Source organism: Marivivens sp. LCG002, assembly GCF_030264275.1.
Classification (GTDB): domain Bacteria; phylum Pseudomonadota; class Alphaproteobacteria; order Rhodobacterales; family Rhodobacteraceae; genus Marivivens.
This window is the reverse complement of record NZ_CP127165.1, coordinates 1,832,556-1,944,823: the sequence shown is the minus strand read 5'-3', so window position 1 is coordinate 1,944,823 and position 112,268 is coordinate 1,832,556. Positions and strand designations below refer to the sequence as shown.

Annotated in this window: 109 protein-coding genes, 2 tRNA genes, 1 pseudogene and 1 riboswitch (2 of these 113 cut by a window edge); of the genes and pseudogenes, 58 read left to right on the top strand and 54 right to left on the bottom strand. The window is 57.3% G+C overall.

The genetic code is table 11. The annotated features are described in order from the left end of the window. The 5 genes from modC to pepN form a co-directional block, all read right to left on the bottom strand. On the bottom strand, positions 1 to 9 hold the start of the coding sequence (gene modC / locus QQG91_RS09615; protein WP_285770011.1) for a molybdenum ABC transporter ATP-binding protein. 1,056 nt of this gene lie to the left of the window's left edge; the window shows 9 of its 1,065 coding nt (coding positions 1–9); it begins with the start codon at positions 7 to 9; its stop codon lies beyond the left edge, outside the window. Beyond that, complete coding sequence (modB, locus tag QQG91_RS09610; RefSeq protein WP_285770010.1) at positions 6 to 677, bottom strand: molybdate ABC transporter permease subunit; 672 nt, start codon at positions 675 to 677, stop codon at positions 6 to 8. The genes modC and modB overlap by 4 nt, the downstream gene beginning before the upstream one ends. Further along, positions 674 to 1,447 (bottom strand): molybdate ABC transporter substrate-binding protein, encoded by a 774-nt coding sequence (modA, locus tag QQG91_RS09605; protein ID WP_285770009.1) that lies wholly within the window; start codon positions 1,445 to 1,447, stop codon positions 674 to 676. Before modA ends, modB begins: the two co-directional genes overlap by 4 nt. Positions 1,448 to 1,520: 73 nt before the next feature. Then, positions 1,521 to 2,654: an MFS transporter gene (locus QQG91_RS09600; protein WP_285770008.1), complete on the bottom strand. Its 1,134-nt coding sequence runs from the start codon at positions 2,652 to 2,654 to the stop codon at positions 1,521 to 1,523. 18 nt (positions 2,655 to 2,672) lie between these two features. Next, complete coding sequence (gene pepN / locus QQG91_RS09595; protein WP_285770007.1) at positions 2,673 to 5,225, bottom strand: aminopeptidase N; 2,553 nt, start codon at positions 5,223 to 5,225, stop codon at positions 2,673 to 2,675. A 130-nt stretch (positions 5,226 to 5,355) separates the two neighbouring features. Between pepN and QQG91_RS09590 the strand changes: the two genes are divergently transcribed. Beyond that, a complete protein-coding gene (locus tag QQG91_RS09590) occupies positions 5,356 to 5,508 on the top strand; it encodes a DUF2256 domain-containing protein (RefSeq protein WP_285770006.1) in 153 nt (50 codons plus the stop codon). Here the strand turns inward: QQG91_RS09590 and QQG91_RS09585 are convergent. The 3 genes from QQG91_RS09585 to QQG91_RS09575 are packed head-to-tail and all read right to left on the bottom strand — an operon-like array spanning position 5,505 to position 6,758. Beyond that, entirely contained in the window at positions 5,505 to 5,945 is a 441-nt protein-coding gene (locus QQG91_RS09585; protein ID WP_285770005.1) for an SRPBCC domain-containing protein, read from the bottom strand. The genes QQG91_RS09590 and QQG91_RS09585 overlap by 4 nt on opposite strands. After that, positions 5,942 to 6,421 carry an SRPBCC family protein gene (locus QQG91_RS09580; protein WP_285770004.1) on the bottom strand — a complete coding sequence of 160 codons (480 nt, stop codon included), beginning with the start codon at positions 6,419 to 6,421 and terminating at the stop codon, positions 5,942 to 5,944. The genes QQG91_RS09585 and QQG91_RS09580 overlap by 4 nt, the downstream gene beginning before the upstream one ends. Beyond that, positions 6,405 to 6,758, bottom strand: a complete 354-nt coding sequence (locus tag QQG91_RS09575; protein ID WP_285770003.1) for an ArsR/SmtB family transcription factor — start codon at positions 6,756 to 6,758, stop codon at positions 6,405 to 6,407. Before QQG91_RS09575 ends, QQG91_RS09580 begins: the two co-directional genes overlap by 17 nt. A 170-nt stretch (positions 6,759 to 6,928) precedes the next feature. Between QQG91_RS09575 and QQG91_RS09570 the strand changes: the two genes are divergently transcribed. Continuing rightward, positions 6,929 to 7,705 carry a gamma-glutamyl-gamma-aminobutyrate hydrolase family protein gene (locus tag QQG91_RS09570; RefSeq protein ID WP_285770002.1) on the top strand — a complete coding sequence of 259 codons (777 nt, stop codon included), beginning with the start codon at positions 6,929 to 6,931 and terminating at the stop codon, positions 7,703 to 7,705. Here the strand turns inward: QQG91_RS09570 and QQG91_RS09565 are convergent. The 4 genes from QQG91_RS09565 to kynU all read right to left on the bottom strand — a co-directional run bounded on the left by QQG91_RS09565 (position 7,702) and on the right by kynU (position 14,700). Then, complete coding sequence (locus tag QQG91_RS09565; RefSeq protein ID WP_285770001.1) at positions 7,702 to 10,542, bottom strand: Hint domain-containing protein; 2,841 nt, start codon at positions 10,540 to 10,542, stop codon at positions 7,702 to 7,704. The two genes, QQG91_RS09570 and QQG91_RS09565, sit on opposite strands and share 4 nt — an antisense overlap. A gap of 168 nt (positions 10,543 to 10,710) precedes the next feature. Next, a complete protein-coding gene (locus QQG91_RS09560; protein ID WP_285770000.1) occupies positions 10,711 to 12,942 on the bottom strand; it encodes a xanthine dehydrogenase family protein molybdopterin-binding subunit in 2,232 nt (743 codons plus the stop codon). Between the two features lie 3 nt (positions 12,943 to 12,945). Next, the gene (locus QQG91_RS09555; protein WP_285769999.1) at positions 12,946 to 13,410 is read right to left on the bottom strand and encodes a (2Fe-2S)-binding protein; all 465 of its coding nucleotides are present in this window, start codon (positions 13,408 to 13,410) and stop codon (positions 12,946 to 12,948) included. 96 nt (positions 13,411 to 13,506) lie between these two features. Next, positions 13,507 to 14,700, bottom strand: coding sequence for a kynureninase (kynU, locus tag QQG91_RS09550; RefSeq protein WP_285769998.1), 1,194 nt, complete (start codon positions 14,698 to 14,700; stop codon positions 13,507 to 13,509). Between the two features lie 109 nt (positions 14,701 to 14,809). Between kynU and QQG91_RS09545 the strand changes: the two genes are divergently transcribed. The 5 genes from QQG91_RS09545 (at position 14,810) to QQG91_RS09525 (ending at position 19,080) form a co-directional block, all read left to right on the top strand. Beyond that, complete coding sequence (locus tag QQG91_RS09545) at positions 14,810 to 15,259, top strand: methyltransferase family protein (RefSeq protein ID WP_285769997.1); 450 nt, start codon at positions 14,810 to 14,812, stop codon at positions 15,257 to 15,259. 129 nt (positions 15,260 to 15,388) lie between these two features. Then, positions 15,389 to 16,960, top strand: a complete 1,572-nt coding sequence (locus QQG91_RS09540; protein ID WP_285769996.1) for a Re/Si-specific NAD(P)(+) transhydrogenase subunit alpha — start codon at positions 15,389 to 15,391, stop codon at positions 16,958 to 16,960. A gap of 13 nt (positions 16,961 to 16,973) precedes the next feature. Then, positions 16,974 to 18,449: an NAD(P)(+) transhydrogenase (Re/Si-specific) subunit beta gene (locus QQG91_RS09535; protein WP_285769995.1), complete on the top strand. Its 1,476-nt coding sequence runs from the start codon at positions 16,974 to 16,976 to the stop codon at positions 18,447 to 18,449. 110 nt (positions 18,450 to 18,559) lie between these two features. Further along, a complete protein-coding gene (locus QQG91_RS09530) occupies positions 18,560 to 18,760 on the top strand; it encodes a hypothetical protein (RefSeq protein WP_285769994.1) in 201 nt (66 codons plus the stop codon). A 23-nt stretch (positions 18,761 to 18,783) separates the two neighbouring features. Further along, a complete protein-coding gene (locus QQG91_RS09525; RefSeq protein ID WP_285769993.1) occupies positions 18,784 to 19,080 on the top strand; it encodes a hypothetical protein in 297 nt (98 codons plus the stop codon). Here QQG91_RS09525 and QQG91_RS09520 read toward each other — a convergent pair. Then, complete coding sequence (locus tag QQG91_RS09520) at positions 19,077 to 20,012, bottom strand: alpha/beta fold hydrolase (protein ID WP_285769992.1); 936 nt, start codon at positions 20,010 to 20,012, stop codon at positions 19,077 to 19,079. The two genes, QQG91_RS09525 and QQG91_RS09520, sit on opposite strands and share 4 nt — an antisense overlap. A 1-nt stretch (position 20,013) precedes the next feature. Continuing rightward, positions 20,014 to 20,304: an SCP2 sterol-binding domain-containing protein gene (locus tag QQG91_RS09515; RefSeq protein WP_285769991.1), complete on the bottom strand. Its 291-nt coding sequence runs from the start codon at positions 20,302 to 20,304 to the stop codon at positions 20,014 to 20,016. 52 nt (positions 20,305 to 20,356) lie between these two features. Here QQG91_RS09515 and QQG91_RS09510 point away from each other — a divergent pair, with 52 nt between their 5' ends. The 5 genes from QQG91_RS09510 to QQG91_RS09490 all read left to right on the top strand — a co-directional run bounded on the left by QQG91_RS09510 (position 20,357) and on the right by QQG91_RS09490 (position 25,229). After that, positions 20,357 to 20,938, top strand: coding sequence for a tetratricopeptide repeat protein (locus QQG91_RS09510; RefSeq protein ID WP_285769990.1), 582 nt, complete (start codon positions 20,357 to 20,359; stop codon positions 20,936 to 20,938). Between the two features lie 28 nt (positions 20,939 to 20,966). Continuing rightward, complete coding sequence (locus QQG91_RS09505; protein WP_285769989.1) at positions 20,967 to 23,702, top strand: helicase-related protein; 2,736 nt, start codon at positions 20,967 to 20,969, stop codon at positions 23,700 to 23,702. Further along, positions 23,702 to 24,091: an RNA-binding S4 domain-containing protein gene (locus tag QQG91_RS09500; RefSeq protein ID WP_285769988.1), complete on the top strand. Its 390-nt coding sequence runs from the start codon at positions 23,702 to 23,704 to the stop codon at positions 24,089 to 24,091. Before QQG91_RS09505 ends, QQG91_RS09500 begins: the two co-directional genes overlap by 1 nt. Positions 24,092 to 24,139: 48 nt before the next feature. Further along, positions 24,140 to 24,475: a ferredoxin FdxA gene (fdxA, locus tag QQG91_RS09495; RefSeq protein ID WP_285769987.1), complete on the top strand. Its 336-nt coding sequence runs from the start codon at positions 24,140 to 24,142 to the stop codon at positions 24,473 to 24,475. 247 nt (positions 24,476 to 24,722) lie between these two features. Beyond that, positions 24,723 to 25,229, top strand: a complete 507-nt coding sequence (locus tag QQG91_RS09490; RefSeq protein WP_285769986.1) for a CarD family transcriptional regulator — start codon at positions 24,723 to 24,725, stop codon at positions 25,227 to 25,229. A 124-nt stretch (positions 25,230 to 25,353) separates the two neighbouring features. Here QQG91_RS09490 and purD read toward each other — a convergent pair whose 3' ends face one another. Next, positions 25,354 to 26,616: a phosphoribosylamine--glycine ligase gene (gene purD, locus QQG91_RS09485; RefSeq protein WP_285769985.1), complete on the bottom strand. Its 1,263-nt coding sequence runs from the start codon at positions 26,614 to 26,616 to the stop codon at positions 25,354 to 25,356. Between the two features lie 103 nt (positions 26,617 to 26,719). Here purD and xseA point away from each other — a divergent pair, with 103 nt between their 5' ends. Beyond that, positions 26,720 to 28,276 (top strand): exodeoxyribonuclease VII large subunit, encoded by a 1,557-nt coding sequence (gene xseA / locus QQG91_RS09480; protein WP_285769984.1) that lies wholly within the window; start codon positions 26,720 to 26,722, stop codon positions 28,274 to 28,276. Here the strand turns inward: xseA and QQG91_RS09475 are convergent. Together QQG91_RS09475 and QQG91_RS09470 are read right to left on the bottom strand one after the other, a co-directional pair. Further along, entirely contained in the window at positions 28,273 to 28,659 is a 387-nt protein-coding gene (locus QQG91_RS09475) for a hypothetical protein (RefSeq protein WP_285769983.1), read from the bottom strand. The two genes, xseA and QQG91_RS09475, sit on opposite strands and share 4 nt — an antisense overlap. Further along, a complete protein-coding gene (locus QQG91_RS09470; protein WP_285769982.1) occupies positions 28,656 to 29,663 on the bottom strand; it encodes an alkane 1-monooxygenase in 1,008 nt (335 codons plus the stop codon). Before QQG91_RS09470 ends, QQG91_RS09475 begins: the two co-directional genes overlap by 4 nt. A 141-nt stretch (positions 29,664 to 29,804) precedes the next feature. Here QQG91_RS09470 and ftsY point away from each other — a divergent pair, with 141 nt between their 5' ends. The 3 genes from ftsY (at position 29,805) to QQG91_RS09455 (ending at position 32,527) form a co-directional block, all read left to right on the top strand. Further along, entirely contained in the window at positions 29,805 to 30,947 is a 1,143-nt protein-coding gene (ftsY, locus tag QQG91_RS09465) for a signal recognition particle-docking protein FtsY (protein WP_285769981.1), read from the top strand. A gap of 66 nt (positions 30,948 to 31,013) precedes the next feature. Beyond that, entirely contained in the window at positions 31,014 to 31,916 is a 903-nt protein-coding gene (locus tag QQG91_RS09460; protein ID WP_285769980.1) for a DMT family transporter, read from the top strand. Positions 31,917 to 31,927: 11 nt separating this feature from the next. Next, on the top strand, positions 31,928 to 32,527 hold the full coding sequence (locus tag QQG91_RS09455) for an inner membrane-spanning protein YciB (RefSeq protein WP_285769979.1): 600 nt from the start codon (positions 31,928 to 31,930) through the stop codon (positions 32,525 to 32,527). A 25-nt stretch (positions 32,528 to 32,552) separates the two neighbouring features. On the opposite strand, the gene QQG91_RS09450 is transcribed toward QQG91_RS09455, so the two are convergent. Beyond that, on the bottom strand, positions 32,553 to 33,257 hold the full coding sequence (locus QQG91_RS09450; RefSeq protein WP_285769978.1) for a glutathione binding-like protein: 705 nt from the start codon (positions 33,255 to 33,257) through the stop codon (positions 32,553 to 32,555). A gap of 87 nt (positions 33,258 to 33,344) precedes the next feature. Then, positions 33,345 to 33,421, top strand: a riboswitch (SAM riboswitch). 47 nt (positions 33,422 to 33,468) lie between these two features. On the opposite strand from QQG91_RS09450, the gene metZ reads away from it, so the two are divergent. From metZ to QQG91_RS09430, 4 genes are all read left to right on the top strand, one after another. Continuing rightward, the gene (gene metZ / locus QQG91_RS09445; protein WP_285769977.1) at positions 33,469 to 34,647 is read left to right on the top strand and encodes an O-succinylhomoserine sulfhydrylase; all 1,179 of its coding nucleotides are present in this window, start codon (positions 33,469 to 33,471) and stop codon (positions 34,645 to 34,647) included. A 117-nt stretch (positions 34,648 to 34,764) separates the two neighbouring features. After that, a complete protein-coding gene (folE2, locus tag QQG91_RS09440) occupies positions 34,765 to 35,868 on the top strand; it encodes a GTP cyclohydrolase FolE2 (protein WP_285769976.1) in 1,104 nt (367 codons plus the stop codon). A gap of 111 nt (positions 35,869 to 35,979) precedes the next feature. Continuing rightward, complete coding sequence (locus tag QQG91_RS09435) at positions 35,980 to 36,207, top strand: hypothetical protein (protein ID WP_285769975.1); 228 nt, start codon at positions 35,980 to 35,982, stop codon at positions 36,205 to 36,207. A gap of 87 nt (positions 36,208 to 36,294) precedes the next feature. Then, positions 36,295 to 37,743, top strand: coding sequence for a TrkH family potassium uptake protein (locus tag QQG91_RS09430; RefSeq protein WP_285769974.1), 1,449 nt, complete (start codon positions 36,295 to 36,297; stop codon positions 37,741 to 37,743). A gap of 48 nt (positions 37,744 to 37,791) precedes the next feature. Here QQG91_RS09430 and QQG91_RS09425 read toward each other — a convergent pair whose 3' ends face one another. Continuing rightward, complete coding sequence (locus tag QQG91_RS09425) at positions 37,792 to 39,588, bottom strand: trypsin-like peptidase domain-containing protein (RefSeq protein WP_285769973.1); 1,797 nt, start codon at positions 39,586 to 39,588, stop codon at positions 37,792 to 37,794. Between the two features lie 180 nt (positions 39,589 to 39,768). Here QQG91_RS09425 and QQG91_RS09420 point away from each other — a divergent pair, with 180 nt between their 5' ends. From QQG91_RS09420 to glmM, 8 genes are all read left to right on the top strand, one after another. Further along, positions 39,769 to 40,689, top strand: coding sequence for a glycine--tRNA ligase subunit alpha (locus QQG91_RS09420; RefSeq protein ID WP_285769972.1), 921 nt, complete (start codon positions 39,769 to 39,771; stop codon positions 40,687 to 40,689). After that, on the top strand, positions 40,686 to 41,213 hold the full coding sequence (locus QQG91_RS09415) for a DUF6446 family protein (protein ID WP_285769971.1): 528 nt from the start codon (positions 40,686 to 40,688) through the stop codon (positions 41,211 to 41,213). The genes QQG91_RS09420 and QQG91_RS09415 overlap by 4 nt, the downstream gene beginning before the upstream one ends. Further along, positions 41,213 to 43,471, top strand: a complete 2,259-nt coding sequence (gene glyS / locus QQG91_RS09410; RefSeq protein ID WP_285769970.1) for a glycine--tRNA ligase subunit beta — start codon at positions 41,213 to 41,215, stop codon at positions 43,469 to 43,471. Before QQG91_RS09415 ends, glyS begins: the two co-directional genes overlap by 1 nt. Before the next feature lie 125 nt (positions 43,472 to 43,596). Beyond that, on the top strand, positions 43,597 to 46,092 hold the full coding sequence (locus QQG91_RS09405) for a putative PEP-binding protein (RefSeq protein ID WP_285769969.1): 2,496 nt from the start codon (positions 43,597 to 43,599) through the stop codon (positions 46,090 to 46,092). A gap of 165 nt (positions 46,093 to 46,257) precedes the next feature. Then, the gene (locus QQG91_RS09400; RefSeq protein WP_285769968.1) at positions 46,258 to 46,938 is read left to right on the top strand and encodes a cell wall hydrolase; all 681 of its coding nucleotides are present in this window, start codon (positions 46,258 to 46,260) and stop codon (positions 46,936 to 46,938) included. 98 nt (positions 46,939 to 47,036) lie between these two features. Next, a complete protein-coding gene (locus tag QQG91_RS09395; protein WP_285769967.1) occupies positions 47,037 to 47,960 on the top strand; it encodes a dihydroneopterin aldolase in 924 nt (307 codons plus the stop codon). Further along, positions 47,957 to 48,952 carry a dihydropteroate synthase gene (gene folP, locus QQG91_RS09390; RefSeq protein ID WP_285769966.1) on the top strand — a complete coding sequence of 332 codons (996 nt, stop codon included), beginning with the start codon at positions 47,957 to 47,959 and terminating at the stop codon, positions 48,950 to 48,952. Before QQG91_RS09395 ends, folP begins: the two co-directional genes overlap by 4 nt. Further along, positions 48,953 to 50,299: a phosphoglucosamine mutase gene (glmM, locus tag QQG91_RS09385; RefSeq protein ID WP_285769965.1), complete on the top strand. Its 1,347-nt coding sequence runs from the start codon at positions 48,953 to 48,955 to the stop codon at positions 50,297 to 50,299. It abuts the gene before it with no gap. Here the strand turns inward: glmM and QQG91_RS09380 are convergent. Both QQG91_RS09380 and ilvC read right to left on the bottom strand, forming a co-directional pair. After that, entirely contained in the window at positions 50,296 to 51,189 is an 894-nt protein-coding gene (locus QQG91_RS09380; protein ID WP_285769964.1) for a DMT family transporter, read from the bottom strand. The genes glmM and QQG91_RS09380 overlap by 4 nt on opposite strands. A gap of 90 nt (positions 51,190 to 51,279) precedes the next feature. Further along, positions 51,280 to 52,302 carry a ketol-acid reductoisomerase gene (ilvC, locus tag QQG91_RS09375; protein WP_285769963.1) on the bottom strand — a complete coding sequence of 341 codons (1,023 nt, stop codon included), beginning with the start codon at positions 52,300 to 52,302 and terminating at the stop codon, positions 51,280 to 51,282. Positions 52,303 to 52,438: 136 nt separating this feature from the next. Between ilvC and QQG91_RS09370 the strand changes: the two genes are divergently transcribed. Genes QQG91_RS09370 through QQG91_RS09360 form a run of 3 tightly spaced genes read left to right on the top strand, consistent with a single transcriptional unit; the run spans position 52,439 to position 54,513 of the window. Then, on the top strand, positions 52,439 to 52,894 hold the full coding sequence (locus QQG91_RS09370) for an Lrp/AsnC family transcriptional regulator (protein WP_285769962.1): 456 nt from the start codon (positions 52,439 to 52,441) through the stop codon (positions 52,892 to 52,894). After that, positions 52,891 to 53,346, top strand: coding sequence for an Lrp/AsnC family transcriptional regulator (locus QQG91_RS09365; protein ID WP_285769961.1), 456 nt, complete (start codon positions 52,891 to 52,893; stop codon positions 53,344 to 53,346). Before QQG91_RS09370 ends, QQG91_RS09365 begins: the two co-directional genes overlap by 4 nt. A 45-nt stretch (positions 53,347 to 53,391) precedes the next feature. Then, complete coding sequence (locus tag QQG91_RS09360) at positions 53,392 to 54,513, top strand: aminotransferase class V-fold PLP-dependent enzyme (RefSeq protein ID WP_285769960.1); 1,122 nt, start codon at positions 53,392 to 53,394, stop codon at positions 54,511 to 54,513. On the opposite strand, the gene QQG91_RS09355 is transcribed toward QQG91_RS09360, so the two are convergent. After that, positions 54,514 to 55,713, bottom strand: a complete 1,200-nt coding sequence (locus QQG91_RS09355; protein ID WP_285769959.1) for a UbiH/UbiF family hydroxylase — start codon at positions 55,711 to 55,713, stop codon at positions 54,514 to 54,516. It abuts the gene before it with no gap. Between the two features lie 41 nt (positions 55,714 to 55,754). Next, positions 55,755 to 56,402, bottom strand: a complete 648-nt coding sequence (locus QQG91_RS09350) for a pyrimidine 5'-nucleotidase (protein WP_285769958.1) — start codon at positions 56,400 to 56,402, stop codon at positions 55,755 to 55,757. Between the two features lie 102 nt (positions 56,403 to 56,504). Here QQG91_RS09350 and QQG91_RS09345 point away from each other — a divergent pair, with 102 nt between their 5' ends. Next, complete coding sequence (locus tag QQG91_RS09345; RefSeq protein WP_285769957.1) at positions 56,505 to 57,158, top strand: GntR family transcriptional regulator; 654 nt, start codon at positions 56,505 to 56,507, stop codon at positions 57,156 to 57,158. Here the strand turns inward: QQG91_RS09345 and QQG91_RS09340 are convergent. Together QQG91_RS09340 and carA are read right to left on the bottom strand one after the other, a co-directional pair. Further along, positions 57,155 to 58,996 carry a glycosyltransferase gene (locus QQG91_RS09340; RefSeq protein WP_285769956.1) on the bottom strand — a complete coding sequence of 614 codons (1,842 nt, stop codon included), beginning with the start codon at positions 58,994 to 58,996 and terminating at the stop codon, positions 57,155 to 57,157. The two genes, QQG91_RS09345 and QQG91_RS09340, sit on opposite strands and share 4 nt — an antisense overlap. A gap of 105 nt (positions 58,997 to 59,101) precedes the next feature. Continuing rightward, positions 59,102 to 60,262, bottom strand: a complete 1,161-nt coding sequence (gene carA, locus QQG91_RS09335) for a glutamine-hydrolyzing carbamoyl-phosphate synthase small subunit (protein ID WP_285769955.1) — start codon at positions 60,260 to 60,262, stop codon at positions 59,102 to 59,104. 164 nt (positions 60,263 to 60,426) lie between these two features. Here carA and QQG91_RS09330 point away from each other — a divergent pair, with 164 nt between their 5' ends. Then, positions 60,427 to 60,885 (top strand): GatB/YqeY domain-containing protein, encoded by a 459-nt coding sequence (locus QQG91_RS09330; protein WP_285769954.1) that lies wholly within the window; start codon positions 60,427 to 60,429, stop codon positions 60,883 to 60,885. Between the two features lie 49 nt (positions 60,886 to 60,934). On the opposite strand, the gene QQG91_RS09325 is transcribed toward QQG91_RS09330, so the two are convergent. The 5 genes from QQG91_RS09325 to QQG91_RS09305 all read right to left on the bottom strand — a co-directional run bounded on the left by QQG91_RS09325 (position 60,935) and on the right by QQG91_RS09305 (position 65,206). After that, positions 60,935 to 61,429 (bottom strand): DUF2244 domain-containing protein, encoded by a 495-nt coding sequence (locus QQG91_RS09325; RefSeq protein WP_285769953.1) that lies wholly within the window; start codon positions 61,427 to 61,429, stop codon positions 60,935 to 60,937. Between the two features lie 67 nt (positions 61,430 to 61,496). Continuing rightward, positions 61,497 to 61,913, bottom strand: coding sequence for a VOC family protein (locus tag QQG91_RS09320; RefSeq protein ID WP_285769952.1), 417 nt, complete (start codon positions 61,911 to 61,913; stop codon positions 61,497 to 61,499). Between the two features lie 94 nt (positions 61,914 to 62,007). Then, positions 62,008 to 63,678, bottom strand: coding sequence for a cytochrome c oxidase subunit I (gene ctaD / locus QQG91_RS09315; RefSeq protein ID WP_285769951.1), 1,671 nt, complete (start codon positions 63,676 to 63,678; stop codon positions 62,008 to 62,010). Between the two features lie 243 nt (positions 63,679 to 63,921). Continuing rightward, positions 63,922 to 64,599, bottom strand: a complete 678-nt coding sequence (lipB, locus tag QQG91_RS09310; RefSeq protein WP_285769950.1) for a lipoyl(octanoyl) transferase LipB — start codon at positions 64,597 to 64,599, stop codon at positions 63,922 to 63,924. A 4-nt stretch (positions 64,600 to 64,603) separates the two neighbouring features. Further along, entirely contained in the window at positions 64,604 to 65,206 is a 603-nt protein-coding gene (locus QQG91_RS09305; protein ID WP_285769949.1) for a LytTR family DNA-binding domain-containing protein, read from the bottom strand. Positions 65,207 to 65,471: 265 nt separating this feature from the next. Between QQG91_RS09305 and QQG91_RS09300 the strand changes: the two genes are divergently transcribed. The 7 genes and pseudogenes from QQG91_RS09300 to QQG91_RS09270 form a co-directional block, all read left to right on the top strand. Then, complete coding sequence (locus QQG91_RS09300) at positions 65,472 to 65,990, top strand: DUF2306 domain-containing protein (RefSeq protein WP_285769948.1); 519 nt, start codon at positions 65,472 to 65,474, stop codon at positions 65,988 to 65,990. A 145-nt stretch (positions 65,991 to 66,135) separates the two neighbouring features. Next, positions 66,136 to 66,222, top strand: a tRNA-Leu gene (locus QQG91_RS09295). Positions 66,223 to 66,343: 121 nt separating this feature from the next. Beyond that, positions 66,344 to 68,893 carry a Hint domain-containing protein gene (locus tag QQG91_RS09290; RefSeq protein ID WP_285769947.1) on the top strand — a complete coding sequence of 850 codons (2,550 nt, stop codon included), beginning with the start codon at positions 66,344 to 66,346 and terminating at the stop codon, positions 68,891 to 68,893. A 221-nt stretch (positions 68,894 to 69,114) separates the two neighbouring features. Further along, positions 69,115 to 70,215 (top strand): ABC transporter ATP-binding protein, encoded by a 1,101-nt coding sequence (locus QQG91_RS09285; RefSeq protein ID WP_285769946.1) that lies wholly within the window; start codon positions 69,115 to 69,117, stop codon positions 70,213 to 70,215. Positions 70,216 to 70,299: 84 nt separating this feature from the next. Further along, positions 70,300 to 71,412: an extracellular solute-binding protein gene (locus QQG91_RS09280; protein WP_285769945.1), complete on the top strand. Its 1,113-nt coding sequence runs from the start codon at positions 70,300 to 70,302 to the stop codon at positions 71,410 to 71,412. Between the two features lie 130 nt (positions 71,413 to 71,542). Further along, the gene (locus tag QQG91_RS09275; RefSeq protein WP_285769944.1) at positions 71,543 to 72,820 is read left to right on the top strand and encodes an ABC transporter permease; all 1,278 of its coding nucleotides are present in this window, start codon (positions 71,543 to 71,545) and stop codon (positions 72,818 to 72,820) included. An 18-nt stretch (positions 72,821 to 72,838) separates the two neighbouring features. Further along, positions 72,839 to 73,693: pseudogene (locus QQG91_RS09270) on the top strand (ABC transporter permease); the annotation flags it as partial. 76 nt (positions 73,694 to 73,769) lie between these two features. On the opposite strand, the gene QQG91_RS09265 reads toward QQG91_RS09270, so the two are convergent. Genes QQG91_RS09265 through QQG91_RS09235 form a run of 7 tightly spaced genes read right to left on the bottom strand, consistent with a single transcriptional unit; the run spans position 73,770 to position 80,142 of the window. Beyond that, positions 73,770 to 74,699 carry an AEC family transporter gene (locus QQG91_RS09265; RefSeq protein WP_285769943.1) on the bottom strand — a complete coding sequence of 310 codons (930 nt, stop codon included), beginning with the start codon at positions 74,697 to 74,699 and terminating at the stop codon, positions 73,770 to 73,772. Positions 74,700 to 74,723: 24 nt separating this feature from the next. Further along, on the bottom strand, positions 74,724 to 75,524 hold the full coding sequence (locus QQG91_RS09260) for an MBL fold metallo-hydrolase (protein WP_285769942.1): 801 nt from the start codon (positions 75,522 to 75,524) through the stop codon (positions 74,724 to 74,726). Continuing rightward, positions 75,521 to 76,309, bottom strand: a complete 789-nt coding sequence (locus tag QQG91_RS09255; RefSeq protein ID WP_285769941.1) for a TatD family hydrolase — start codon at positions 76,307 to 76,309, stop codon at positions 75,521 to 75,523. The genes QQG91_RS09260 and QQG91_RS09255 overlap by 4 nt, the downstream gene beginning before the upstream one ends. Before the next feature lie 19 nt (positions 76,310 to 76,328). Beyond that, on the bottom strand, positions 76,329 to 77,450 hold the full coding sequence (locus QQG91_RS09250) for a DNA polymerase III subunit delta' (RefSeq protein ID WP_285769940.1): 1,122 nt from the start codon (positions 77,448 to 77,450) through the stop codon (positions 76,329 to 76,331). Continuing rightward, on the bottom strand, positions 77,447 to 78,088 hold the full coding sequence (gene tmk / locus QQG91_RS09245; protein ID WP_285769939.1) for a dTMP kinase: 642 nt from the start codon (positions 78,086 to 78,088) through the stop codon (positions 77,447 to 77,449). Before tmk ends, QQG91_RS09250 begins: the two co-directional genes overlap by 4 nt. Before the next feature lie 3 nt (positions 78,089 to 78,091). Beyond that, positions 78,092 to 79,270, bottom strand: a complete 1,179-nt coding sequence (locus QQG91_RS09240; RefSeq protein WP_285769938.1) for a D-alanyl-D-alanine carboxypeptidase family protein — start codon at positions 79,268 to 79,270, stop codon at positions 78,092 to 78,094. Between the two features lie 17 nt (positions 79,271 to 79,287). Then, positions 79,288 to 80,142 (bottom strand): SPOR domain-containing protein, encoded by an 855-nt coding sequence (locus tag QQG91_RS09235; RefSeq protein WP_285769937.1) that lies wholly within the window; start codon positions 80,140 to 80,142, stop codon positions 79,288 to 79,290. Between the two features lie 197 nt (positions 80,143 to 80,339). Between QQG91_RS09235 and QQG91_RS09230 the strand changes: the two genes are divergently transcribed. Beyond that, positions 80,340 to 80,429, top strand: a tRNA-Ser gene (locus QQG91_RS09230). Positions 80,430 to 80,489: 60 nt separating this feature from the next. Here QQG91_RS09230 and QQG91_RS09225 read toward each other — a convergent pair. Together QQG91_RS09225 and QQG91_RS09220 are read right to left on the bottom strand one after the other, a co-directional pair. Further along, entirely contained in the window at positions 80,490 to 81,719 is a 1,230-nt protein-coding gene (locus tag QQG91_RS09225; RefSeq protein ID WP_285769936.1) for an FAD-binding domain-containing protein, read from the bottom strand. Positions 81,720 to 81,854: 135 nt separating this feature from the next. Continuing rightward, the gene (locus QQG91_RS09220; protein WP_285769935.1) at positions 81,855 to 82,490 is read right to left on the bottom strand and encodes a hypothetical protein; all 636 of its coding nucleotides are present in this window, start codon (positions 82,488 to 82,490) and stop codon (positions 81,855 to 81,857) included. 222 nt (positions 82,491 to 82,712) lie between these two features. On the opposite strand from QQG91_RS09220, the gene QQG91_RS09215 reads away from it, so the two are divergent. Continuing rightward, entirely contained in the window at positions 82,713 to 83,213 is a 501-nt protein-coding gene (locus QQG91_RS09215; RefSeq protein ID WP_285769934.1) for a helix-turn-helix transcriptional regulator, read from the top strand. Between the two features lie 40 nt (positions 83,214 to 83,253). Here QQG91_RS09215 and QQG91_RS09210 read toward each other — a convergent pair whose 3' ends face one another. Continuing rightward, entirely contained in the window at positions 83,254 to 84,009 is a 756-nt protein-coding gene (locus tag QQG91_RS09210; protein WP_285769933.1) for an SDR family NAD(P)-dependent oxidoreductase, read from the bottom strand. Continuing rightward, a complete protein-coding gene (locus QQG91_RS09205; protein WP_285769932.1) occupies positions 83,969 to 84,283 on the bottom strand; it encodes a darcynin family protein in 315 nt (104 codons plus the stop codon). The genes QQG91_RS09210 and QQG91_RS09205 overlap by 41 nt, the downstream gene beginning before the upstream one ends. A gap of 113 nt (positions 84,284 to 84,396) precedes the next feature. Between QQG91_RS09205 and QQG91_RS09200 the strand changes: the two genes are divergently transcribed. Further along, a complete protein-coding gene (locus QQG91_RS09200) occupies positions 84,397 to 85,011 on the top strand; it encodes a TetR/AcrR family transcriptional regulator (protein ID WP_285769931.1) in 615 nt (204 codons plus the stop codon). A 65-nt stretch (positions 85,012 to 85,076) separates the two neighbouring features. After that, positions 85,077 to 85,412, top strand: a complete 336-nt coding sequence (locus tag QQG91_RS09195; RefSeq protein WP_285769930.1) for a DnaJ family domain-containing protein — start codon at positions 85,077 to 85,079, stop codon at positions 85,410 to 85,412. A 10-nt stretch (positions 85,413 to 85,422) separates the two neighbouring features. Here the strand turns inward: QQG91_RS09195 and QQG91_RS09190 are convergent, their stop codons facing one another. Continuing rightward, positions 85,423 to 86,772: a flavin monoamine oxidase family protein gene (locus QQG91_RS09190; protein ID WP_285769929.1), complete on the bottom strand. Its 1,350-nt coding sequence runs from the start codon at positions 86,770 to 86,772 to the stop codon at positions 85,423 to 85,425. Positions 86,773 to 86,880: 108 nt separating this feature from the next. After that, positions 86,881 to 87,789, bottom strand: coding sequence for a hydrogen peroxide-inducible genes activator (locus QQG91_RS09185; protein ID WP_285769928.1), 909 nt, complete (start codon positions 87,787 to 87,789; stop codon positions 86,881 to 86,883). A 124-nt stretch (positions 87,790 to 87,913) separates the two neighbouring features. Between QQG91_RS09185 and QQG91_RS09180 the strand changes: the two genes are divergently transcribed. After that, complete coding sequence (locus QQG91_RS09180) at positions 87,914 to 88,882, top strand: sodium-dependent bicarbonate transport family permease (RefSeq protein WP_285769927.1); 969 nt, start codon at positions 87,914 to 87,916, stop codon at positions 88,880 to 88,882. Between the two features lie 20 nt (positions 88,883 to 88,902). Here the strand turns inward: QQG91_RS09180 and QQG91_RS09175 are convergent, their stop codons facing one another. Then, positions 88,903 to 89,463 (bottom strand): TetR/AcrR family transcriptional regulator, encoded by a 561-nt coding sequence (locus QQG91_RS09175; RefSeq protein WP_285769926.1) that lies wholly within the window; start codon positions 89,461 to 89,463, stop codon positions 88,903 to 88,905. A gap of 120 nt (positions 89,464 to 89,583) precedes the next feature. On the opposite strand from QQG91_RS09175, the gene QQG91_RS09170 reads away from it, so the two are divergent. The 5 genes from QQG91_RS09170 (at position 89,584) to QQG91_RS09150 (ending at position 94,080) form a co-directional block, all read left to right on the top strand. Next, complete coding sequence (locus QQG91_RS09170; RefSeq protein WP_285769925.1) at positions 89,584 to 90,189, top strand: hypothetical protein; 606 nt, start codon at positions 89,584 to 89,586, stop codon at positions 90,187 to 90,189. Between the two features lie 123 nt (positions 90,190 to 90,312). Next, positions 90,313 to 91,200 (top strand): LysR family transcriptional regulator, encoded by an 888-nt coding sequence (locus tag QQG91_RS09165; RefSeq protein ID WP_285769924.1) that lies wholly within the window; start codon positions 90,313 to 90,315, stop codon positions 91,198 to 91,200. A gap of 180 nt (positions 91,201 to 91,380) precedes the next feature. Then, entirely contained in the window at positions 91,381 to 91,920 is a 540-nt protein-coding gene (locus tag QQG91_RS09160) for a GNAT family N-acetyltransferase (protein WP_285769923.1), read from the top strand. A gap of 109 nt (positions 91,921 to 92,029) precedes the next feature. Further along, positions 92,030 to 92,479 carry a thiol-disulfide oxidoreductase DCC family protein gene (locus QQG91_RS09155; RefSeq protein ID WP_285769922.1) on the top strand — a complete coding sequence of 150 codons (450 nt, stop codon included), beginning with the start codon at positions 92,030 to 92,032 and terminating at the stop codon, positions 92,477 to 92,479. After that, complete coding sequence (locus tag QQG91_RS09150) at positions 92,476 to 94,080, top strand: saccharopine dehydrogenase family protein (RefSeq protein ID WP_285769921.1); 1,605 nt, start codon at positions 92,476 to 92,478, stop codon at positions 94,078 to 94,080. The genes QQG91_RS09155 and QQG91_RS09150 overlap by 4 nt, the downstream gene beginning before the upstream one ends. Before the next feature lie 23 nt (positions 94,081 to 94,103). Here QQG91_RS09150 and QQG91_RS09145 read toward each other — a convergent pair whose 3' ends face one another. Together QQG91_RS09145 and QQG91_RS09140 are read right to left on the bottom strand one after the other, a co-directional pair. Then, the gene (locus tag QQG91_RS09145) at positions 94,104 to 95,000 is read right to left on the bottom strand and encodes a dihydrodipicolinate synthase family protein (protein ID WP_285769920.1); all 897 of its coding nucleotides are present in this window, start codon (positions 94,998 to 95,000) and stop codon (positions 94,104 to 94,106) included. Between the two features lie 134 nt (positions 95,001 to 95,134). Next, positions 95,135 to 95,980: an SDR family oxidoreductase gene (locus QQG91_RS09140; protein ID WP_285769919.1), complete on the bottom strand. Its 846-nt coding sequence runs from the start codon at positions 95,978 to 95,980 to the stop codon at positions 95,135 to 95,137. A gap of 102 nt (positions 95,981 to 96,082) precedes the next feature. On the opposite strand from QQG91_RS09140, the gene QQG91_RS09135 reads away from it, so the two are divergent. Next, a complete protein-coding gene (locus tag QQG91_RS09135) occupies positions 96,083 to 96,472 on the top strand; it encodes a winged helix-turn-helix transcriptional regulator (RefSeq protein WP_285769918.1) in 390 nt (129 codons plus the stop codon). Positions 96,473 to 96,836: 364 nt separating this feature from the next. After that, positions 96,837 to 100,433, top strand: coding sequence for a CLIPPER-2 domain-containing protein (locus tag QQG91_RS09130; protein WP_285769917.1), 3,597 nt, complete (start codon positions 96,837 to 96,839; stop codon positions 100,431 to 100,433). Positions 100,434 to 100,628: 195 nt separating this feature from the next. Here QQG91_RS09130 and QQG91_RS09125 read toward each other — a convergent pair whose 3' ends face one another. Beyond that, entirely contained in the window at positions 100,629 to 101,561 is a 933-nt protein-coding gene (locus QQG91_RS09125; RefSeq protein ID WP_285769916.1) for an alpha/beta hydrolase, read from the bottom strand. A gap of 169 nt (positions 101,562 to 101,730) precedes the next feature. Between QQG91_RS09125 and QQG91_RS15560 the strand changes: the two genes are divergently transcribed. Then, positions 101,731 to 102,576, top strand: coding sequence for a helix-turn-helix domain-containing protein (locus QQG91_RS15560; RefSeq protein WP_352232096.1), 846 nt, complete (start codon positions 101,731 to 101,733; stop codon positions 102,574 to 102,576). Between the two features lie 87 nt (positions 102,577 to 102,663). On the opposite strand, the gene QQG91_RS09120 is transcribed toward QQG91_RS15560, so the two are convergent. Both QQG91_RS09120 and QQG91_RS09115 read right to left on the bottom strand, forming a co-directional pair. Then, a complete protein-coding gene (locus QQG91_RS09120) occupies positions 102,664 to 102,912 on the bottom strand; it encodes a hypothetical protein (RefSeq protein WP_285769915.1) in 249 nt (82 codons plus the stop codon). 239 nt (positions 102,913 to 103,151) lie between these two features. Beyond that, positions 103,152 to 104,144 carry a LacI family DNA-binding transcriptional regulator gene (locus QQG91_RS09115; protein WP_285769914.1) on the bottom strand — a complete coding sequence of 331 codons (993 nt, stop codon included), beginning with the start codon at positions 104,142 to 104,144 and terminating at the stop codon, positions 103,152 to 103,154. 198 nt (positions 104,145 to 104,342) lie between these two features. On the opposite strand from QQG91_RS09115, the gene QQG91_RS09110 reads away from it, so the two are divergent. The 5 genes from QQG91_RS09110 (at position 104,343) to QQG91_RS09090 (ending at position 109,510) form a co-directional block, all read left to right on the top strand. After that, entirely contained in the window at positions 104,343 to 105,644 is a 1,302-nt protein-coding gene (locus QQG91_RS09110) for an extracellular solute-binding protein (protein ID WP_285769913.1), read from the top strand. A 66-nt stretch (positions 105,645 to 105,710) separates the two neighbouring features. Next, the gene (locus tag QQG91_RS09105; RefSeq protein WP_285769912.1) at positions 105,711 to 106,592 is read left to right on the top strand and encodes an ABC transporter permease subunit; all 882 of its coding nucleotides are present in this window, start codon (positions 105,711 to 105,713) and stop codon (positions 106,590 to 106,592) included. 8 nt (positions 106,593 to 106,600) lie between these two features. After that, positions 106,601 to 107,452: an ABC transporter permease subunit gene (locus QQG91_RS09100; RefSeq protein WP_285769911.1), complete on the top strand. Its 852-nt coding sequence runs from the start codon at positions 106,601 to 106,603 to the stop codon at positions 107,450 to 107,452. Between the two features lie 10 nt (positions 107,453 to 107,462). After that, positions 107,463 to 108,500, top strand: a complete 1,038-nt coding sequence (locus QQG91_RS09095; RefSeq protein ID WP_285769910.1) for an ABC transporter ATP-binding protein — start codon at positions 107,463 to 107,465, stop codon at positions 108,498 to 108,500. A gap of 41 nt (positions 108,501 to 108,541) precedes the next feature. Further along, positions 108,542 to 109,510: an endonuclease/exonuclease/phosphatase family protein gene (locus QQG91_RS09090; RefSeq protein WP_352232095.1), complete on the top strand. Its 969-nt coding sequence runs from the start codon at positions 108,542 to 108,544 to the stop codon at positions 109,508 to 109,510. A 164-nt stretch (positions 109,511 to 109,674) separates the two neighbouring features. On the opposite strand, the gene QQG91_RS09085 is transcribed toward QQG91_RS09090, so the two are convergent. The 5 genes from QQG91_RS09085 to QQG91_RS09065 all read right to left on the bottom strand — a co-directional run. Next, a complete protein-coding gene (locus QQG91_RS09085) occupies positions 109,675 to 109,854 on the bottom strand; it encodes a hypothetical protein (RefSeq protein WP_285769908.1) in 180 nt (59 codons plus the stop codon). 31 nt (positions 109,855 to 109,885) lie between these two features. Continuing rightward, positions 109,886 to 110,143 carry a DUF982 domain-containing protein gene (locus QQG91_RS09080; RefSeq protein WP_285769907.1) on the bottom strand — a complete coding sequence of 86 codons (258 nt, stop codon included), beginning with the start codon at positions 110,141 to 110,143 and terminating at the stop codon, positions 109,886 to 109,888. Between the two features lie 107 nt (positions 110,144 to 110,250). Then, positions 110,251 to 110,457, bottom strand: a complete 207-nt coding sequence (locus tag QQG91_RS09075; RefSeq protein ID WP_285769906.1) for a cold-shock protein — start codon at positions 110,455 to 110,457, stop codon at positions 110,251 to 110,253. 347 nt (positions 110,458 to 110,804) lie between these two features. After that, positions 110,805 to 111,707, bottom strand: coding sequence for a hypothetical protein (locus QQG91_RS09070; protein WP_285769905.1), 903 nt, complete (start codon positions 111,705 to 111,707; stop codon positions 110,805 to 110,807). A 36-nt stretch (positions 111,708 to 111,743) separates the two neighbouring features. After that, positions 111,744 to 112,268, bottom strand: partial view of a hypothetical protein gene (locus tag QQG91_RS09065; RefSeq protein ID WP_285769904.1) — the 3' portion only. The gene runs 423 nt beyond the window's last position; only the last 525 of its 948 coding nucleotides appear in the window; its start codon lies beyond the right edge, outside the window; the stop codon is at positions 111,744 to 111,746.

Sequence of the window (112,268 nt, the reverse complement as noted above, 5' to 3'; positions counted from 1 at the left end):
AAGCGTCATGACAAACGCCGCCCGATTTTGCGCGACATAAGGAATGTCAGCGTGATGGTCGTGACCGAAACCGCCAAGAGCACTGCCGACATTTCTGCGGCAGATCGGGCATCAAAGCTCTGGACCTTGTCATAGATCGAGATGGCGATGGTTTTGGTTTCACCCGGGATTGCGCCGCCCACCATCAGGACCACACCGAATTCCCCAAGGGTATGGGCGAAGGTCAGAACCGCGCCCGTCAGGACAGCGGGCCACGCAAGCGGGAGTTCGATCTTCCACAGGGTTTCAAGCGGCGACATGCCTGAACAGGCAGCCGCATCGCGAAGCTCTTGCGGCACGGCCTCAAAACCGCGCTGGATGGGCTGCATCGCAAAGGGGATGTTCACGATGATCGAGGCAAGCAGCAGCCCTTCGAAGGAGAAGGCCAGCGAATGACCGAAAACGGTTTGCCACAGCTCCCCGAGCGGAGAGCCTTTGCCAAACGCGGTCAGAAGATAGAACCCCAAGACCGTCGGAGGAAGCACGAGGGGAAGCGCGATAAGCGCCTCGATAACGGGGAGGCTCTTGCTCTTGCTAAGGGCAAGGCGTCGCCCGACGAAAACGGAAACAGGCACCAGAATAGCTGCGGTCAGAGCCGCGAGGAGGAGCGAGAGGTTCAGCGCCTGCCAGTCCATCATTCACTCTCGGGGACCGCAAAGCCATAGGAGACAAACACCTCCCGCGCCGCGTCGCTTTGAAGATAGGCGTAAAAAGCCTCTGCTTCGGCGGAGGCATCGGGCAGCAGAGCCATGCGCTGATGGAGCGGGGCGTGCCACTCTGCTGGGATCAAGGCAAAGTTGCTCTGTGCCTGCACTTCGGGCGTAAGCGCCAATGCATAAGCGACAATCCCGCCGTCGGTGTTCCCTGAAATGGCGAACTGGGTGGCTTGGCTCACGTTTTCGCCAAAGACCAGATGGTCTTGGATGTCGTCCCAAAGCCCTTGGTGTTCCAGCGCTTCTTGGGCGCGCATACCATAGGGGGCGTGCACGGGGCTTGCGATGGCAAAGCGGCCAAGCTCGCCTTGTTGGAGCGCGATGGCAAGAGTGGAAAGGTCAGCGCTAGCGGCCAAAGCGCCGTTCTTGGGGGTGAGCATAGCAAGGCGACCCGATGCATAGATGACCCCTTGGTCACGGGTGAGACCCTCTTCGGCAAGGCCTAGGATGAAGGCTTCATCCGCCGCCAGAAAAAGATCAAAGGGTGCGCCTTCGCGAATTTGGGCGGAAAAGTTACCCGTGGAGCCATAGGCAATCCGCAAGGCTTGGCCTGTTTGCGCCTCATAGGCCGTGGCAATGTCGTCGAGCGCGAATTTGAGCACCGATGCGGCGGCGATCAGCGGCTCTTGGGCCGATGTAATCACAGGCGTCGCCCAGAGGGCGAGACCTAACAGCGCGGGCGCGAGGGGCTTCATCTTGGCTCCTTTCGGGTTGCCTTGACCATATCGCCCCCCTGCGCCCGCGCAAGCTGTAATGCTCTGATCTGACTTAGCGTTTCGTCGCAACGCGCGCCGAGAGCGGGATCGCGAGCATCATCAGGGCCAGCAAGCCAAAGGCAAGCGGGAGGGTGATGATTTGCGCCGCAAAGCCGATAATTGCAGGGCCCATGAGGATGCCTGCATAGCCCGTGGTTGTTACTGAAGCGATGGCCATCCCTGCCGGCATGATCTTTTGCTTGCCCGCCGCCGAGAAAAGAACAGGCACGATGTTCGCCGCCCCGATCCCGACAAGGAGAAAGCCCGCGAGCGAGGCGATCGGCCAAGGCATGAGAACCGTCATGGCCAGCCCCACAGCGGTCAAAAGGCCCCCAAGAAGCAGAATGCGGAACCCGCCGAGCGCGGCGACCACTTTGTCCCCTGTGAGACGGCCGATCACCATCGCGATCGAGAAGAGGATATAGGCGGTGCCAGCCTGTTCGACAGGTGTAATCTGGCGTTCGACAAGAAGCAGAGCGCTCCAATCGAGGATTGCGCCTTCGACGAGGAAGGTGATCGCCGTCAGCGCAGCCAAGAGAACGACGATCCCCTTGGGAAGAGCAAATGGCACGGGATCACCGCCCTTTGCCTTGAGGAAGCGCGGCGCGGCGAAGGCCATGACCGCAAATGTGATTGCCCCGCCGACGAGGATGGCGACTTGGGCTTCGACCCCGCGAGACAGAAGATAGGTGATGAGCGTAGCCCCAGCAAAGCCGCCGATGCTGAATTGGGCATGAAAGCCCGACATCAAAGGCCGATCTTCTGTGTTCTCGACTTCGACCGCGTGAATGTTCATCGACACGTCGATGGTGCCCAAGAAGGCGCCGATAAAGAGAAGAAGGGTCGCCAAGAGCCAAAGGCTCTGTGCTGCAATCAGAAACGGCAGAGCAAGCGCAAGTCCGAACCCACCGATCAGGATCATCGGCTTGGCACCGCTGCGCGCGGCAAGCCATCCCGTCAAGGGCATCGCAATGAGAGAGCCGATCCCGATGCAGAGCAATAAGAGGCCCAAAGTCGCTTCGTCCGCGCCGATGTTTTCCTTGGCAAAAGGAATAAGAGGGGCCCAACAGGCCATTGCAAAGCCCGCTGCGAAAAACGCAAGCCGCGTGGCAAGACGCGCAGGGGCAGTTGCTGAGTAATCAGGCATTTTTTGCAGCTTTCAGAGTTATTTCGAAAGAAGTCGCGTCACCATCTCGGTGGTGTCGCGGCTCAGGTTCGGTGTGGATTTGATGCGCGTCAGAGCCGCTTCGGCCTTTGCCTTGCGGTCCTCATCGTAGCGGGTCCAGCTTTGGAACGAGCCCGAAACCCGCGCAGTGGTCTGCGGGTTCACAGGATCGAGCTTGATCAGCCAGTCCGCAAGAAGGTCATAGCCCGATCCGTCTATGGCGTTGAAGCCCGCGTGGTTCATGGCCAAAGCGCCGAAAACGGCGCGGAAGCGGTTCGGGTTTTTCCAATCGAATTTTTTGTGGCGCGCCAGATTGCGTGCGATGGCCACGGCGTCCGCGGGATTGGCACAGGCGACTTGGGCACGGAACCACATATCCATCACAAGGCGGTCGTCTTTCCAGCTGTCTGCAAAACTCAAAAGCTCTTCCTGCCCTGCGTCGATACGAAGAAGCGCGCAAAGTGCCTCGTATTCCTGGGTCATGTTGTCGGCACCCGCAAACTGCGAGGTTGCAGCCGCACCGCCATCCACAAGGCTGATGAAGTTGAGCGCCGCATTTGTGAGCGCGCGCTTGCCCGCCTGCTCCGCTGAAGGCGCATAGGGTCCATGGACCTGATGGATCAGATAGATGTTGGACAGTTCGATCAAAGCATGTTGGGCAATCGAGAGCCTGAAAGCTTCGCGCTGTTCATGGATAAGATCGGGATCAGGCACAACGCCACGCGCGGCAAGTGCGATTGAGAGCGCCTCTTCCGTCGGAAGAGCAAGGAGTTTGGCGCGGAAGGCGGGATCGAGGGACTCGTCGCGCAGCGCACGGCGGAGCGCATCGATATACCCTTTGTCGTCGGTGTCCCCGCTCTCGATCATGGCCAAAAGCACGTCACGGGCAAGCAGCTGGCCCGCTTCCCATTTGTTGAACGGGTCGGTGTCATGGGCGAGTAGGAAGGCCTGTTCCTCGGCGGACTGTTCGCGTTCAAGGATCACAGGTGCCGAAAAATCCCGAAGGATCGACGGGATCGGGCGAGAGCCGAGCCCGCTAAAGCTAAAGCTCTGTTCGGCTTGGGTCAGTTCGAGGATTTGGGTCGGGACGACTTCGTCACCGTTCGCCCCCAAAAGCCCGACCGCCACGGGGATCACCAGCGGCACTTTGTTCGGTTGACCGGGTGTCGGGAGCGTTTCTTGGGCGATGTGGAGCGTAAAGGTGGCGTCGTTCCACTCTTCACGGATCTTGAGACGGGGCGTGCCGGCTTGCGAATACCAGAGCTTGAATTGGCTCAGATCGCGGCCTGTCGCATCCTCGAAGACCTTGATCCAGTCTTCGATGGTGGCCGCGTCCCCGTCATGGCGGTCGAAATAGAGATCGAGCGCTTTGGCATACCCTTCGTCACCGACAAGCCGCTTGAGCATCCCGATGATTTCCGCACCCTTTTCATAGACGGTCACGGTGTAGAAATTGTTGATCTCGACAAAGCTCTCGGGGCGGACGGGATGGGCGAGGGGGCCTGCGTCCTCTTTGAATTGATTGCTGCGCAAAAGCTGGGCATCGTCGATCCGTTTGACCGCGTGGCTGCGCATGTCGCCTGTAAATTGCTGATCGCGGAAAACGGTCAAACCTTCCTTGAGGCAAAGCTGGAACCAGTCGCGGCAAGTGATGCGGTTACCCGTCCAATTGTGGAAATACTCGTGCGCGACGATGGCTTCGATCCGTTCGAAGGTCGCATCTGTCGATGTGGCAGGGCTGGCCAGAACGCAGGAGGAGTTGAAAATGTTCAACCCTTTGTTTTCCATGGCGCCCATGTTGAAATCATCCACCGCAACGATGTTGAAGATATCAAGATCGTATTCGCGGCCATAGACCTCTTCGTCCCATTTCATCGACCGTTTGAGGGCGTCGATCCCGAAGGCGCATTTGCCGATGTCGTCCTTGCGCACCCAGATGTTCAACTCGACCTCTTTGCCCGACATCGTTGTGAATGTGTCGGGATGGTTCACAAGATCGCCTGCGACCAGCGCGAAAAGATACGCGGGTTTGGGCCAAGGATCGTGCCACTCGGCAAAGCCGTCGCCCATCGCGCCCTTGTTCCCGTTCGAGAGAAGAACAGGCATATCGCTTTCGATCCGAACGGAGAACGGCGCGAGCACATCGGGACGATCGGGATAGAATGTGATCTTGCGAAAGCCCTCGGCCTCGCATTGGGTCGAATACATGCCCCCCGACATATAAAGCCCCTCGAGCGCCGTGTTGCCAGCGGGATCGATTTCAACCTCGGCTTCCCAAATGAACGGAGCATCGGGAACATCCGCTTTGATCCCGCCTTCGACGACTTCGGGCGTGATGCTCTTGCCGTCGATCTTGGCCGAAATCAGTTTGAGCTGCTCGCCATGGAGAAAGAAGTCGCGGCTTTGGGATGCGGGGTTTGGCTTGAAGGAAATTTTGCTCAGCACCCGCGTGGCGCTTGGCGCAAGACGAAAGGTCAGATCTACCTTCTCCACCAGATAGGCGGGCGGCGTATAGTCTTTGAGATAGATCGTCTGGGGGCTTGCGTCTTTCACAGTCGTCTCCGTCTGGTATCATTGATTGGGCCGACGTTATGGCCGCCTCGGTGATGCCGCAAGACGCGAGAGAGCGCTAACAACAAAATATTTCCTTGTCCTACCAAAGCGTGAGCCTAGCTCTGGCGACATGGGAAAGATGATCAAGAAATCCGATTTGCCGACAAAGCTTTGTCCGAGCTGCGGGCGTCCTTTTACCTGGCGCAAGAAATGGGCCAAGGTGTGGGACGAGGTCCGCTATTGCTCGGACAAATGTCGGGGCCTGCGCAAGGGCAAGAGCTAGGCGCCGATAAAGGCCGCGAGCTTGGATAGTGTCGTCTGGCCCATCTCTTCGGCTTTGTAATCCTTGGCCGCCTGAAGCGCCTCGAGCGAGGGGAAAACCACCGAATGGGTGAGCCGGGTGCCGCTGCCCTCGGGGGTCATCAGCACCGTCACTTCCATCGGAGCGGCGTCGTTGTCGCCATCATCCATCATGAATTCGATCCGCTCGTTCGGAACGATCCGCGTATAGCGATGGCGGTTATGAAACCGCATCCCAAGCCCCACCATCTCGAAAATCCATTGGCCGCCTTCGCGAAGGTCGATCTCGACCGTTTCACAGTGGAACCCCTCGGGGCCAAACCACTGCGGTATTGCTTCGGGATCGGTCCAAGCCGCGAAAACCACGTCACAAGGCGCTTCAAAACGCCTTGTCAGTGTCATGGTGCGCGCGGTGCTCATGCACGTTCCGCCAACAAGGTCTGGGCGTATTCGACGAGCTGGTCGACGACCGTGCCCCAACCGTCATAAAAGCCCATCTGCTCGTGTTGTTTGGCAGTGTCGGCCGAGCGGTGACGGGCAATCGCGGTATAGTCGCAAGTGCCGTCCCCATGATCCTTGAGAAGCAGGATCGCTGTCATGAACGGTTCCGCTGCGGGCTTCCAACCTTCGGAATAAGTATCTGTAAAGACCAGTTTTTCGTTCGGCACGACTTCGAGGTAGACCCCGTTGTTTTCCATTACATTGCCGTCGACATCAAAGGTCGTATTGAAACGTCCGCCCACGCGCACATCGAGTTCGGCGCTCGTCACCTTGTGGGGACGGGGGACGAAGAAATTCTTGATATGCTCGGGCTGGGTCCAGCATTCGTAGACGAGCGCCGCAGGCACGGGAAGGGTGCGGGTAAAGTGGAGGTCGGTTTCAGGATTGAGGTCCATTCTGGCGCTCTTTCATAAGGTTGATAACATAGTCTTCAAATCGATCGAGCCGCGCTTCCCAAAGGTTCCTTTGTTCATCGAGCCAATCGGTGGCGGGCCCCATAGCCTCGGGGTTGAGAGCACAGGTTCTCACACGCCCCTGCTTCTCCGAGGTGATCAATCCGGCGTCTTCGAGCTTGCGCAGGTGTCCCATAAAGCTCGGTAGGCTGATGTCATAATCTTCGGCAAGTTCGGTCACACTCGCGGGGCCTTGGCCAAGTCGCGCAAGGATTCCGCGACGCGTCGGATCGCCCAAAGCGGTGAAAATGACATCGAGCGAGGAATCATACTTAGCCATGTAGCTAAGTTTTCATGCTTTGTGACTTTCGGCAACACATAGTTGGGAACCTGCCGAAGTTTTCATCACGAACGCGGCGGCGCCAAACTCTCTGTGACCCTGCGGCGCTGGGGCTTTCCAATGCGTTGGTGACGCGTTACTTTTGACCAAGAGCAAGGAGAAACGAGCAAATGCGCCCAGTCGTCGGCATCATCGGGAACGCTACGCTGATCAATGAAGAATACGAGACCCACGCAGGCGGAACCATGAATTCCTGCGCAGTGTCCAACGTTTCGAAATGCCTGCCGATGATCATTCCTGCGGACCCTTCGATCGTTTCGGTCGAGGAACTGCTTGAAACCTGTGATGGATTTTTGCTGACCGGCGGTCGGCCCAACGTTCATCCCGAGGAATACGGCGAAGAGGAAACGCCTGCCCACGGGATCTTTGACCGGAGCCGCGATGCGATCACGCTTCCCTTGGTGCGGGCCTGTGTTGAACGCGGGCAACCGTTTTTGGGTGTTTGCCGTGGGTTTCAGGAAGTGAACGTCGCTATGGGCGGCTCACTCTATCCCGAAATTCGTGACCTTCCGGGACGCGACAATCACAGAATGCCGCCCGATGGCACGCTCGAAGAAAAATTCGCGCTTCGCCATATCGTCACGCTGACCGAAAACGGGCCGTTCCATTCCCTGTTCGGTGCGCGCGAGGTGTTGACCAACACGTTGCACGGGCAGGGGATCAAAGTCGCAGGGGCACGCGTCGTGATCGACGGCTATGCACCCGACGGCACGCCCGAGGCGCTCTATATCAAGGATGCACCCGGATTTACGATGTCGGTTCAGTGGCATCCCGAGTGGAATGCCGCGAATGATCCCGTCTCGCGCCCGCTGTTTGAAGCGTTCGGCAAGGCAACGTATGAATTTGCCGCCAAGCGCCGCGCACGGGATTACGCAAGGGCTGTCTAGATCAACAGGGTTGCTTCGTGCTGTCGTAGGCAGCGCCGCGCCGTCTGACCATAGGATGACGGAAGGCTTCTAAGCTCTGGGAATATCTGGAAAAGCTCGTCGCGGGCCTGATCCGTGATCCCCGAAATCGAACTTTCACCGGGGTGAAAACTCTCGGTCGCCGCGCCTTCGGCATAGATCACTTCGTGACGGTCAAAGAGCATGTGCACGTAAGTGACTTCTTTGAGCGTTTCCTCGATGATATCAACGCCATCCACAAGGTGCCGCGCAGATACGAGAACTTCGCGCTCTCCGAAAAGAAGCTCGGCCTTATAGCCTTGGAACAGAATCCTGTGCTGTGGCGAGACGATGAGGTCGCGTTGCTGCCCGTCCATCACGCCTTTGCGGATGCGGATCGGTCCGAGATTGTTCAGCGCGGGCACTTTTCGACTTTGGATCCAGCGTATCGGTTGGGGGCCGTGGTCCCGCGTTATCACATAGTCCCCGACCTTGAGCGTTTCGATCGCTCGGGGGCCGCGGGGTGTTGCAATCAGGGTGCCCGGCACGAAGCAGATGATATTCTCGATCTCGTTGAAATAGAGGATCGAGCCGTTGTCGAGCATGATCGAGCCCGACAACCCCGCAGCATTGTCATTCGGATTGGTGATCGTAAGCGTCGACATATCGGCCCAAAAGCCGAGCTGGAGCGTGTCGCCGTTGGTCTCGCCGCCTTCGCCGCCATAGATGGTCGTCGCAAAGTTACCCGTTTCGTCCGTGCCGTCGTAGATGAAGAGATCATCCCCATCCGATCCATCGACATAGTCGCCTTCGCCGAAGTGGACTTCGTCGTTGCCGAGTTCGCTATAGATCGAGTCGAAGCCGACACCTGCGTAGATCGTGTCACCGGCGGCAGTGCCGTAGATAAAGTCATTGCCAGCGCCACCGTAGATCGTTGCAGCGTCATTAGTCGCGGCTTGGTCCGTATCGTCGATAAAATCGTTGCCGTCACCACCATAGACGAGGTCGCCGCCCGCGCCGTAATTGATCCAGTCGTTGCCTGTGCCGCCGTCGATGCTGTCGGCACCTTCTCCGCCGTAAATCGTATCGGCTTCCGAGCCGCCTTCGATCCTGTCGGCGCCATCGCCGCCATAGAGGATGTCATTGCCGCTCGCGCCGTAAAGCGTGTCGATGCCGGCACCGCCATAGACCGTATCTTCGCCGTTGCCAGCGTAAACGGTATCGTTGCCGTTACCCGCATCGATGTAATCGTTGCCGCTGTCGCCGAAGATGGTGTCGTTGTCGTCGCCGCCGTAAAGCGAGTCGCCGCCCGAGCTACCGGCAATAAAGTCATTGCCCGTGCCGCCATAGACAGTGCTCGCATCGGGGGTGGAGTCCTCCCCACCCAAATCGTCGATAAAGTCATCGCCCGCACCGCCATAGACGATGTCGTTGCCGAAGCCGTAATTGATGCTGTCGTTGCCATCGCCACCGTAAATGGTGTCGTTGCCGCCATCGCCAAAGATCTGGTCCGCGCCAAGCCCGCCGTCGATGACGTCGTTCCCGTTGCCGCCATAAATCGTATCGGCGGCATCCGTGGCGGGATAGAGCGAGTTGTAATAGACGTCGGTGAGCCAGACGCCTTGGAAGCCGACGCCGACGTTTCTGAATTCGACGACAACGCGATGGACGGGGCCCGCAATTTCGACAAGGACCGAGCCGCCTACGGTATTGGGATCGTCTACCGCATCATTCGCTGTGACGGTGTTGCCGTTGGTCAGAACATCCGCGCCGCCGAGCGTGAGGTTGACGGGGACCGGATTGTTGTTGGCGTCGTACGCGTAGACGATGATCTGGTCGCGGTGATCCAGACTTTCCCAGTCGACGTCGTTGATCCGGAAATTGACGTTCGCAACTTCGTTCGTGACCCCGCTGCCGCTGTCCGCGTTGAAGGTCAGCGTCGAGCGGGAGGTCGTGGTGTTCGTATTGGTGAGCGCGTCACCGTCAAGGCGAAGGCTAGAGTTCTGGTTATAGGGCTGCGCGCCGACATATTGCTGGGTTGTGTCGATGACGGCATCATCGAGTAGCCCGCCGTTGCTGTCCTCATAGGAGAAGGTAACGCGGATATTGCCAGTATCTTGGGTAAAGCCGCCCGTCACCGAACCCGACTGGAGGTTCCATGCAAGGTGCTCGGTCGCGCCTACGTCATAACCGCCGCCGTAAAGTGCGTCGTCGCCATCGCCGCCACTGATGCTGTCGGACCCGCTCCCGCCGAAGACGGTATCGGTGTCGGCCCCTGCGTCGATCGTATCGCTCCCGCCGTCCCCGAAGAGGACATCGTTACCTGCACTTCCGAAGATCGTGTCATTCTCGGTGCCGCCTGAAACAAAGTCATTGCCGGATTCCGCATCAAGGGTATCGGCGCCCGATCCCCCAAAAATGACGTCGCCGCCGTCCCCTGTGAGGACCGTATCGTTCCCGCCGTTGGCATAGATCGTGTCTTTGCCCGAGTTAATCCCGCTGACGTCGCCATCCCCGAAAATAAAGGCACTGTCGTTGTCGTCGGTATAGGTCTCGTCGCTGGCCGAACCTTCATAAAGTTGGAACGTGGGAGAGGGAGCGGTGCCGACCTGAAAGTTGATCGCGCCAAACGGCGGGTTGCTGTCGGGGACGAAATAGACCTCGAGATCGGTGCCGAGATAGTAGGTGCCCGTGACCGACTGCGGAAAGAAATAGAAATAGCTAAGGGTGCCGCTGCCGATGGTGGAATAGGATGTAAAACTGGAGGTGCTCGCGGTCGATGAGTCCCCCGAGTTGAGTTCTCGGTTGCTCCCAAGTGTTATCCGATACCCGTTTGGCATCCAAATCTCCATTGCAATGGCGACTCAATGCGCATGAGTGCCACCAGTAATTACTTTGGTGAATTGGTAGCTGGCCCGCGTGTTGCGACTTGGGCCTAAATGTGACCAATTTAAGAATACTAAACTGGTAACGGGTCGATTGTTCTCGGTTTTAGGGCTCAGACTTCCTTAAGCTAGAAAATCGAAGGATTTTACGAGAGGGAGTTCACGAGGTCTTTCCCCCGTCAGGTCGAACACGGCATTCGCAAGCGCAGCGATCGAGGGTGGCGTTCCGGGTTCGCCGATCCCGCTGACGATCGGTTTGTTCTGAAGGATTTCAACTTCGAAACTCGGTGCGGTATGCATCCGCAAAAGCTCGTAGTCATAGAAATTCGACTGCTCGACTGCCCCTTCGGCAATTGTGATTTCGCCGAAAATGGCAGCGCTGAGACCGAAAATCGCGCCGCCTGTCAGTTGGGCTTTGATGATCGAGGGGTCCAGTGCAACGCCCACATCACAGGCCATCCAGACTTTGTTGAGGCGGATTTTGCCACCCTGATCGACGATCTCGACGACTGTGGCGACGGGGGTTTCGAACGAGCTGGTAAAGGCGACACCGCGCCCGACCCCTTGGGGGGTCTGACCCGTCCAGCCGCACATTTCACCAACCTTTTCGAGCACCTTGCGAGAGGGCTCGTGTTCGTCACCCATCGCCGCAAGTCGGAAGGCAAGCGGATCGGCGCCCGCAGCATGCGCCATTTCATCCATGAAGCTGTCGAACATAAAGCCGTTGAAGGACGCACTCACTGAGCGCCAGAACCCGACAGGGAGCCGAGCGTCCGCGATATGGGTGCCGAAGCGATAGTTCGGGATGGCATAGGGCTGATCGAAACCGCCGGCCCCGAGTTCTTTGTCAGGACCGACTGGGTCCTGTCCCATCCATCGCTTCATCGCTTGTTGCGATGCCGAAGGCGCTGCAACGCGGCCATCGAGAAGAACGGCGGCTCCGTCCTTGACCACACCGCGATAGCGTCCGATTGCGGCGGGGCGATAGAAATCGTGACGCATGTCCTCTTCACGCGACCATGTGACCTGAACCGGAACATCGGGCACTTCGCGGGCCACGCGCGCGGCAATTACGGCAAAGTCGGTTTCACCGCGACGTCCAAAACCGCCGCCCATGAGGGTGGTGTTCACGGTCACCTGACTTGCGTCGAGCCCGACAGCGGCAGCGGCATTGCGCTGGACAAGAACGGGACCCTGATTGCCGCACCAGATGGTGAGCGCATCGCCCGTATAGAGCGCGGTTGCGTTCAGAGGTTCCATCGTGGCGTGGGCGAGATAGGGCACACGGTATTCGGCTGTGACTTCGATCCCGTCCTGCGCCTTTTCGACATTGCCTTCATCGCGCGTGATGTCGGCCTCGGTTCCGAACGCGGCTTCGATTTGAGCAAAGGCGTTCTCGGTGCTTTGCGAATGGGTCGCATCGTCCCACACAATCTCGACCGCTTCGGCCGCCTGGATGCAGAGCCAGGTGTTCGAGCCGATGACCGCAATGCCGTCGCCAAGGTCGATGATCTGTTCGACACCATCCATCAAGATCGCGTCGCTGGCATCAAAGGAAAGCATCTTGCCCCGTTTCGGGCTCATGCGGACTGTGGCGAATTTCATGCCTTCAAGCCGCACATCCACGCCAAAGGTCGCCGTGCCTGTGGATTTGCCGATCATGTCGGTGCGGGGCATGGACTTGCCCAGATATTTCCAATCCGATGCGGGTCGCAGTTCGACCTTGGGTGGTTCGATCTGCGCGGCCTCTACCGCGAGCGAGGCATAGGACAGCAGCGTGCCGTCTGGCGCAATCACGTTCCCGTTTTCCGTCTTGAGCGAAGAGACATCGACGCCAAGCCGTTTGGCCGCAGCAAGTTTGAGCGTTTCGCGGGCCGTCGCGCCCGCCTCGCGAAAGCGTTCATAGGCATCGGCGGTCGAGGTGGAGCCGCCCGTAACCTGAAGGCTGACAAGCTTGCCGGCTTGGCCCACGAATTGGCGCATATCCTCTTTGATCGGTCCGACCTTGTAATCAAGGAAGGGGAGCGCCTTGCCGAGAAGCGCCCCGTTGTAATAGGCCGCTGCCCCCGGACCATGCATGACGCGGATGTCCTGCCATGCCACATCGAGTTCTTCTGCGATCAGTGCAGGAAGGGTGGTGTGCACGCCTTGGCCCATTTCGGCGCGCGGCGCGATCAGTGTCACGCCGTCTTCGTTGATGATGACAAAGGGATTGAGCGCGGTCGCCCCCTCGCGAGAGACCAGCGGGTTCTTGGGGTCTTGTTCAAGTTTATAGACACCAAAGGCGACCCCGCCCACAACGGCGGCCGATCCGATCAGAAATGTGCGACGCGCGATTTTCTTGAGGCTCGCCATGGCTTAGGCTCCCTTCATCTTGGATGCGGCGTCATGGATGGCGGCGCGGATACGGGGATAGGTGCCGCAGCGGCAGAGGTTGCCCTGCATGGCATCGTCGATATCGTCGTCGGTCGGCTCGGGGTTGCTGGCCAAAAGAGCGGCGGCCTGCATGATCTGGCCCGACTGGCAATAACCGCATTGCGCAACCTGATGATCGACCCACGCACGCTGCAGGATCGAGAGGTTTTCAGGGGTTCCCATGCCTTCGATCGTGGTGACTTCGCCCCAAACATCGGCCAATGCGACTTGGCAGGACCGCACCGCTTCGCCGTCGATCTGCACCGTGCACGCGCCGCATGCGGCCACACCGCAACCGAATTTGGTGCCCGTGAGGCCGATTTCATCCCTAAGAACCCAAAGCAGGGGCACGTTGTCGGGAAGCTCGACGCTATGTCGTTTGCCATTAATCGTCAGAGTTGTAGCCATGCTGTCCTCCACGGGGCGCAATTCGTTTGGTCATAAAGATAGGGCCTCGGCGACGAAAAGGAAGATATCACCGTGGTGGTTTACGTTGGGAAACGCTTACGTCACCGCAGCGCGAACCTGAAATTCTGGGCGTTCATAGAGCTTTTCTTTCATCACTGCGGCGATCTTTTCGACAGCGAGATCGACGTCCTGTTCGTCGATATAGAGCGGGGTAAAACCGAACCGCATGATGTCGGGGGCGCGAAAATCGCCGATCACTCCTTGGGCGATGGTTGCCTGCATTGCGGCATATCCATGGGGATGCGCAAAGGACACCTGACTGCCGCGCATGGCATGGTCGCGCGGGGTTTGCAGCAGAAGATCGGGGCAGGCGGCTTCGATCCCGTGGATGAACCGATCCGTGAGCGCAAGCGATTGCGCTCTTAGGGCGTCCATGTCGACCTCGTCCCAGATATCGAGCGCGGCTTCTAGCGCAGCAAAAGCAAGAATGGGCGGTGTGCCGACCCGCATCCGTTCGATACCATCGCCAGCGCGATAGTCCTGTTCAAAGGCAAAGGGCGCGCGGTGGCCAAGCCATCCCGAAAGGGCGGGACGCGCGGTTTGGGCGTGACGCGGCGCGACATAGATGAATGCGGGCGCACCCGGTCCTGCGTTGAGATATTTATAGGTGCATCCTACGGCGAAATCCGCCCCTGCTGCGGCCAGTTCGACAGGGAATGCACCGGCAGAGTGTGCAAGATCCCAGATGGTCAGAGCACCGACCTCGTGCGCTTTTGCCGTCAAAGCCGCCATGTCGTGCTTGCGGCCTGTGCGGTAATCCACTTCGGTGATCAGGGTGACGGCGACCTCGGGCGTGATATGGGCCTCGATGTCTTCGGGGGCGACGACCCTAAGTTCGTGACCACGGCCAAGCGATGCGATCAGTCCTTGCGCCATATAAAGATCGGAAGGAAAGTTGCCGCTGTCGCTCAGTATCACCTTGCGGTCGGGACGCATTTCGAGTGCGGAGGCAAGCGCCTGGTAAACCTTGATCGAGAGAGTATCCCCCAGAACCACGTGACCTTCTTCTGCCCCGATCAAGCGCCCGATCCGATCCCCGAGCGCTTTGGGCTTGTCCATCCACCCCGCACGGTTCCAACCCGTGATGAGCATATCGCCCCACTCGTCGCGCATGGTCCGCGTCATGCAGGCTTCGGCATTCTTGGGAAGGGGGCCGAGCGAGTTTCCGTCGAGATAGATCATCCCGTCCGGAAGGTGGAACATCTCTTTGCGCGCTTTGAAATTCGACATTGTAGTCTCCTGCTTTGAGGTGCAGCTTAGTCCGTGGTTCGGCGCTGTCCAGATCGGCGGCGGGATAACGATTTGACCGTTTTAGGTCGCATTTGGAAGGGACGTTTTCATGAAGTGGACTGATATTCCGCCCGTATGGCTCGCTGGGTTTATTGCTTTGGCTTATACCTTCAACAAAATCGACCCTTGGGGGCTGAGTTTGGATCACCCGATCACGCAGCTTGTCGCGGGTATTCTGATCGGCGGGGGCATCATCCTGATGTTGCTTGCTGTTTATGAAATGCAGCGCCAGAAGACGACGTTCGTGCCCCATCGCGATGCAGACCGTCTTGTTCAGTCAGGCATATTCTCGAGAAGCAGGAACCCCATTTATCTTGGCGATATCCTTGTTCTTGTCGGCGTGATCCTCTGGCTCGACGTGCCTGTCGCTTTGCTCTTGGTGCCGGGATTTTTGTGGGTGATCGAACGGCGATTTGTCATTCCCGAGGAAAACCGGCTTCGTCGCAAGTTCCACGCGGATTTCGCGCGATACTGTCAGAAAACCCGCCGTTGGCTCTGAATGCGGTCTGAAAAGCCTCGGGGGCGAGACGTTAGCGCTATAACTTGCGGAAAGCCGCAATGGTTGCTTGTGAAATAAAATTGCTTTGGTTAATTCGGTTTTGAAGTTGAACAACAAGGGGGACAGTCCGTGAAAATCGGTGCACCTAAAGAGATTATCGCCGGTGAAAACCGCGTGGCGATGACTCCCGCCTCTGCGCGGGATTTGCAGAAACTTGGCTATGAGTGCGTGATCGAATCCGGTGCCGGTGCGAATGCCGGCTTCTCGGATGCGATGTATCAGGAGGCAGGTGTCGAGGTCGTCAAGACTGCAGCCGCTCTGTTCAAGGCCGCAGACATCGTTGCCAAAGTGCGCGTTCCCACCGATGCCGAGGTCAAAAAGCTCCGCGAAGGGCAGCTTTTGATTTCGTTCTTCAACCCCGGTGCAAACGAAGAGCTGATGAAGCTTGCCGCCGAAAAGGGCGCAAGCGTGATCGCGATGGAAATGGTCCCCCGTATCTCGCGGGCCCAGAAGATGGACGCTCTGTCGTCCATGGCAAACATCGCTGGCTATCGTGCCGTAATCGAAGCGGGTAACAACTTCGGCCGCTTCTTCACCGGTCAGGTGACGGCTGCAGGTAAAGTGCCCCCCGCCAAGGTTCTTGTCGTGGGCGCAGGTGTGGCAGGTCTTGCCGCCATCGGCACCGCAACCTCGCTTGGTGCGATCACCTATGCATTCGACGTTCGCCCCGAAGTGGCCGAACAGGTTGAATCGATGGGTGCCGAGTTCGTTTACCTCGACTTCGAAGAGGAACAGCAGGACGGCGCTGCGACGGGCGGTTATGCGTCGGTCTCATCGCCCGAGTTCCGCGAAGCCCAGCTCAAGAAGTTCCGCGAGCTTGCACCCGAAGTCGATATCGTGATCACCACCGCGCTGATCCCGAACCGCGAAGCCCCCGAGCTTTGGACCGAAGACATGGTTCAGGCCATGAAACCCGGTTCTGTCATCGTCGACCTTGCTGCCGAAAAGGGTGGCAACTGCAAGCTGACAAAAGCAGACGAGCGGATCGTAACCGACAACGGTGTGATCATCATCGGCTATACCGACTTCCCGTCGCGTATGGCGGCTCAGGCTTCGACGCTCTACTCGACCAACATCCGTCACATGATGACCGACCTCACCCCGAACAAGGACGGTGTGGTCAACCATAACATGGAAGACGATGTGATCCGTTCGTCGACCGTGACCCACAACGGTGCCGTGACCTATCCGCCGCCGCCGCTCAAGGTTGCTGCGATTGCCGCCAAATCCAAGGAAAAGCCCAAAGAGCTCACGCCTGAAGAGAAAAAGGCCGCCGAAGCCGCAGCATTCAAGGCTCAAACCCGTCAGCAGGTTATCCTGCTTGGCGTCGGTGGTGCCCTGATGCTTCTCGCGGGTCTTTATGCACCTGCTTCGTTCATGCAGCACTTCATCGTGTTCGTGCTCTCGGTCTTTATCGGCTTCCAGGTGATCTGGAACGTGTCGCACTCGCTGCACACACCGCTGATGGCCGTGACCAACGCGATTTCGTCGATCATCATCCTCGGTGCTCTGATGCAGATCGGGTCGGGCTCGTTCCTCGTCATCATTCTCGCCGCGTTGTCCGTCTTTATGGCTGGCATCAACATCTTCGGTGGGTTCCTTGTTACGCGTCGCATGCTTGCGATGTTCCAGAAGTCGTAAGGAGTAGAGGATCATGGAATTCGGATTCACTACCGCGGCCTATGTGGTCGCAGCTGTCCTCTTCATCCTGTCTCTTGGCGGTCTGTCGGGTCAGGAAAGTGCTAAGCGCGCTGTTTGGTATGGCATTGTCGGTATGGCTCTGGCCGTTGCCGCAACGCTCGTCGGTCCGGGCAAGGGTCTTTGGGTCCTCTCGGTCCTTCTGATCATCGGTGGCGGTATCATCGGCACCTATGTCGCGAAAAAGGTCCAGATGACCGAGATGCCGCAGCTTGTCGCCGCGATGCACTCGCTCGTCGGTCTTGCCGCCGTCTTCGTCGGGTTTATCGCGCACTTCGAACTAGCGAACGTCATCGAGGCTATGTCCACGATTTCGTCCACGCTCACCGAAGCCAAGCGCATGGAAATGTTCCACGAAATGCACCTTGGTGCCTTTGCTGAACTTCTTGCGCACAAGACCCCGGTCGAACAGAACATCCTTCGCGTCGAACTGTTCCTCGGCATCTTCATCGGTGCTGTGACCTTTACGGGTTCGGTTATTGCCTATGGCAAACTGGCGGGCAAAGTGACCTCCAAAGCCGAAAAGCTTCCCGGTGGTCATTTCCTCAATGCGGGCGCCGCGATTATCTCGGTGCTTTGCCTTGTCTGGTATTTCCAGTCGGGTAGCTTCCTCGCGCTAGCAATCATGACGCTTGCTGCGCTCTTCATCGGCTATCACCTCATCATGGGGATCGGCGGCGCCGACATGCCCGTCGTGGTGTCGATGCTGAACTCCTACTCGGGTTGGGCTGCAGCTGCGATCGGCTTCTCGCTCGGCAACGACCTTCTGATCGTTGTGGGTGCGCTGGTTGGTTCTTCGGGTGCGATCCTGTCCTACATCATGTGTAAGGCGATGAACCGTTCGTTCATCTCGGTGATCCTCGGCGGCTTTGGTGGCACCACCGGTCCCGCGATGGAAGTCGAGGGCGAACAGGTGGCTATCGACTCCGACGGTGTTGCCGCTGCTCTGGAAGATGCTGACAACATCATCATCATTCCGGGTTACGGCATGGCTGTTGCTCAGGCTCAGCAGTCGGTTTCCGAACTGACCAAGCGTCTGCGTGCCAAGGGCAAGAACGTCCGCTTCGCGATCCACCCCGTTGCGGGCCGTCTTCCGGGCCACATGAACGTGCTTCTCGCTGAGGCCAAGGTTCCCTATGACATCGTTCTGGAAATGGACGAAATCAACGAGGACTTCCCCGAGACCGATGTTGCAATCGTCATCGGTTCGAACGACATCGTGAACCCCGCCGCACAAGAGGACCCGAACTCGCCCATCGCAGGCATGCCGGTTCTCGAGTGCTGGAAGGCCAAGCAGGTGTTTGTTTCCAAGCGTGGTCAAGGCACGGGCTATTCGGGTATCGAGAACCCGCTGTTCTACAAAGAGAACACCCGTATGTTCTATGGCGACGCCAAGAAGTCGCTCGACGAGCTTCTGACCAAGATCCAGTAAAGACCCTTCAAGGTCCTTGGAAAGCCCCGCTATTCGGCGGGGCTTTTTCTTTGGCTATACACTCGACGCCTCTCGCCGTGGCACTAGCTTCGGGGGGAGAGGAACATGCGATGTATAATGATGATGTAACGGCAATTTGCCCTGACTGCGGATCAGCGGATGTCACCTATACGAGTCAGAAGATCTCGTGCCTCGCTTGCGAGTTCGAAGAGACGTTCGGTTACGACTTTGCACAGCCATCAGCAGTAACGGACGCACTCGATCGAGCCAAGGCGCTTGATATTCTCAAGCGTTGGTCGTTTGCTGGATAGGCAAGGACTAAAGGGAGAAGAGCATGACCATCAGCGCCAACGAGATCGAAGCCTTGCTTGATGCAGAGGTCGAAGGCTCTGATCCGACCGATCCGAATGTCACGCATTTCGTCTCGGCCCGCGTGACCCCAAGGTTGAGGTCTGTCAATTTCAGCGGTGGGATCGTCCAGAAATGCTGGGCTGTTACGCGCACGGATGGCGATTACCGCGTGGTGTATCTTCCGACAGCGGGCTACTTCTCGCTTTGCGTTGAATCTCAAATCGGCCTTTTGGACATCGGGGTCCACGGCTCCGCCATCGGGTGTTTTTCGTCGGTCTAGGGATGTGCCGCAAAGTGCGCGATGATCGTCTTGAAAACAAAACCGCGTGTTACGGGGAGCTCCATGAGCGTTTCGTGCTTTGCGTTCCTAAGGGGCACAAGCGTGCCATCCGTCCACTCTGCCATTTTGGAGCGGATACGCTCGGCGTCGACGATCGCTTCCTGATCTCCGAGAAAGGTCACGGTCGGCACCTTGGGCGGTGCGAGCCGCGAGAGGGCGTCGGTTTCTTTCATCGCCTCAAGAATCCAGCGATAGGATGGGCCACCAAGCGTCAGCTCGGGATGGGCATTGGCCTGATCCCGCATATAGCCCCACTGCTCGAGATCGTTCGTAAGAGCATTGTCCATGAATTCGCCGTGCATCACGACCGTCTCGGTTTCGCGCCCTGCAGCTAGGTTGTGACCTCGACCGACCAGACAGGCAAAAGTCGAGGCAACGCGGGCAAAAACGCGCAATGCGGAGGGCATTTCGATGCCCCACATGGGTGCGGAAAAGGCGGCAGCTTTGACGGGAAGCCCCAGATGGAGCGCACGAAGTCCGATTGCACCGCCCATGGAATGGGCCAACAGATAGAGCGGAGCGGGGAGGTCTACGGCCTTTACATGCTCACAAAGGGCGCGCACATCCTTTTGAAAGTCGAGAAAGCGCTCCACATGGCCGATATACTCAGGCGCGGATAACCGATCGGAAAGCCCTTGGCCCCGCCAATCAATGACCGCGACGGCAAAACCTGCCTCGGTAAGGAGCGCAACATCGCGTCCGTATTTCTCGATATATTCCGTCCGTCCGGGAAAGAGCAGCACCGTTCCCTTGGCCGCTTGCGCGCGCCAGTGCACAACACGCAGGCGCACCCCATCAGAGGCCGTCATCCAATGACTTTCGGCGCCGCTCGGGGCTTCTGCGATTTCGGTGAAAAACGGTGCTGTTGTCATATCAGGCGAGCGTTCCAGCAAGTTTCATCGCGGCGCCCATGTCACCGTCGATGGTGAGTTTGCCGGTCATGAAAGCGGTGGTCGGATTCTCGTCGCCCTCGAAAATGGCCTGAAATGTTTCGGCCGTAGCGGTCAGGGTGACATCTGCAGCGTCATCGCCCGCGCGCGCACCGCTTGCATCAAGGATGATCGATCCTTCGCCGTCGATGACGAATTTTGCGGTTCCGTCAAAGCCTTGGCCGCCGAGTTTGGCATTGAGGGCTTCTACGGCTCCGTTGACGATATCGCTCATGTCGTGTCCTTTCGTTGTTTCTGGCATACTCCCTCTGGAGATTGCCGCCGCAATGGCTACATTCATTGTTATGAGCACCTTGGGAAACTCTTTCAAACATATCGTTGCGGCACTTGTCGTCCTCTGCACATCTGCCGTAGCGGCAAATGCGGCAGACGCAGCGCGTCTGGAGGAGTTGTTTCGCCAGCTCAAGGAAGCGGATGCCTCGACCTATCTCGGCATAGAGCGCCAGATCGGTGAGGAATGGTCCAAAAGCGGATCTGCGGCTATCGATCTTTTGCTGCGGCGTGGTCAGGATGCGATCGATAAGGGTGATTTCCAGACCGCGGTCGAGCATTTTTCCGCTGCCATCGACCATGCGCCAGATTTTGCCGAAGCCTATAACGGAAGAGCGACGGCGTTTTATCTCCTTGACGAGTTCGGCCTCTCGTTGGAAGACATCCGTCAGACTTTGATCCTTGAGCCGCGCCATTTCGGTGCTCTGTCCGGGTTCGCGATGATCCTCGAACAGATCGACAGAGAAGACGACGCACTCGAGGTGTATCGCCAAATTCTGGAGCTTGCGCCCGCAGCCCCGGGGATCAACGAAGCCGTAGAGCGGCTGGAACTGCAACAAGAGGGTCGGACGCTCTGACGCCCGATCCCCCCACCGGGGACGAAAAATGACTTTGCCTTCCCGGATTACGGCCATGCTCGGGCCGACGAACACCGGCAAAACCCATTACGCGATCGAGAGGATGCTTGCGCATCAGACGGGGGTCATCGGGCTCCCGCTTCGGCTTTTGGCGCGTGAGGTCTACGACAAGATCGTGGCGCTTCGTGGCCCGTCTGTCGTGGCACTGGTTACAGGGGAAGAGCGCATCGTTCCGCCCCGCGTCAAATATTGGGTCTGCACCGTCGAAGCCATGCCCGAAGGCATGATGGTCGATTTTCTGGCCGTAGACGAGATCCAGCTCTGCTCTGACCCCGAGCGGGGCCATGTGTTCACCGACCGTCTGTTGCACGCCCGCGGACGGCTTGAAACGATTTTTATGGGCGCCGATACCATGCGTCCCGCAATTGCCGCATTGGTCCCCAAAGCGCAGTTCCATAAGCGCGAGCGGATGTCGACACTTACCTATTCAGGTTCGAAAAAGATAAGTAGGATGCCCGGAAGAGCCGCAATTGTCGGCTTTTCTGTTGATAATGTGTATGCGATTGCCGAGCTGTTGCGGCGCACCAAGGGTGGCGCAGCGGTCGTTATGGGGGCGTTGAGCCCGCGGACCCGCAACGCTCAGGTCGCCATGTATCAGAACGGTGATGTAGATTACCTTGTGGCGACGGATGCCGTCGGGATGGGGCTCAACCTCGATATCGATCATGTCGCTTTTTCCTCGCTCACCAAATTCGACGGGCGGCGCATGCGCTATCTCGAGCCGCAAGAGCTTGGTCAGATCGCGGGCCGCGCGGGACGACATATGAGCCACGGCACCTTCGGCGTGACGGGCGAGGCTCCCGAGCTTGATGACGAGGTGGTCAAATCCATTGAGGAACACCAGTTCCGCCCCGTCAACAAACTCCATTGGCGCAACTCACGGCTCGAATTCGGTTCGGTGCCGCGACTGATCCGCACGCTGGAGCAACGCACCGATGATATCTGGTTGTCTCGGATGCGCGAGGCAGATGACCTTTTGGCGCTCAAGGCTCTCTCGGCGGATGCGGAAGTTATGGCGCGGGCCAGCGATGGCCCCTCGGTCAAACTCTTGTGGGATGTGTGCCGCGTCCCCGACTTTCGCGGCATTTCCTCGGGGGAACATGCGAACCTGTTGCGGGACTTGTTCAACTTTCTGCACCAGCACGGCCATGTGCCCCGCGACTGGTTCGCGCGGCAGGTCAAACGCATCGATCGGACCGACGGCGACATTGACACATTGTCGAAAAGGCTCGCCTATATCAGAACTTGGACCTACGTTGCGCAACGCAATGGGTGGGTTCAGGACGAATCCCATTGGCGCGAGCAAACTCGCGCTGTAGAAGATCGCCTGTCAGATGCATTGCATGATGCCCTGACCCAAAGATTTGTGGACCGGCGGACGAGTGTTCTCCTTCGCCGGCTCAAGCAGAAGGAGGGCCTTGTGGCCGAAGTAAACGATAATGGTGAAGTGACCGTCGGCGGCGAATTCGTCGGTCGGTTGGAAGGGTTCCGTTTCCGCATGGATAAAACCGGAAGCCCCGATGAAGCAAAGACCCTCCGTCAAGCTTCGGTTCAGGCATTGGTGCCGCAGTTCAACCTGCGCGCTGACCGCTTCTATAATTCTCCCGATACCGAGATTGATTTTACCGAGCAGGGTGGCCTCATGTGGGGCGATCAGGCTGTGGGCAAGCTCGTTGCCGGTGCAGACCCGCTCAAGCCGCAGGTCGTTGCTTTCGTCGACGAAGAAGCAGGCGACGATGTGGCGACCAAGGTCCAGCGCCGTCTCCAGCACTTCATCGACCGCAAGGTCGCCGCTCTGTTCGAGCCGATGCTCAACATGCAGCGTGATGAAACCCTGACGGGTCTTGCACGCGGATTCGCCTTCCGCTTGGGCGAAGGCTTCGGCATCGTGCCGCGCGGGGATGTTGCCGAAGAGGTCAAGACCCTCGATCAAGAAGCACGCGGCGCACTGCGCAAACATGGCGTGCGCTTTGGTCAGTTCACCGTTTTCATGCCGCTCCTGCTCAAGCCCGCTCCGACGCGCCTGCGTCTCGTGCTTTGGTCGCTTGCGCAAAAGTTGGATGAATTCCCCGAAGCACCGCCGCCGGGTCTTGTGACTGTTCCCGCGCTCAAGGATATGGCGCCGGGCTATTTCGCAATGGCGGGATACCGCGCTGCGGGGGAACGTGCGATCCGTATCGACATGCTCGAACGTCTTGCCGATATGCTTCGTGATAAAGACAGCCGTGGTGGCTTTGAAGCCAACGCCGACATGCTTTCCATTACAGGCATGACCCTCGAGCAGTTCGCGGACCTTATGCAGGGTCTCGGCTACAAGGCCGAAAAAGGCGAACGAGCCAAGGTCAAGGCGACCGAGACCGCTGCCCCCGCAGAGGGTGAGGCGTCCGAGGTTGCGGCCGAGCCCGTCGTAGAGGCTGCACCGGAAGCGGCAGAACCCGCTGAAATGGAGGTCTTCTACACCTTCACTTGGGGCGCACGCCCGCAGCGTCAGGCCCGTCCTCAGGGTGGTCGCCGTGAAGGTGGCAAGCCGCAGGGCGAACGCCCCCAAGGCGAGCGTCCGCGCGGTAAGGGCAAAGGCGGCAAAGGGCGCAAGCCCGAAGGCAATACCAAGCCTCAGAAGTTCGAGGCCAAGCCCAAGCGCGAAAAGACGATCGACCCCGATAATCCGTTCGCAGCCGCTCTTTCCGGTTTCAAAACTAAGTAATGGCCGAGGCGGAAGGCTCCATCCGGATCGACAAATGGCTCTGGCATGCGCGTTTTTTTAAAACGCGCAGCCTTGCCACAAAGATCGTCTCGGAGGGAAAGGTCCGCATCGACGGCACCCCGATCAGCAAACCTGCACGTCAGGTCGGACCGGGGGCCGTGCTGACCTTTGTCAAAGAAGGGGACGTGAAGATCGTCCGAATCCTTGCCCTTGGGGAAAGACGCGGTCCCGCACCCGAAGCGAAGGCCCTTTACGAAGATCTTTCGCCGCCGCCCGAGGAAAAATCTCCTGCCAATCCGTCCTTCGATGGGAAAGGCAAACCGGGAAAGCGCGAGAGACGGAACATGGATGCGCTTCGAGCAAAGGTAGACCCTTTCACGCTTGAATGATCCGCCAAGCTGTCCTAGCTAGTGCCCCGAAAGCATCAGGAAAAGACTATGACCTACATCGTCAACGACAACTGCATCGCCTGTAAATACACCGACTGCGTCGAGGTTTGCCCTGTGGATTGTTTCTACGAGGGTGAGAACATGCTCGTGATCCATCCCGATGAATGCATCGACTGTGGTGTGTGCGAGCCCGAGTGCCCTGCAGACGCAATTCGTCCGGACACCGAGCCGGATATGGAAAAGTGGGTTGAGTTCAACCGCAAATACGCCGAGCAATGGCCCGTCATCACGGTCAAGAAAGACCCTCTGCCGGGTGCAGAAGAGATGGACGGCAAGCCTGGCAAGATCGATCTTTTCTCTGCCAAGGCTGGCGAAGGTAACTGATACCGGCCCTGATTCGCTGCAGATGGCGTGATTCGCCTCTCTCCGTAAGCGCATGAGCTTGAAACTATTATGAAAACCGGCCTTTGACGGTGCTGCAGCGCGGCACTTTCGATGGGCCGGTTTTTGTGCTATAAGAAATACAAATGTTGCCAGTGTCTTAACCGCCAAACGCTACAAAACGCCGCCGGAAATCATCTTTTCCGGACGGTTGTCTTGTCGTCTGACGGGTGCCAAAGGAAGGACCGTTATGACCAAGAAGAAGAACGAATTCAGCCCGAACGAGTTTGTTGTATACCCCGCTCATGGTGTGGGTCAGATCGTTTCGATCGAAAAGCAGGAAGTGGCTGGCTTTGAGCTCGAACTTTTCGTGATTTCCTTCGAAAAGGACAAAATGACCCTTCGTGTGCCGACCAATAAGGCGACCGATGTGGGCATGCGTTCGTTGTCGTCCCCAGATATCGTCGCGCATGCGATGAAAACTCTGAAGGGCAAGGCCAAAGTGAAAAAGGCCATGTGGTCGCGCCGCGCTCAGGAATACGAACAGAAGATCAACTCGGGTGATCTGATCGCCATCGCCGAGGTTGTGCGCGATCTGCACCGTGCAGATGACCAGCGCGAGCAATCCTATTCCGAGCGTCAGCTTTATGAAGCCGCTCTCGAGCGTTTGACCCGCGAGATTGCTGCTGTCGGCGGCAATGACGAACAGGCTGCGGCCAAAGAGATCGACTCGGTGCTGATGGGCCGTGCGGCTTAAGCCCGATCATGTCTGAAGATTGAAAAAGCCGCCCTGAAAAGGAGCGGCTTTTTTGATGGGAGAGGGGGCTCTGCCCCCCGCGCCTTTGGCGCTCCCCCCGGGATATTTGGGGCACAAAGGCAAGTTAGAGGGCGCGCCAGCCGATGTCTTTGCGGCAAAAGCCCTCGGGCCAATCGATCCGGTCGACCATCGCATAAGCACGGTCACGCGCCTCTTGCAGGGTTGCGCCGCGGGCTGTCACATTGAGAACGCGGCCGCCGTTTGCGAGGATCGCGCCGTCTTTTGCGATGGTGCCCGCATGGAAGGTATATTCCGACGAGGTTTCGGGTAGGGCATCGAGGCCGCGAATTTCGGTGCCTTTCTTGTAGGTGCCGGGATAGCCGTCCGCAGCCAGAACCACGGTCAGGGCATGATCGTCAGCCCAGTTTGCCTTGATTTCGGAGAGGCGGCCTTGGGCACAGGCGAGCATGAGATCCAGTGCCTGAGCCCCGAGGCGCATCATCAGAACCTGGCATTCTGGGTCGCCGAAGCGGCAATTGTATTCGACGAGGCGCGGCTGACCATCCTTGATCATGAGACCTGCATAAAGAACGCCTTGATAGGGTGTGCCTTGGTCCTTCATGACCTTCATTGTTGGAATAACGATTTCATTGAGGGCTTTGGCCGCGATCTCTTCCGAGAGCACGGGCGCGGGCGAGTAAGCGCCCATACCGCCGGTGTTGGGGCCGGTATCGCCGTCGCCGACGCGTTTGTGGTCCTGAGCGGTTCCGATGGGAATCACCGTCTCGCCATCGACGAGAATGAAGTAGGAGGCCTCTTCGCCCTCCATGAATTCTTCGATTACGACTTCTGCGCCGGCTGAGCCGAATTCGCCGCCGAACATATCGTCGATCGCATCAAGGGCCTCGGCTTCGGTCATCGCGACGATCACACCTTTGCCTGCTGCAAGCCCGTCGGCCTTGACCACGATGGGAGCGCCTTGATCCTTGATATAGGCCTTGGCGGGGGCGCTTTCAGTAAAGCGCGCATAGGCGGCGGTGGGGGCATTCGCCGCGTCGCAAATCGCTTTGGTGAAGGCTTTGGAGGCTTCGAGGCGCGCGGCGGCAGCCGAGGGACCGAAGACGGTGAAGCCTGCATCACGCAGTTGATCGGCAACGCCTGCTGCGAGCGGGGCTTCGGGGCCGACGATGACGAAATCGATCGCATTATCCGATGCGAAACCTGAGACCACGCCGCCGTCGAGAATGTCGATATCGGCACATTCGGCGATGCTTGCGATCCCGGCATTGCCCGGCGCAACGATCAGTCTGTCACATTTCGGGTTTTGCTTTACAGCCCAAGCCAGTGCATGTTCGCGCCCGCCGCTGCCAAGGATCAGGATATTCATGTCTCGTGCCCTCTGGTAAATCTTGGGCCTTCCTAGTGGCCTTGGGCAAAATGGGCAAGCGTGGGGTGTTGCCTGTGCGCGCTCCATATCGCACAAAGACGCTATGAGCGACCTATTCGAAGATCCAGAGCCGCAAGGCAGCACCGGAAGCAATGCACCCGAGTTCTCGGTGTCCGAGATCAGCGGCGCAGTCAAACGGTCGATCGAGACGGAATTTGCCTATGTCCGCGTGCGCGGCGAGGTCGGGCGCGTGTCGCGGCCTTCGTCGGGGCATCTTTACCTGGATCTAAAGGACGACCGTGCTGTTCTGGCCAGTGTAATCTGGAAAGGGCGGGCGCAGGCTTTGACCCATCGGCCCGAAGAGGGAATGGAGGTGATCGCAACGGGGAAACTCACCACCTTCCCGGGTCAGTCCAAATACCAGATGGTGATCGACGATATCGCACCTGCAGGTGCCGGCGCGCTCATGGCGATGCTGGAGAAGCGCAAAGCCCTTCTACAGGCGGAGGGGCTTTTTGCACCCGAGCGGAAAAAAGCGATTCCCTTTCTGCCGGAAGTTATCGGGGTGGTGACGTCGCCATCGGGTGCCGTCATCCGTGACATCCTTCACCGTTTGCGGGATCGCTTCCCGCGCAAGGTTCTGGTTTGGCCTGTGGCGGTGCAGGGGGCGTCTTGCGCACCGCAGGTTGCCGCAGCGATCGAGGGCTTTAATCGCATGACGCCGGGTGGTTCGCTGCCAAGGCCCGATCTTTTGATCGTGGCACGTGGTGGCGGGTCGATCGAGGATCTTTGGGGCTTCAATGAAGAGATTGTTGCGCGTGCTGCGGCGGCATCCGAGATTCCCCTGATTTCTGCGGTCGGGCACGAGACGGACACGACCCTCATTGATTTCGTATCGGATAGACGCGCACCGACCCCGACCGCTGCGGCGGAGATGGCGGTGCCGGTGCGGCTTGATCTTTTGTCGTGGACCGAGAACCAAGGCGTGCGGCTTGCGGGCGGCGTGACGCGCAGCCTCCAGATGCGGCGCCAGCGGCTTTCGGATTTGTCCCGCGGATTACCCAAGCAGGATGCGATCCTAGAGGGGCCGCGTCAAAGGCTTGACGTATTGGCCGAAAAGCTCCCTGCTGCGCTGCGGTCCGGTAACGGGCAAAAGGCGCTCTTGTTGAGCCGCACCTCGGGAGCCCTGCGTCCTCAGGTGCTGTCGCGGCGCATTGCCGAGGAAAAGCGCGTCCTCAAGGGCCTCTCTGACCGCCTCTCGCCCGCCTTGGCGCGTGCGAATGCGGACAAGGGGCGGCGGCTTGATCAGACGGCGAGGGGCCTGCGCCCGCGCGAACTTGATGCACAGATTGCACGAGGGAACGACAAGCTCGAAACGCTCTTGCGTCGATTGAGCGACCGTGCGCGGCGTCTGCTTGATGATCGTCGGACAAGGCTCGAAGCCTTGGACCGCCTGCGCGAAACCTTGGGCTATACCGAAACGCTTAAGCGGGGCTATGCCGTGGTGCGCTCGTGTGATCATGTGATCACATCGGCGCAAGCCGCCAAAGAAGCAGGTGCACTAGAGATCGAGTTCAGCGATGGACGCTTTGCGCTCGGGGGGGCTGCCACCAAAGGCAAAACAAAGCCCAAAGAGCCAGAACAGGGGTCGCTCTTCTAGGGTGTGCAGCTTAGCGGCTCGTCGGTCTCATTCACCGTGTAGAACGGAGAGCCACTGGTCACGCCCAGAAATTCCGCAGTGAGCTCGCCGTCTTCGAGGTAGAAGTTCCAGCACTGTAAATAAGGGCTGTGATCATAAAAGAAACAGGTTTGGCCGTTGTTGTCGAACCATGTCCCACCGTCGCAGGTGCCGTCGAGATTGGACCAAAGAATGTGTCGGTCCGGAAGATATTGCTCGGCGCCATAGTCGCCTTGGTCTGTGTGGCCGAAGAGGAACGTTTTGCCAGCTGTATAGGCATCGAAAGCATCCCCGCTCAGGAGGGTTTGCGCTTCGGCCGCAGAGAGGCCAAGCCCCGCAAAGAGGATGAGGGGCCTGAGGCTCACGCGCGTGTCCAGTCCTGAACAAGCGGGTCCATCACCCTGCGCCACCGTTTGGGCGAGAGCGCGAGGGTTGCCATGAACGGCAGCGAGCGCGGCAACATCGGAACATCTCCGAGTCGCAGCAAAGGATAAGGCGTTGCGGGATGCGCATGATGGTCCGAGTGGCGCGGCGCATTGAGCATCAACGCCGAGGAAAACCAATGCGGGGTATTCCAGCTGTGCTGGGGTCCGACAGGTTCAAGCTTTCCATCTATCTCGGCACGGCGAAGACCGTAGTGCTGCACATAATCCGAAAGCAAAAGCTGCATCTGCGCATTTCCTGCAAGAAGCACATACCAAAAAAGCCCCGCCGGTCCTCCGATCAGGACTGCGCCGATAGCAAAGGCCAAGGCGCCGCCGATGTAGCCGACATAGGGGTGGGTCAAGCGGGATTTGCCTGCGCGTGAGCGGCGTTCGCTTTCTGCCTCCAGTCCTTTGAGAAACGAGCCTTTCCAAGCGCGCTTTGCAAAATGGTAAAAACTTTCACCCAGCCGTGCTGAGTTGGGGTCGTCATCGGTGGCGACAAATCTGTGATGAACCAAAGGATGTGCCGAGGCGTGATGCCCGAAAAGCAGGGAAATGAACACAAGCCGCCCGAGCCCATTCAGGAGGCGCGTGCTTCGGTGGATCAGTTCATGGGCGTTGGAATTGCTGACTTGGCCAAAATACTGACCCGCTGCAAAGAAAAGAAAAATCTTCTCCCAGATTGCCCAATCCCCCTTGGCCAAAGAATAGACCACAAGGGCGAGTGTGATGAAATGTACTTGGGCCAAGAGCATGGACAGCGCGTCGGCCCACTCGATGTCCTCTTCCGAGCCTTCGGGGCCGCTTCGTGCGACTCCCTCATCGAGAGCCATAACTCCGACGGTAATCACGATCAGCGCAAGCACGGTCAGCCATCCTCCGAACATGGCAGCCCCCCAAAGAAAGGGGATCGGCGCGAGCGAGGCGATAGCAAAAAGATACATCCCGAAAGTCCTTGGCGAATTCTAACTGATTTTTACCACCGCAAGACGCGTGGGGCGAGAGGGAATAGAGTTGCGCAGTTGGACTTTAAAAAACCAGCGTGAAGGAGTAGGTGATACCTAGCAAATACGTGAAGGGCCCCGATGTCGTTTTTCAAGAAGCTTAAAGATCGTCTGACAAAGTCATCGTCCAAGATCGACCAAGGTCTGGAAAGCATCGTGGATGATGGGGGCGTCATCGAGGAGGCTGCATCTTCTGCACCCGAGCCCGAGACAACGGCAGATCAGGAGCCGCAAGCATCCCAGCCCATCGAGATTGTCCCTCCGGTTGTCGAGCCTGCCCCTGCGATTGCAGTGCAGCCGGTGATCCCCGACACGCCCAAAGCCTCGGGCGAGCCCGAGAAAAAGGGTATTCTCGGCCGTCTTTTCGGAGGTGCCGAGCAGAAAACCGTTGTGCGCCGCACGCTCGACGACGACATGCTCGAACAGCTCGAAGAACTGCTCATCAGCGCGGATATGGGTGTGGATACCGCACTGCGCGTAACGGCCAATATGGCCGAGGGCCGCTTGGGCAAGAAGCTCTCGGTTGAAGAGATCAAACAGCTTTTGGCAGACGAAGTGACGCGGATCATGGAACCCGTGGCGCGACCCCTGCCTCTCTATGCCAAGACGCCTCAGGTTGTTCTGATCGTCGGTGTAAACGGCGCAGGCAAAACCACGACAATCGGAAAACTCGCCAGCCAATTCCGCGCTGCGGGCAAAAAGGTCGTCATCGCGGCGGGGGACACCTTTCGCGCAGCAGCCGTCGAGCAACTTCAGGTCTGGGGTGATCGCGCAGGTGTGCCCGTTCTGACTGCGCCCGAAGGTTCTGATCCTGCCTCGCTTGCCTTTGATGCGATGACCAAGGCTCAAGCCGATGGCGCCGACCTGTTGCTGATCGATACCGCAGGCAGACTGCAAAACCGTCAGGACTTGATGGAAGAGCTGTCCAAGATCGTGCGCGTGATCCGCAAGAAAGACCCCGAAGCGCCACACAATACGCTTCTCGTGCTTGATGCGACGACGGGCCAAAATGCGATCAATCAGGTTGACGTGTTCCAAAAGCTTGCAGACGTGTCGGGTCTTGTGATGACCAAGCTTGATGGAACGGCAAAAGGCGGCGTCCTTGTGGCGCTTGCTGATAAGTTCGGTCTTCCGATCCATGCAATTGGCGTGGGTGAACAGATCGACGATCTTGCCCCCTTTGATCCCGAGGAATTCGCCAAGGCCCTCGTCGGGCTGGAATGATTCTTTCAAATCGCCGGTGTGATGGACGCACTCGGTCCGGAGCACCCCTGCCAAAAGGCCTTTACTTTGGGTGATTATCTGATTTCGCTGGCTGGGACGCCCGAAGGTGCGCGGCTTGCCAGTTTGCTCGCTCTTACCGCGGCGGTCGCCCATGCGCTATTCGGGGCCTTGCAAAAAGGGCGTTTCGATCCTTGGCTTTCGCGTGCGGTGATCGACGCAGGCTTTTTCGTCATCACGCTCCCCGTCGTCCTGTTTTTTGTTCCCGCGCCGGGATTGCGCGATCTGGTCATCCTACTCGGGGCGGCGCTCATCCACCTCGTTTACAAGATCACGATGGCGCGCGCCTATGAAAAGGCAGCTTATACTGTGGTTTATCCGGTCGTGCGTGGCACGGGGCCATTGGTGACGGTTGCGGCCGCCTCGATCTTTTTCCACGAGCATTTCACGGGCGTTCAATGGATCGGGGTCGCATGCCTTTCGGGCGGTATCCTGCTGCTTGCGCTTCGGAACCTAAGCGAAGAGAAGATCGCCAAACAAGCCCTGAGGATCGGGCTGATCTGGGCGCTGGCCTGTGGATTTATGGTGGCGGTTTACACGACCTATGACGCTTGGGGCATTCGTGTGGCCGAGAATGCCTTTACCTTTCTGGCTTGGTTCTTCTTTTTGTCGTCTTTCGACTTTCCCGTCCTTGCACTTCTTCGGCATCGCAAGACGCCGATCAAAGCGCCCTTCAAAGCGCTCGCATGGCGCGGGCTTAGCGGTGCGTTCCTTGGCTGGATCAGCTTTGGCGGCGTGATGCTCGCCACAAGGCTCGATAAAGTCGGTGAAGCCGCTGTTTTGCGCGAAACCTCGACCGTGTTCGCGGCCTTGATCGGTTGGTTTATCCTAGGCGAAAAAGTCGGGCCGAGACGGCTCTTTCTTATGAGTCTGATTGCCATCGGAGCTGTGATCGTGGAATTAGGGGGCTGAAGGAGAACCCGATGTCGCAAAAACCAATCAATCCGATCCTCAAGCAAATTCTCGAACTCGGACCGACGGTCGCGTTCTTTGTCCTTTACCTGAAGATCAAGGAAAAGACCTTCACCATCGCGGGGACCGAGTATTCGGGCTTCATCATGGCGACCATCGTCTTTGTCCCTGTGCTTTTGGCGGCGATGGGCGCGCTTTGGGCTTTGACCGGCAAGCTGAGCCGAATGCAGATTTTCACCGCTTTTATGGTGATTTTCTTTGGGGGTCTCACCGCTTGGTTCAACGACAAGACCTTCTTTATGATGAAGACCACCATCGTCTATGGTCTCTTCACCGTGCTACTCGGGATCGGATTGTTGCGGGGGCGCAGCTATCTCAAATACGTCATGGAAGAGTTTCTCCCAATGCAGGACGAGGGCTGGATGAAGCTCACGCGCCGTGTCACGGCTCTCTTTGCAGCGCTTGCCATCGGGAACGAGATCGTCTGGCGCACCATGAGTGAGGAGACTTGGGTCACTATCGAGACTTTTGCCTTTCCCGCCGTGACATTCGTGTTCCTCTGGAGCCAGATCGTCATGCTCCAGAAGTATCTTATCGAGCAGCCCGAGTAGAACGGGGTCAAAGCCCCGCTTATCGTTACTTCTTGCCTTTGAACAAAAGGTCCATCTGTTCTTTGCTATAGCTGGCCTGACGCGCCTCGGCGTTCACGGCAAGGCCGCGCTCGACCGCGGGACGTGCAAACATCGTATCGAGCCAGCGTTTGACGTTCGGGATCTTGGTGATGTCCTGCTGTTGGCCTTCCCATCCTTTGACCCAAGGGAAAATCGCAAAGTCGGCAAGGGTGATCTCGTCTCCGCAGACAAAGGCTTTGCCTTCGAGCTGGCGATCCAGAACGCCGTAAAGACGCCCCACCTCGTTGCGGTAGCGGTCTTGGGCATAGGGGAGCACTTGGGGCGGGTCCATCATTGGGGCGTATTTGAGGAAGTGATGTGCCTGACCCGCCATCGGGCCGACGCCGCCCATCTGCCACATGAGCCATTGCTCGATGTTGACCCGCTCGCGCTCGGTCGATCCATAAAATTTTCCAGTTTTGCGCCCCAGATACTGCAAGATCGCACCCGACTCGAAAACGGAAATCGGCGCGCCGTCGGGGCCGTCATGGTCGATTATCGCGGGCATCCTGTTGTTCGGAGCGATCTTGAGGAAATCGGGTTTGAACTGATCGCCTGCGCCGATGTTCACAAGGTGCACGGTATAGGGCAGCCCCATCTCTTCGAGCGCAATGGTGATCTTGTGGCCGTTCGGTGTCGGCCAGAAATAAAGGTCGATCGGGGTGGACATTTGTCTCTCCTTTTTGTCGGGCACAGCATGGCGCAAGCCGCGCTGGAGGCAAGGCCTTTTCCTTGACCAATTTCTTGCAAGAGAGTAATTGCGCAGCGTGGCGATTTGAACCGGATTGCGGGCCACGTTAAACAAGCCGCTAAAAAGGGAAGAGGGTGAGCCTCGATACCTTTGCCGGTGTCGAGGCTTTTTGTTGTAAGGAACTTGGGACATGACGAACTGGAGCAAACGGACCCGCGCAATTCATTCGGGCATCCGCCGCAGCCAATATAACGAGCTGAGCGAAGCGATGTTCCTGACCCAAGGTTTCGTCTACGAAACCGCCGAGCAAGCCGAAGCGCGGTTCGTCAAACTGGGCGAGGATGAGTTCATCTATGCCCGCTATGGCAACCCGACGGTTGCGATGCTCGAAGACCGTCTTGCCGATCTCGAAGGGGTAGAGGCCGGGTTTGCGACCGCTTCGGGTATGGCTGCGGTCAATGGCGCTCTGATGTCGCTTTTGAAGGCGGGGGATCATGTTGTCTCGTCCCGCGCACTTTTCGGCTCTTGCCTATATATTCTTGAGGACGTCCTTGCGCGGTTCGGTGTCGAAATCACGCTGGTGGATGGTCGCGACCTTGACGCATGGAAAGCCGCCATTCGCCCCGATACCCGTCTGGTGTTCTGCGAAAGCATCTCGAACCCGACACTCGAAGTCATTGATCTCAAGGCGGTTTGCGATCTGGCGCATGCCAACGGAGCGCTCGTCGTCTGCGATAACGCTATGGCAACCCCTGTCTACAGCTATGCAGCCGAGGCAGGAGCAGACCTTATCGTCTATTCGACCACGAAGCACGTGGACGGGCAAGGGCGCTGCCTTGGGGGTATTATCCTTGGCAAGCGCGACTTGGTGCGTGGTCCAGTCGAGGCCTATCTCAAGCATACGGGCGGCGCGATGAGCCCCTTTAACGCTTGGGTCATGCTCAAATCACTCGATACCATTGATCTGCGCGTGCGGGCGCAAACCGCGACCGTCCTGAAATTGGTGGACGCGCTCGAGAACCATCCCAAACTGTCGCGGGTCGTTTATCCCGGTCATCCGTCGCATCCACAGTATGCGCTCGCCTCGCGTCAGGCCGAGGCTGCTGGAACCGTCTTTGCGATCGAGGTGAAGGGCGGGCGGGAGGCTTGCTTCAAGTTCCTCAACGCGCTCGAAGTTTTCACGATCTCCAACAACTTTGCTGACAGCAAATCCATCGTGACCCATCCAGCGACCACCACGCACCAGCGTCTTCCTCAGGAGCAGAAGGACACTTTGGGTATCACTCCGGGTCTCGTGCGTGTATCCTGCGGACTCGAAGACCCCGAAGACCTGTTGCGTGATCTTCTTAATGCACTTGATGTCGCCTAGAGGATAACAATGAGTGATCCAAGTGACGGTTTGAAGCGTATACCCTTCGCATTCGTTGAAAAACTGTCGCGTGGGCTCGATATAAAGGGTGCCACTGATGAGCAGGGGGACCCGCACATGAACCTTCACTCGCCTGATCTTGAACGGCTCCCGAGCCGTGAAGAGGCGGAAGCGGCGCTTGCCGTGCTTCGCCGCTGGGCTGCAGACGTGACGCCCGAGGAAATCGCAACGCTCGACCCCTTGGTCGGGCGCCTGATCCCCGGTCAGGAGGTCAGCAATTATCCCGCGCTCGCGCGCGCCTATCCAGAGGACTTTCAGGTCGACGAGGATTACAAAGCCTCGATGCCCGATCTTCAGAACGGACCGTCGAGCCTTATTCGTGGGGCCAAGGCCAATATCCAGCATGTTGGGATCAGCAACTTCCGCTTGCCGATCCGTTTCAAAACCCGCGACAGCGCCGATATCACCCTCGAAACCTCGGTCACGGGCACGGTTAGCCTCGAAGCCGAGAAAAAGGGCATCAACATGTCGCGCATCATGCGCACCTTTTACAAGCACTCCGAAAAGGAGTTCTCGTTCGAGGTGATCAGCGCGGCGCTCGACGATTACAAAACCGACTTGCAGAGCTTTGATGCGCGTATCCAGATGCGGTTCCGCTTCCCGCTTCTGGTCAAATCGCTGCGTTCGGGGCTTGAGGGGTATCAGTATTACGATATCGCTCTCGAGCTGGTCGAAGTGGCAGGTGTCCGCAAGCGGATCATGCATCTTGACTACGTCTATTCCTCTACCTGCCCTTGCTCGCTCGAACTTTCCGAGCATGCGCGCCAGTTCCGTGGTCAGCTTGCTACACCGCACAGCCAGCGCTCGGTCGCCCGCATTTCAGTCGAACTCGAAGAACAGGGTCCCGTGATGTGGTTCGAAGACCTCATCGAGTTGGCCCGCGCCGCTGTTGCGACTGAAACCCAAGTGATGGTGAAGCGTGAAGACGAGCAGGCCTTTGCAGAGCTGAATGCCGCTAACCCGATCTTTGTGGAAGATGCGGCCCGCCTGTTCTGTGAACAGCTTCAGAAGGACGCGCGCGTGGGTGACTTCCGCGTGATCGCGAGCCATCAGGAAAGCCTTCATAGCCATGATGCTGTGAGCGTCCTGACCGAGGGCAAAACCTTTGCGTCGGAAAGTCTCGATCCACGACTGTTCTCGACCTTGTTCCACGTCGGATAAGGCTTGCATGATCGACATGGCCGAGTTGATCGAAGAGAGCACCTCGGCCAAATTTTTTTGTGCTAGTCATGAGTTAGGGAGGAAGCCAGTCAAAGAGACAGAGGTTTCCAAATGGCACTTGCAACGACTCACATCCAATTGTTTCCTGTCGGCCTGCGCGACCAGATCGATCGCTTTTTTGTTGCTATCGGCCAAGGCATGAATGCTTACATGGAGCGCCGCAGCCACATGCGCGAAATCATGGCGCTCAATGCCAAGACCGATGAAGAGCTCGCGGCCCTGGGTATTACCCGTGATGGCATTCCGCGCTATGTCTTTCGCGATATCTATTACATCTGATCCGAATGCGCGGATTTAGACACTGAGCCGGAGCGTTTGGAGCGCTCTGGCTTGACAGGCTCGCTTGGGCGGTCCAACCCTTCGCCCATGCTTGACTTGCGCCCCGTTGGATATGTCACTGGACTCTTGATTGCCGTTCTTGGCCTTGCCATGATCGCGCCTCTTGCCTTTGATTTCTTTGCCGACGATCCCGAATGGGAGACATTTTTTCAAAGCTCCATTTTGACCACCACCGCCGGAGTGCTCCTTGCGCTCGCCTGTCAGAACGGGATCAAGTCGGGGATCAACGTCCGCCTTAGCTTTGTGCTGACGACCGTGGTCTGGATCGCTTTGCCTGCTTTCGGTGCAATCCCCTTTATGATCGGCGAGACGAATCTTTCGCTTGTCGATGCGATGTTCGAAGCGATGTCGGGGATGACGACGACGGGTGCGACCGCAATCCATGGTCTCGAGACCCATTCATATGGAATCCACGTCTGGCGCGGGATCTTGCAATGGCTCGGCGGGCTTGGGGTTGTAATCGTCGCGATGATTTTCTTGCCCGTGATGAAAGTGGGCGGGATGCAGTTTTTCCATTCGGAAGGCTTCGATACCTTTGGCAAAGCGCTCCCGCGCGCACTTGATATCGCCAAGGGTCTGCTCTGGATCTATGTCATCCTCACCGTAATCTGCGCGATTTCTTATGTCGCGGCAGGTATGAGCGTCACGGATTCCATCGTGCACGCTTTTACCACCATTGCCACGGGCGGATTCTCCACCACCGATGCGTCCTTTGCCGCCTTTCCGGGGGCACCCCAATATGTCAGCGTCGTGTTCATGTTGCTTGCAGGGCTTCCATTCCTCCGCTTTCTGCAACTGATCCAGGGCGACCCGCAGCCGCTTTGGCGCGATAGCCAGATCCGCACCTATCTGACTTGGACGGTCTATGCGATCCTGCTCATCGTCGTGTTCCGCATGTCGGTCGAAGGTGAATTTTCCGAGGAACTTTTTCGCTCCACGCTTTTCAATGTGGTTTCGATCTTTTCGGGCACGGGCTATGGTGATGGGGATGTTTTGGCATGGGGGCCGTTCCCCTTTGCCATACTTTTTGCCGTGGGCGCGATTGGGGCCTGTTCAGGATCGACGGGCTGCTCGCTCAAAGTGTTCCGCTACCAGATCCTGCTTCAGGCGATTTCGGCCCAGATCGCCAAGATGTATAGCCCGAACCGTGTCGTATCGGTGAAATTCGAAGGTCGGGTCGTCTCGCCCGAGGTCATCAGCTCGATCATGCTCCTCTTCACCTGCTTCATCCTGTCGTTCGGTGTCCTGATCGTGTTGATCGGAATGACAGGCGTCGGCTTTATGGGCTCGGTCACGGCGGCATGGACCTCGATTTTCAACATCGGTCCGGTGTTCGGCAGCGAGGTCGGTCCGTCGGGGGCGGTCAACACATATCCCGATCCCGCCAAATGGTTCATGATTTTGGGGATGCTGTTGGGACGGCTCGAAATCGTTTCGGTCTTTGTTCTTTTTCTTCCGCGGTTCTGGCGGGCATAAAAAAGGGCGCCAGATACGGCGCCCTTTTGTGTTCGATCTTTCCTGACCCTACCAGCAGCTGACCAGAACGGTCATATCCGAGGCCGCGTTGGTAAGCGTTTCGGGCGGCATATAGGTCATCGTATCCGTGATCGTCAGGCGAATACCTGCGCTACTAAGAGAGGCAATGATCGCTTCGGCGTCGACGGCAAATCCGACCTCAGGAGGAAGAACCTTGCCCTCTTGGGTCCAAGGGGTGAGCATGCCGAGCACAGCACCGCCGTTGTCGAATACGGGGCCACCAGCGTCGCCTTGCTCTGCCTTGATATCAAGACGCTTGAGCTCTTCCTCGCCGCCCAAGCCTCGCAGATCGGCAAGTTTGCCGAAGGTGAGCGTCGGGGTCGGAAGGACACCGCCATAGCTAAAGCCAGCGACCGCGACATCGGACTGGAGGCGCGGAACTGCGCTTTGGAATTGGGCAATTCCCATCGGGGCGAGCGGGTCTCTGGATTTGAGCACCGCAAGGCCCAAGGCATCGTCCCGATGGACCACATCCGCATCATGGTCTTTTTGAATGGTGATCCGCTCGCAGGCATCGACTGCGGCCAAAGTCGTCAGGACGGTGCCCGCTTGGTCGACAAAGAAACCGGAATAGGAAATCTTGGGCTGACGGACCGCAAGGCCCGAGATCAGATCGATCGACTGGTCCTCGTCAAGCGCGGCAACCGCGGGGTCAAGCGTCCCTTCGATGCGCGTGAACGAGGCTTTCATCTCTTCGAGCACCCGGGTGCGGCGCTCGTCGTCTCCGTTCGGCCAGATCAGGGAAAAGCCCTTGATCTCGTTGTTTTCAAGCGTGGCGTAGGTGTAGGAGTGGATATCTTCGTCAATTCCTTCGATTTCAAAGCTGTCTTTGCCACGTGAACGCAGGCCATCGACGGGAATGATTTCGAGCGTCTGGAGGATTTCAAAGAGCCCTGCAAAGCGATCCTGATCTCCGGGTTGCGAGATAAGCACCACACGCGCCCCGAGAGCATCCTTGGATTTGTATTTCGCAAAGGGGGGCTCGTATTCTTCGAATTCCACAACACCGCTCGGGATCTTGATTTCGATCCCTGCTGCATCATCGCGCACAAGGGTCAGGTCCATACCTTCGAGGACGGCGTTGAATTGACGCGCAAGCTCGGCGCGTTGACGGGTTGTCAGCACACCCGTGACTTCGAAACCGTTTGCTGCTTGCCAGTCGCTCATCGAGCTACGCGTTCCGCGCCCGAATGAACCGTCTATGGCAGCCGAATAGAACCCTGCCCATTGGAGCATCATTTGAAGCTCTTTTTTCTCGTCGCGGGAGAGAGCGGCCTCGGATGCCTGAGCTTCGCGCAGGGTTTCATCGGGTGCCTCAGGCTCCTCAATTGCGATCGCAACCTCGGCGGCGGCCTCCTCTATGACTGGGGCTTCCTCGACCACGGCGTCGGGTTCGGCATCTTGCGCGGGGGCAAGGGAAAGGTTGGACGGAATGTCCTGCACGGTTGCGGCGCTTCCTGCGCCGATGGGCCAGAATTGTTGGCCATAGCGCGTGCCGTCGGCAATAAAGGCATCATTCGGGATCATCCCGTTGCGGCGCAACTCCCGGCGGATATTCTCGGCATCTTCGCGGCTATAGGGCCCTAGGGTGATCACATACCAACCCGACCCCATGTAGAAGCCGTTCACATCCTCGAGATTGGTGGCATAGCCTCGAATTGCGTTTTGAGCGGCGCTCAGCGTGGGTTGGGCTTCGACCTGGACCCATCCGATATCGTCACCCGTAATCTGGGCCGCAGCGGGAAGGGCGCAAAGTGCAGCAAAAATAACCCCGGCAAATCGCATTTTCATCTTCATTGTGGTTAATCTTTTGATCTTTACTGTTTTATCCCGACGACCCTATCAGATGGTCAAGCCTGTGCAGCATCAAATTAACGCCATTTGTGCTTTTCTGGGCCAAACCGACCAATTGACCACAGCTTGCCTGCAGCCTAGTAAGGCGCGGAACGAACATGAGGGTCGAAAATGGCAGAAAAACCGCGTTCTTTTCAGGAAATTATCCTGAGGCTACAGAACTACTGGGCGGCCAAGGGCTGCGCCGTGCTTCAACCCTATGACATGGAAGTGGGCGCGGGCACCTTCCACCCTGCCACGACGCTGCGTTCGCTGGGGAGCCGTGCTTGGGCTGCGGCCTATGTTCAACCGTCGCGCCGTCCGACCGATGGCCGTTATGGCGAGAACCCGAACCGCCTCCAGCACTATTACCAGTATCAGGTGCTCATCAAGCCGAGTCCACCCGATCTTCAGGATCTCTACCTCGGGTCGCTCGAAGCGATCGGGATCGACGCTTCGCTTCATGACATCCGCTTTGTCGAAGACGACTGGGAAAGCCCGACGCTCGGCGCTTGGGGCCTCGGTTGGGAGGTCTGGTGCGACGGGATGGAAGTTTCGCAGTTCACCTATTTCCAGCAGGTCGGCGGTCACGACTGTAAACCCGTCTCGGGCGAGCTGACCTATGGTCTTGAGCGTCTTGCCATGTATGTGCTTGGCGTCGATCACGTTATGGATATGCCGTTTAATGACCCGCAGTCGCCGATTGCGCTGAAATACGGCGATATCTTCCGTCAGACTGAAGAAGAATACTCGCGTCACAACTTCGATGGTGCGACCACCGAGATGCTTCTCCAGCACTTCCAGGATGCCGAGGCTGAGTGCCAGCGCCTTTTGGATATGCCTGCCGATGATCCCAAGACGGGCAAGCGTATTATCCTTGCTCACCCCGCCTATGATCAATGCATCAAGGCCAGCCACCTCTTTAACCTTCTGGATGCTCGCGGGGTGATCTCGGTCACAGAGCGTCAGGCCTATATCGGCCGCGTTCGCGCCTTGGCCAAGCTCTGCGCCGATGCCTTTGTCCAGACCGAAGCCGGTGGGTTTGCGGCATGAAACTCAAGTTCCTCCTTGCGAGTATCGTCATGATTGCTGTCGCCGCTGGTGCGCTTCTCTATTATCTTCAGGTCTATGCCTATTACGAAGAAGTCAGCGCCGAGGTTTCTTCGGTCGAGCTGACCTCGATCCACACGGGCGCCCCCGAAGAAATCCTGTTCGAGAACTTTACCGCCATCGACTCTGACAGCTCGCCGATCCGCTATCGCGCCTGTTTCACAACGCCTGTCAGCTATGGGTCGCTCACCGACAACTACGTGATCTACGACAAGGCAGAGCCGCTGGTCGCCCCAAGCTGGTTCAACTGTTTTGACGCCAAAGAAATCGGCGCAGCTCTCGAAACGGGCGAGGCTGTCGCCTTCCTCGGCACTGAAAACGTATCCTATGGCATCGACCGTATCGTCGCTGTCATGCCGGACGGCCGCGGCTTTGTCTGGCACCAGATCAACCACTGCGGCGAAGTCGTGTTCGACGGTGACAAAGCCCCCGAGGGCTGCCCCGTTCCGCCGGAAGGAATTAACTGATGCCTAATCTTCTCATCGAACTCTTTTCCGAGGAAATCCCCGCTCGCATGCAGGGTAAAGCCGCCGAAGATCTGCGCAAGCTGGTGACCGATGGTTTGGTCGAGGCTGGTCTGACTTATGAGGGCGCGGCAGCCTTCTCGACCCCGCGTCGCCTTGCGCTGTCGATTGAGAACCTCACCGCCGAGAGCAAGCCCGTGCGTGAAGAGCGCAAAGGGCCGCGCACCGATGCGCCCGCTCAGGCGATCGAAGGCTTTCTTCGCTCGACAGGTCTCTCGCTCGACCAGCTCGAAGCCCGTGACGAGAAAAAGGGTCAGGTCTATTACGCCGTGATCGAGAAGCAGGGTCGCAAGGCCGCCGAGATCATTGCCGAAGTGCTTGAAAACGCGATCCGTAATTTCCCGTGGCCCAAGTCCATGCGTTGGGGGTCGGGGTCACTCAAATGGGTGCGTCCGCTCCATTCGATCATCTGCCTTTTGTCGGACGAGGGCGGCTCCGAGGTCGTTCCGCTCGATATCGACGGCATCACCTCTGGCAAATCGACCAAAGGGCACCGCTTCATGGCGCCCGCGGCCTTTGACGTGAACGGCTTTGACGACTACGAGGCCAAGCTCAAACGTGCGCGTGTGATCCTGCGCGCCGAAGAGCGTGCCGAGACGATCTGGAACGAGGCGACCAATATGGCCTTTGCTCAAGGTCTCGAGATCGTCGAAGATCGCGGCCTTCTGGCCGAAGTTGCGGGGCTTGTGGAATGGCCCGTTGTCCTTATGGGGCCGATCGGCGAGGCGTTCCTTGGCCTTCCGCCTGAGGTGCTTCAAACCTCGATGAAGGAACATCAGAAGTTCTTCTCGGTCAAAAATCCGAAAACGGGCCGTATCGAAAAGTTCGTCACCGTCGCCAACATCGAAACCAAAGACAATGGTGAGACGATCCTCAAGGGCAACCTCAAGGTTCTTTCGGCGCGTCTCTCGGATGCCAAGTTCTTCTACGAGAACGACCTTCGTGAAGCCAAAGCTGGCATGACCAAGTGGCTTGACGGCCTTGACGTTGTGACCTTCCACAACAAGCTTGGCAGCCAGAAGGCTCGCATTGACCGCATCGCCGCGCTCGCGCGTGAGATTGCGCCCGCAGTTGGTGCCGATGCAGACAAAGCGTTTGAGGCCGCTCAGATCGCCAAGGCTGACCTGCGCTCTGAAATGGTTGGGGAATTCCCCGAGCTTCAGGGCCTTATGGGGATGTATTACGCCACCGCTGCAGGCCGCACTGCGGATGTCGCGGCAGCTTGCCGCGACCACTATTCGCCGCTTGGTCCGTCCGATGATGTGCCGACTGCGCCCGTGTCGGTCGCGGTGGCGCTGGCCGACAAGATCGACACCCTCACGGGGTTCTGGGCCATCGACGAAAAGCCGACAGGCTCCAAGGACCCCTTCGCTTTGCGCCGCGCAGCGCTGGGCGTGATCCGATTGGTGCTGGAGAATAACCTAGAACTAGCGCTCAATTCTACCCTTGAGGCGTTCGTATTTGAACACTTGTTTGGTCTTGAAAGTTTGAAGCGCCTAAATGCAGAAGCACAAACTGCTGCGACCGAACATGAAGTCGAAGGGTTTCCTGTTGCAAAAGGCAAAAGTCGTCTAGAAGACGCGAGAGCGTTGGTGAATTTCGCCGAGAAAATTGATCGAATTTCGGGCCTTATGGATATATCTGGTGGAGCTATTGAAGATAGCGAGTTGAAGTCTGCGGACCTCCTCGCCTTCTTCCACGACCGCCTCAAGGTGTTCCTCAAGGACAAGGGCGTGCGTCATGATGTGATTGACGCCTGCATCGCGATGGAGGGGAACGACGATCTGTCGCTCTTGGTCAAGAGGGCAGGGGCGCTCTCGGCGTTCATGGCGACCGAGGATGGTGAAAACCTGATCCAAGGCTTCAAGCGGGCGAACAACATCCTGTCGCAAGCCGAGGCCAAAGACGGGGTCGAGTATTCGTTCGGCGCTGATGTGAAATTCGCAGAAAACGACGAGGAAAAGGCGCTCTTTGCCGCGCTCGACACCGCCGAAGCCGCGATCACGCCCGCGATGGCGTCGCAAGACTTTGCGGCGGCGATGACCGCGATGGCGGCGCTTCGTGCCCCGATCGACGCGTTTTTCACGGCTGTTCAGGTGAATGCGGACAACGAGATCATCCGTCGCAATCGGCTTAATCTTCTGTCCCGTATCCGCACAACCTGTCTGGCTGTTGCGGACCTTACGCGGATTGAAGGCTAAATAAACTGTTACCTTCCCCTTGCTGCGAATCGAACTTGCTCTAAAGTGCATCGCAGCAAGGAGATGCCGCAGTGCAGCAAGATAAAGTTTTTCAGCCGGTTACACTGATAACCGAAACGGCCCCGATGAGCCCCGCCGTTCATGGGGGGCGTGCCAAATGTCTTCAGCGTTTGGTGCGTCTTGCGATGCCTGTGCCGACCACCGTTGCGCTCTCCTTTGATGCGGTGCGTGACATCGCGCGGGGCAAGATGCCCGATATGGCCGAGATTATGGGCCATTTCGAATCTGCACCACTTTTGTCCGTTCGTCCGTCTTCGCAAGATCCCGACTGGGGCGGTCCGAGTGCTATCCTCAACATCGGGATGAACGAAGAGCGCCATCGCCGCATGGCGCAGACCATGGGCGAGGGGCCTGCAACGGCGATTTACCTGCGCTTCATCCAGTCCTATGCCATCTATGTGGCGCGTCTTGATCCCGAAGCCTTTGACTTGCCCGACGAGCCGACGGCCGCTGCTCTCAAAGCGTTTCTCGAGGCTTATGAATACGAAACGGACGAGCTTTTCCCGCAGGACCCATCGGTCCAGCTGACCGAAGTGCTGCGCTCCATGGCGCGGGCATGGGACGGAACGACCGCACGATTGCTGCGTCAGGCAAAAGGTGCACCAGCAGATGCGGGCCTTGGGCTTGTGGTGCAGGCTATGGCGCTTGGCGTCGGCGGCAAGAACTCGGGATCGGGCGTGATCCAGTTCGTTGATGATCAAACAGGCGAGCAGCGGATCAAGGGGCGTTACCTTGCGCAAAGCCAAGGCCGCGAAGCTTTGTCGACGCCCCTCGGTGCGCTTTATCTGGTCAAAGACGGGCGCGGTCCCTCGGTCGAGGAATCCTTGCCCGAAGTCTTTGAACAGCTTGTCGAATACGGCCAGTTGCTTCGCCGCCGTCTACGTGAAGAAATGCAGATCGAATTCACCTTGGAAAGCGGCGTTCTGAAGGTGCTTGATGGTGTGCGTGTCCAGCGTTCGAATCGCGCTGCGGTCCGGATTGCCGTTGCGCTGGCAGAAGACCAGATTATCCCGCGAGAAGAGGCGATCCTTCGGGTCGAGCCGAACGCAATCTCAGAGCTTCTTCATCGTCAGGTCGACCCGAGCGCGGAACGGGATGTGATCGTGCGCGGCATCGCGGCCTCGCCAGGGGCGGCGTCGGGACGTCTTGTGTTTACGGCAAACGATGCGCAGGCGAGCGCCGCGCGTTCTGAGCCTTGCGTTCTTGTGCGCCGCGAAACCAGTCCAGAAGATATTCGCGGTATGCATGCGGCAAAAGCGGTTGTGACGCTTCGCGGCGGCATCACGAGCCACGCCGCCGTGATCGGGCGTGGTCTTGGTCTTCCTTGTGTGGTCGGTGCCTCGGAACTCAAGATCGACCGCAAACGCAAATTGATCGTCGCCCCCGATGGCCGCGTCTTTAAAGAGGGCGATCTGGTCACGGTCGACGGCACCACGGGCACACTTTTGGCGGGAGAAACCGCCTTGATCGAAGCATCTTTGGATGGGGCGTTCCAGACACTTCTGACGTGGGCGGACGAGTTTCGCGATATCGGGGTCAGGGCCAACGCCGACACGCCAAAAGATGCGCAGACCGCCAGCAATTTTATGGCCGAGGGCATCGGCCTTTGCCGAACGGAACATATGTTCTTTGAGGGGGATCGTCTTGGCGTAATGCGCGAGATGATTTTTGCCGATAGCTCCGAAGATCGCCGCGCGGTTCTGGATCGGCTCTTGCCGATGCAGCGCGCTGATTTCAAAGACCTTTTCGAGATTATGGCGGGCAAACCCGTCTGTATTCGCCTCTTTGATCCACCGCTCCATGAATTCCTTCCTGCCGACAAGACAGGTATTCGCGAACTTGCAGATCAGCTCGCCTTGCCGCTCGCGGATGTGACAATGCGCGTCGATGCGCTCAGCGAACACAACCCGATGCTCGGGATGCGCGGTGTGCGTCTTGGTCTGACCTATCCCGAAATCTACGAGATGCAGGCCCGCGCGATTTTCGAAGCCACGGTCGAAATCCACAAGAACGGCGCGACCGTAGTGCCGGAGATTATGATCCCTCTGGTCAGCGCGATGCGCGAGGTCGAGCTGGTCAAGAGCCGTATCGATGCGACCGCCAATGCGGTGAAAGCCGAAAGCGGGACCGATTTTGACTATCGCTTCGGCGTCATGGTTGAAACGCCTCGGGCTGCACTTCGCGCACAGGACATCGCCAAATATTCTGCTTTCCTTTCGTTCGGCACAAACGACCTTACCCAGATGACCTATGGTCTGTCGCGTGATGACGCGGGGCGGTTCATGTCATCTTACGTGCATGCGGGCGTCTATGAAGAGGACCCGTTCCATACCCTTGATCAGGATGGGGTAGGGGAGTTGCTTTCGATGGGGGCAGAGCGGGGCCGAAAGGGGAATAAAGATGTCGTCCTCTCGATCTGTGGCGAGCATGGCGGGAGCCGTCTTGCGATCGAATTCTGCCGTCATCAGGGATTCGATTATGTCTCTTGTTCGCCGTTTCGGGTGCCTGTGGCTCGGCTGACTTCCGCTCAATTGGCGATTGCGGAGAAGCTCGGGCTCTAGTTTTGCGGATTTTTTCGAACATAACTGTTTGAAAATATAACTAAAAATAAAGTGACTAAGAGCGCATTCTACTTATGGGTAGCTAGGGTGGACACCCTGAGGGTCGTCCTTTAAACCCGCCGAGCCTGCGTGGGGTCGTTCCACGTGCCGCTTTGAGGTAGGACGATGACGTCGTCTTCCAGTCGTTTAAAGATCCGTTCGGTCGCTGTTCTGGCGGCCTTTCTTTCACTCGGAACCAATATTGCACTTGCAGACTCGGTCATTGAGAGCCGCCTATCGGCCCTCCTCGGTCAGGAACGCGAGGCGCTTTCGGTGGCGGCAACGGATCGGATGGCGGCTTTGACGGTGCCTCCTGCTGCACAGCGCGGTGTAGAGACTGCGCCCAAATCTCTCGAATATACCCAAGCGATGCTCGACTCACTGCCCACCCCTACGGGCGGTGAAAACCTCCAGTGTTTGTCCGAGGCGCTCTACTTTGAAGCGCGCGGTGAAAGCGTTCAGGGTATTTTTGCCGTCGGTGAAGTCATCCTCAACCGCGTTGACTCGAGTGCCTATCCCGGATCGGTTTGTTCGGTGATCCATCAGGGCACAGGCCGCAAATATGCTTGCCAGTTCACCTATACCTGTGATGGTCAGGCCGAAGTCATCAACGAGCCCGAGGCGTGGGATCGTGTCTCCAAAGTGGCCAAGCTTCTTTTGGATGGTGCGCCGCGTGCCCTGACTGCGGGTGCAACCCATTATCACACCAAAGCTGTGAGCCCCTCTTGGGCACGGCGTTTCCCGCGCACAGCCGCGATCGGGTCCCATTATTTCTATCGTCAGCCGACGCGCACGGCTTCGAATTGACGCGAAATCAGTTTTGAAATGTCGTGTTTGGATACATAGGCTTGCCCGTAAGCGGGTAGGCAGGTATCCACCACCGAAGATTTCGAACGGATTTACGAATGACCGAAGACATCAGCATGGCTTTTGCCCACCCCAGTGAGCGGGCCGAAGCCAGTGCAACCCAGCCCGTTGATCGCATTTCTCTTCGAGATTACGTCGTTGAGGTGGAAATCGGAGCGTTCCAGCAAGAGCGCGGTCATCTCCAGCGCGTGCGATTCAACGTTGTGGTCGAAGTTGCGCCCCAATCGGGCGAGATCGACGATGATGTGGATCGCATCCTCTCCTATGATCGAGTGACCGAAGCCATTGCGCTCGAGCTTGGCGAAGAGCGGATCAATCTTCTCGAAACGCTTGCTGCACGGGTCGCGGAACGTATCCTGCGCGAGCCACAAGCGCTTCGTGTCTTTGTGCGTATCGAAAAGCTGGATCGCGGCCCTTTTGCTCTGGGTGTCGAGATCGTTCGCGCCAAGGGCGAAGTTGCCCGCGCCGGCCAAGATGTCATCAATATCCCGCATCCTCGCGTTGTCTATTTCGGCAATGAGGCGTTCGATTCACCCCGCCTCAAGGGATGGATTGATGAACTTGCCGCCGACGCTGCGCCATTGATCATTTGTGTCGGTGCGCCAGACAGTCTTGCGCCCCGTGTCCCCGTCGCCTTGGCACAGCGCCGTATCGACCTTTTGGCGATCGAGACGAACGCTTGGGTTCTGGCATCTCGGGACAAGCGTTGCATGGTTGTCGAGACCCGCACGGAACTTGATTGGGCGATGAAGAACGGACAGATCTGTCTTTGGGCGCCAAGTAAGATCGTTCTTGATGCGGTGGATGGACCTTCTGCAAGCGCAGGCGATGCCATCGCCTTGGTGGCTTGGTTCGCAGCGCAGATGCAAGCGTGTGAATTGGTTCTTGTCGGAGCGGATCATGTGCCCGAATGTGCTGTGCCGCTTCGTGAAGCGGGCCTCGAAGCAGAGAGACTTCTTTGAAAGACTACTATCGTCCGATCGCTTGCGTTGATGCTTTGACCTTTTCCGAGCAGCTCGCAGGGGGCTGGACGCGGTTTGCCTCTGCCGAGCGTATCACGCGCGATGGATCGGAGATCGTCCCGATTTCAGAGATTCCCGCCGCTTGGATGGAACGACTGACGGCACCCCGCGCGCCGTTCGGATCGGTGGACATGTCAGCGCCGCAAGTGATGGGCATTTTGAATGTTACACCCGACAGCTTTTCCGATGGCGGGCGTTTTCGTGATTTCACGACGGCCATGGCGCAGGCGCGGGCCATGCAGTCCCATGGTGCAAGCATCATTGATGTGGGCGGAGAAAGCACCCGTCCCGGTGCTGAAGAGGTGCCTGTAGACGAGGAAATAGCGCGCGTTGTGCCGATTATTTCCGAGCTGCGGTCTCAATCCGGTATCGCAATCTCGGTCGATACGCGCAAATCCGCTGTCGGAGCAGCCGCGATTGCCGCTGGGGCCAGCATTATCAACGATGTAAGTGCCTTCGAGTGGGATGCGACACTAGCCGATGTGACCGCCGAAAGCGGACTTCCCGTCTGTCTCATGCATGCCCAAGGCGACCCCCAAACCATGCAGGCCGATCCGAAGTATGATCACGTCTTGCTTGACGTTTACGACTATCTCGAACGCCGTGTTGCCTTTGCCGAAAGCAAGGGCATCCCTCGCAGCCGCATTATGGTTGATCCGGGCATCGGTTTTGGCAAAACCGTTCAACACAATATTTCACTCATTCGCGGAATTTCGCTCTTTCACGGGCTTGGGTGCCCGATCCTGCTTGGCGTTTCGCGCAAGCGCTTTATAGGTGTTATCGGTGGAGCAGACGGCGCGACCGAAAGATTAGGCGGTTCCGTGTCTGTTGCGCTTTGGGGGGTATCTCAGGGGGTTCAGGTCGTGCGTGTGCATGACACCTTTGAGACCGTTCAAGCCATAAAATTACAACAGGCGATTTTGGGACAGTAAATGGGACGTAAATACTTCGGAACCGACGGCGTTCGTGGGACAGCGAACGTTTTTCCGATGACTGCCGAGATGGCGCTTCGTATCGGAGCCGCGGCGGGGCGATATTTCCGGAATGACGGATCGAACGGGCACCGCGTGGTAATCGGCAAGGATACCCGTCTTTCGGGCTATATGTTCGAGAGCGCTTTGACTGCGGGCCTGACGTCGACGGGGATGAACGTCTTTTTGCTTGGACCCGTTCCGACCCCCGCCGTTGGGCTTTTGACGACGAGTATGCGTGCGGACGTGGGCATTATGATCTCGGCGAGCCATAACCCGCATACGGACAACGGGATTAAGTTCTTTGGCCCCGATGGGTTCAAGTTGTCGGACGAGGCGGAAGAAGAAATCGAGCGTCTGATCGACGGAAATATCGAACCTGCCCAAGCCGTGAACATCGGCCGCGCCAAGCGCATCGACGATGGTCGTTTCCGCTATGCAGAACGCATCAAGTCGACCTTTCCTCGGGGGCGCAGTCTCGAAGGGCTCAAGGTCGTGATCGACTGTGCGAACGGCGCGGCCCACCGCACCGCGCCTGAGGTCCTTTGGGAGCTTGGGGCTGAAGTGATCCCCGTTGGCGTCTCTCCCGATGGTCGCAACATCAACAAAGGGTGCGGCTCGACCGATACCCGGACGGCTTCCGAAACGATCATTGCCCATGGTGCGGATGTAGGCATCTGTCTGGATGGAGACGCGGACCGCGTGATGATCCTCGACGAGCATGGGCGTGTGGCCGATGGTGATCAGATCATGGCGCTCCTTGCCAAGCGCTGGGCAGACAACGGCACGCTTAAGGGCGGTGCTTTGGTTGCGACGGTGATGTCGAACCTCGGACTGGAGCGCTATCTCGAAGGGCAGGGCCTCGGACTTGTCCGCACCAAGGTCGGCGACCGCTATGTGGTCGAAGAAATGCGCAAGAACGGATATAACCTCGGCGGCGAGCAGTCGGGGCATATCGTCATGACCGATTATGCGACCACGGGTGATGGTCTCTTGGCGGGCTTGCAGTTCCTTGCTGCGATGGTCGAAACGGGCAAACGCGCAAGTGAGTTGTCCAAGACCTTTATAAGCGTTCCCCAGCTTCTCAAGAACGTGCGTTTTGGCGAAGGCAAGGCTCCGCTTGATGATGCCATGGTCAAGAAAGCGATCGACGAGGCCGAGAAGTCGCTTGTCGGCAAGGGGCGATTGCTGATCCGTAAATCGGGAACCGAACCGCTTGTTCGGGTGATGGCCGAATGCGAGGATGAGGCGCTGTTGCTTCAGGTTGTCGACGGGATCGTCGCCGAAGTGCAGGCTGCCGCCTCCTAACGAGAGAACAAGCGTTTGAGGCTTTGCCACTGCGAAGTGGCAAGGCCGATCATGATAAGCCCGAGTGCTCCGTAAAAGCGGAACGGTAGGTCTTCGTTTAGGACCAGAGTGCCAAACAGCATCGACCAAACGGGCACCTGATAATTCACCAAAGTCATAAAGACAGTGCCCGCGGAGCGGATAACGCTTACGCGCAAGAGCGCTGCGAATGCGGTCGGGACAAAGCCGAGAAATATGATGGCATAGCTCGAACTCGATCCGTGCCACGTCGGAACCCCCTCGACCCAGAGCATCAGCGGCAGCAACAGCGCCGATCCCACAGCCAGCGTTGCTGCGGTCATCGCTACGGGATCAATCGGCGGACAGCGCCGTGTCATTACCGACGAGCACGCATAGCAAAGCGTGGCAGCGAGACAGGCAAGTTGGGCGAGTCCTTCGATACCAGCGCCTGGGCGAAGCGCGGAGGGACCGATCAGCCAGAGCGCGCCGACAAAACCGATCAGCACACCGATCAAGCGGCGCTTGTTCAGCGCTTCATCGGTGAAGAAATGCGCCAAAGGCAGCACAAAGAGCGGTAGCGCGGCCATCGTGATCCCTGCAAATGCCGAAGGCACATATTGCTGTCCCCAACTTAGAAGCAAAAAGGGCATTGCCGTATTGGTCGCCCCGATGACCAGAAGCGGGCCGAATGTATTCTTGGCGGGCATCGGACGCCGCAAAGCAATCGCCAAGCCCGTCATGGCAAGTGCACCGAGTGTCGTGCGTGCACATGCGACGGTTACGGGGCCATAATCCTTGAGCGCGATCGACACGACCATGAATGTGCCGCCCCAGATAATTCCGAGAAGACATATGGACATCCAGTTTCTGGCGGCGGGCTGTGTCGACATAGGGTCTCTAGATCAAAACGCCCAAAGATCGTCTAGTGGAAAAGAAAAGAGGCCCCCGAAGGAGCCTCTTTGAACCGAAAGTCGGGTCGATTAGTTCTTCGACTTGTCGACCATCTTGCCCTTGGAGATCCAAGGCATCATTTCGCGGAGCTTGGCACCAGTGGCTTCGATCAGGTGCTCGTCGTTTGCACGGCGCGACGCTTTGAGGGTCGGCTGGCCAACAGCGTTTTCGAGCATGAAGTCGCGAACGAACTTGCCCTGCTGGATGTCGGCGAGAACTTCCTTCATCGCGGCTTTGGTCTGCTCGTAGGGCAGGATGCGCGGGCCGGTGACATACTGGCCGTATTCGGCGGTGTTCGAGATCGAGTAGTCCATGTTGGCGATGCCGCCTTCATAGATCAGGTCAACGATCAGCTTCACTTCGTGGAGGCACTCGAAATAAGCCATTTCCGGAGCGTAGCCAGCTTCGACGAGGGTTTCGAAGCCACAACGGATCAGTTCGACGAGACCGCCGCAGAGAACTGCCTGTTCGCCGAAGAGGTCGGTTTCGCACTCTTCACGGAAGTTGGTTTCGATGATGCCCGAGCGGCCGCCACCGATAGCGGAGCAGTAGGACAGACCGATTTCGAGTGCTTTGCCCGAAGCGTCGTTGTGAACTGCGACGAGGCAGGGAACGCCGCCGCCCTTGACGTATTCGCCGCGCACGGTGTGACCCGGACCCTTGGGGGCCATCATGATTACGTCAACGCCTTCGGGGGCTTCGATGAGGCCGAAGTGGATGTTCAGGCCGTGTGCGAAAGCGATCGCAGCACCCGGCTTGATGTTGTCCTTGACGTATTTCTTATAGGTGTCAGCCTGAAGTTCGTCGGGCATGGTGAACATGATCACGTCACACCAAGCCGCAGCTTCGGCGATGCCCATAACCTTGAGACCTTCGCCTTCGGCTTTCTTGGCCGAGGGGGAGCCTTCGCGCAGAGCGACGACGAGGTTCTTGGCACCCGAGTCACGCAGGTTCAGCGCGTGGGCGTGGCCCTGCGAGCCATAGCCGAGGATAGCAACTTTTTTGTCCTTGATCAGGTTCACATCGCAATCGCGATCGTAATAAACGCGCATTTTGGCGCTCCTTGTCTCGTGTTTCTATTGAGGCGCACATTTTCACATCGGCTAACGGAACGCGATAAGAAAACGGGTGAAATTTTCGTGTATAGTGAAGTTGTTATTCACTGTTTTCTGTATTATCGGTAATTTTATGCTTGATGACACCGACCGCCGCATTATCCGCCTATTGCAGGCCGAGCCGACACTGACCGTGCCCGAGCTTGCCGAGCGCTGCGCTCTGACCACCGGCCGCGCCACGCGCAGGCTTGATAAATTGCGGGCGGATGGGGTGATCCTCGGGCAGGAGGCGGTCATCGATTGGAAAGCCTTGGGGTTCGAGGTTGCCGTGTCCTTGCGCATCACTTTGGACAAGGCCGCGCCACGCGCCTTTGACGATTTTCTTGAAGCGGCGCGATTGGTGCCCGAAGTTATCGAGATCCAGACATTCCTCGGGCGCGTGGACGTGCGGCTTCATATCGTCGCCCGCGACCTTGCGCATTGGCAGAATATCTGGCGCAACAAGGTGCTCCCGCTTCCCCATATCGCCGATATCGAAGCCCTCATGACGGTTGCCTCGGTCAAGCGTGAAGAGGTGCTCCCGATATGATCGAGCTTGACGAGATCGACCGCAAAATCCTTCGGGCGCTGTCGCAGGACGCAACCCAGACCGCAAGCCATTTGGCGCGCAAACTCGACCTGAGCCAACCTGCCACATGGCGGCGGATCAAACGGCTTGAGGACGAAGGCGCGATTGCGTCGCGCCGTTTGGTGCTCAACAGCGAAGCACTGGGATTCGGTGTTACCGTTTTCCTCGGGATTAAGCTTGCCGCCAAAGGACGTGCGAGCCTTGAAGATTTCGAACGCGCCGTGTCGGCCATCAGAGAGGTGCAAACCGTAGAGCATGTCCTTGGGCTCTATGATTACCGATTGCGCGTGGTCGCTGCCGATATTGCCGATTTTGAACGGGTGCTGCGTCGCCGTATCATGACGCTCCCAGGGGTCGGGCATGTCGAGGCGAACGTGCTCTTGAGCGAGGAGCGGCGTCCTGGCCCCTTGTAATCGGGGCGATGTCTCTCTTACCTTCTGATCAAACAGGAGGCACTCATGACACATAGTCCCGTAGACCCCGATGGTCTTATGGAATTCTCGGTCGTTTTTACCGATCGCTCACTCAACCACATGTCGGCGGCCTTCCAAGGCGTCATGCGTGACATCTCTTCGATGCTCAAAGAGGTTTATAGCGCCGATCATATCGCCATTGTTCCAGGGGGTGGAACCTATGGAATGGAAGCGGTCGCGCGCCAATTCGGCACCGACGCCCACGCTTTGATCGTGCGGAACGGCTGGTTTTCCTATCGTTGGACCCAGATTTTTGATGCAGGCAAGTTCACCGCACAGACCACGGTGTTTAAAGCGCGGCAGACGGGAAACGATACCCGCGCACCCTTTGCGCCCGCTCCGATTGCCGAGGTGACGGCTGCCATCCGCGAGGCAAAGCCTGATGTGGTTTTCGCGCCGCATGTGGAGACGAGCGCGGGCATCATTCTGCCCGACGATTACATCACCGCGCTCGCCGACGCCGCACATGAGGTCGGCGCTCTGTTGGTGCTCGATTGTATCGCCTCGGGATGTGCTTGGGTGGATATGAAGTCGACGGGCGTTGATGTTCTTATCTCTGCGCCGCAAAAGGGCTGGTCCTCGACCCCGTCGGCGGGGCTTGTGATGATGTCCGAGCGGGCCAAGGCGCGTCTGGAGACGACGATCTCCAATTCATTTGCCATCGATCTCAAGAAATGGTCCACGATCATGGAGGCCTATGAGAACGGTGGCCACGCCTATCATGCGACTATGCCGACCGATAGCCTTCGTGCGTTTCGCGATACGATGGCCGAGACGCGTGAATATGGCTTTGAAAAGTTACGCCAAGCACAATGGGCATTGGGCAACGGCGTGCGTGCCATGCTCAAGGACAAGGGCGTCAAATCGGTTGCGGCCGATGGCTTTGGAGCGCCGGGCGTTGTCGTCAGCTACACCGATGATCCCGACATCCAGAACGGCAAGAAGTTCGCGGCTTTGGGAATGCAGATCGCAGCAGGTGTGCCGCTCCAATGCGACGAGCCAGCAGATTTCCGCACCTTCCGGCTGGGGCTTTTCGGTCTCGACAAGCTTTATGACGTGCCTGCGACCTTGGCACGGCTCAAAGGCGTCGTTGATCAGGTGATCTGATCAGCGCGCGCCAAGTCCAAGCTGCATCAGCGTCTTTCTAAGGGGTTCGAAGCCATAAAGCGTTTCGAGCCCCTTTGCACGTGCATCGCGCAGAACTTGCCCCCCTGCGATGGAAGCACGATTGAGAGCGTCCACCCCCCGCACTCGGAGCACAATTTCGGGATGGCGGCGGCGTTCATAATCGGCGAGCATTTTGGCGTCGCCAAGGCCCTCAGGGCGGGCTTTGGCGAGATCGAGAAGATATGACATATCGCCCACGGACATATTGAGACCCTGCGCCCCGATTGGCGGGACGACATGGGCGGCCTCGGCCACAAGAGCGGTCCGTTCTGCGGTAAGACGATCGGCAACTTGGCTGATGATCGGCCAGACCTGTCGTTGCCCGACAAGAGCAAGCGGGCCATAGACCCCCGCCGAGCGTTCGGTTGCTTCGGCGCTAAATGTTTCTGCGTCAAGTGCGGCCAGTCGAAGCGTTTCGGGACCATGTTCCATCCAGACAACTGCGGAGCAAGGTTTTCCATCGTGATTGGGAAGCGGCACAAGCGTGAAAGGGCCGCCCGAGCGGTGCACTTCTGTCGATACGTTATTGTGCGGGTGCGGGTGGGTGACCGCAAAAACCACAGCTTTTTGGCCGTAACGTGTTGTTTTGGCGTCGATGCCAACCGCCTGTCGCACGGCCGAATTGCGGCCGTCGGCACCGATGACAAGTTTGGCCCTGACCGCGGTGCCATCGCTCAGCGTGACCAACGCTTCACCCGTGCGTGTTACCATATGGGCAAATCCCGTGCCCGCGCGGAAATCGACATTGGGGAGCTCGGCAAGACGGGCCACCATCTCGCGCCGCAAAAGCCAATTGGGAAGGTTCCAGCCAAAGGGGAGGTCCGAGATATCCGCCGCATCAAAGTCTTTGACGACGCGCGGCTCAGCGATCTCGCCGCCCGCATCGACAATGCGCATGACCTGCAAAGCTGCGGCATGGGCTTCGAGCCTGCTCCAGATACCTGCCTCGTCGAGAAAACGGCGCGAGCCTTGGAAGAAGGCGGTGGTGCGGTGGTCTGCACCTTCAAGCGCCTTGTCTGTCACAGGTGGCGCAGGATCAACGCAGATCACATTGAACCCTGCCGAGCCAAAAGCGGCCGCACAAGCAAGACCGGCAACGCCGCCGCCTGCGATTACGATATCTGTCTCGAGTCTATCCATGAGCTAGACTTAGACCTCGGGGCGGCGCACGGAAAGGGGCGTTACCCTAGGTGCGACAGAAAATCAGAGAGATCGCGGGTGTGGTGATGGATGTGGTCGACATCTTGCGGAAAGTCTGGGCCGACAAGCACCGTGCGCATTCCCATCGCATGCGGGGCCATCAGGTTACGGATGTCATCCTCGAACATGGCGCCCTCTTCGGGTGCGATGCCGTCAAGCGCAAAGACCGCTTCGAAGGCTGCCTGTTCGGGCTTGGGACGAAAGCCTGCGTGTTCGACACCGTAGACTGCGCTGAACACGTCTCTAAGGCCGCGTGCTTCAAGCACATTGAGCGCATAGGGCATGCTGCCGTTGGTGTAGACGATCTTGCGCCCAGGCAGGCGCGCGATCCGTTCGGCCAAGAGAGGATCGGGGCTTAGGTTCGAAAAGTCGATGTCGTGCACATCTTCGAGATAGGCCATCGGTTCGATCTCGTGCTCGCGCATGAGACCGGCGAGGGTAGTGCCGTATTGCTTCCAGTAATGCCCGCGCAGGTGGTCTGCCTCTTCCTTCGAAATGTTCAAAAGCGAAGAAACGTAATTCGTCATCCGCACTTCGATCTGGTCGAAGAGACGGACCGAGGGGTGATAAAGCGTATTGTCGAGGTCAAAAACCCAGACTTTTACATGAGAAAACGATGCAGCAACCATAGGGAAATCCTACGCTCTTGTCGCATCTGTCGCAATATGAACCGCTTGAAACCTTTGCGTTCGAAAGTGTAGTCTTTTCCGACATCAATACAGAGCAGAACAATGGCCGATCAAAAGTCTCCGCAAAAAGATGCCTACGCCCTCATTCTCGAGGCCATCGACAGCCACATTTACAAACCCGGCGATAGATTGGTCGAAAGTGATCTGGCCGACCGTTTCGGTGTTTCGCGCACGCCGATCCGCGAGGCATTGCAACGGCTTGAAACCCAGTCGCTCCTGACCCGTGACGGTCGGTCACTTATTGTCGCCTCTCTGGATCACACCCAAATGGCCGAGCTCTACGTTGTGCGCGGCGAGCTCGAGGGATTGGCAGCCCGCCTTGCCGCGCGGCATGCAACGCCCGAAGAAATTCGGGTTCTGCGCGATATGCTCGAAGCAGATAAGGCGCTCCTTGGGGACCCTTCCGCGATGAGCCGCGCGAACAAGCGGTTCCACAAGCAAATCCATCTGGCCTCGCACAACCGCTTTCTTGTGCAGCAGCTTGATCTTGTGCACCGCTCGATGGCGCTTCTCGCGACGACCTCGCTTGCGGCAGAGGGGCGCGGCGAAGTGGCTTTGGCCGAACATGCCGCAATCGTGGATGCTATCGAAGCGGGTGACGGGGATGCGGCAGATCGGGCGCTGCGCGATCATATCTCCAAGGCCTTTGTCACCCGTCTCAGGCTTGATGCCGCCGAGGTCGAACGCAAAGGTTAGGGCGACTTGAAGATCCCGTGTTCGGTCTTGTCCCAGTAAAAAGGATGGAAGAACACCTCCCAAAGCGCCTTATACATCGCAGCCGTGGCGAGCGGGAAATAGAGCAATCCGAGCGGGGCCCAGCGAATAAGGTTCCGCTTGCCGCACCTTGCGAGTGTCATGGCTGCAAGGGTGATGTTCGCGACCTCGAACCCGAGAAAGAAGGTTCCGATCACCCATGCGCCCCAATGCGGCATGATCGGGTCCAAAGGATGCGGCAGCCCTATGGCCATGCCCCAAAAGCTCCACATCAAAGGGGCAAGGGCGAATTGGCAAAGGGTGCCTAAGAACAGCACCTGAACCCCCCAGAATTTCTTGAACCCGAGGTCCTGCAAAAGCCTCCTCGGGTTTCGCATATGGGCGCCATAGGTCATCGCATAGCCCTTGAGCCAACGGGAACGTTGCTTGACCCAAGGAAGACTTTGGCAGTTCGCCTCTTCTAGCGTGACAGTGGGGATAAGTTCGGTGCGGTAGCCATGCCGCGCCAGTCTGATCCCGAGGTCCGCATCCTCGGTCACGTTGTGGGCATCCCACCCACCGAGCGCCTCGAGCACGTGGCGGCGAAAGAAAAGTGTGGTGCCCCCGAGCGGTAGCACCAGCCCAAGTCGCTCGAGACCCGGAAGGATCATCCGAAACCAAGTGGCATATTCGATGGTGAATTGGCGCGAGATAAAGTTTTGCTCGGCATTATAGAAGTCGAGAACACCTTGAAGGCAGGCAACTTTCTCGCTGCGCGCGGCAAAGGCATAGACGATTTTGCGGATTTGGTCAGGCGCGGGGGCGTCTTCGGCATCATAGACGCCGATGATCGATCCCTTGGTGAATTTCAGGCCATAGTTCAACGCGCGGGGCTTCGTTCGTAGCGTGCCTTTGGGGACAGTGATCTGCCGCATCCAGCGGGGGATATTCGCAGCCTCGAGCGCGACTTTCGTGAGAGTATCGTTGTCTTCGAGCAGAAGGCAGACGTCGAGAAGTTCGAGCGGATACTCGAGCCGCCCAAGGCGATCCAGCAAAGCCGCTGCAATTGCCTTTTCACGGTAGAGCGGCACGAGGATCGACACGATTGGATAGCGATGCGGCGTGACCGAGTTGTGCGTATCAGGTGGTTTTCTGAGGGCCGATATCCCCGCGATCACGCGCAGGGTCTGGATCGCGAGAAAGCTGGTGAGTGCGATGGCAAAGAGAATGTAGAGCAGCGGTGTCAGCGCGAAATGATATGCGATGTAGCCGGCAAGGAGCGTCAGCGCTCCATAAGCAAAAGCGCGATCGGCCCAAGGTCTTACGCTATGCGCCAGAGGTGTGAGGGTTTCTGCCGCCGCGACGAGTTTGCCTTTGGCAACGTGCGCAACCGCCGCCTCGAGGTCGTCCTGCGCACAAACGGCGATGCGGATATCGCCGAACTGCTCTTGGAGCGCGGGGAGGTGGTTGTTCATGTCCTCGGGATGGCTTGTCAAAACGATGATCCCGTCCCCCATCCGTCTCCACGGGAGAACGCTTTGGTGGAGGGCAAGAAGCGCACCGTATTGATGCACAAGCCGTGGATCGGGGGGGTGACGCAAGGGGTCGATGGTGCCGGTGTCGTGAAGCTCGGCCTGAAGGTCCGCGACATCGCGCGCGCACAGACGCAGAGCCTTACGAAGTCCGTCAACAATTCCGATCTGATGCCGTCGCAACGACCTCTCGGTTTCGGCAACACGCTGATCAGAAGCAAGGCCGCGCGCAACAAGGCTCCACCCGATATCGCTTGAGGCGAGACGGGCCGACGTATGCACGACTTCTAAGCGGCGTTCTGCCCCCATGCGCGGTCTCCGAGCTATCGAAGATTAAGATAGAGGCGGGGACTTAAAGGGAGGTTAATGGCCGATGCCCCGACTTGGGGCATCGGAAATCAGGGCCTTGGCCGTTTATGCTTTGCGGGCTTCCATGGCTTCGGCGAAACGCTCGAAGAGATAGAAGCTGTCCATCGGACCGGGCGAGGCTTCAGGGTGGTATTGCACCGAGAAAACGGGACGATCGGTCATACGGATACCGCAGTTCGACCCGTCAAAGAGCGAAACGTGCGTTTCCATCACGCCATCAGGAAGGGTCTGGCTGTCCACGGTGAAGCCGTGGTTCATCGAGGTGATTTCGACCTTGCCGGTTTCTTTGTCCTTCACGGGGTGGTTGGCCCCGTGGTGGCCGTGGTTCATCTTGATCGTCTTTGCACCGAGCGCGAGAGCGAGCATCTGGTGTCCAAGGCAGATCCCGAAGACGGGAAGGTTGGTCTTGTCGAGCACGCCCTTGATCATCGGAACTGCATATTCGCCGGTTGCCGCCGGATCACCGGGGCCGTTCGAGAGGAAGACGCCATCGGGATTGTGGGCGAGCACGTCTTCGACCGTCGCAGTTGCAGGAAGAACGGTCACATCACAGCCGACCGAAGCAAGGCAGCGCAGAATGTTGCGCTTGGCACCAAAGTCCACGGCGACAACCTTGTATTTCGGGTTTTCGATGGCGGTATAGCCTTCGGGCCATGCCCAACGCTTTTCGTCCCACTTGTAGGACTGGGCGCAGGTGACGTCCTTGGCAAGATCGAGACCGACAAGGCCCTTGAAACCGCGGGCAGCGGCGACGAGCTTTTCTACGTCGAAGTTGCCTTCGGGGTCATGCGCGATGGCGACGTGCGGAGCACCTTGCTGACGGATCGCACGAGTGAGGCGGCGGGTGTCGATGCCGCCGACACCGATGCGGCCACGCTTGGCGAGCCAAGCAGTGAGCTCTTCGGTCGAGCGCCAGTTGGACGGCTCGGTCGGGTCCCATTTGACCACCATGCCGGCGGCAACAGGATCGCCCGTCTCGTCATCCTCGGGGGTTACACCGGTGTTGCCGATATGGGGGAAGGTGAAGGTTACGACCTGACCCGCGTATGAGGGGTCGGTCATGATTTCCTGATAGCCCGTCATCGCGGTGTTAAAGCAGAGTTCTGCCTCGGTCTGGCCCGTTGCGCCGAAGCCTTTGCCATAGAAAAGGGTTCCATCCGCAAGTGCGATACAAGCGGTCGGTTTTTCCTGAATGCTGTTCGGCATGGCAACGACTCCCAAGTGGTTAAACAGCCGCGTAACTAAGGGTGAGACAGGCCGCGGTCAAGGCAAGTTTGACCCAAAGTGACGCTGCGCCGCGAATGGTTGAAAGGGACTGTGCTTCGGGGTATGACGTGCCTCGTGTTATCGCTCCCAACAAGGACAGATATATGGATATGCGCAGCCGCATCAGTGCCAGCCTCAAAGAGGCGATGAAGGCCAAAGATGCCGACCGCCTTTCGACCCTCCGTTTGATCAATGCCGCTATCAAGGACCGTGAAATCTCGGCCCGCGGTGATGGCGATGAAAACGAGATTGGGGATGATGTTGTTCTCGCCATTCTTGGAAAGATGGTCAAACAGCGTCAGGAAAGTGCCCGCCAATATGAAGAAGGCGGCCGTCTCGAGCTTGCTGAAAAAGAACTCGCTGAAATTCGGGTGATCGAGGATTTCCTTCCCCGTCAGCTCGATGCCGAGGAAACAGCCGCCGCCATCGACGAGGCCATTGCTTCGACCGGTGCCGAATCTATTCGGGACATGGGCAAAGTGATGGGGGCTCTCAAGGACAAATACACGGGCCAAATGGACTTTGGCGCCGTGGGACCGATGGTGAAGGCCAAGCTCGGCTAAACCCCAGCTCCATGAAAAATCAAAGGCCGCCTCGATGGGGCGGCCTTTTTCATGCGGATTTGATTGCGTCGATCAATTCGCCATATAGCTGTTGGCGTTCAGGCGGCGTAAGGAATGCGCCGATCTCGACGACACGCGCGCCGCCACTCAGAGTGAGATAGTTTTCTACGGGACCGCCTTTGGGGTGCATTTCGACCCTGATCCAATAGGGGTTGGCCTCCCAATCGCGTTTGCGTCCATTGGGATCATGGCGCGTGAGATTGACCGTTTCGCTCCGGATCACAAGCTCTTCAAGGATTTCACCGTCACGGTAGCTTCGGTTGAGCGCGGCCCAGAGCGCCCAGACAGCGAGAGCGAGAAACGGCAACAGCCCCCAAAGCACCGCAGTTCCGATCACGGCAAAGAGCGGCACAGAGATGGTGACGATCGTGCCGCCGACAAACCAGACGAAGCCTTTTTTCGGCAAAGACCGATAGGGCCAAAGGTGGAGTTCCTTTGCGCGGCGGCCGTCTTCGTTCTGGGTTTCAAGCCATTCGTAGGGCATTTTCGTCTATGTTCCGTTGAGACTCCGAGGGAAACATAGTCGGGCAAGTGGTCTCAGCAAGTCGCGCCTATGTCGCAGGTCGGGAGCCAAGGGATTCAAATGGTCGCAAGCGGTATCCGTCGGGATCTGCCAAAACACATTGGTAATTGCCGACCTCTTCGCCGTTGCGTCGATACCACTTGCGTTCAGGTGGCAAAATCCAGTCGGTGCCGTGCGTCTCAAGGCGCGAGATGATTGGGGCGAGGGCAGGGACTTCAAATTGGATGTTGAACCCTGGTGGTTGCTTGATGGGTCCATCTTGCAGGCCGAGGGTCCGCCCAAGGCCGATCTGGTCCAGCATAAGATATGCCCCACCAAGCCTTAGCATGGCAAAGCCTTCTTCGGGGCGCTGATAATCGACGCCGAAGCCAATCACCTCGCAATAAAAGTGCAGCGATGTTTTGAAATCGGTAACGCCGAGTTCGGGGATGAGCGCTGGATACATACTTTCACCTCGTGATCTGTCGGCAATCTAACAGCTCCAAAAGAAAAAGCCCCGCACAGAGCGAGGCTTTTCCTGATTTCCTGAAGAGCGTGCCTTAGTGGGCGTGGCTCTTGTCCCAGTCGGACTGCTTGGGCAGCTGCTCGAAGGTGTGTTCGGGCGGCGGCGAGGGCAGGGTCCACTCGAGGGTGTCAGCGTATTCGTTCCACGGGTTCGGCTCGGTCACGCGGCGGCCTGCAAGCAGGGTGTAGGCGAGAACACCGATGAAGAACACGAAGGACGCGAAGGCGATGAACGCACCGATCGACGAGATGTAGTTCCAGTGCGCAAAGGCCTCCGGATAGTCGATATAGCGGCGTGGCATACCCTGACGGCCAAGGAAGTGCTGCGGGAAGAAGGTCAGGTTTGCACCGATGAACATCATCCAGAAGTGCAGCTTGGCGGCCCACTCGGGAGCAGCGCGGCCCGACATCTTGGGCAGGTAGAAGTAGATACCTGCAAAGATCGCGAACACGGCACCGAGCGACATCACATAGTGGAAGTGCGCAATCACGTAGTAGGTGTCGTGGTAGGCACGGTCCACACCGGCCTGCGACAGAACGATACCGGTCACGCCGCCTACGGTGAAGAGGAAGAGGAAGCCGAACGCCCAAACCATCGGAGATTTGAACTCGACCGAACCACCCCACATGGTCGCGATCCACGAGAAGATCTTAACGCCCGTGGGCACTGCGATCACCATGGTGGCGAGCATGAAGTAGGACTGCTGGGTCAGCGACATACCAACGGTATACATGTGGTGCGCCCAGACGACGAAGCCCAGAACACCGATCGCAACCATTGCATAAACCATCGGCAGGTAGCCGAAAATCGGCTTGCGCGAGAAGGTGGCAATGATGTGGCTGATGATGCCGAAGCCCGGAATGATGATGATGTATACTTCAGGGTGCCCGAAGAACCACAGGATGTGCTGATAGAGGATCGGGTCACCGCCGCCAGCAGGCTGGAAGAAGGTAGTGCCGAAGTTACGGTCGGTCAGCAACATGGTGATTGCACCGGCGAGAACCGGAAGCGACAGAAGGATCAGCCATGCGGTCACAAACACGGACCATGCAAAGAGCGGAACCTTGTGAAGCGTCATGCCGGGAGCGCGCATGTTGAGGAAGGTGGTGATGATGTTGATCGCACCAAGGATCGACGAAGCGCCCGAAACGTGCACTGCGAAGATAGCGAGGTCCATCGAATAGCCAGCTTCAGAGGTCGAGAGCGGCGGGTAGAGAACCCAGCCCACACCCGAACCGAGCTGGCCATTACCACCGGGCGACAGCATCGAAGCGACGCCGAGCGCGGTGCCGGTGACATACATCCAGAACGAAAGGTTGTTCAGACGCGGGAACGACATGTCCGGAGCGCCGATCTGGAGCGGCATGAAGTAGTTGCCGAAACCACCGAAGAGTGCCGGAATAACCACGAAGAACATCATCAGAACGCCGTGATAGGTGATCATCACGTTCCAAAGGTGTCCGTTCGGGGTGCAGGTCGCATCGGAGGCGATGAAACGAGCGCCTTCGAGGCACATATACTGAACGCCGGGCTCCATAAGCTCGAGGCGCATGTAAACGGTGAAGAGCACCGAGATGAAACCTACTGCACCTGATACGAACAGGTAGAGGATCCCGATGTCCTTGTGGTTGGTGGACATGAACCAACGAGTGAAGAAGCCTCTCTCGTCGTGGTGTTCATGGCCATGGATGGCTGCATCTGCCATTTGGCTCTCCCATATTGGCGTCATCTAAAGGACAGGACGAGTCACACTCTTCCCGCCAGCTTTGCCAAGGGTTCTAGTGCGTGAGACGCCCTAGGGCAATATTCGAAAGGCGCAATATGGGAGGATAAATTGGCGCACCCCACCGAAGGGGGAGGTCTCTGGCAGGGCGCGCTAGGTGTTGTTTAGCGCCTTGTTCGGATTGATTCTTTGATTTGAGTCAAAAATGCAGGATGTCCTAGAAAATTATGCATCTGCGTTCGAGCAGCTGCGATCCTTGCCGAAGCGTGTTTCAAACGTCCGCTTGAGAGCGACATCAACGTCTTCCATCGATACTGGGAGCCCTAAATCTACGAGGCTTGTGACCCCATGTTCCTTGATCCCGCAGGGCACAATCCCGTCGAAATGCGAAAGATCGGGATCGACGTTGATGGAAAGGCCGTGAAAGCTGACCCATTTGCGAAGTCTGATCCCGAGCGCGGCAACCTTGTCTTCTTTCAGTGAGCCGTCGATGTTGCGGGGTTTGTCTGGGCGCTCGACCCAGACACCGACGCGGCCGTCACGGATATGACCTTTGATATTGAACTCTGCCAAAGCGGCGATGATCCAGTTTTCGAGGTCCCGCACGAAACAGCGCACGTCCTTGCCGCGCTCGGCGACGTTGAGCATCACATAGGCCACACGCTGGCCGGGACCGTGATAGGTGTATTGACCGCCGCGCTTGCTCTCATACACGGGAAAACGGTCCGGATCGGTAAGATCGGCAGGTTTGGCGGATGTGCCTGCAGTATAGAGTGGCGGGTGCTCGACCAGCCAGATCGCCTCGTCGGCTTCGCCTTTGTGGATCGCCTCCGCGCGCGCCTCCATGAAAGCAACGGCTTCCTCGTAGTCGGTCAAACCGTTCGACGTGATCCATTCCACCATGATGTCATCGGGGAATTAGCCCCGCCTCCTTGGCTGCAGCAATATTGGCTCTGCTGACGGGTATCTCTGGCCCGTGTCGCATCGTCAAGATCGCGCGCGCATCATCACGCCGCGCGGCTGTCACCTGATCAAGCGCGATCCAGTGCGAGCGGTGGACCTGTAGTCCTTGGGTTGCGCCCGTTTCCTTGATCGCGTCCGAAAGCCTGAGCAAAAGGATTTCTTCGCCTTTTGTCGTGCGCACACGGACATAGTGGTCCTCGACACTGATCGACACCAGAGGCGCTCTTTTTTCAAAGGGCAATCGGTCAAGGATGGGGATTTCGGTGTCGCTCGGCGCAACAGTTTGATGTTGTGCGAGCGCGTGGAGTAGAAGCGTCACCACAACCGAGATCAACAAAATGTTGAGCCCGAGGTTGATCATAGTTCTCGCATCGAGGACCGGACCGAAGACGATGTAGATTATGCCAAGCACGACCGCAACGATCCCGATGCCGCTGATTAAGGCTTGAAGAAAGACTGCGGTCCAGCGCGATCGCCAGTCCTCGAGGATGTGGCCAAAGAAGGACGCGGTCAGAAATCCGACCGAGTAGGTGGCGTAAATCTGCACCAGCCAGAATCCAAACCGCGGACCGAGTCGCAAAACCTCGCTTGTTCGGAAGGGGCCAACCACGGTCAATATAATCGTAAGCCCGAGTATGATGATATGCGTGAGGGGTTTGGAAAAATGTCGCTGCCATTCGCGAAACGTGGCTTGCAGTTGGCTAGTATTCACGAAGGACCTCGTCTCTTTCACGTATCGGGCATTGAGCTGAAAAGCGGACACACTCAAGGGTTGCTCATCGAAAACTTAAATCCCGAGAGAGTAACACACAATGTCTTTAGAACCTTTTGTCCAAGCCCCGCTCTACATTCAAATCCATGCAGCTTGTGCATTGTTTGCATTGGTTGCCGGGCCGTTCTCGCTCTACAGCCGAAAGCGCTCGGTCTTTCACAAATTGCTTGGCTACACATGGATGCTTGCAATGATCGGCGCTGCGGTCTCTTCTTTCTGGATCGGAAGCTTTGGCGTCATAGGGTCCTTTAGTCCGCTGCACGCGCTCTCCATCCTGTCGCTTTGCTCGGTTGCGCTCTCGCTCTACTTCATTCTAAACGGCAATATTATCGGGCATCGCAAGACGCTGACCAACCTATATTGGCGCGGCCTCATCATTGCAGGCATCTTCAACTTTTTGCCGGGGCGCACGACAAACCGTGCGTTTTTTGGCGATAACGAAAGCATAGGTCTCGTTGTCGTGGGCGTGGGGCTAGGTATTGTGTTTGGCTCTATGGTCTGGACGCAGAGAAGCGCAGTTCTTGCCCTTATCGGGCCCAAGAAAAACCTGCCCATTTAACTGAAACCAGAAAGTCCACAAGAGGCAACACCTTCATTTACATGGAAAAAATGTAAGATCAAAAAAAACATGACAAAGGGTGTTTTTCCTCTTCCCTTCCTCCGAATCCAAGGTTAAACACCGCCTCACCAAGCCAGAAGACAGTGCGGTCGTGGCGGAATTGGTAGACGCGCAGCGTTGAGGTCGCTGTTCCTTAACCGGAGTGGAAGTTCGAGTCTTCTCGACCGCACCATTCTCTCCTTGGAGAGATCAGAAACGCCCTTCGGGGCGTTTTTCTGTTTTTGGGCTAAAGATTTATTATCCTTTGCCGTTCATGGTCCTGATTAGCTCACATCGCATTTGCGGGACCAAAAATGGCTACGATTATCGGCATCAATTCCACGGATATTTCCCTTGTCGGAGGGAGCTGGTCCAGTGGTGGTTTTATCCGCCTTGATCCGAATTGGTCCGAAACGACCAACGCCTATAGCTTTGAATTTTCGATCTTTGATCTGAATGGCGTGCTGAACGGCGACTCGTCGCAAAACGAAGTCGGTGACGACTCGATGCAAACAGTCACGATCCGCAACGCGCAGGGTCAGATTGTCGACAGCGGTCGTGCGTATGCCGAAGACGTCACCACCCTAACCGATCAGTTCGGCAATGTGATTAAGCTTTACCGGATCGAAATCGGCGGCCGTTTCGTCGGGTATCTCGTCGACGGTCAGATGGACCCGGGCGAAACCTATCAAATTACATCGGTTCAAGATGTGACGACCTCGAACGATCCGAACTATTCGGCGCTCGACGACCAAACATTTAATCCAGCTGATTCCACCGAATTATCCTTGGGAGATTTCAACGATACGTTCTATGCGGGATCGGGTAACGACCGTATCTCGGGACGTTCGGGGAATGACATTATCGACGGCGGGAGCGGCACCGACGAGCTCGTCGGCGGTATGGGCACCGATGCGATCTATGGCGGGACAGACAACGATCTGCTGCTCGGTGATGGCCAACTATATGTCATCGGTGCTTGGGCCTCTGGCTCTAACATCACGGCGACAACGCTTACGGTCGTCAATGGCTCCGATGGTCCGATATTTCTTCACAAGATCAATTCGGATGGAACAACGACACTCGTTCATCAGCTCGCTTCGGGCGAGACCTATAATCTCAACACCTTTGTCGAATCGAATTACGTCCTCCGCGATTCCGATAACTTCTATCTCCAAGTCATAGAAGGCGCTCCGAACCAGACCTTTACCTACACAAGTCAAGTGGGGGACACTCTTTACGGCGGTGATGGGTTCGACACCCTTTATGGTCAAAACGGTGCCGACATCCTCTATGGCGGGAATGATGGCGACCAGATTTACGGCGGCTATGGGTCTGACAGCCTATACGGTGATGCGGGTAACGATACCCTCTTCGGTGATGCAGGGACGGATAAGCTTTATGGTGGGACGGGCACGGACACGCTCTATGGCGGGGCCGATCAAGATACGTTCTACATGGCGGCCGATGGCGGAAGCGATACAATCTTCGGTGGCGAGACCGGCGGGGACTGGGATACGATCGATTTCAGCAGCATCGGCGGCGTCGGACTCAATGTCACCCAAACGGGATATGAGACCGGCACTGCCACGACGACCTCTTCGCAGACACTTGCCACGTTCTCCGAGATCGAAGTCATAAAGCTTACCGATCAGAACGACACATTCGTTGGCTCTGATGCAGTCATCCAGAATGATTTCATCTATGCTGGGGCAGGGGATGACACTATCTGGGGCGGCGGCGGCGATGATTACATCATGTTCGGTGCCGGCAACGACATCGTCTACGGCGGAGATGGCAACGATACCATTGATGATATAGGCGGAACCAACCTTAACGGTATCAACACCATTTACGGTGGGGCCGGGAACGACTCTGTTTATACCGGCGAAGACAACGACATTCTCTATGGCGGCGCGGGATCCGATGCGCTTCACGGTGAAGGCGGCGATGACACGCTCGTCGGCGGTGACGGTGACGATTATCTCTATGCGGGCTACGGGGATAAAGATGTTATCGTCGCGGGGGCAGGGAACGATACCGTCTACGGCTTTGATCTTTCGGACCCCGATCTCGACGGTTTTACCAATACGCAAATCGATGTCAGTGGTCTGACCAATCTCAACGGCGATCCCGTAAAGACGCGCGATGTGACCGTTGTTGATGATGGCAACGGCAATGCTAAGCTGATCTTCCCTAATGGTGAGACGATAGTTTTGGCGGGAATCTCGCCGTCGTCAGTGGATACAGGGATCGAGCTTAATGCCATCGGCATTCCCTGTTTTACCACGGGAACTTTGATCAAGACCCTACGCGGCGAGGTCCCTGTCGAATTTCTACGACCGGGCGACATGGTTATCACACGTGACAACGGCCCTCAGGAACTCCTCTGGTCGGGAATGCGGCGTCTTTCGGCGCGCGACCTTGATGCCGCGCCGCATCTTCGGCCTATCTGGCTCGCGCCGGGGGCATTCGGCGGTGAAAAGGGCCTCTTGATCTCGCCACAACACGCGGTCGAAGTCGATATCCCTGATCGCGGTCGGACAGCGCGTTTTGTCCGCGCGCGCCATCTTGCGCGGCTCAAAGGGGGCAAAGTGCGTGTCGCCCACGGCATCCGCAAGGTCACATATGCCCACCTTTTGTTCGCCGAACATCAAGTGATCTATTCGAACGGAATTGCGACCGAGAGCTTTTATCCCGGTGATGTCGCAATCAATTCGCTTTCTGATGCTTCGCGCCGCGAACTCGAGGCATTGTTGCCTGATTTCGGTCGTTTAGCGGCTTCGGACTTCTACGGAGACACCGCGCGACCCGTCGCCCGATTCCGCGAATTGCCCGAAGATTTGCGCGAACTCGGCGTCTAAGGCCGATTCCGTCCGATTCTTGTCAAAGTCAATTGTCCTGCAGGCTGGAAAATGCGCAGTCGAGTTTCCTCGGGTATTCTCATGCGCGGGGAAACTTCCCAATTTGTGACGTTTTTGAACCATTTTTGGTCTGATAAGTTGCATTAACTGGAATGACTTGTTCTACTTTGAAAAGATAAACGCAGCACAAGCTGCCAAAAATAACGTCAGGGAGAGACGGCTTGACCAAATCCGCTAACGACGGTGCGTTCGTCGAATTCGAACGGGTTCAAAAGAGCTATGACGGGGAAACGCTCGTTGTAAAAGATCTCAATCTTACCATGCCCAAGGGCGAGTTTTTGACCATGCTTGGGCCGTCGGGCTCTGGCAAGACGACTTGCCTTATGATGCTTGCTGGGTTCGAGACTGCCACCCACGGGGAAATCCGTCTGGACGGTGTTTCGATCAACAACATCCCGCCGCACAAGCGCGGCATCGGTATGGTGTTCCAAAACTACGCTCTTTTCCCGCATATGACTGTTGCAGAGAACCTCGCGTTCCCGCTCGAGGTCCGTAAGTTGGGCAAGTCCGAGCGTGAAGAAAAGGTAAAACGCGCACTCGATATGGTGCAGATGGGGTCCTTCGGGGGACGCCGTCCTGCCCAGCTCTCGGGTGGTCAGCAGCAGCGTATCGCTCTCGCCCGCGCCCTTGTGTTCGAGCCCGAGCTTGTGCTCATGGATGAACCTCTGGGTGCTTTGGACAAGCAGCTCCGCGAACATATGCAGTTCGAGATTACGCGCATTGCCCACAATCTCGGGATCACCACTGTTTACGTGACGCACGACCAGACCGAAGCTTTGACGATGTCTGACCGTGTCGCCGTATTCAACGATGGCCGCATCCAGCAGCTTGCTCCGCCGGACGAGCTTTATGAAGCGCCGCAGAATTCCTTCGTTGCGCAGTTCATCGGCGAAAACAACACTTTGAACGGTGTTATTCAGTCGATCAGCGGCGACCGCTGCACGGTGCAGCTCGATAGCGGCGACGTCATCGATGCAAAGCCTGTCAACGTGAGCAAGGTCGGGGATCGCACTCAGGTGTCGATCCGTCCCGAGCGCGTCGAAATCAACAAAGACCGCCTCAGCAAGGATGCCCATACGCTCAAAGCCGAAGTGCTCGAGTTCATCTATATGGGCGACATTTTCCGCACCCGTCTGCGCGTTGCGGGAACCGAGGATTTTGTCATCAAGACACGCAACGCACCCGATCAGGTGCGTTTGCAGCCGGGTCAGCAGATCGAAATCGGCTGGCTTGCAGAAGATTGCCGAGCGCTGGACGCCTGAGTCCCGCTCAAGCAAAACTCCCCCTGTCCGGCCCGGAAGGGCAGCGGGAGCAAAAACGAACCGGGTGTAACACGGGAGAACAATATGAAACTAGTAAAGACCCTTCTGGCAACTTCGGCAATGACCGTAGCTGCCGGTGCGGCATTCGCTGAAGCCCACGGCAACATGGCCAATGAAATGACCATCGTGAGCTGGGGTGGCGCATATCAGATGAGCCAGACCAAGGCTTATTTTGAGCCCTACAGCGCGATGAACGAAGGCCTCACCATTCTCACCGACGAAAGCTCGGGCGATGCCGTAACCAAGCTTCGCGCAATGTCCGAAGCCGGCAACGTGACCTGGGACCTCGTGGACGCTGTTGCTTCTGACGCAATGCGTCTTTGCGACGAAGGCCTTGCGATGGAAATCGACCATGACGCAATGCTTGCCCCCGCACCCGATGGCACCCCTGCGTCCGAAGACTTCGGCGACATGATCGTATCCGACTGCTTCATCCCGCAGATCGTATACTCGACCACCTTCGGCTATCGCACCGACCTTCTCCCCGAAGCTCCGGACTCGGTCTGCGCGATCTTCGACACCGAAAAGTTCCCCGGCAAGCGTTCGCTTGAAAAGCGTCCGATCGGTAACCTCGAGTGGGCTTTGATCTGTGACGGCGTTTCGATCGACGACGTTTACACCACTCTCGAAACCGAAGAAGGCGTTGCTCGCGCATTCGCCAAGCTCGACACCATCAAAGCAGACACCATCTGGTGGTCGGCTGGTGCAGAAACCCCGCAGCTTCTTGCTGACGGTGAAGCTGTCCTCGGTTCGACCTACAACGGTCGTCTCTTCTCGGCCATCGCCGAGCAGGGCCAGCCGATCGGCATGCTCTGGGATTGGCAGATGCTCGATCTCGACGGTTGGATCATCCCCGCCGGTCTTCCGGAAGATCGTCTCGCTCGCGTGATGGACTTCGTCTACTACGCAACCGACAGCCAGCGTCTTGCTGATCAGGCCAAATACATCTCGTATGGTCCGGCTCGTCAGTCGTCTGCTCCGCTCGTAGGTCAGCACGCTGAACTCGGTATCGACATGGCGCCGCACATGCCGCTCGACCCCGCAAACTCGGTGAACACCTTCCTGTTCAACTACGAGTGGTGGGCAAACTATCGCGACGACATGGACGCGAAGTTCCAGGCTTGGCTGCTCCAGTAATCTGGGCACCTTTCGCAGAGGGCCGCTTGGCCCTCTGCACCCCGCTTTGTTTTCGCAAGGCGCTTCGGCTGGGAGCGTCCCGCAAAGACAAAGGTTCACAAAGGACCTGATAAAAAGACAGGGAGCGAAAATGGCTCAAGATGACAGCACCACGGGCGGCGTGATGCTTGCCGCAGACGGCACTCCGCTTAAGAAAAGTCTCGATCGCGCATTGCGGGCGCAAAAGATCCGCGCGCTTGCGCTGATCGCACCGCTTTTGCTTTTCATCCTCGTGAGCTTTGTGTTCCCGATTGGTGAGATGCTTCTTCGTTCGGTCCAGAACACCGTCGGCACGGATTACATTCCCGACGTTCTTCCCAACGTTGTAGCAGAGCTCGAGGAGTGGGATCCCGCGTCGGGTGAAACCCCGCCCGAAGCCGTTTATCGCGCGATGGCGATCGATTTTTCGGCCGCTTTCGATAACAAGCTCCACACACAGCTCGGTCGCCGTTTCAACTATGAAACCCCGGGTATGTCGTCGCTGTTCCGCAAGTCGGGGCGTCCTGTGACCAAGCTCGACCCTGAAGGCGGCAACCTCAAGGAAGCCTTCCTCGACATCGACAAAGATTGGGGCCGTATCGATTACTGGGCCACGATCAAGTCGAACTCGGGTCGCTACACGATCAATTATTTCCTTGCCGCTTTTGACGCCGAGCGCACGCTGGACGGCATCAAGCTCAAGGACCCAGATGAGCGCGTATACCAAAAGCTGCTGCTGAGAACGCTCGGCCTCAGCCTTGTTATTACGCTCTGCACGCTGGCGCTGGGCTATCCCGTGGCCTGGTTGCTGGCGGACCTTCCGGCGCGCACCTCCAACCTGTTGCTGATCCTTGTGCTTCTGCCCTTCTGGACGTCGCTTCTGGTGCGCACCTCCGCATGGAAAATCCTACTCCAGGAACAGGGTGTCATTAACGACATCTGGATCTGGCTGGGATTCGAGGATCGTCTTTCGCTGATCAACAACCAGCTTGGTGTGATCATCGCGATGACCCATATCCTTCTGCCCTTTATGGTTCTGCCGCTCTACTCGGTGATGAAGACGATCCCGCCGTCCTATCTGCGTGCCGCCAAGTCGCTTGGTGCGACCAACACCGTCGCGTTCCTTCGGGTTTACTTCCCGCAAACGACGCCCGGTATCGGGGCAGGTGGACTTCTCGTGTTCATCCTTGCAGTCGGCTACTTCATCACCCCCGAACTCGTGGGCGGTGCAGACGGCACGTTCATTTCGAACCGCATCTACTACCAGTTCTCGGCCTCGGGTAACTGGGGACTTGCAGCCGCGCTCGGCACGGTGATGCTCGTGGTGGTTCTGGTTCTCTACTACATCTACGACAAGCTTGTCGGCGTCGATAACGTGAAGCTGGGGTAAAAGATTATGGCAACCACTCTCCAACCCTATGCAACAACCGGTCAGCGGATTTGGTTCTATACCTTCCGCGTGATCTGTGGGCTGATCTTCTTCTATCTGATCTTCCCGATCCTTGTTGTGATCCCGCTGTCCTTCAACTCTCAGGACTTCTTCACCTTTACGCCAGAGATGCTGCGGCTTGATCCCGATGGGTTCTCGCTCAAGCATTATCGCGACTTCTTTGGTGAAAACGGCGACTACAGCTGGCTTCAGGCGTTCGGCAACTCGATCAAGATCGCACCGCTTGCAACGCTCATCTCGGTCAGCCTCGGGACCTTGGCCGCGATCGGCTTGACCCAGCCGCATGTGCCGTTCAAACGCCAGATCACAGCGCTCCTGATCTCGCCGATGATTGTTCCCCTGATCATCACCTCGGCCGGTATGTTCTTTTTTTATGCGAACATCGGGCTTCAGGGGACGTTCGCGGGCGTTGTTCTTGCGCATGCTGCGCTTGGTATTCCGTTCGTGATCATCACTGTGACCGCGACCCTGTCGGGTTTTGATACCTCGCTGACCCGTGCGGCTGCGAATATGGGGGCCGACCCGCTGACCACATTCTTCCGCGTTCAGATGCCTCTGATCCTTCCTGGTGTGATTTCGGGTGGTCTCTTTGCCTTCATCACCTCGTTCGACGAAGTGGTTGTGGTTCTTCTCGTCGGTTCGGCAGGTCAAAAGACCCTGCCGTGGCAGATGTTCATCGGTCTGCGCGAACAGATCAGCCCGACCATCCTCGCCGTTGCGACGATCCTTGTGGTGGTCTCGATCGGCCTCTTGACCACCGTGGAAATGCTTCGCCGCCGCTCCGAGCGTCTGCGCGGTATGTCGCCAACCTGATCGGCACGCTTTCATCCAAAAGAAAACGCCGGCTCTTTGGGCCGGCGTTTTTGTTTGTCCGGAACGCGCGCTGGTCCTAGGGGATGATCAAGAGCCAGCCCCACACGGTGAGGATCGAAGCGGCAGTTGCGATCAGAACAGTCGAGGCGGCAACACGCATTGCGCGTTGATACATGTTCGCGAAGAGGAACGCATTCACACCGGGGGCCATCGATGCCGTCAGTACCGCCGAACGGAACTCACCTTGGGTGATCCCGAGCCATTTGCCCATGGTCCATGTCACCGTCGGGTGAATGATGAGGGAAACGAAAACCATGAAGAGAATGGCGCGCATGTCGCCCTCGGGGCGATAGCGATAAAGCACGCCGCCCAGAGCGAAAAGCGCCGCAGGAAGACCCGCTCTTGTCATAAGGCCGATGGCGTCCCAGAGGACATTGGGCAAAGGAATGTTACCAAGATTTACGATGGCGCCCAGCGTGATCCCGACGATCAACGCATTGTGGAACATGGCATTGAGAACCTTGCCCGGAAGCTTGGCAAGCGATCCGCCCTTGTTCTGGGTGATCTCCATCGCCGTGATGCCGATGGCATAGCAAAGCGGCGAGTGGATCGCGATGATCGCAAAGTTGGAGACGAGAGCATCTGCGCCATAAGCTCGTTCGGTGATCGGAACGCCAAGAAGGAGCGAGTTGGAAAAGAGACCGATGAAGCCAAAGGCAATCGCATCTTCCCAAGAGCGCTTGAAGATGAAGCGTCCCCCCAGCATGCCGACGACAAAACCTGTGATCGCACCCGTATAAAAGCTCACCAGCAAGGGCAGGTTGAAATTCTGACCGATGTCAAGCTTGGCCACCCCAGTGAAGAGAAGGCAGGGAATTGCAAAGTTCTGGGCGAACTTCATGACGAAGGTGACGCCTTCGTCGGGAAATAACTTGCGCCAAACGGCGAGATAGCCCGCGCCGATCACGATGAAAACGGGCAGGATAACGTCTATGAGAGCGCCCATAGTGGGACCTTTGTGCTGAAATGCCTAGAGCGGCAGGGTGATGGTCATGCCGTCAAAGGCGGGGTCGATGTGGTCTGGCGTTTCGGCCGCCACATCCGCGTAATCGAGATCGATATGCATATTGGTAAGAACCGCCCGCTTGGGCTTGACCCGTTCGATCCACTCCAGCGTCTGGGCCAGGTGGGAATGGGTAGGGTGCGGCGTGCGGCGAAGCGCATCGACGACCCAGACATCGAGACCTTCCAGAACGGGCCAGACGTCGTCGGGAATATGAGCCACATCAGGCAGATAGGCGAGCCCATGGATGCGGAAACCCAGAGCGTCGATCGATCCGTGGTTGACCTGGAACGGCTCGAAAGTAATCGGGCCGCCTTTGCCCGTAATCTCGAAGGGTGCGTCGATGCTGTTGAGATCACATATCGGTGGATAGGGGGACCCTTTGGGCTGAACAAAGGCATAGCCGAAGCGCGAGAGCAGCGCGTCCGAGGTATCACCATCGGCCCAGACCTGCAGCCTTGCGCGGGTGTTGAACACAATCTGCCGAAGGTCGTCGATACCGTGCACGTGGTCGGCATGCGAATGGGTCATAACCACGGCGTCGATCTCGCCGACTTCGGCGTCGATGAGCTGTTGGCGCATGTCGGGCGAGGTGTCGATCAGGACGCGGGTCACACCTTCGGAGCCAAAGCGGGTGACCAGAGCTGAGCAACGCGTGCGGCGGTTCTTCGGGTTGGCGGGATCGCATTCGCCCCAAAACCCGCCGATACGCGGCACGCCGCCCGAAGAGCCACAGCCAAGGATACGGAACTCGATGCGATCACTCATGCGGAAGCCTTTGTAAACAGGCGGTCGAAATTGGCCGTGGTTGCGGTGGCGAAGTCTTCATAGCTTATCCCGAACACCTCGGCACCGACGGCGGCGGTGTGAGCGGTGTAAGCCGGCTCGTTCCGTTTGCCGCGATAGGGCTTGGGTGCAAGGTAGGGGCTGTCGGTTTCTACAAGAATGCGGTCCAGCGGGGCAGCGGCGAAAATATCACGGACCTCTTGGCTTTTGGGGAAAGTCGCAATGCCGGACATCGAGAGATAGAACCCCAGATCAAGCATTTGGCGGGCAAGCTCTGGACCCGAAGAAAAGCAATGCATGACGCAGGAATACGCCCCTTTGCGGAATTCATCGGTCAGGATCGCGGCCATATCTTCATCCGCCGAACGCGAATGGATGATAAGCGGAAGGCCCGTTTCGCGCGCCGCTTCGATGTGGATACGAAGCGATGTTTTCTGGATCTCGGCGCTTTCGGCGGTGTAGTAATAATCCAGCCCCGTTTCGCCGATGCCGACCATCTTGGGATGCTGTGCCACTTCGACGAGCCGCTCGACCGTCATCAGGGGTTCAGAGGCGGCGCTCATCGGGTGGATGCCGAAGGCATAATAAACAGGTGCGAATTTCTCGGCGATCGCACGAACCTTTGGTTCGTTCTGGGTCTTGGTGCAAATGGTGACCATGCGCTCGACGCCCGCCGCGACGGCACGCGCCACGACCTCGTCGACCTCTCCTTCGAAATCGGGAAAGTCGAGATGGCAGTGGCTGTCTACGATGCGTGCAAGTGTCATGAATGGGGTCCGGCGCTTGTTATGCGGCGACCTGAACCGCCGTTTTCTCAATCCTAAGAACCATATCAAGGATCAGGGCGGAAGGGTCAAGGTTCACCGCCCGCCCTTGGCGCACGCGGGCACTCAGATCTTGTTGAAGTTCGGCCCAAGCGCGGGCCGCAACATCGGTCGGTGAAAGACGGGCCAGAAGACGCGCTTCGCCCTGAGCGCCTTGGGTCGAAGGCTCGCCCAAAAGGCCTGCACGGGCGGCACGCGCAAGAAAGACGTCGATCAAATCGACCATCATGGGAAAACGGGTTTCGGCATTCTTGCCGGCGCAGCTTTCGGCCAGCTTGATTGCCGCGTTGCGATCCATGCGCGGCATGCCTTCGAAGAGCGACACGATCTCGTGATAGAGTTGGAGGCCATCGTGGTTGACCAAGCGGATCGCTTCGCCGACCGAACCTCCTGCCAGCGTGGCGAGGGCTTCGCCGCCATCGGTCATGATCCCCGCTTGGGCCATGGCATCGGCGGTGTCCTGCGCCCCCAAAGGGGCACAGCGCAGCTCTCGGCACCGCGAGCGGATCGTGGGAAGAAGGCGCGAGGGCTGATGCGCGATCAACAGGATCGTTGTGTTCGCTGGGGGTTCCTCGAGTTCTTTGAGGATCGCGTTCGCGGCATTGCGGTTCATCTCGTCTGCGGCATCGACGATCACAACGCGGCGGCCACCATCTGCGGCAGACATATGGAAGAAATTCTTGACGCCGCGCACCGCATCGACAGTGATCTCGGAGCGGAGTTTGCCCGATTTTTCGTCATAGGGACGTCGGACCAGAAAAAGACGGGGATGCGCCCCCGATTGAACAAGCCGCGCATCTGGATGATCCGCAGATACATAGAGCGACGTCGGGGGAGGCGGTGCATCACCGAAGAGACCACCTTCCTGCGGCGGCTCGGCAAGAAGGAAGGTCGCGATCTTCCACGCAAGCGTTGCCTTGCCGACGCCCTTTGGCCCTGTGATCAGCCAGCCTGAGTGAAGACGGCCCGAGGTATAGGCCTCGAGAAAATCCGCTTCCGCGCGCTCTTGGCCAAAGACCCTGTCTGTTTCGCGCGGGTGGGGGGCACCCTCGATCCGATCGGGTTCGGGCAGGGCGTCGCTCATAGCTCGATCCCGAGCCGGTCTGCGGCAAAGGCAGCAACCTCCGAGGCCACGGCCTCGAGCGATCTGTTGCCGTCGACAACGATGCAGCGTTCGGGGAAATCCCGTGCGAGCGCAAGAAAGCCGTGACGGAGCGTTTCTTGAAAGCCGAGGCCGAAATCTTCGAACCGGTCCTCTCCAGAGTTGCGCGCGAGGCCACGCTCGAGAGCAACTTTGGGGTCCATGTCGATGATGAAGGTAAGGTCGGGCTCTTTGCCGATCATGAGGCTATGGAGCTTGTCGACGGTGCCGCGCAAATCGCCGCGCGTTGCGCCCTGATAAACACGTGTGGAATCCGCAAAGCGGTCGGAAATCACGCATTTTCCCTGTGCCAAAGCCGGCTGGATCGTCTTTTCAAGATGATCACGGCGCGCAGCGGTAAAGAGAAGGATCTCGGTTTCTGCGGACCAGCGGTCAGGTTCCCCTTGGAGGAGGAGGGCGCGGATTTCTTCGGCGCCCGAACTGCCACCGGGTTCGCGGGTCCTCAGGACATCAACGCCAGAAGCGCTCAACCTTTCGCACAGACGCACAGCTTGGGTCGATTTGCCCGAACCGTCGATCCCTTCGAAAGTAATGAAAATCCCTTGGCCTTGCTCTGCCATGGATCAGCCTTCGACCTCTGCCTCGGGCAGAAGCTTGCCGAGGATGACCTTGGCCGCGGTCGAGAGTTTGACACCGAAGCCGCCGTTCGCCACTGCGTTTTCCGCCACTAGCGGGACGCGGGTTTCAGGCAGACCTTCAAGCGTGATAACCAATTCGCCGAGTTGCTGACCCGCAGCAACAGGCGCAGAAATCGGGCTATCGAAAACCACTTGGGCATCAAAGTCGTTGCCGCCCAATGCAGGGACCAGAAGGTTCACGTCTTCGGCGACAGTGAGCCCGACGGTTGCAGCTTCCCCCATCCAGACGCTGGCATCAGCAAGACGCGTTCCGGCGCGAGCTACGTTCTTCTGGGCGAACTGGCGAAACGCCCAATTGATGATCTTGCTCGATTCTTCGGCCCGTTGCGCGGCGCTTTCAAGGCCGGTGATCACGAAAATGATGCGGCGATCCCCTTGTTTGGCCGATCCCACAAGGCCGTAGCCTGCTTCCATCGTATGTCCTGTCTTGAGACCGTCAGCGCCCAGTCCCAGACCGAGGATCGGGTTGCGGTTCTGGCTGTTCGAGGGCACGCGACCGTCGAACAGGAACTCTTGCTCCGAAAACAGCGGATAGAATGTGGGGAAGTCCGAAATCAGTCGGTCGGCCAGAATACCAAGGTCACGGACCGACATGCGCTGCCCGATGGCAGGCCAGCCGTTCGAGTTTGCAAAAGTCGAGTTCATCATGCCGAGCTGTTTTGCCCGTTCGGTCATCATGCGCGCAAAACCGGCCTCGGTTCCATCCGGCGACAGAGCTTCTGCGATCACCGTGCTGGCGTCATTGCCCGAAAGGATGATGATCCCGCGAAGGAGATCTTCGACCCGAACCCGTTCGCCCGAGCGCAGGAACATGCTCGATCCGGTGTAGGACATGGCATGTTCCGAGACGGTCAGCTCTTCGTTGATGTCCAGACGCCCCGATGCGATCGCTTCGAATGCCATATAGACCGTCATGAGTTTGGACATCGACGCGGGCGGCAAGGGCTCGTCTGCGTTCTTGTCGAGAAGGACGGTGTTCGTCGTCTGGTCAAAGACATAGGCCGCGCGAGCGGGCGTCTCGAAAGACTGGGCGAGGGCCGCGCCAGCGGCGACGACACAAACGACGGCATAGGCAAAAGTGCGAAGGGCAGGGATCACGGACATCGGTTCTTGGGTTCCTCTTAGTTCGTCACCGCATAGGCATCGGCAAAGCCCATGCCCTTGACCTTGGCCAAGAGATCGGCGCGCTCGGTTTCGGTCGAGGCGGGGCCGACGATCACGCGCCAGAAGGCGCGGCCTTGGCTCGATTGCTCCTTGACCGTCGGAACGATGCCCGCGCTGCGCATCTGGTCGGCTGTGCGGGTCGCGTTTTCCTCGACGCTGAAAATGCCAAGCTGGATATAGGGTTTGGTCAGCGTGCTGCTGGCAGGCTGTGCAACGGGCGCAGCCACAACGGGCGGAGCATCGATTGCGCTCGTTTGAACGCTTTCGGCGGCGTCAATCGCAGCGGCAGCGCCTGCAACCGGATCGAGTGCGGTCGAGGTCACTTCGGTCGGGGCTTCGAAATCGACAACCGCCGAATTCGCCGTTTCGGTCACTTCTTCGCGGCGCAAAGCGACGACTTGAAGCTCAACAGGCGCACCGGCAAGCATCTCGAGCGCGGCAGCCGCATCCGACGACACCTGAAGTGCGGGGCCGGGGTTTTCACGTTCGCGGCGGAAGAGCGCACCGATCACGAATTTGCCGTTGGACTGGTTGCGGATGATCACGCGCTCGGGGTCGAGCACATCGGGGTGCGCAACCCAAACACCGCCGAGAGACGGACGACCGTCCCAAAGGCCTTTTTCGGTCACTTGAAAGACTTCGGGAGCCTCGATGTCACGCTCTACCAGTTGCACCGATTGCGCGGGTGCATCGCTTGGCGTCGCATCGCTTTGGCCAAAGGGAAGTCCGCCACCCTGGCATCCCGCCAGCACAAAGAGTGCAACAGCAGGGACTGCCGTGGTTTTGAGAAGTTGGGACAGTTTGCTCGTCATGTGTCTCTCATTGCCTCGAATGAAGCTCACGCTTTGCTCGGAGCTTCTTTGTTTTTGCGATTGGTCTCGCTATCTTTGGCGATCATAACGCTAGGCACCTGTTATTGAAAGTGCGCAAGAAGCGGGATGCGCGGATTTCCCCAAGGTGTGATTGGACCTTTCAGAATCGCACTGCCTTGGGTATGCCCGCCCGCAACGGAAGTGTGGCCGAGTGGTTTAAGGCTCTGGTCTTGAAAACCAGCGTAGGGGAAACTCTACCGTGGGTTCGAATCCCACCGCTTCCGCCAGTTCCTGCTTTTAGTTCGGATACACTTTAGCCCAAAGGCTAAGTTGGCTTCTCGTGAACATCAGGAAAATGCCTCGCTCAACCCCACCCTTTCAAGAATCTGGGGTATCTTCTGTTTGACCTTGAAGAACCCTGCTGTGGCATAGGGCCAGATCGCTTTGTCCCAGGGTCGCTGCCATTCGCAGAGCGCGATGCCTTCTTTGACCAGGGCGCGCTCGGATTGGTCCAACCAGTCGCGCAGCGGGCCACGCGTGATGAAGGGGGTTACGATTTGGGTGGCGCCTGCCTCTTTGGCCCAACGGACGAGGGCGGCCGGATCGGTCGCGGTCAGTCTGACGGGCGTGATCCCGAGACGGGTCGCAGTGTCGTTGAGTGCCCCTTTTTCGAACTCAAGCACGAGATCCGAGACAGGCAGGGGCGAGCGCAAAAGACCCGACTGAAGCGTGGCGGTCGTTCTGATATCCATAGCCGAAAGATCGAAATCCTCGATCCTGCAATCTTCGTCGGTGATCAGCAAAGCGGTCGGCTGGCTTGTCTTTGGTGAAATGGGTGTTCGAAGGGGGTGAAGGCTTGGAAGCCCGTCGGGTTCTGTTGCTTCCAGGCCTTGTGTGACCTCCGCCAGATCGCTCTGGCGCGGATCGAAACGTCCTGCGGTGAAGGCTGCGATATTTTGCGCAGTCGCGGGGTAGGGCTTGCCACGAGTGTGCAAGCCGGCAACCCACCGCCATCCAAGCGTGTTCGAGGCAGCGTCGCCGTCGAGAAGGTGGCGATAGAAAAAATCCGCACCGACCCTCCAGGGAAGTCCGAGTGTGAAAATCCAGATAGAAGCAAACCACATGCGGGCGTGGTTATGCAGATACCCCGTCTCGACAAGCTCGCTTGCCCAAGCGTCAAAATAGGGAAGTCCGGTTTGTCCCTCCGTCGCACGGGTCACGTCGCGTTTGAGCCTGCGATCAAGCTCGATGGCATTCAGGTCGGCCTCCAAGCCATTGAGATAGCTGGCCCAAACTTGGGGGCGATGTTCGAGCCATCCTTTGAAATATCCTCGCCAGACGACTTCCTGGACGAATTTTTCGGAATCGATGGGGCCATGGGCCGCGAGCGCTGCGGCAACGGTTTCCTCTTCGAGCACCAGTCGGCGGCGGATATAAGGGGAGAGGACCGACACGGCTTTGTGCTGACCGGGGCCATGATCCGTGTTGCGTCCATTGGCATAGCGCCGCCCCATGCGGGGCGTGAATGCAGCAAGGATCTCTTCGCCTGCGGCTCTGGTCGGGATCATGGTGTTCATCTTGCCCACATCGTTCTTGACGATGCTGGAGCTAAGGCGCGTCCGCGCAGTTTCAACTCTCGTCAACACTGCGCGGCTTTTTCACAGCAAAGCCGTTCTCAGGAAAGAAGGAGGCTTCGCGGGTAAGGTGAGTGATCAGTCGTCGTCATCGTGCCCACGGTCGTCATTCCCGTGGTCGTCATTCCCGTGGTCGTCGTCACCGTCGTCGTTGTCGTCATCACTTTCGTCGTGGCCACCGTCGTCGTTGTGATCGTTGTCGCTGCTTTCGTAGTGATCATCCGAGCTGGTGTTGAACGAGTGATCGTCGCTTTCTGAGCTACTATTCTCGCTGAATTCATAGCGGTCGTGGCCGTCGTCGCCATTGTCATCATCGGCGTGGTTGCTCTCTTGATACTCCGAGCGGGTTTCGGTGCGGTCGTCATCGTCATTCGCGTCGAAGGCATCATCGTCACTCTCGCGATACTCTTCGCGCACCGTTGCTTGGGTTTGGGTGATGTTCTGAACGTTTTGGCTATAATCGGTTTCGCTTTCGATCTGGGCGCGCTCGCTTACAATTGCCCCGTCGGAATTCGACAATTGAAGTTCGAGCTTGGTGTAATTCGGACCGTAGGCCTCGATTTGCGTGCGGAACAGGCCACGAGAGACTTCGAAATGGGTATAGCCCTGTGCGAAAAGCTCTTGGATTTTCGCTTCGACAAAATCCTGAGCGAATGCAGGGGTCGTTAACATCACGAATGAGAACAGCGCGGAGGTCAATTTCAGTTTTGTCATCTTCTTACCTTTCGGGTCGTATTCCATATTGGGGCCGAGCTTTGACGCGTTCGGCATCTTGCTCGGTGATGGGTTGAAGATGACCTCGCTACTCCAAACTCTCCATAGGACTAAGGCTTGTATCGGTGCTATTGGGGGCGCATAATCCAAAGTCGTATGCGTTTCCAAGGTTCTGAAAATATGAGAATAAATCAGGTTTGGTCGAAATCGGACCATCGTCCTATGAGCCGAAACGCCGTTTTTGCCGGCATGGGTATACTTTTGAGTTCAATGGCCTTCTTCGGGTTTGATGTCGTTTCCGACATCTCTGCACACGTTCTTGGGGGGCTATCCTACACGCGCTCGGACCTCGTCCATCTTGTGTTCGAAGTCCTGGCGGTGACGGGTTTGGGCTATGCCGTCGTCACACTCAGAGCCTATCACCTCCTGCTTCGGGCCGAGGCAGAGGCCACGAAAGACACCATCCAGATGTTGCGTGGAAACTTTGACGAGGTGCTGCAAAACAAGTTCGAGGATTGGGGTCTCACTCTTGCAGAGCGCGATGTGACCCTTTTGATCATTCGCGGGCTCAGCGTTGCCGAGATCGCTTCGGCGCGGAGCACCGCACAGGGAACCATCAAGACGCAATCGACCTCGATCTTCAGGAAGATCGGCGTCCGCTCGAAGACCGAACTTATGAGTGTGATCATCGACGAATTCCTCGACGGTAAGCCTGCTTCCTGATCGCAGACTTTGACGCTTGGCATCCGTTTGCGGTGTGCGGCTATGCACCAAGAAGAAGTCGACTTGTCCGAGACGGCGCGAGCCGCCAAAGGAGCCGCAACAGACGGGTTTGACCGACCCACGTTTCGGTCTGTCTTCTTCTGAGGCCATTTAGGATCGCACTGGCGGCAGCTTCAGCCGAAATCTTGCCGCGTCCTCTGCCTTTGGTCATGTCGGTGTCGACCAACGGCAAATATGTTTCGTTCACCAATAAATTGGGCAAACCGCGCGTGGAGCCGCGAAGCGACACTGTTGCATTCCTGAGTGCGGCTTTTGCCGCGCAATAAGCAGGCGCAGACACTTTCGGAGCAAGGGCCAAGGCACTGTTGATATTGCAGATAAAACCATCCTCGGCGTGTTTGATCACGTTTAGGAGGCCGTAACTCAGGTGCATCGGAGCGAGGAGATCGACTTGAATCTCGGCGGCAAAGCCCGCCGCTATTTCTTCGAGTGAAAGGGACCCCCAATCCTTCTCGGTCTGGATGGCCGCGTTGTTGATGAGCCCGCGCGGGCGCAGCTCGATCAGATCATGGATCAAGCGCATGACGGCTTCGCGGTCCGCAAGATCACAGGGGGTGAACTGGAAGCGGTCCGAAGCGTGAATTTCCGGACGCTGCCTCGCGACGCCGATAACGCTCTGACGCGAAGCGATCAGTTGGCGGGTCAGTTCCAAGCCGACACCGCGGCTCGCTCCCGTGACGATAATGGGACGGGCTTCAAGCATGGCGGAGGCTTTCTTCATAGCTTTGCCAGCCATTCTCGATCGAGGGAAGGATGGCCACGAGGTCAAAGTAAGGTTCGGCAAAGAGCGGCGTGTCCCGAAGCCGCTCGATCACCGCATGAAGTCTGCGGGGGGATGGCACCGAGAGCATCCAGATGTCCGAACAAAACGCGCTGAACGCTTCGCAGTCGAATTGTCTTACATGGACCTCTGCCACCGTGGGCATCGCTTGAGCACCAAGTGTGCGGCGATCCTCGCGGGACAAAGCCAGCCAAGAAGGGCGAGCTTGGACAAGTAGAAAAACGCTCAAGGCGTGGGGGTCCGAAGGGGTTGGCATCGGTATTCCTTTTCAGTGGTTCTTGAAGCGATATTGGTTATAGTCGAGCAAAAGCTCATGTTTTGATACTCGCATTGGAGAAGGCTTTGCCGCGCGCTTTTGAAACCCCGCCGGAGCCCCGTAAAACACCGCGTCAGAGCCGTGCGATTGCCACCTGTGACGCCATCGTGGAGGCTGCTGCTCGCATTTTGGAAGAGCTTCCAACGACAGCTCTTAACACCAACCGGATCGCTGAGCGTGCAGGCGTCAGCGTCGGAACGCTCTATCAATATTTCCCCGACAAAGAGACGATCCTTGTTGCTTTGATCCGTCGGGAACGGAAATTGCTGCTCGATCGCCTGCGCGCCATTCCCGAAGGGTCCCCGCATCCGCTCGCGGCGCTCATCAAGGTTGGGATCGAACACCAGTTCGCACGGCCGAACCTCGCGCTTGCGCTTGAAAGGATCGAGAGCACCTTGGCGCTCGACGCAGAAGCTATGCGCCTTGCCGAGGCAACCGCGCAGCGGTCGGCGGAGCTTCTTGCCGATCAGTTCGGACATTGCGACCAAACCGACTTTCTGACCGCAGTTCTGATCTCTCGTGCACTAATCAATGCTGCCGCCGAGGGGGTGCTCCCGCAGCATGACCTTGCGGAGCGTGTCGAGCGTGCTGTCCTCGGGTATCTGAACCCACGCATAGAAGCGGACCGACCACAAAGTTGATTGTGGCAGAGAGCGATGCTCTGGCGCATACTGACTGTATTCGACCAGTCGTGGAGCCTTCACTGATGACCCAATCCTTTGACCGACTTGTCGAACGGCAAATTCAAAAGGCCCTTGCCGAGGGAAAACTCCAAGGCTTGGAGGGGGAAGGTAAGCCTCTACCTGATCGTTCGAGTGAGGCTTTTGTCGATATGGCGACCGCTGTCGCCTCTCGGATCATGGCCGAAGCGGGCGCTTTGCCAGAGGAATTCAAGATCAAGAAACTGCTTGAGGCGGCAAAGCAGAGTTACCGCGATGCCCAAGGGGATGACGCCAAACGTGTCGCCATGGCTCTGATCGCGGATTTGCAACAGCGATACAACATTGCGGTCGAAGCGCGGCGGCGCTTCATGGGGTCTTGAGAAATCCGCCTTAGTGCTCGGCCATGATCGCCCGTGCTGCGTCGCGCCCCGAAAGAAGCGCGCCATGTGCCGTTCCAAAATATTCGGCAGAGGTGGCCTCGCCCGCAAAACAAATCTGTCCGTCCCAGTCCACTCCTGCCAAATTGCGGCGGGTATCAGGCCCTATGCCGACAGCATTGAAGCTATAGCTCCCGAGTGAATAGGGGTCTTGTCCCCAGCGCGAGACCTGCGCGGCGATCGGGGCGGGGAAGCCTGTTCCGAACATGGCGCGCAGTGCTTCCCATGCGGCGGCGATGGTCGCGCGATCATCCAATCCTTCGATGTCCGAAGCGGCATCGGCGGCATTGAAGCCGAGGAGCACGGGTGCCCCGAGAGATCGGGTGAGCGAGACCCATTCGCCCCAATACCCGCCTTCAGGGCCGAGCCAACCGATCCAGTCCACATCGTCAGGCCAATGCACACGCTCGAACCGGAGCCAGCATTTGTTTAGCAGGCCCATCCGCAACCCTTGGATTGCCGCCTCCCGCTCGGGCGCCAAAGGGTCGGCAAAGCGAACCCGTCCCGATTGCAGGACGCCGAGTGGGAGCGTGCAGATCACCTTTTGAGCGGCGATTGTTGTTCCATCGCTCAGCCGAACCGATCCTGCCGCAATATCGGACACCTCCGCCGAGAGGCGAATATCGAGCCCTTTGGCCAGATGGGTTGTGATCTGGTCATATCCGTTTGGAAAGAGCATGTCCTCGCCGCTGAAGACCTCGGCCTCTTGGCCATACCACGCAGACAATTGATGCGCAGGGCTTCCGTATTCCTGTTCCAGCGTGCTGTTGATAAGATAGTCTACGAGACGCTTCACATCCTGTGAGGCGGCTTTCCAAGCGGGAGAGGCTTCGAGCGCCGCTCGCACGGATATATCGCCGTCCAGACGTTCTGTCGCCTTGAGCGCGTTACTTAGGATTAGTTCAGCGGAATGCATATCGGGGCGGATTTCCCCTCCTTTCTGACCCAAGAGGATTGCAGCCTCGTAGCTCGTGGCGACGACCTTGGCGCTAGCTTCGCGCGCGAGCTCGGTTATCGGATTTCCACGGCTGCCATGAATCCAGCTCGCGCCCATATCGAGGGGCAACTTGGGCCAAAGCCGCGAAGTGTGGATGCGCCCTCCGATCCGCGAACGTGCTTCGAGAAGGGTGACGTCGTGACCCTCATCTTGCAGGCTGCGCGCGGCTGACAATCCGGCAAGTCCCGCGCCAATGATCACGATGCTTTGCTTTTCTTTGGCGGAAAGACCATGGGAAAAAGGGGCCAAAGCGCCAACGGCTCCAAGACCTTTGAGCAGATTGCGCCTGACCCTGAAGTTGCCCATGTTCAAAACCCTGAATGGAATGAGAGTAACACCTGTCGGAAAATCTTCCGCCGCCGCAACTTAGCGCAGTTCGCCTCTTGGTGGAACGTCCCACCTCGTGGGTCAGCTTTATCCGTGCCGCAATAAATCCTGCGCCTCGCGCCTAAGAATATCGGCGAGCACCTCGCTTCCGGGGCGTGGTTCGGGAAGTGGGGGTTGGATCAGGGCAATGTCTCGGGTTGCGGCAGGGTCTTCGAGCGCATGGAGGCTCACATCAGGATTGCGACGCATTTCGGTGGCTGCATATATGCTGGGGAGCACTGCGATCCCAGCGCCTGTCGCGGCCATCAGGCGGATGGCATCGAGACTCGTTCCTTCGTATTCGTCAGAGACGCGGCCGCCAGCACGCGCGGCAAGTCCCGCCACAATATGCGAAAGGCGGTGGGTCGATCCAAGGGTGAGGAGAGTTTGCCCTTTGAGGTCTCCCAAGGCGAGGGGGCGCCCAAGTCGCAAGAGCGGATGGTCTAGTGAAAGCGCAACCCAAAGCCGCTCGGTAAAGAGCGGCGCGATCCGCGATCCGGGATGGTCTTCGGGGGTCGAGATGATCATGTCGAGCCTGCCGCTCCGCAATCCTTCGTCAAGATCACGGGTGCTCTCTTCGCGAACGATAAGTCGGAAACTTGGGTGTTCCTCGTGCAATCGCCGCACAACACCAGGGAGGAGATAGGGACCTATCGACGGCAAAACCCCAAGCCGCAAGCGACCTTGAAAGATGCCTCCGCCGCGCGCCGCAGCCCGCAAGTCTTGGAGTTCATGAAGAATTTGCCGCGCGCGCCGCACGATCTCTTCGCCGACGGGCGTGATTTTGGCCCCCGCGCGTCCGCGAATGAAAAGGGTTGTGTCAAGGTCCGCCTCGACCTCGGCCAACTGTGCCGAAAGGCTGGGTTGGCTGACGTTGAGTTGCGCAGCAGCGAGCCCGATCTGGCCGGTTTCGGCGACGGCAACGATATACTCAAGCTGGCGAAGGGTGGGGCGCATTATAGCCTCAAGCTATCTAAATGATAGCTATGTTATATTTGAAATTATGTTTGGTTCAATGGATATCGCGTCACGAATTGACCGTGATCCGGCTTCTAAAGCCCCCAATCCGAAAGAAAGTGCCATGGATCTCTCGCTTGCTTCGCTCGCGTCCAACCTGCTTGCGCCCACCATCTTGTTTTTCGTTCTCGGCCTGATTGCCGCCATTGCACGCAGCGACCTTTCGATCCCTGCGGGTGCAGCCAAGATTATGTCGATCTATCTTCTCATGGCGATCGGGTTCAAAGGTGGCGCCGCGGTCGCCAAAAGCGGGATCGACGCCCAACTTATCGCCTCGCTCTTTGCAGGGATAGTGCTTTCGTTTGTTCTGCCCTTTGCGGCCTATGGACTGTTGAGGCTCATGACGCGGCTTGACGGTTTGAATGCAGCCGCTGTCGCGGGGCACTATGGATCGATCTCGATTGTGACCTTCGTCACCGCTGTGAGCCTCCTTGAAGCACGGGGGATTGCGTCCGAAGGCTATCTCGTGGCCGTTGCTGCGGTTATGGAGGTTCCCGCGATCATCTCGGCGCTTTGGATTGCGGCACGGATGGGCGGTGTCTCGGTTGTTGATAGCTCGCTTTGGCGGCACATCCTCGGCAACGGGTCCATCGTCTTGCTGATCGGGTCGTTCAGCATCGGTGCGATCACGGGTGAAAAGGGTCTAGCAGACATGCATCCCTTTATCGTCGTGCCCTTTACCGGTGTTCTTGCGGTGTTTCTTCTGGATATGGGGCTTTCGGCCGGTCGGAGCCTGATGGCGAACCGCAAGGACATTACGAGCGGTTTGCTGGCGTTTGGCTGCGCTATGCCGATGGTTGGGAGCCTTTTGGGTCTTGCGGCGGCGGCGCTCGTCGGGCTATCGACGGGTGGCACGTTCCTCCTGATGGTGCTCAGTGCCTCGGCATCCTATATCGCCGTGCCTGCCGCGATCCGCCTTGCTCTTCCGCAAGCGAAATCAGGGATATATCTGACGCTCGCCTTGGGCGTGACCTTTCCCTTCAACCTGACCTTTGGCATGCCGCTATATTATTTGCTGGCAAGTTGGGTCTGAGGTCTAAGCGTTCCGTCGCTCTATGTCTTCTCGGCCATAGCGAGGACAATCGACTTGAGGAGCGCAAAGGCATTCGTGCTGTCGATGCGCTCCTTCGATTGGAGATCATCAAGGCCGATATAGGCGCCATAGGCCAGTTCCGAGAGCACTTTGCCCTCTAGTCCGAGGTCGTCGAAAAGGGCTTTGAGAAACCCCAACCGAAGCGCGTCGAGGTCGGCCAAGGCCGCCGCGACATCTTTATCCGTCAATGCCCAAGCCCGCATCGCAGGTTCTATCTTTCGTCCGCCATAGTCGGGCGGCGGGGGGCGGGTCGCATTGGAAAACAGAGCCTCAAGCTTTGCTTCGTGCGTGCTCTGGGCGGTGATGTCTTCCACGACCTCAGAGGCGACCTTGGTGCGCCAAAGGTCAAGCATTGCCTCCTTATAATCGCCTATGTCTCTGAAATGCCAATAGAACGATCCCTTGGTTGCCCTAAGCTCTTTGGCAAGGTTGTTGATTTGCACCGCCTTTGGGCCGTCTTTGGCAAGCGACCTGAACCCAGCGGCCAGCCATGCGTCTCTCGAGAGTTTTTCCTGCGCCATGTCGCACCATACCCAAGGGTATTGACAGGTGCAAGGGACTCGCCATACCTGAGGGTATGGAAATCAAAGGCGATCCGAAAAGCTTAGATATCTGGACGGGTTCGCGAACTTGGGGGCATCATGACAACTCAAAAAGCACACCGACTTCTCGGGATCGCGGTTTTGCTCTTTGTCGCCGCTCATATCGGCAACCACTTCGCATTGTTTTTGGGCGTTGAAAGCCATCTCGCCGTACAGGAGAGCCTAAGGGTGATCTACCGTCACCCGATTGTCGAACCCCTGCTCTTGCTCGGAGTTCTGGCGCAGATCGTCCTTGGTTTGAAGCTGCTTTATAAACGGGGATGGCCGAAACGGTTCTGGCTGCGCATGCAAAGCCTGAGCGGGCTTGTGATGGCTGCCTTCCTCACGCAGCATATAAGTGCGGTATTGTGGACGCGGCTCTCGTGGGAAGATGTCGACACCAACATCTACTGGGCCGCATCGGTCGTCAGCAGGGCGCCTCATGCGCTCTATTTCATGCCGTATTATGCGCTCGGGATGAGTGCGCTGTTCCTTCACTTCGCGGCATTTATTGCAGTGCGAAAACGGATGCCGCGATTGGCTTGGTCAATTCTGTGCGGCAGTGTCGTGCTCTCCGTCGCCTTTGTTGCGACGCTGAGCGGTGCGTTCTTTCCGATAGAGTTGCCCGAACCCTATGTCGCCTATATTGAAGCGACAGGTTTTTGAGTTTCGCGATTGAGTGCCACCCTATCGGACCATCCCGAGGTCATGCCGACGTCGTGGCTTCCGCTTTACTTTTGGGTGAATTTGACGGATTGATACGACTGTTTTCAATCGGGATTTGCTATCGTGATCGACAAGCTGGAAATGTTCATCGCTCTTGCCAAAGAAGGCCATTTCGGTCGCGCGGCCGAGCGGTTGAATATTGCACAACCAACCCTCTCGGCTGGGATCAAGCAACTTGAAGCGCAACTCGGTGTGCAGCTCGTCCATCGCGGCTCGCGTTTCGGCGGGTTGACGCCCGAGGGACAAACCGCCCTGATATGGGCCAAGCGTATTGTCGATGATGCACGCCAATTGCGCGATCGCATGAAGCTCAGCCAGCAGGGCCTGTCGGGAGAGGTGCGATTGGCCGTGATCCCGACCGCGCAAACCTGGGCGGGGCGGCTTTGCTCGTCCTTTGCCCAGCGTCATCCGAATGTCAGGTTCACCATTTTGTCTCGCAATTCACGCGAAATCCTCCAGATGCTCGAAGATTTCGAGGCGGACGCAGGGATCTCCTATCTTGAAAACGAGCCGCTTGGGCGTGTGGATACTGCGGAGTTATATCAAGAGAAATATATTCTGGTGTGCGCGCGTCGGTCCCCATTCGCGGCGAAGGCCAAGATCAATTGGTCCGAACTGGAAGGCCAGAACCTCGCACTTTTGACGCCCGATATGCAGAACCGCAGGATCATAAACCAGCTTTTCGCTCAGAACGGCGTGACGCCTAAGACATCGATCGAGTCCAATTCCATCATCGCTTTGGTCTCAAGTGTGGCGTCGGGGCATTGCATGACCGTCCTGCCGAAAGATGTCGCGAGCTTTCTATCTGCGGATAAGGATCTTTCGCTGGTCGAAATTGATGGCCAATCGCGCCTCCAGAAGGTCGGTTTGATCTTGCCCCATAGCGACCCACGCACGCCTGTTCTTTCGGCTCTCTTGGCCGAGGCAAAACGTCTTCCTGTCGCGAATTGAAAAAGCGTGCTTGTCCGAGAGCTGGGCTCTCTTTCGGTTTGTCGCATAGGTGCGCCGCTTGACACTTAAATGTTCGGCGCGGCTGCAACCATCGTGATGACCGATGCTACGCTCCAGTCGGCGCCGCACTTGTTATAATCTTTTGAGGCATAATTCGTTTGAGTATCAAGGAGGCGCTTAATGGAATTCTCGACGCAAACTCTGGCACATGCTGCGGCGATCACAGAGCATTTCAAAGCAACATTTTCCGCATCCGAAGGTAACGACGAGGGGGCGCTGATTGGTGCGCTTGCCACTCGGTTGATCCGCGAAACCCCTGCAGAGGATCTTCGCGGTGTATCGGCTTGGGACAGGGGTGAGCTTCTGGGCACGATCTTTTTCACGCGTCTCAGCTTTCCCAATGACTCGCGTTGCGTCTTCATGTTGTCGCCTGTAGCGGTCGCAACCGCGCACCAAGGCAAAGGCGTCGGGCAGCGGCTCATCTCTCATGGCCTTGATCTTCTGCGTAAAGAGGGCGTGGATATCGTGGTGACTTATGGCGATCCTGCTTATTATGGCCGCGTTGGCTTCCTGCCAGTGTCCGAGGTAGATTTGCCCGCTCCTCAGCCTCTCAGTATGCCAGAAGGATGGATCGCCCAGTCGTTAACAGATGTCCCTCTAGCCCCCATAAAAGGGCCGTCGCGATGTGTGGCGGCATTCGATGATCCTGCGCTTTGGTGAGGTTCTTTACTTGGAAGCGAAACCTCTTTGGGACCGCAAGCCAAGGCCTCCTGCGTAGCTTCTCTTTGGCATTGTGCAAAATCCGGCCATCGCTGATAGTGCCTATATTATGTACAAAGCCTTTTCATTTCGTGATGATCCGACTGTCCCGTCTTTTGACGATTATGCGCCTGTCGCTGTGATGGACGCCGAGTGCGCGTTCTGCAGCTGGAGCGCCCGTCTTTTGCATCGTTTGGACAAAAGCGGCGAGGTGCGGATCTGCCCGATCCAATCTCCTTTGGGCGCGGCACTTGCTCGACATTATGGGCTTGATCCGAGCGATCCTGTGAGTTGGCTCTTTCTTGACGAGGGGCGCGCCTTTGTCGATCTGGAGGCGGTTATCCAAGCAGGTCAGCGGATGGGAGGGTGGGCACGTTTTACCGTGCTTTTCCGTGTTTTCCCAAGACCGGTCCGCGATTGGCTCTATCGGTCTGTGGCGCGCAATCGTTATCGGCTCTTTGGCAAAGCGGATATGTGTGCGCTGCCAGATCTGCTCTTTCAGAAAAGACTGCTTCAATGAAGGTGCTGATCGTCGGCGGTGCAGGGGTTTTCGGCTCACGCCTTGCCGAGCTCTTGGTGCGTGATGGTCACGAGGTGACGATCGCGGGTCGAAACCTGAAATCGGCAGAGGGGCTGGCCCAGAGGCTCGGGTGTCATGCGCTCCGTTTTGATCGAAACGGCGATTTGAGCGGGCTAGGGGCCTTTGATGTCTTGGTCGATGCTGCCGGACCGTTTCACGCCTATGGCTCTGATCCTTATCGTCTGGCGAAATCGGCTTTGGAGGCTGGGGCGCACTATCTCGACCTTTCGGACAATGCCGAATTCTGCGTCAGCATTTCGCAACTGGATGACTTTGCCAAAGAGAAGGGTCTTTGCGCGATATCGGGCCTATCTTCGGTGCCTGCGCTTTCAAGTGCGGCCGTCCGCGCGCTTGTAGGCAGCGAGATACCGCGCGTCATCGATAGCGCGATCCTTCCCGGCAATAGAAGTCCGCGTGGGCTTTCGGTCATGGCGTCGATCCTCTCGCAAGCAGGTCGTCCGATGAAGGTTTGGCGCGGTGGCGCATGGACCCGTGCAAATGGTTGGTCGGGTCCCAAGACCTATGAACTTTTGGACGGGATCACGCGGCAGGGCTGGCAGATTTCGGTTCCCGATCTGACGCTTTTCCCCGCGCATTTCAAAGCAGAGAGCGTTCATTTCCGCGCAGGTCTAGAGCTTGGGGTCATGCGCTATGGGCTCTGGGCGTTTGCGCTTCTGCGGCAGATCGTTCCGATCCCGATCAATCGACCTGTTCTCCACGGGTTCAAGTTTGCCGCCGATCTTCTCTCGCCCTTTGGCAGTGGACGAGGCGGCATGTCTGTCATGGTGGTCGTCGGGGAAGAGCGTCGGTTCTGGCGACTTCTGGCAGAGGATGGGGATGGTCCTTTTATACCTGCAATCGCCGTGCGTGCGCTATTGCGACGGGAAGGTCTCCCTTTCGTCGCTGGTCCCGCGTTGGAAGCGATCACTCTGGACGACGCCGAAGCTGCGATGTCCGACCTCAAGGTTCGAACTGAGCGGGTGAACGAACCTTTTGTGCCGCTCCTCTCTCATGTCCTCAAAGAAGACTTTGAAAAACTGCCCGAGGCTATTCAGGCGACGCACAAGACTGCAGATATCAGTCGTTGGAAGGGTCGCGCCAACGTGCGGCGCGGCGATAGCCTCTTTGCTCGAGCCTTGGCGCTGATTTTCGGCTTTCCTCCGTCCGCCGATGGGACCGAGGTCGAGGTCACCAAAGAGCTGACCCAAGGCGGCGAAACTTGGCACCGCAACTTCGGGGGGAGGCGGTTTCGCTCGCTACTTTCCGCGACGCCCGAAGGCGTAACTGAAAGCTTTGGCCTCTTTCATTTCCTTCTCGGTCTGAACGTTCAAGGTAACGAGCTGCATTACCCGATCCTTTCTGGCCGCCTCGGCCCATTTCCCTTGCCGAAATGGTTGCTGCCGATCTCCGAAGCGCGGGAAAACGTCCACGAAGGCCGTTTTCATTTCGACATCAAACTTTCAGCGCCGATAACCCGAAAATTGTTGGTGCATTACACAGGTGACTTGGAACCTATGAAAACTCAATACGGGGCGAAGTGATCCCCACGGGGCACATTTCGTGGCTAACTCGTCAACTTCAAAATCGGCAAGAGTGCTTCTTGGACGCGCTCGTAGTTTTGTGGGGCCAAGGGTAGGATCGGGCGTGGCGGGGAGAAAGTCCCAAGACCAAGGCAATCGGCAATCGCGAACATGACGCGATAGCTTCCGAATTCCTTGAAAAGCGACCACATGGGCGAGAAAACGCGGTCGATGCGCTCGGCTTCTAGCTGGTTCCTCGATTGGGCCGCACGGGCAAGGGCGAGCGCCTGCTCGGGCAAGAGCCCCGCGATCACGCTGAACCAGCTGTCCGCACCAGAGAGGAGGGCCTCTTTGGCGCCCCAATCCCCACTATAGCCGATTGCGAAATGGTTCGGCACCATTGCCCTGAGCCGCGCCAGCTCTCCCGCAAAATCGCCATCCGAAGGTAAAGGCATTTTGACGGCTGCAACATTCGGCAACTCGGCAATTCTCGCGATCAGCTCGGGAGTAAACGAAAATTTGGTGGTGCCGGGATTGTTGTAGATACAAAGAGGTAATCCAACCTCGGACACCGCTTTGAAGTGTTGAAAGACCTCTTCCTGGGTCAAAGGCTGGTAAGACATCGGCGCAAGGAGCAGGCCGTCCGCGCCCGTTTCCATCGCATCCTTGGCGAGATCCAAGGTAGCTCGGGTTGTGAGCGCGCCGACCCCCACGATAAGGGGCAGTCGCCCCGCGACATAGTCCACAGCGACCTTCAACACGCGCTTTCGTTCTTGCTCGGTCAGATAGGCATAGCCTCCGGTGCTCCCCAAGAGCCCAATCGAGTCGACTTTGGCGGTAACGATCCCTTCGAGAGCATTGTGCAAAGGCTCGAGAAGGAGCTGTCCGCTTTCGTCCGTTGGGGTGAGGGGGAAAGCGGATAGACCATTGAAGAGTGTCACAGGAATATCCTTTGCTCAAAGGCTATTGGAATGTAGCCAAGGTAACACCCAAGGGCGAATGCTCACAAGCACACTCGCGACACGTAGTTGACAAAAGGGCCCTTTGAATTTCAGGGCCCTCCAGCCACTTTGGTTTAGCTAACTGCTGCCGCAACGACCTCTGCAAGAGGAGTGGTCGGGCGACCGATAAGCGTGGAAAGCTCGTTACCCGTCGCGAACAGCGCACCCTTGGAGGCCTCGACATCGCAATGGGCGAGGAAGGCTGCGAGTTCGGCCGGAAGACCCGCCCCCGTCAGAGCGGCGGCATAATCAGCCTCTGGCATGTCGACATAGGGGATGTCCTTGCCAACTGTCTTGGAAAGCGTCGCGGCAAGATCCGAGAGCGTATAGCTTTCGTCCCCCGAAAGCTCATAGGTTTTGCCCCATAGTGCCGGATCGACAAGAACGGCGGCGGCAGCTTCGGCATAGTCCTTGCGCGCTGCCGAGGAAATTTTGCCGTCCTTTGCGGCTCCGATCAAAGCGTTATGCGCGACGGCAGCACCAAGACCCATCGTGTAGTTCTCTGTATACCAACCGTTGCGCAGCAGAGTGTAATCAATCCCCGATGCCGCCAAGAGCTCTTCTGTTGCAACATGCTCGGCGGCAAGTCCGAGTGTGCTCGTGGGCGCGTTCAGAAGGCTCGTGTAAACGATATGCTGCACGCCAGCCGATTTGGCGGCTTCGATGACAGCGCCATGCTGTGCGACGCGGCGACCGATGTCGCTCCCCGAGATAAGGAGCAGCGTGTCGACACCTGCGAGGGCAGGGGCGAGCGTTTCTTCGGCGTCATAGTCAAATCTGCGTGCGGTGACGCCCAGATCGGCGGCTTTGGCGGTTTTGCGGGCAAGGGCGATGATCTCTTCGGATACGCCTTTTGTTTTGAGGGCCTCGATAACAAGTCGGCCAAGCTGGCCAGTGGCTCCGGTGATTGCGAGTGTCATTCAGTCTCTCCTTGTTTTGTTGTGAAGCAGACTTAAGACCTTTACTTACGAAAAGTAAGAACATACATTTTTGTTAGTATTAAGTTTTTTCAAGGGACCTACATGCCGAAGCTCAGCGATGCCGTCCGTTCAGGTAAACTTGTTGGAAACCTGCAGGCCCATGATTGTCCTTCGCGGGATATCTTGAAGCATGTGACGGGGCGCTGGGCGGTGTTGACGCTCATCGCACTTCAAGGGCAAACGATCCGCTTTACGGCGCTCAAGCGGCTGATCGGCGGTGTCAGTGACCGAATGCTGACGCAAACGCTCCAGACGCTGGAGGCCGATGGTTTTGTCCATCGGGAAGACTTTAAAGTTGTTCCGCCCCATGTGGAATACAGCCTCACACCCATGGGCGAAAACGTGGCCCAACACGTGCGCGTCCTTGCCGATTGGATCGAAGAAAACACGGGTGAGATTTTGGCTGTGCGGGGTAGCATAGCGGCCGAATAGGCTTTGCGACCGCGCTGACTCAGGCGTTCCATCTTCGCTCTGAGGCGAGCATGTGATCTCGCCAATCGGCTTAATGAATACAGCGGAAGCCCAGTGAGCAGAGCGGGGCTGTCAGGACCTTTGTCCATCCCAAATCTTGATCATGATCTTTGGAGTGACGGCCAAAGGAACAAAATGTGCATTGCATTTGGGGTTTTTGGCCAAATTCGTCACCACATCTTGAGCCGCGCAACGATCTCTTTATAGAAATATACGAAAGTGCTAATTTGTTAGCCTTCAGAAGATTTGAAGCGTGAGGTGTTCCTCACTAACGCTCCGTTCCTAGTGTTCGCAATTTGCGATAATTTGTAACCTAGGGTCATCCATGAAATTTTTGCGCCGACTTGCCGCTTGCGCGCTGATCGCAGTCACGCCGATTGCATCGCATGCCGAAGAGCTCATTGTTCCATTTGCCGACGGTCTCTTTGGGGACGACGACGGCAACAACACAATTGATGCTTTGAACGTTCAAACCTTTGCTAGTTTTGGCCTCGCGACCAGCTTCTTTAGCCAGGTCTCGGGCACGAATATTTACGAAGACGATAGTGCCAACACGACCGACCCAACCACATGTGTGGGCGGTAACGACGTTCCCGGTCGTCTGCGTATCCGTGCGGGCGGTTACGTGACCGAAATCGCAGGCTGTCTTGACGGTAAATACAAAGAGGGTGGCAAAACTGTTGCCTTCAACTTCAACCCGACTGCCTCGGGTGCATTGAGCTACAAAGATTCCAGCGGAAACACCCAAACAGTTTCGCCGACTTCAGGGTTCAGCAGCTTGAACATTGTGGTCATAATGAATGGCTACACGGCGGCGAGTCTTACGCCTGTCAATTCTTCTGACGCCAACTCGAACAGGCAACTTGATGCGGGCGAAGACGTCTCTGGTGATAGCTCCGGCGTTCTTACTGATTTGAACAACTATCTTGCGCTCGCAAAAACGAACTCGCCTTCTGGACCGATCACGGCCGACAGCAAGTTCTATGTGACGACGTCTACCGATTACACAACGAACGGAGTGGTTCTGACGGGTTCTGCGACTTTGCAGTCGGGCGAGACCATTTCGATTGTCTTCAACAATCAGGTATATACCACGTCGAACGGCCTAACAGTTAGTGCAGCATCTGGCGCAGTGACCTGGTCGCTCAATGTGGGGCAAGTACCTGCAGGCACTTACGATGTGAACGCTTGGATCGTGAACAGCGGAAACTGGATTTTGCAGGACGCCACGACTAACGAACTGATCGTCTCCGCAACGGCCCAAACGGTTCCGCTTATTACGCTTTCCAAGACCCTTCCTGCAACAACGGATCTTGATAACGGTGCAGCAGTCGGTGACAACCTGACCTACACGATCACGGCTCGGAACATCGGGACGGTCGATGCGCTGACCTACTCGATATCGGACAAGTTGTTTGTCTCGACCTCTTCTACCAGTGTTGCGCGGACTGGCACCTTGACCGCAAACGCCTGCACGGGTGGGACCGCGGGCAATGCCACGCTTGAGGCAGGTGAGACTTGTTCTTGGACCTACAGCTACACGCTGGTGGCCGATGACTTGAACTATACCGCTATCGGCAACATCGCAGAACTTGCCTACACCGATGCAAGCTCAAATGCCTATGTGCTCCAGTCCACGACCAGCGGCGTCACCTCTAGCGGCACTGCAACGACGGGTATCACCACAACTCCCGTTGCGGGTTCGACGATCACGAACACGACCTCGGTTTATCCGGGTGCACTCACATCCCGCTCGATCGTGGTCGCCGCACCCGCAGTCAAGGTGACCAAGATCATCGATACGACGACCGTTGTTGCGGGCAAAACCCGCATCGACTCGAACCGTATCGTTGACATGGACGGCAACGGCGGCCTTTCAAAAGGCGACCGCGTCTATTACACGATCACCGCTGAAAACTCGAGCAACAGTATCCTGACCTCTGTCTCGCTTGCCGATACGCTCAAGAACAAAGCGGGCACCACATTGGCATTCCCTGCGGGCGGTACACCAACCAAGATCGCCGATACTGGTCTGGTCAGCAACGATACCACGATGGCAATTGGCGACATCTGGACCTATAGCGCTTACTACGAAGTGACCGAGATCGATATTCTCTCGGGCGGGATCGAAAACATCGCAACCATCACTGCAACAGGTGGCGGCACGACGTTCTCGGTTGAATCGTCGTCCTCGGGCAATACGACTTCGGGAACGGGCAATGGCTCTGTCACTGCGCTTACCCTTGTTCCCGCAGTTCTGGACCTTGACGGTGACGGCAAGAACGATCTTCTTGAATCCAATACCGCAGACCGTGATGGCGATGGCATCCCCGATGCCAGTGACTATGACCCTGAGGGCTACTTCTACTGTCAGGAAGACGGGCGCATTCTCTCGGGTGGTGCAATCTCGGTAACGGGACCCAACGGAACGAACTCCGCACTTGGTAATCGCAACGGCATCAATATCGTCAAGGACGGTTCGGATGGCCAGTATCAGTGGTTCGTGACCCAGCCGGGCACATACACCATGGAGCTGACCTATCCCAAGAGCGGTATCCCGAGCACGACCCACAAGTCGTCGGGCACCGTAACTCTTGCTTCGCTCGCAGCCCTCGGGAACCCGGCGTCTATCGGTCACTCCGAGTATGGCTCGACCGGTTATATGTCGAACTTCAAGGATAGCGATGCCACGAATGACGCGCCGACGGCCTACTACACGACCTTTATCGTTGCTGCGAACGATCCTTATCTGATCGGTAACAACATCCCGATGCAGAACTGTTCGGCCGAAAAGCTTGTCGAGGATGTCAAAGAACGCATCACCGATACGTTGGTCGAGGATTTCCGCCGCACTGTGGACATGCAGCAAGCCTCGATTTCCCAAGTTTCGCGCGGTGCGCTTCTCCGTCTCCAAGAGGGGTATGAAGACCTGCCTTGCGGTGACGTAGATGAACTCGACGTCAGCGGTAACGCCGATATCAAAAACGGTGAAGGCACGATCGACGGCACTATCTCGGCTGATTTCAACAACTGCGTCACCGGCGAACGTCGACTGACCGAGGGTGATTTTACGATTAAATCTACCCGTGGGATCGGCGTCGAGACCATGCTCAACCTACGTCGTCAGTGGGAACGTCTGGTCAGCGAGGATGAAGTCCGCGGTAAATTCCTTGGCGGTTATTTCAGCAACTCGGCAATCGATGACGGCAAGGGTCTTACCGGCTCGGTCACCGGCTTTGGTCTGAACGCTGGTCTTTATGGCGCCTTCACCAACGATAATGAGATCTTCGTTGACTACTACGCTGCGGCAGCCTTGGGTGTTCATACCTTTACCCTCGGTTTTGCAAGTGATCTTGGCGATGTCGATACCAACGGCAACTATATCTACGGCGCGCTGTTTGGCGGTGCTGCGGTTTCCGGAACCAAGGACATGGGGGATTACAAACTCACCCCGCGTCTCGGGTTCGACGTTGCTTTGGCTCGCGCCAACAATGTGACCTTTGATGCAGAACGCCTGAACCTGACCGCAAAGGGTGAACTGGTTATTCCAGCTTACAACGCGGCGAAGGTCTATGCAGAAGCCATCTTCAGCTTTGGCGATGAAGAAGCGGCAAAGGAAAAACTCAAGGACTATTGGACCTTTGATATTGCTCCTCGCGCATTCTGTGAATTGACGAGCCGTTCAACCACTGCTTCTTGCGGCTGGGGGATCTACTTCGACGCGACTTCGTATCGTGTCGAAGAAGAGACGGATCTCGGTCTGCGCCTCGATTACTCGGGCAGCAGCACCGGTCGGGCTCTGAGCATCTCGGTGCGTGAAGAGCAGACGATCCTCGACGGCAACGGCACCCTGACCCATTCGGTTGGTTCGGGCGAGGGCGGCTCGGTTACGGTGGGTAGCCAGCTCGAAGTGAAGTTCTAAGGCTGGTCCTAAGTTCACGACAAAAACATAGATCGGACGGCGCGACCGTCCGATTTCTTCGAATAGTCTGCGCGGGTCCTCTCGCGCAGACTTTTTTCATTTCGAGCTTGCTCACGGCGAATTCGCGCCCTGGTAATGGCACCGAGTTTGCTTCCGATGTGACTAGGAGTTTACGCGTCGGGCTGCCGCAAATTCTTACACCAGAGTGATGTCCTGCAACTGCATAGGCAGTTCATTTGCACTCAACTGCATATCGATCGCTTCATTCAATCTTGCGAGTGCGGCTGTGGCCGAGGGTTTGTAGCTGTCATAGGCTTGGAAGTCGTGCGGCATGTCCGGCCATAGATCGAGCCGAACCTGCGCACCGTTCGCTTTTTGGATCTGTGCGAATTCGATAATCATATCGCGCAGCACCTCTCGCCCGCCTGCTTGGAGATAAAGAGGCGCAAGGTCGACGTAGTTATATGATATCGGGGAGAGGGCACCTCTTCCGAAACGGTTTTCAGGGTCAAGCCATCGACCGAACTGAACCGCCATCCACCCTTGGACCAAATCCGTGCTGTCATTCTCATGAAGACTTGCGCCGCGCGCACCGATATCCGTCCAAGGGCAAAGTCCTATGCAAAGTGCGGGCTGTGATTTGTTCTGTGCCTTGAGTGCCTGAAGCAGCATCAAGGCCATGTGCCCGCCCGCGCTGTCCCCAATGACAACGATTTGCGCCGCTGGAATTGTATCGGTGAGGTAGTCCCACGCCGTCATGGCATCCTCGGCCTGAGCGGGGTGTGGATGCTCGGGCGTGAGACGGTAGTCGGGGGCAAAGACCTTAGCACCGATATGGTGCGCGAGCATCTGTGCAAAACGGCCGCTTACGCCGCCATGGAACGTGTAACCGCCACCGTGAAAATAAAGCACGGTGACGTCCCGACTATGGGTCTTGGGGTGATACCAATGTCCATTGATGCCTTTCGCCACGGAAACGCTCACCTCATAGACATCGTCAGTTTGGGTCTGGAGGCTGTCAAACAGCAAACGACCTTGGGCGATGTCGGTGTGTTTCATGGCGGTGGTGAATTGGTGCCTGACAAACCGAACGCCAGTTTCCATATCGGCGTCCCAGTCATCAGCCATTTTGTGACCCAACGCATGCCGCAGCTTTGTGGCGAGTGAGATTTGAGCCAGCCTTGCGAGACTTCTTATACGAAGTGACAGCGGACCCGAATAGACGATTTTGACCATGATCATTCCCTTTGGCTGTTTGCGCTTCGTTGCCTTGGGATGAGGGGGGAGTATAGAATGAATGCGTCAAAGGGAGCCCGCCATGTCCCCCATTTCAAAGCTGTTTCTCCCGCCCCAGAGCCTTTCGGGCTGTATTCTGGCGGGTATTTACCGCGACACGCGCGGGGTGGAGTTGTCGGTGGAAGACAGGCTGAACCATTTTCCAGCGTCTCCGCTTGTTTCCGTGACCTTCACTTTGCAGGGGAGGCTTCGGCTGTTGCCTCCGGGCGCCGATTGGCGCTGTGGACCGAAGTCACCGATCCTACCGCCTCTTTCAATTTTGCCACCGCAAGACACCCCCACGACAAGTTGGTCGGACGAGAGCATCGTAGCCCTCACGGTCGGAGTTTTTCCCGATGCCTGGCGTCTTTTGAGTGGAGTGGCCAATACCAGCACGATGCCGCCCGTATTCAAATCGGCGTTTGAGCGATTTGAAGCGGAGAAAAACATCAATCAAGGATGGGAGACATTTTGCGCCATCCTTGATGAAGCGTGGAACGTTGTCCGGCCCCACGGTCTGTTGCACGGCAGCCGTATCGCGGAATGGTCGAGATTTGTGGTCACACGCGCGGCCCTCTCCGGAACGGGCAGAGGAATTCGGAGCCTTGAACGAAAAGTCCGCTGCTCTTCGGGGCAGACGCGAAGTAGTTTGGCCTTTTATTCCAAGTTCGAGAGACTTCACGAGCACGCAACAAAAAACGCTGATCAGTCACTGGCCAACATCGCGATAGATGCAGGATACTCGGATCAGTCCCATATGGGCCGAGCGGTCCACCGCGCCACGGGGCTTTCCCCTGCGCAACTCAACAAGGCTATCGCGACAAAAGAGTCCTTTTGGTGCTATCGCCTCCTTCGAGAGAGGTTCTAGATTGTCCCCATGGGCGGGCGAGGATGATCGGTGACCATCCCCACTTAACAGGAGCGCCGCAGGAGCAAAGGCCTGCTCAGGTTATTTTCAAGAACCTGCGTGTTCCTCTGATCGGATTCCTTGTCCGTGAATGACGATCAGGTAAAGCGCGACGCCAAGGAGCGCCGCGATACCATGTCCGATGATACCTCCGAGCCAGACGTTCGCGATGATGATAACCAAAACACCTAGAAGCACGCGAAATTTCCGAAGTCCTTTGCTGCTGATGTTCTGGCCCATGACCTCTCGCGCCAGTTGGTCAATTCGATCTTGCAGGGTGTCTATGAACGTTGCCATTTGATGTTTGCCCTTCCGTTTGGGTTGAACTGAGGAAAGGTTTTTCGATCGTCCTATAGAAGACAACGACTTTTACGCGAGACGTTTGTGTGCCTTCGTAAATGGTATTGTCCTGCTATTCAGGCTTCGTGAATGGCGGGGCGTAGCGGCTCTTGGTCAATAAGATCCAAGAGCCTGCTTCAACGCAACGAACAATGTGTTGCTTGGGCTGGCAGGAACTGTTGGTCTATTTCGTTGCATCAATGGGTCGTTCTAAGCACCAATTCGGCGTCAATCCATTTGGTTCGCCCTGGACTATCTGGATCGGCTTGGCGCTTTGATAAAAGGTCGATAGTGCCCTCGACCAAAGAGCCGATTGGGTTATGGACAGTGGTTAATCCAATACTTGGCCATGATGCCATCGAGCTGTCATCAAAGCCTGTGACGGCGATGTCGGCTGGCACATCTACCCCGTTCTCGCGAAGATACATGAGCGCTCCGATTGCCATCGCATCATTGGCACAGACTAACGCGTCGATCTCTCCGGTGAGAGCGAGTGATTTAACAGCGTCGTAGCCGCTCTGAACTGAGTAATCTCCGAAAAGCGTCGCAACAGGGAGAAGGTTTGCTTCTCCCAATGCTGCTTCAAACCCGCGAAAGCGCTCGCCTGTGGACCAGTAAGCCTCGGGACCTGATAGATAAGCAAATTTTTTTCGGCCTTGTTCAAGTAGGAGACGGGTGAGCTTTGCCATTGCTTCCGAATTTCTGAGGCAAATGTTGTCTACAGTCGGGCCTTCTACGATCCGTCCCGAAGAAATCACAGGAATGCCGAGCTTGAGGCAGGACGAGACCACATCTGCCCCAAGGCTGCCCGAACGCAGGATCATTGACTCGAGCGGATAGCAAAGAACGTTTTGGATCGCCGATTGTGCGGGCTCTCCCGATCCTCCGATAACGATTGGCCATTTGCCCGCGATATTGAGGCCATTGATCAATGCGGTCGCGACTTCTTTGTCGTAATGGTTCGGCATATCTCCGACAAATATTGCAACAAGGTTCGAACCCGCGCCCTGCAAACTCGCCGCTAGCGCATTGGGGCGATAGCCTAATTCCTCAGAGGCTTCGAGAATGCGGGTCTTTTTGGCGGCATCGAGATACGCGCCTTCGGTAAACGCCCGCGAGACTGCCGACCGCGATACCCCTGCTAGTCTCGCAATGTCGGCTGCTGTGATCCTGCGTTTTTGACCATTCATAAAAAAATGCACTCCACGTCACTTGGGCGTTACACAACATCGATATGTGAACACGTGTGCAGAAGGCGCGCAAGTGGAATCAAACTTGCGAAACCCTCTGGCAAAAGCGCCGATCGAAAAGGTTGGCATCCATTTTGGCGTCCCGTTTCGAGGGCGTTTTTGATCCTGAGGCCCGTGGGCTTTGACTGGAGAATGAAAATGAAACATCTGTCCTTTGTTTCGGCTGCCGCTCTTGCATTGGTTGCCAACACCGCTTTCGCTGAAACCGAGATCACGTGGTGGCACGCGATGGGCGGTGCGCTCGGCGAGACCGTCAATCAAATTGCTTCCGACTTTAACGCGAGCCAAGACGACTATACAATCACACCCGTTTTCAAGGGTTCCTATGAAGAGACCCTGACTGCTGGAATCGCGGCTTTCCGTGCCGGTGAGCAGCCTAATATCATGCAGGTCTTCGATGCCGGCGCCGCTACCGTGATCGGTGCCAAGGGTGCAACCGTTCCCGTGCAGGACCTTCTTGAGGCAAACGGCGTTGACTTCGACATCAATGACTACATCTCGGGGGTTCGCTATTTCTATGCGGATGCCGATGGCAAGATGATCGGGATGCCCTTCAACTCCTCCTCGCCCATCATGTATTTCAACGTGGATGCTCTTGCCGCTGCCGGTGTTGAAGCCCCCAAGACTTGGGAAGAGTTTGAAACCGTAACTGCACCCGCGCTCAAGGCTGCTGGTTACATCCCGCTTGCCCAGTCGCATTCGCCGTGGATCTGGGTCGAAAACTTTATGTCCCGCCACAACCTCCCGTTTGCCACGAATGACAACGGCTATACTGGCGTCGATACCAAGATCCTTGTGAACTCGGATGAGTTGAAAATGCACTGGTCGAACGTCAAGGAATGGCTCGATGAGGGATACTACGCTTGGTATGGCGCTTCTTGGGACGATAACCAGGCGCCCTTTGAAGAAGGTAAGGTCGCGATCTGGATGGGGTCTTCGGGGTCCTTCGGTGGTCTGATGCAAAAAGACCTTCCGTTCGAATTCTCGGCTACATACTTGCCCTATTGGGAAGCGGTGACGAGCGAGCCGACCCAAACCTTTATCGGCGGTGCATCGCTCTTTGCGATGTCTGGACAGTCAGATGAGGAAAACGCGGCAACGGCTGCATTCTTCCAGTATCTGACCTCGCCCGAGGTGCAATACATGTGGCACCGCGAGACGGGCTATGTGCCGATCACCACGGCCGCTTACGAAATGGCAAAGGCTGATGGCCACTATGACCGGTTCCCCGCTGCCGAGGTTGGTATTCAGCAGCTTTCGCTGCCTTCGGGCGAAAACACCAAGGGCTATCGCATGGGATTTTACGTCCAAATCCGTGACGTGATGAACCGCGAGTTTGGTCGCATCCTGACTGGTGAAACTTCGGTAGATGATGCCTTCGCAACCATCGAAACCGAGGCGAACGAACTTCTCTCGCGCTTTGCGATGACCCAAGGTTAATCGCTTCAATCCATCTGGTCCGGCGACCGTTGCACTAGGTCGCCGGACCTACCTTTCGGGGGTCTCATGAAACGCGCAGGTTTTTCGACAAGGTGGTTGCCGATACTTTTGCTGCTCCCGCAGCTCTCGATCATCCTTGTTTTCTTTTACTGGCCGGCGGCCCATGCCGTGAAGTCGTCCTTTTATCTTCAGGACCCCTTCGGGTTCGGCGAGACTTTTGTTGGGGCAAAAAACTATGCGGCCTTGTTGACCTCCTCCGCTTATTTGCGGTCAGCTGAATTCACAGTCATTTTCACCCTTCTGGTGACGGTCCTGTCCCTCTCGATCGCTCTTTTACTGGCGGTCAAAGCCGACAAGGTGATCAAGGGGGCAAAGACCTATCGCACGCTCTTGATGTGGGTCTATGCGGTGGCGCCACCCGTTGCAGGCGTTATTGGGCTTGTTCTTTTTGATCAGACATGGGGCCCTCTCAAGGAATTCTTTGGGCTGTTCGGCTGGGATTTCAGACTTGGGGTCAATTATTTCGACACCGCTTTCGCGATGATCACCGTCGCAGTCTGGAAACAATTGCCGGTGAATTTCATTTTCTTTCTGTCGGGTCTTCAGTCCATTCCTAAATCTGTGCGCGAAGCCGCTTTGATCGACAATCGCTCTGGCTTCGGGCGGTTTTGGGATGTGACTTTCCCGCTTCTGGCGCCGACGGCCTTTTTCCTTTTGATCATCAATATCACCTACGCGCTCTTCGACACCTTCGGGATCATCGACACCGTGGTCAAAGGCGAACCGAGCAATAATCCGATGACGCTGGTTTACCGCGTTTATGTCGACGGCTTTCGCGGCAATGATCTTGGTGGCTCTTCGGCGCAGTCCGTCGTTCTAATGGTGCTTGTTCTTGCCTTGACCGTTTTCCAGTTCCGAATGGTGGAACGCCGCATCCACTACACGTGAGGCAGACGATGAAACTCTTCAAATTTTCCACGCTTGTCGATCATGTGATCCTGATCCTTGGCTCGTTGGTCATGATCCTTCCCGTGCTCATGCTTTTGCAGATGGCCTCGACCACCGATCTGGAGACCATGCGGAATGGGCCGGGGCTGGTCTTTGGTGATCAAATTCCGATCAACTTTGAAAAGGCAATGTTCGAGGCTTCGGGTTTCAGCGGAGAAAACACGGGGCTTCGGATGCTCTACAACTCGATGATCCTAGGCTTTGGTTTCGCCGTCGGCAAAATCGTGATCGGTATGATGGCTGCTTATGCCATCGTTTATTTTCGCCTTAGGTTCGCGACTTTGGCATTCTGGATCATTTTCACCACGCTTCTTTTGCCGCTCGAAGTGCGGATTCTTCCGTCCTACGAGATCGTTCAAAAACTAGGGATGCTCAACACATATCAAGGGCTGATCATTCCGCTCATCGCCTCGGCCACTGCGACGTTCTTTTTTAGGCAGTTCTTCCGGTCGGTTCCCGAAGAACTGATCGAGGCCGCACGCATTGACGGGGCAGGGCCGGTGAAATTCTTCATCGACATTCTGGTGCCTTTGTCCCGCACCATGATCGCCGCAATGTTCATTATCATGTTCGTCTACGGCTGGAACCAATATCTTTGGCCGACGATGATCACTACCGATGAGGGCATGTTCACACTCGTGCGTGGGATCAAGCAAATTACCCAAACGCTCGAAGGCACGAACCTTCCCGAATACGGCAAATCGAACATCCTCCAGATCATCGCGATCCTTCCGCCCGTTCTCATCGTCATTTTCTTCCAGAGCTGGTTCGTGAAGGGCCTGACGGAATCCGATAAGTAAGGAACTCAGCATGGCTCAGGTCATTCTAAACACTCTTCGCAAAGTCTATCCCAATGGGTTCGAGGCTGTGAAGCCTGCGAGCTTTACGATCGAAAAGGGCGAGTTTGTTGTGCTCGTCGGGCCTTCGGGCTGCGGCAAATCCACGATGCTGCGCATGATTGCAGGGCTCGAAGATATCACAGAAGGGGATTTGTATATCGGCGACCGCATCGTGAATACTGTCGATCCCGCAGACCGCGATATCGCAATGGTGTTCCAGAACTACGCGCTCTATCCGCATATGACGGTGCGCAAGAATATCGGCTATGGTCTCAAGAACCGCAAAATCGCCAAAGATGTCATCGCGCAAAAGGTAGAAGACGCCGCAAACCTTTTGAACCTGAGCGATTACCTTGACCGCAAGCCAAGCCAGCTTTCGGGGGGACAGCGCCAACGTGTCGCTATGGGCCGTGCGATTGTGCGCGACCCGTCTCTTTTTCTCTTTGACGAGCCTTTGTCAAACCTTGATGCCAAGCTGCGCAATCAAATGCGCATCGAGATCAAGGCGCTCCAGCGAAGGCTCGGTGTCACCTCGGTCTATGTGACCCACGATCAGGTCGAGGCAATGACGATGGCCGACCGCATCATCGTAATGAATGGTGGCAAGATCGAGCAAATTGGCACCCCGAACGAAGTCTATCATTCGCCCGCTTCTACCTTTGTCGCTTCATTCATGGGTGCTCCGCCTATGAATTTGCTCAATGCTAACATCCAAGAAGGTGTCGCGCGAATTGGAGGTCAAGTTGTTGCGAACAGCGCGGGGCAGGGTTCCGTGACGCTTGGTATTCGCCCTGAAGATATTCGGCCAAGTGAAAGTGGCCCGTTCGAAATTCATGTGAGCCTTATCGAAGAGCTTGGAGCACATAGGATCCTCCATGCTGTTTGGGATGACCAACCTGTTTTGGTGAGCGTGGGTAAAGAGCTTGCGATCGGGACAGGGCCGCTTCGGGTCGCAATAGCTCCGGAACTAGTTTCGTTTTTCGATCCCATGTCAGGGCGACGTCTATGATTACTCAGACAACCGACGTTCTTCCTCTTGTGTCATCGGACTTGCGACGCGAGATCATTGCTGCGCCGCGCACCGTCGAAGCGCACCGCGCACTCTTTGCCAAAACTGATGCGATGCATCTTGTTCAAAAAGGAGGCGCCGCTCTTGGCAAAATGGCCCCTGAGCCGATGACGATTGCCGCGTGGAATGTAGAACGGTGTCTCTTTCCCAAGGAAACCGCAGAAAAGCTCGAACAAGTCAAAGCTTCGGTTGTTCTGCTCTCTGAAGTCGATCACGGCATGGCGCGCACAGGTCAACGCCATACGGCCGAAGAAGTCGCGCGGCATCTGGGAATGGAATACGTTTTTGGCGTCGAGTTCTTTGAGCTTGGTCTCGGGAGCTTGACCGAACGCGACTTGTGTAAAGACAGCGAAAACGCCCGTGGTTGGCATGGCAATGCGATTTTGTCTTCAATCCCGCTTGGTCGGGTCGCTTTAGTGCGGCTAGATGATCATGGCCACTGGTTCGCCACGGACTATTGCGCAGATCCCGAGCAGCCTCGTATCGGTGGCCGTATGGCGCTCTTGGCAGAGGTAGAAACGAAGAAGGGGCCACTTTGTGTCGTCTCTACTCATCTTGAGAGCAATGCAGGGGCTCACCATCGGGCAATACAATTCGAAGCATTGATGGATGCTGTTGATCTATTTGCGCCCGGTTTTCCGGTGGTGATTGGAGGGGATTTAAATACGGGCAACCATTTGCCGCCTGATTTCGATTGGAAATCCGAGACCTTGTTTCAAGCAGCAGAAAAGCGGGGCTACTCGTGGGATGGGACTGCGAAAGGGATGTCCACTCGGCCCAGTCTTATCACACGGCATCCTGATCGAACGATGAAACTCGATTGGTTTGCGTGTCGAGGTTTACAGGCAAAAGTGCCTCGTATCGTTTCTTCGGTGTCCGGAGATTTGCCGCTTTCGGACCATGATCTGATCGTCATGTCATGCGAATTTGACACCACTATTGCGGGATAAGGCACTTCAAGGGCTATTCGCGGAAGAATACCCGACTTTGCGCTCAAAAGCCTAGCGTAGGGAACTTCGCGAGTTATCCTCCGATGTTCGAGGTCAATGCCTACGACTTTGAGCAAAGGTTAAGTGGCGGTCAAAGGCTGAAGTGCACTTGCCCTTTCCACCCCTTACTTTTTTTCCTGGCTTTCGTTTTGGAGACGAGACTGTTTGAGGCGCTCGTTCTTGATGCGGCGCAATTCGGTCTCGTCTTCGATGATCTCCCGCGCAGCGCGGGTCGTTCTATCCATCGCGGTTTCCTTGCGCTGAAGGCCGGGAAAGTTCAATGCATCGGCATTCGGTTTGCTCATGGTCAAGGTCCTTTCGTCGCGCGCCAGCAGCTCAGGCCGCTGTGGGAATATCCGTTTGAAAACCAGCGGTTCCGACCGCCACGAGGAACGCTTCACGTGCTGCGCTGACAGGAACCAAACAGTCCATGGCCTCACTGATTTTTATGAGTGCATCGTCGCGGTTGTGATCCGACACAGGCCAAGCGCGCTTGAGCCAATGATTTGCTTGTTCGATTGTCGAGATTTTCTTTGCCCTGCCTTCGCACGGCAGAAAGATCGTCATGGGTTCGCCCCAGAAGATTTCTATCAAGTTAATACTTTCAATGAGATGAGTGTCGCGTCCATCGGAACATTTCCCGAGGCGCGAGGAGAGAGAGCATCATAAGTGACGCTCTCTCTAGGTCTGCCTACTGGAGATTAGGCAAGAGCGAGATTGCTCGCGGACTCGCGTCCGTCGCGACCGCTCTCGACGTCAAACGTTACTGCTTGACCGTCCTTGAGCTCGCGGATGCCCGCGCGTTCCACAGCGGAAATATGGACAAAAATGTCCTTAGAACCATGCTCGGGAGCAATAAAACCAAAACCCTTTGTAGAGTTGAACCACTTCACGGTGCCATTGGCCATCGTGTTATCTCCTATAAAAATGCCATCCGCAAAACGCGATAGCTCGGCTCAGTGTCGACATATGAACAACTGGGGCCGTAAGGAGACAGAAGAACGTAGGAAGAAGCTTAGCATCCCGTACATAGGTCCATTTCGCTCTATATACAAGTCTCTTCGGGGGTAATTTACCAAAGCGTCTCGTTTGGTGAAATATTTCGCCTACATTCCAGATTTTTAGATGAACTGCTTAAAGAAATCCTCGATTGAAAACGTGGTTCCGAATTCTGTTTGCGGCAGCGATCTTAAAATGGGTCTACCTTTGAAGAGCGCAAGTGTTCACCTTGGACCTCTCCGCCCGATTGTTTTAGCTAGCGGCGGGTGAGGCCGCTTGTCATCGGTCCGAGCGGTTGGGCACCAAGGTCCTCGCTTGCGCGGGTCATGGCTTGGGCAACTGCGGCGGCATCGGTGCCATCGGCCCGTCCTTCGGCCTGAGCGGTGATCTTGCCGGTTTCGATATCGATGATCTGGGCGAATACGGTCACCCCAGGTGCAAGGTCGAAGATTTTGAAGTTCAGAAGGTATCGCAGCGGATTAAGGAAAAGGTCGGGGTCACAGAATGCCGCGGTGCGCTCCTCCGCATCAGGCTGGGGGAGGATTTCGCCAGAGAGACCCAAATCAAAGCTCACGCGGTGTGCAACCACATCACGGCGCGGGTCATAGGTAGCCTCTGCGGTGATGTAATCGCCAATGTCATAGCCGGAAGCAGGGGCAAGCCCGCGCGCTTCGGCCCAGAGCATCGCGGCTTCTGCATCACGAGAAAGCGGGCCTTCCTCTGTGGTGCTTTGCGAGCAGCTGGGGGCAAGCGTCGCGCTCGCTTCGATCAGGCGAAGCGACATTCCGCGTTGCCCCTGAAGCCCGCCACCCTGAGCGGTTATCAAGGCGATTGCTTGGGCAGGAGTAGTGAAATGGATATCGAAGATACGATGGGCGCCACCGCCGTTGATTTCTCCTTGGAAATAATCGGCGCCGCGCCGCACCAGCGTCATGCGCTGCCCATCCCCTTCGAGCGTCGCGGTATCGCAGTCCTGCACCGATAGGGTGAGGCGAGTGGTTCCCGGCGTGCCTGCAAGAGTTACCGTTCCATCTGCGGAAAGGGTGACATTGCCCCAGCTGGCCTCATATACGCCCGGGCATATGGGGAGCGGTGCGGCTTGGCTTGCTGCGGCCAAGAGGGTGAAGGGTAGGGCGAGTAGTCGGGATTTACTGATCATCTGGTTCTCTCAAGTGGTGCGAAGCGGCGTCCGGGATCAGTCCCCGACACGCAGCCAACGGTCGGTGCCAACGATGCGGCAACCCTCGCTCGTCATGCCCATAACAGCGGCCGCGGTTTCGGGGAGGATGATCTCGATGCTGCGGCGGAACTCGATTTCCTCGGGCGAGACAAGGGTCAGATCCCAACGGATATGCGAGCCGCCACCTTCACCGTTTGGGATTTGTGCGAATTGCTCGGCGGCAAGGTCGGTCGTGGTCCATTGGCCGTCGCCTGTGGCGGTCCAGCCTACCCGTGCCGTGCGTGACAGCTCGAGCGTGTCGGGATGGAAGGGGCAGGCGAATTCAAGTTGGCCGGGCTGGGCGCTCGGCCCTGGAAGTTGGCCCGCTATTTGGGCAAAGGCCTGTTGCATCATGGCGGGGCACCCTTCGATCGAAGTTGCACCGATCTCGGCAACCCATGTCCCATTCAGGGGACCACCTTCGCAGGCCGCGCCCGACAATCCGTCGGGAGCTTTCGGGGCGTCTTGCCTTTTGGGTGCGTTGGGATCGGCGTCTTTGCC

What these genes read in the sequence shown, in the direction of transcription:
- modB (WP_285770010.1), bottom strand. Translation starts at nt 677, where the DNA reads ATGATGGACTGGCAGGCGCTGAACCTCTCGCTCCTCCTCGCGGCTCTG.
- modA (WP_285770009.1), bottom strand. Translation starts at nt 1,447, where the DNA reads ATGAAGCCCCTCGCGCCCGCGCTGTTAGGTCTCGCCCTCTGGGCGACG.
- QQG91_RS09600 (WP_285770008.1), bottom strand. Translation starts at nt 2,654, where the DNA reads ATGCCTGATTACTCAGCAACTGCCCCTGCGCGTCTTGCCACGCGGCTT.
- QQG91_RS09590 (WP_285770006.1), top strand. Translation starts at nt 5,356, where the DNA reads ATGGGAAAGATGATCAAGAAATCCGATTTGCCGACAAAGCTTTGTCCG.
- QQG91_RS09585 (WP_285770005.1), bottom strand. Translation starts at nt 5,945, where the DNA reads ATGAGCACCGCGCGCACCATGACACTGACAAGGCGTTTTGAAGCGCCT.
- QQG91_RS09580 (WP_285770004.1), bottom strand. Translation starts at nt 6,421, where the DNA reads ATGGACCTCAATCCTGAAACCGACCTCCACTTTACCCGCACCCTTCCC.
- QQG91_RS09575 (WP_285770003.1), bottom strand. Translation starts at nt 6,758, where the DNA reads ATGGCTAAGTATGATTCCTCGCTCGATGTCATTTTCACCGCTTTGGGC.
- QQG91_RS09570 (WP_285770002.1), top strand. Translation starts at nt 6,929, where the DNA reads ATGCGCCCAGTCGTCGGCATCATCGGGAACGCTACGCTGATCAATGAA.
- QQG91_RS09565 (WP_285770001.1), bottom strand. Translation starts at nt 10,542, where the DNA reads ATGCCAAACGGGTATCGGATAACACTTGGGAGCAACCGAGAACTCAAC.
- QQG91_RS09560 (WP_285770000.1), bottom strand. Translation starts at nt 12,942, where the DNA reads ATGGCGAGCCTCAAGAAAATCGCGCGTCGCACATTTCTGATCGGATCG.
- QQG91_RS09555 (WP_285769999.1), bottom strand. Translation starts at nt 13,410, where the DNA reads ATGGCTACAACTCTGACGATTAATGGCAAACGACATAGCGTCGAGCTT.
- kynU (WP_285769998.1), bottom strand. Translation starts at nt 14,700, where the DNA reads ATGTCGAATTTCAAAGCGCGCAAAGAGATGTTCCACCTTCCGGACGGG.
- QQG91_RS09545 (WP_285769997.1), top strand. Translation starts at nt 14,810, where the DNA reads ATGAAGTGGACTGATATTCCGCCCGTATGGCTCGCTGGGTTTATTGCT.
- QQG91_RS09535 (WP_285769995.1), top strand. Translation starts at nt 16,974, where the DNA reads ATGGAATTCGGATTCACTACCGCGGCCTATGTGGTCGCAGCTGTCCTC.
- QQG91_RS09530 (WP_285769994.1), top strand. Translation starts at nt 18,560, where the DNA reads ATGTATAATGATGATGTAACGGCAATTTGCCCTGACTGCGGATCAGCG.
- QQG91_RS09525 (WP_285769993.1), top strand. Translation starts at nt 18,784, where the DNA reads ATGACCATCAGCGCCAACGAGATCGAAGCCTTGCTTGATGCAGAGGTC.
- QQG91_RS09520 (WP_285769992.1), bottom strand. Translation starts at nt 20,012, where the DNA reads ATGACAACAGCACCGTTTTTCACCGAAATCGCAGAAGCCCCGAGCGGC.
- QQG91_RS09515 (WP_285769991.1), bottom strand. Translation starts at nt 20,304, where the DNA reads ATGAGCGATATCGTCAACGGAGCCGTAGAAGCCCTCAATGCCAAACTC.
- QQG91_RS09510 (WP_285769990.1), top strand. Translation starts at nt 20,357, where the DNA reads ATGGCTACATTCATTGTTATGAGCACCTTGGGAAACTCTTTCAAACAT.
- QQG91_RS09505 (WP_285769989.1), top strand. Translation starts at nt 20,967, where the DNA reads ATGACTTTGCCTTCCCGGATTACGGCCATGCTCGGGCCGACGAACACC.
- QQG91_RS09500 (WP_285769988.1), top strand. Translation starts at nt 23,702, where the DNA reads ATGGCCGAGGCGGAAGGCTCCATCCGGATCGACAAATGGCTCTGGCAT.
- fdxA (WP_285769987.1), top strand. Translation starts at nt 24,140, where the DNA reads ATGACCTACATCGTCAACGACAACTGCATCGCCTGTAAATACACCGAC.
- QQG91_RS09490 (WP_285769986.1), top strand. Translation starts at nt 24,723, where the DNA reads ATGACCAAGAAGAAGAACGAATTCAGCCCGAACGAGTTTGTTGTATAC.
- purD (WP_285769985.1), bottom strand. Translation starts at nt 26,616, where the DNA reads ATGAATATCCTGATCCTTGGCAGCGGCGGGCGCGAACATGCACTGGCT.
- xseA (WP_285769984.1), top strand. Translation starts at nt 26,720, where the DNA reads ATGAGCGACCTATTCGAAGATCCAGAGCCGCAAGGCAGCACCGGAAGC.
- QQG91_RS09470 (WP_285769982.1), bottom strand. Translation starts at nt 29,663, where the DNA reads ATGTATCTTTTTGCTATCGCCTCGCTCGCGCCGATCCCCTTTCTTTGG.
- ftsY (WP_285769981.1), top strand. Translation starts at nt 29,805, where the DNA reads ATGTCGTTTTTCAAGAAGCTTAAAGATCGTCTGACAAAGTCATCGTCC.
- QQG91_RS09455 (WP_285769979.1), top strand. Translation starts at nt 31,928, where the DNA reads ATGTCGCAAAAACCAATCAATCCGATCCTCAAGCAAATTCTCGAACTC.
- QQG91_RS09450 (WP_285769978.1), bottom strand. Translation starts at nt 33,257, where the DNA reads ATGTCCACCCCGATCGACCTTTATTTCTGGCCGACACCGAACGGCCAC.
- metZ (WP_285769977.1), top strand. Translation starts at nt 33,469, where the DNA reads ATGACGAACTGGAGCAAACGGACCCGCGCAATTCATTCGGGCATCCGC.
- folE2 (WP_285769976.1), top strand. Translation starts at nt 34,765, where the DNA reads ATGAACCTTCACTCGCCTGATCTTGAACGGCTCCCGAGCCGTGAAGAG.
- QQG91_RS09435 (WP_285769975.1), top strand. Translation starts at nt 35,980, where the DNA reads ATGGCACTTGCAACGACTCACATCCAATTGTTTCCTGTCGGCCTGCGC.
- QQG91_RS09430 (WP_285769974.1), top strand. Translation starts at nt 36,295, where the DNA reads ATGCTTGACTTGCGCCCCGTTGGATATGTCACTGGACTCTTGATTGCC.
- QQG91_RS09425 (WP_285769973.1), bottom strand. Translation starts at nt 39,588, where the DNA reads ATGCGATTTGCCGGGGTTATTTTTGCTGCACTTTGCGCCCTTCCCGCT.
- QQG91_RS09420 (WP_285769972.1), top strand. Translation starts at nt 39,769, where the DNA reads ATGGCAGAAAAACCGCGTTCTTTTCAGGAAATTATCCTGAGGCTACAG.
- QQG91_RS09415 (WP_285769971.1), top strand. Translation starts at nt 40,686, where the DNA reads ATGAAACTCAAGTTCCTCCTTGCGAGTATCGTCATGATTGCTGTCGCC.
- glyS (WP_285769970.1), top strand. Translation starts at nt 41,213, where the DNA reads ATGCCTAATCTTCTCATCGAACTCTTTTCCGAGGAAATCCCCGCTCGC.
- QQG91_RS09405 (WP_285769969.1), top strand. Translation starts at nt 43,597, where the DNA reads ATGAGCCCCGCCGTTCATGGGGGGCGTGCCAAATGTCTTCAGCGTTTG.
- QQG91_RS09400 (WP_285769968.1), top strand. Translation starts at nt 46,258, where the DNA reads ATGACGTCGTCTTCCAGTCGTTTAAAGATCCGTTCGGTCGCTGTTCTG.
- QQG91_RS09395 (WP_285769967.1), top strand. Translation starts at nt 47,037, where the DNA reads ATGACCGAAGACATCAGCATGGCTTTTGCCCACCCCAGTGAGCGGGCC.
- glmM (WP_285769965.1), top strand. Translation starts at nt 48,953, where the DNA reads ATGGGACGTAAATACTTCGGAACCGACGGCGTTCGTGGGACAGCGAAC.
- QQG91_RS09380 (WP_285769964.1), bottom strand. Translation starts at nt 51,189, where the DNA reads ATGTCGACACAGCCCGCCGCCAGAAACTGGATGTCCATATGTCTTCTC.
- ilvC (WP_285769963.1), bottom strand. Translation starts at nt 52,302, where the DNA reads ATGCGCGTTTATTACGATCGCGATTGCGATGTGAACCTGATCAAGGAC.
- QQG91_RS09370 (WP_285769962.1), top strand. Translation starts at nt 52,439, where the DNA reads ATGCTTGATGACACCGACCGCCGCATTATCCGCCTATTGCAGGCCGAG.
- QQG91_RS09365 (WP_285769961.1), top strand. Translation starts at nt 52,891, where the DNA reads ATGATCGAGCTTGACGAGATCGACCGCAAAATCCTTCGGGCGCTGTCG.
- QQG91_RS09360 (WP_285769960.1), top strand. Translation starts at nt 53,392, where the DNA reads ATGACACATAGTCCCGTAGACCCCGATGGTCTTATGGAATTCTCGGTC.
- QQG91_RS09355 (WP_285769959.1), bottom strand. Translation starts at nt 55,713, where the DNA reads ATGGATAGACTCGAGACAGATATCGTAATCGCAGGCGGCGGCGTTGCC.
- QQG91_RS09350 (WP_285769958.1), bottom strand. Translation starts at nt 56,402, where the DNA reads ATGGTTGCTGCATCGTTTTCTCATGTAAAAGTCTGGGTTTTTGACCTC.
- QQG91_RS09345 (WP_285769957.1), top strand. Translation starts at nt 56,505, where the DNA reads ATGGCCGATCAAAAGTCTCCGCAAAAAGATGCCTACGCCCTCATTCTC.
- QQG91_RS09340 (WP_285769956.1), bottom strand. Translation starts at nt 58,996, where the DNA reads ATGGGGGCAGAACGCCGCTTAGAAGTCGTGCATACGTCGGCCCGTCTC.
- carA (WP_285769955.1), bottom strand. Translation starts at nt 60,262, where the DNA reads ATGCCGAACAGCATTCAGGAAAAACCGACCGCTTGTATCGCACTTGCG.
- QQG91_RS09330 (WP_285769954.1), top strand. Translation starts at nt 60,427, where the DNA reads ATGGATATGCGCAGCCGCATCAGTGCCAGCCTCAAAGAGGCGATGAAG.
- QQG91_RS09325 (WP_285769953.1), bottom strand. Translation starts at nt 61,429, where the DNA reads ATGCCCTACGAATGGCTTGAAACCCAGAACGAAGACGGCCGCCGCGCA.
- QQG91_RS09320 (WP_285769952.1), bottom strand. Translation starts at nt 61,913, where the DNA reads ATGTATCCAGCGCTCATCCCCGAACTCGGCGTTACCGATTTCAAAACA.
- ctaD (WP_285769951.1), bottom strand. Translation starts at nt 63,678, where the DNA reads ATGGCAGATGCAGCCATCCATGGCCATGAACACCACGACGAGAGAGGC.
- lipB (WP_285769950.1), bottom strand. Translation starts at nt 64,599, where the DNA reads ATGGTGGAATGGATCACGTCGAACGGTTTGACCGACTACGAGGAAGCC.
- QQG91_RS09300 (WP_285769948.1), top strand. Translation starts at nt 65,472, where the DNA reads ATGTCTTTAGAACCTTTTGTCCAAGCCCCGCTCTACATTCAAATCCAT.
- QQG91_RS09290 (WP_285769947.1), top strand. Translation starts at nt 66,344, where the DNA reads ATGGCTACGATTATCGGCATCAATTCCACGGATATTTCCCTTGTCGGA.
- QQG91_RS09280 (WP_285769945.1), top strand. Translation starts at nt 70,300, where the DNA reads ATGAAACTAGTAAAGACCCTTCTGGCAACTTCGGCAATGACCGTAGCT.
- QQG91_RS09275 (WP_285769944.1), top strand. Translation starts at nt 71,543, where the DNA reads ATGGCTCAAGATGACAGCACCACGGGCGGCGTGATGCTTGCCGCAGAC.
- QQG91_RS09265 (WP_285769943.1), bottom strand. Translation starts at nt 74,699, where the DNA reads ATGGGCGCTCTCATAGACGTTATCCTGCCCGTTTTCATCGTGATCGGC.
- QQG91_RS09260 (WP_285769942.1), bottom strand. Translation starts at nt 75,524, where the DNA reads ATGAGTGATCGCATCGAGTTCCGTATCCTTGGCTGTGGCTCTTCGGGC.
- QQG91_RS09255 (WP_285769941.1), bottom strand. Translation starts at nt 76,309, where the DNA reads ATGACACTTGCACGCATCGTAGACAGCCACTGCCATCTCGACTTTCCC.
- QQG91_RS09250 (WP_285769940.1), bottom strand. Translation starts at nt 77,450, where the DNA reads ATGAGCGACGCCCTGCCCGAACCCGATCGGATCGAGGGTGCCCCCCAC.
- tmk (WP_285769939.1), bottom strand. Translation starts at nt 78,088, where the DNA reads ATGGCAGAGCAAGGCCAAGGGATTTTCATTACTTTCGAAGGGATCGAC.
- QQG91_RS09240 (WP_285769938.1), bottom strand. Translation starts at nt 79,270, where the DNA reads ATGTCCGTGATCCCTGCCCTTCGCACTTTTGCCTATGCCGTCGTTTGT.
- QQG91_RS09235 (WP_285769937.1), bottom strand. Translation starts at nt 80,142, where the DNA reads ATGACGAGCAAACTGTCCCAACTTCTCAAAACCACGGCAGTCCCTGCT.
- QQG91_RS09225 (WP_285769936.1), bottom strand. Translation starts at nt 81,719, where the DNA reads ATGAACACCATGATCCCGACCAGAGCCGCAGGCGAAGAGATCCTTGCT.
- QQG91_RS09220 (WP_285769935.1), bottom strand. Translation starts at nt 82,490, where the DNA reads ATGACAAAACTGAAATTGACCTCCGCGCTGTTCTCATTCGTGATGTTA.
- QQG91_RS09215 (WP_285769934.1), top strand. Translation starts at nt 82,713, where the DNA reads ATGAGCCGAAACGCCGTTTTTGCCGGCATGGGTATACTTTTGAGTTCA.
- QQG91_RS09210 (WP_285769933.1), bottom strand. Translation starts at nt 84,009, where the DNA reads ATGGCTGGCAAAGCTATGAAGAAAGCCTCCGCCATGCTTGAAGCCCGT.
- QQG91_RS09195 (WP_285769930.1), top strand. Translation starts at nt 85,077, where the DNA reads ATGACCCAATCCTTTGACCGACTTGTCGAACGGCAAATTCAAAAGGCC.
- QQG91_RS09190 (WP_285769929.1), bottom strand. Translation starts at nt 86,772, where the DNA reads ATGGGCAACTTCAGGGTCAGGCGCAATCTGCTCAAAGGTCTTGGAGCC.
- QQG91_RS09185 (WP_285769928.1), bottom strand. Translation starts at nt 87,789, where the DNA reads ATGCGCCCCACCCTTCGCCAGCTTGAGTATATCGTTGCCGTCGCCGAA.
- QQG91_RS09180 (WP_285769927.1), top strand. Translation starts at nt 87,914, where the DNA reads ATGGATCTCTCGCTTGCTTCGCTCGCGTCCAACCTGCTTGCGCCCACC.
- QQG91_RS09175 (WP_285769926.1), bottom strand. Translation starts at nt 89,463, where the DNA reads ATGGCGCAGGAAAAACTCTCGAGAGACGCATGGCTGGCCGCTGGGTTC.
- QQG91_RS09170 (WP_285769925.1), top strand. Translation starts at nt 89,584, where the DNA reads ATGACAACTCAAAAAGCACACCGACTTCTCGGGATCGCGGTTTTGCTC.
- QQG91_RS09160 (WP_285769923.1), top strand. Translation starts at nt 91,381, where the DNA reads ATGGAATTCTCGACGCAAACTCTGGCACATGCTGCGGCGATCACAGAG.
- QQG91_RS09155 (WP_285769922.1), top strand. Translation starts at nt 92,030, where the DNA reads ATGTACAAAGCCTTTTCATTTCGTGATGATCCGACTGTCCCGTCTTTT.
- QQG91_RS09150 (WP_285769921.1), top strand. Translation starts at nt 92,476, where the DNA reads ATGAAGGTGCTGATCGTCGGCGGTGCAGGGGTTTTCGGCTCACGCCTT.
- QQG91_RS09140 (WP_285769919.1), bottom strand. Translation starts at nt 95,980, where the DNA reads ATGACACTCGCAATCACCGGAGCCACTGGCCAGCTTGGCCGACTTGTT.
- QQG91_RS09135 (WP_285769918.1), top strand. Translation starts at nt 96,083, where the DNA reads ATGCCGAAGCTCAGCGATGCCGTCCGTTCAGGTAAACTTGTTGGAAAC.
- QQG91_RS09130 (WP_285769917.1), top strand. Translation starts at nt 96,837, where the DNA reads ATGAAATTTTTGCGCCGACTTGCCGCTTGCGCGCTGATCGCAGTCACG.
- QQG91_RS09125 (WP_285769916.1), bottom strand. Translation starts at nt 101,561, where the DNA reads ATGGCTGATGACTGGGACGCCGATATGGAAACTGGCGTTCGGTTTGTC.
- QQG91_RS15560 (WP_352232096.1), top strand. Translation starts at nt 101,731, where the DNA reads ATGCGTCAAAGGGAGCCCGCCATGTCCCCCATTTCAAAGCTGTTTCTC.
- QQG91_RS09120 (WP_285769915.1), bottom strand. Translation starts at nt 102,912, where the DNA reads ATGGCAACGTTCATAGACACCCTGCAAGATCGAATTGACCAACTGGCG.
- QQG91_RS09115 (WP_285769914.1), bottom strand. Translation starts at nt 104,144, where the DNA reads ATGAATGGTCAAAAACGCAGGATCACAGCAGCCGACATTGCGAGACTA.
- QQG91_RS09110 (WP_285769913.1), top strand. Translation starts at nt 104,343, where the DNA reads ATGAAACATCTGTCCTTTGTTTCGGCTGCCGCTCTTGCATTGGTTGCC.
- QQG91_RS09105 (WP_285769912.1), top strand. Translation starts at nt 105,711, where the DNA reads ATGAAACGCGCAGGTTTTTCGACAAGGTGGTTGCCGATACTTTTGCTG.
- QQG91_RS09100 (WP_285769911.1), top strand. Translation starts at nt 106,601, where the DNA reads ATGAAACTCTTCAAATTTTCCACGCTTGTCGATCATGTGATCCTGATC.
- QQG91_RS09095 (WP_285769910.1), top strand. Translation starts at nt 107,463, where the DNA reads ATGGCTCAGGTCATTCTAAACACTCTTCGCAAAGTCTATCCCAATGGG.
- QQG91_RS09085 (WP_285769908.1), bottom strand. Translation starts at nt 109,854, where the DNA reads ATGAGCAAACCGAATGCCGATGCATTGAACTTTCCCGGCCTTCAGCGC.
- QQG91_RS09075 (WP_285769906.1), bottom strand. Translation starts at nt 110,457, where the DNA reads ATGGCCAATGGCACCGTGAAGTGGTTCAACTCTACAAAGGGTTTTGGT.
- QQG91_RS09070 (WP_285769905.1), bottom strand. Translation starts at nt 111,707, where the DNA reads ATGATCAGTAAATCCCGACTACTCGCCCTACCCTTCACCCTCTTGGCC.